General features: G+C 63.6%; 81 protein-coding genes and 1 riboswitch. Of the genes, 59 read left to right on the top strand and 22 right to left on the bottom strand.

What is annotated here, in order from left to right; all coding sequences use genetic code 11:
- Positions 1 to 126: argininosuccinate synthase domain-containing protein (locus tag B3M53_RS08965; RefSeq protein WP_286800233.1), on the bottom strand; the 126-nt coding region annotated here is incomplete at its 3' end.
- 143 nt (positions 127 to 269) lie between these two features.
- On the opposite strand from B3M53_RS08965, the gene B3M53_RS08960 reads away from it, so the two are divergent.
- Entirely contained in the window at positions 270 to 794 is a 525-nt protein-coding gene (locus B3M53_RS08960) for a GAF domain-containing protein (protein ID WP_160093125.1), read from the top strand.
- On the opposite strand, the gene B3M53_RS08955 is transcribed toward B3M53_RS08960, so the two are convergent.
- Together B3M53_RS08955 and B3M53_RS08950 are read right to left on the bottom strand one after the other, a co-directional pair.
- Positions 773 to 1,459: an SdpI family protein gene (locus B3M53_RS08955; protein WP_273021090.1), complete on the bottom strand. Its 687-nt coding sequence runs from the start codon at positions 1,457 to 1,459 to the stop codon at positions 773 to 775. The two genes, B3M53_RS08960 and B3M53_RS08955, sit on opposite strands and share 22 nt — an antisense overlap.
- Position 1,460: 1 nt before the next feature.
- Positions 1,461 to 1,739 carry an autorepressor SdpR family transcription factor gene (locus tag B3M53_RS08950; RefSeq protein WP_160093127.1) on the bottom strand — a complete coding sequence of 93 codons (279 nt, stop codon included), beginning with the start codon at positions 1,737 to 1,739 and terminating at the stop codon, positions 1,461 to 1,463.
- A 72-nt stretch (positions 1,740 to 1,811) separates the two neighbouring features.
- Here B3M53_RS08950 and B3M53_RS08945 point away from each other — a divergent pair, with 72 nt between their 5' ends.
- From B3M53_RS08945 to pyrF, 3 genes are all read left to right on the top strand, one after another.
- Positions 1,812 to 3,218, top strand: a complete 1,407-nt coding sequence (locus B3M53_RS08945) for an alpha/beta hydrolase family protein (protein WP_273021092.1) — start codon at positions 1,812 to 1,814, stop codon at positions 3,216 to 3,218.
- A gap of 83 nt (positions 3,219 to 3,301) precedes the next feature.
- Positions 3,302 to 4,135 carry an SDR family NAD(P)-dependent oxidoreductase gene (locus B3M53_RS08940; protein ID WP_273021093.1) on the top strand — a complete coding sequence of 278 codons (834 nt, stop codon included), beginning with the start codon at positions 3,302 to 3,304 and terminating at the stop codon, positions 4,133 to 4,135.
- A 61-nt stretch (positions 4,136 to 4,196) separates the two neighbouring features.
- Positions 4,197 to 4,883, top strand: coding sequence for an orotidine-5'-phosphate decarboxylase (gene pyrF / locus B3M53_RS08935; protein ID WP_273021095.1), 687 nt, complete (start codon positions 4,197 to 4,199; stop codon positions 4,881 to 4,883).
- A 60-nt stretch (positions 4,884 to 4,943) separates the two neighbouring features.
- On the opposite strand, the gene trxA is transcribed toward pyrF, so the two are convergent.
- The 6 genes from trxA to tsaE form a co-directional block, all read right to left on the bottom strand.
- Complete coding sequence (gene trxA, locus B3M53_RS08930; protein ID WP_273021096.1) at positions 4,944 to 5,264, bottom strand: thioredoxin TrxA; 321 nt, start codon at positions 5,262 to 5,264, stop codon at positions 4,944 to 4,946.
- 106 nt (positions 5,265 to 5,370) lie between these two features.
- Positions 5,371 to 9,030: a double-strand break repair helicase AddA gene (addA, locus tag B3M53_RS08925; RefSeq protein ID WP_273021097.1), complete on the bottom strand. Its 3,660-nt coding sequence runs from the start codon at positions 9,028 to 9,030 to the stop codon at positions 5,371 to 5,373.
- Positions 9,027 to 12,080, bottom strand: a complete 3,054-nt coding sequence (gene addB, locus B3M53_RS08920) for a double-strand break repair protein AddB (protein WP_273021099.1) — start codon at positions 12,078 to 12,080, stop codon at positions 9,027 to 9,029. Before addB ends, addA begins: the two co-directional genes overlap by 4 nt.
- Positions 12,077 to 12,799, bottom strand: a complete 723-nt coding sequence (locus B3M53_RS08915; RefSeq protein WP_273021101.1) for a nucleotidyltransferase family protein — start codon at positions 12,797 to 12,799, stop codon at positions 12,077 to 12,079. Before B3M53_RS08915 ends, addB begins: the two co-directional genes overlap by 4 nt.
- Positions 12,800 to 12,801: 2 nt before the next feature.
- Positions 12,802 to 13,902, bottom strand: a complete 1,101-nt coding sequence (locus B3M53_RS08910) for an aminoglycoside phosphotransferase family protein (protein ID WP_273021103.1) — start codon at positions 13,900 to 13,902, stop codon at positions 12,802 to 12,804.
- Complete coding sequence (gene tsaE, locus B3M53_RS08905; protein WP_273021104.1) at positions 13,883 to 14,344, bottom strand: tRNA (adenosine(37)-N6)-threonylcarbamoyltransferase complex ATPase subunit type 1 TsaE; 462 nt, start codon at positions 14,342 to 14,344, stop codon at positions 13,883 to 13,885. Before tsaE ends, B3M53_RS08910 begins: the two co-directional genes overlap by 20 nt.
- 140 nt (positions 14,345 to 14,484) lie before the next feature.
- Here tsaE and B3M53_RS08900 point away from each other — a divergent pair, with 140 nt between their 5' ends.
- The 9 genes from B3M53_RS08900 to B3M53_RS08860 all read left to right on the top strand — a co-directional run bounded on the left by B3M53_RS08900 (position 14,485) and on the right by B3M53_RS08860 (position 27,061).
- Positions 14,485 to 15,702, top strand: a complete 1,218-nt coding sequence (locus B3M53_RS08900) for an NAD(P)/FAD-dependent oxidoreductase (protein ID WP_273021106.1) — start codon at positions 14,485 to 14,487, stop codon at positions 15,700 to 15,702.
- A 54-nt stretch (positions 15,703 to 15,756) separates the two neighbouring features.
- Entirely contained in the window at positions 15,757 to 16,077 is a 321-nt protein-coding gene (locus B3M53_RS08895; protein WP_022701211.1) for a 2Fe-2S iron-sulfur cluster-binding protein, read from the top strand.
- Positions 16,078 to 16,109: 32 nt separating this feature from the next.
- A riboswitch (cobalamin riboswitch) is annotated at positions 16,110 to 16,310 on the top strand.
- A gap of 155 nt (positions 16,311 to 16,465) precedes the next feature.
- Positions 16,466 to 18,409, top strand: coding sequence for a TonB-dependent receptor domain-containing protein (locus tag B3M53_RS08890; RefSeq protein WP_273021108.1), 1,944 nt, complete (start codon positions 16,466 to 16,468; stop codon positions 18,407 to 18,409).
- A complete protein-coding gene (locus B3M53_RS08885; protein ID WP_273021109.1) occupies positions 18,406 to 19,257 on the top strand; it encodes an ABC transporter substrate-binding protein in 852 nt (283 codons plus the stop codon). The genes B3M53_RS08890 and B3M53_RS08885 overlap by 4 nt, the downstream gene beginning before the upstream one ends.
- Positions 19,254 to 20,243, top strand: a complete 990-nt coding sequence (locus tag B3M53_RS08880; RefSeq protein WP_273021111.1) for a FecCD family ABC transporter permease — start codon at positions 19,254 to 19,256, stop codon at positions 20,241 to 20,243. The genes B3M53_RS08885 and B3M53_RS08880 overlap by 4 nt, the downstream gene beginning before the upstream one ends.
- Complete coding sequence (locus B3M53_RS08875) at positions 20,240 to 21,007, top strand: ABC transporter ATP-binding protein (protein ID WP_273021113.1); 768 nt, start codon at positions 20,240 to 20,242, stop codon at positions 21,005 to 21,007. Before B3M53_RS08880 ends, B3M53_RS08875 begins: the two co-directional genes overlap by 4 nt.
- A gap of 201 nt (positions 21,008 to 21,208) precedes the next feature.
- On the top strand, positions 21,209 to 21,544 hold the full coding sequence (locus tag B3M53_RS08870; protein WP_022701216.1) for a DUF4212 domain-containing protein: 336 nt from the start codon (positions 21,209 to 21,211) through the stop codon (positions 21,542 to 21,544).
- A gap of 1 nt (position 21,545) precedes the next feature.
- Positions 21,546 to 23,489: a sodium:solute symporter family protein gene (locus B3M53_RS08865; RefSeq protein ID WP_273021115.1), complete on the top strand. Its 1,944-nt coding sequence runs from the start codon at positions 21,546 to 21,548 to the stop codon at positions 23,487 to 23,489.
- A gap of 158 nt (positions 23,490 to 23,647) precedes the next feature.
- Positions 23,648 to 27,061 (top strand): hybrid sensor histidine kinase/response regulator, encoded by a 3,414-nt coding sequence (locus B3M53_RS08860; RefSeq protein WP_273021117.1) that lies wholly within the window; start codon positions 23,648 to 23,650, stop codon positions 27,059 to 27,061.
- On the opposite strand, the gene B3M53_RS08855 is transcribed toward B3M53_RS08860, so the two are convergent.
- Positions 27,058 to 27,720 carry a response regulator transcription factor gene (locus tag B3M53_RS08855; RefSeq protein WP_273021118.1) on the bottom strand — a complete coding sequence of 221 codons (663 nt, stop codon included), beginning with the start codon at positions 27,718 to 27,720 and terminating at the stop codon, positions 27,058 to 27,060. The genes B3M53_RS08860 and B3M53_RS08855 overlap by 4 nt on opposite strands.
- 194 nt (positions 27,721 to 27,914) lie before the next feature.
- Here B3M53_RS08855 and B3M53_RS08850 point away from each other — a divergent pair, with 194 nt between their 5' ends.
- Positions 27,915 to 29,255: a DcaP family trimeric outer membrane transporter gene (locus B3M53_RS08850; RefSeq protein WP_028284690.1), complete on the top strand. Its 1,341-nt coding sequence runs from the start codon at positions 27,915 to 27,917 to the stop codon at positions 29,253 to 29,255.
- A gap of 77 nt (positions 29,256 to 29,332) precedes the next feature.
- Here the strand turns inward: B3M53_RS08850 and B3M53_RS08845 are convergent, their stop codons facing one another.
- A complete protein-coding gene (locus tag B3M53_RS08845; RefSeq protein ID WP_273021120.1) occupies positions 29,333 to 30,010 on the bottom strand; it encodes a TetR/AcrR family transcriptional regulator in 678 nt (225 codons plus the stop codon).
- 98 nt (positions 30,011 to 30,108) lie between these two features.
- Between B3M53_RS08845 and B3M53_RS08840 the strand changes: the two genes are divergently transcribed.
- The 7 genes from B3M53_RS08840 to B3M53_RS08810 all read left to right on the top strand — a co-directional run bounded on the left by B3M53_RS08840 (position 30,109) and on the right by B3M53_RS08810 (position 38,335).
- Positions 30,109 to 31,242 (top strand): lycopene cyclase family protein, encoded by a 1,134-nt coding sequence (locus B3M53_RS08840; RefSeq protein WP_273021122.1) that lies wholly within the window; start codon positions 30,109 to 30,111, stop codon positions 31,240 to 31,242.
- Positions 31,243 to 31,294: 52 nt separating this feature from the next.
- Positions 31,295 to 32,071: a 16S rRNA (cytidine(1402)-2'-O)-methyltransferase gene (rsmI, locus tag B3M53_RS08835; RefSeq protein ID WP_160093148.1), complete on the top strand. Its 777-nt coding sequence runs from the start codon at positions 31,295 to 31,297 to the stop codon at positions 32,069 to 32,071.
- A 145-nt stretch (positions 32,072 to 32,216) separates the two neighbouring features.
- Positions 32,217 to 34,262 (top strand): S9 family peptidase, encoded by a 2,046-nt coding sequence (locus B3M53_RS08830; protein WP_286800087.1) that lies wholly within the window; start codon positions 32,217 to 32,219, stop codon positions 34,260 to 34,262.
- 156 nt (positions 34,263 to 34,418) lie between these two features.
- A complete protein-coding gene (locus B3M53_RS08825) occupies positions 34,419 to 35,198 on the top strand; it encodes a glucose 1-dehydrogenase (RefSeq protein WP_273021126.1) in 780 nt (259 codons plus the stop codon).
- A gap of 12 nt (positions 35,199 to 35,210) precedes the next feature.
- A complete protein-coding gene (locus B3M53_RS08820) occupies positions 35,211 to 36,422 on the top strand; it encodes a hypothetical protein (protein ID WP_273021127.1) in 1,212 nt (403 codons plus the stop codon).
- A gap of 63 nt (positions 36,423 to 36,485) precedes the next feature.
- Positions 36,486 to 37,550: an SMP-30/gluconolactonase/LRE family protein gene (locus tag B3M53_RS08815; RefSeq protein WP_273021129.1), complete on the top strand. Its 1,065-nt coding sequence runs from the start codon at positions 36,486 to 36,488 to the stop codon at positions 37,548 to 37,550.
- Positions 37,547 to 38,335, top strand: a complete 789-nt coding sequence (locus B3M53_RS08810) for an SDR family NAD(P)-dependent oxidoreductase (RefSeq protein WP_273021131.1) — start codon at positions 37,547 to 37,549, stop codon at positions 38,333 to 38,335. The genes B3M53_RS08815 and B3M53_RS08810 overlap by 4 nt, the downstream gene beginning before the upstream one ends.
- Positions 38,336 to 38,340: 5 nt before the next feature.
- Here the strand turns inward: B3M53_RS08810 and B3M53_RS08805 are convergent, their stop codons facing one another.
- Complete coding sequence (locus tag B3M53_RS08805; RefSeq protein ID WP_022701228.1) at positions 38,341 to 38,760, bottom strand: MerR family transcriptional regulator; 420 nt, start codon at positions 38,758 to 38,760, stop codon at positions 38,341 to 38,343.
- 143 nt (positions 38,761 to 38,903) lie between these two features.
- Between B3M53_RS08805 and B3M53_RS08800 the strand changes: the two genes are divergently transcribed.
- The 8 genes from B3M53_RS08800 to B3M53_RS08765 are packed head-to-tail and all read left to right on the top strand — an operon-like array spanning position 38,904 to position 49,596.
- Positions 38,904 to 39,800, top strand: coding sequence for an SDR family oxidoreductase (locus B3M53_RS08800; protein WP_160093154.1), 897 nt, complete (start codon positions 38,904 to 38,906; stop codon positions 39,798 to 39,800).
- Positions 39,800 to 41,410 (top strand): acyl-CoA carboxylase subunit beta, encoded by a 1,611-nt coding sequence (locus B3M53_RS08795; protein ID WP_273021155.1) that lies wholly within the window; start codon positions 39,800 to 39,802, stop codon positions 41,408 to 41,410. Before B3M53_RS08800 ends, B3M53_RS08795 begins: the two co-directional genes overlap by 1 nt.
- A gap of 32 nt (positions 41,411 to 41,442) precedes the next feature.
- Positions 41,443 to 42,612 carry an acyl-CoA dehydrogenase family protein gene (locus tag B3M53_RS08790; RefSeq protein WP_022701231.1) on the top strand — a complete coding sequence of 390 codons (1,170 nt, stop codon included), beginning with the start codon at positions 41,443 to 41,445 and terminating at the stop codon, positions 42,610 to 42,612.
- Positions 42,613 to 42,614: 2 nt separating this feature from the next.
- The gene (locus B3M53_RS08785; RefSeq protein ID WP_273021158.1) at positions 42,615 to 43,415 is read left to right on the top strand and encodes an enoyl-CoA hydratase/isomerase family protein; all 801 of its coding nucleotides are present in this window, start codon (positions 42,615 to 42,617) and stop codon (positions 43,413 to 43,415) included.
- A gap of 3 nt (positions 43,416 to 43,418) precedes the next feature.
- Positions 43,419 to 45,392: a DUF2118 domain-containing protein gene (locus B3M53_RS08780; protein ID WP_273021160.1), complete on the top strand. Its 1,974-nt coding sequence runs from the start codon at positions 43,419 to 43,421 to the stop codon at positions 45,390 to 45,392.
- Positions 45,393 to 45,396: 4 nt separating this feature from the next.
- A complete protein-coding gene (locus B3M53_RS08775; RefSeq protein WP_273021161.1) occupies positions 45,397 to 46,275 on the top strand; it encodes a 3-keto-5-aminohexanoate cleavage protein in 879 nt (292 codons plus the stop codon).
- Positions 46,276 to 46,298: 23 nt separating this feature from the next.
- On the top strand, positions 46,299 to 48,128 hold the full coding sequence (locus B3M53_RS08770; protein WP_022701235.1) for an AMP-dependent synthetase/ligase: 1,830 nt from the start codon (positions 46,299 to 46,301) through the stop codon (positions 48,126 to 48,128).
- Positions 48,109 to 49,596, top strand: coding sequence for a flavin-containing monooxygenase (locus B3M53_RS08765; protein WP_273021162.1), 1,488 nt, complete (start codon positions 48,109 to 48,111; stop codon positions 49,594 to 49,596). The genes B3M53_RS08770 and B3M53_RS08765 overlap by 20 nt, the downstream gene beginning before the upstream one ends.
- Here the strand turns inward: B3M53_RS08765 and B3M53_RS08760 are convergent.
- The gene (locus tag B3M53_RS08760; RefSeq protein ID WP_156861450.1) at positions 49,593 to 50,522 is read right to left on the bottom strand and encodes an alpha/beta hydrolase; all 930 of its coding nucleotides are present in this window, start codon (positions 50,520 to 50,522) and stop codon (positions 49,593 to 49,595) included. The genes B3M53_RS08765 and B3M53_RS08760 overlap by 4 nt on opposite strands.
- 153 nt (positions 50,523 to 50,675) lie before the next feature.
- On the opposite strand from B3M53_RS08760, the gene B3M53_RS08755 reads away from it, so the two are divergent.
- Positions 50,676 to 51,821 (top strand): pentapeptide repeat-containing protein, encoded by a 1,146-nt coding sequence (locus B3M53_RS08755; RefSeq protein ID WP_273021163.1) that lies wholly within the window; start codon positions 50,676 to 50,678, stop codon positions 51,819 to 51,821.
- On the opposite strand, the gene B3M53_RS08750 is transcribed toward B3M53_RS08755, so the two are convergent.
- The gene (locus tag B3M53_RS08750) at positions 51,818 to 52,753 is read right to left on the bottom strand and encodes an alpha/beta fold hydrolase (RefSeq protein WP_273021164.1); all 936 of its coding nucleotides are present in this window, start codon (positions 52,751 to 52,753) and stop codon (positions 51,818 to 51,820) included. The two genes, B3M53_RS08755 and B3M53_RS08750, sit on opposite strands and share 4 nt — an antisense overlap.
- 70 nt (positions 52,754 to 52,823) lie before the next feature.
- On the opposite strand from B3M53_RS08750, the gene glpK reads away from it, so the two are divergent.
- From glpK to thrS, 3 genes are all read left to right on the top strand, one after another.
- Positions 52,824 to 54,305, top strand: coding sequence for a glycerol kinase GlpK (gene glpK / locus B3M53_RS08745; protein WP_273021167.1), 1,482 nt, complete (start codon positions 52,824 to 52,826; stop codon positions 54,303 to 54,305).
- 98 nt (positions 54,306 to 54,403) lie between these two features.
- A complete protein-coding gene (hemN, locus tag B3M53_RS08740; protein ID WP_273021169.1) occupies positions 54,404 to 55,747 on the top strand; it encodes an oxygen-independent coproporphyrinogen III oxidase in 1,344 nt (447 codons plus the stop codon).
- A 123-nt stretch (positions 55,748 to 55,870) separates the two neighbouring features.
- On the top strand, positions 55,871 to 57,712 hold the full coding sequence (gene thrS, locus B3M53_RS08735) for a threonine--tRNA ligase (RefSeq protein ID WP_022701242.1): 1,842 nt from the start codon (positions 55,871 to 55,873) through the stop codon (positions 57,710 to 57,712).
- 79 nt (positions 57,713 to 57,791) lie between these two features.
- On the opposite strand, the gene B3M53_RS08730 is transcribed toward thrS, so the two are convergent.
- From B3M53_RS08730 to B3M53_RS08720, 3 genes are all read right to left on the bottom strand, one after another.
- Positions 57,792 to 61,088 carry an efflux RND transporter permease subunit gene (locus B3M53_RS08730; RefSeq protein ID WP_273021171.1) on the bottom strand — a complete coding sequence of 1,099 codons (3,297 nt, stop codon included), beginning with the start codon at positions 61,086 to 61,088 and terminating at the stop codon, positions 57,792 to 57,794.
- Positions 61,085 to 62,245: an efflux RND transporter periplasmic adaptor subunit gene (locus B3M53_RS08725; protein ID WP_286800084.1), complete on the bottom strand. Its 1,161-nt coding sequence runs from the start codon at positions 62,243 to 62,245 to the stop codon at positions 61,085 to 61,087. Before B3M53_RS08725 ends, B3M53_RS08730 begins: the two co-directional genes overlap by 4 nt.
- A 163-nt stretch (positions 62,246 to 62,408) precedes the next feature.
- The gene (locus B3M53_RS08720) at positions 62,409 to 63,716 is read right to left on the bottom strand and encodes a hypothetical protein (RefSeq protein WP_273021175.1); all 1,308 of its coding nucleotides are present in this window, start codon (positions 63,714 to 63,716) and stop codon (positions 62,409 to 62,411) included.
- A gap of 232 nt (positions 63,717 to 63,948) precedes the next feature.
- Between B3M53_RS08720 and B3M53_RS08715 the strand changes: the two genes are divergently transcribed.
- Genes B3M53_RS08715 through B3M53_RS08705 form a run of 3 tightly spaced genes read left to right on the top strand, consistent with a single transcriptional unit; the run spans position 63,949 to position 68,719 of the window.
- Positions 63,949 to 64,545 (top strand): TetR/AcrR family transcriptional regulator, encoded by a 597-nt coding sequence (locus tag B3M53_RS08715; protein ID WP_273021177.1) that lies wholly within the window; start codon positions 63,949 to 63,951, stop codon positions 64,543 to 64,545.
- A complete protein-coding gene (locus tag B3M53_RS08710) occupies positions 64,542 to 65,606 on the top strand; it encodes an efflux RND transporter periplasmic adaptor subunit (RefSeq protein ID WP_273021179.1) in 1,065 nt (354 codons plus the stop codon). The genes B3M53_RS08715 and B3M53_RS08710 overlap by 4 nt, the downstream gene beginning before the upstream one ends.
- Positions 65,607 to 65,632: 26 nt before the next feature.
- Entirely contained in the window at positions 65,633 to 68,719 is a 3,087-nt protein-coding gene (locus tag B3M53_RS08705) for an efflux RND transporter permease subunit (RefSeq protein ID WP_273021181.1), read from the top strand.
- Here B3M53_RS08705 and B3M53_RS08700 read toward each other — a convergent pair.
- Complete coding sequence (locus B3M53_RS08700) at positions 68,716 to 70,653, bottom strand: glycosyltransferase (protein WP_273021182.1); 1,938 nt, start codon at positions 70,651 to 70,653, stop codon at positions 68,716 to 68,718. The genes B3M53_RS08705 and B3M53_RS08700 overlap by 4 nt on opposite strands.
- Before the next feature lie 137 nt (positions 70,654 to 70,790).
- Between B3M53_RS08700 and B3M53_RS08695 the strand changes: the two genes are divergently transcribed.
- From B3M53_RS08695 to B3M53_RS08680, 4 genes are all read left to right on the top strand, one after another.
- Positions 70,791 to 71,723: a hypothetical protein gene (locus B3M53_RS08695; RefSeq protein ID WP_273021184.1), complete on the top strand. Its 933-nt coding sequence runs from the start codon at positions 70,791 to 70,793 to the stop codon at positions 71,721 to 71,723.
- Positions 71,724 to 71,875: 152 nt separating this feature from the next.
- Positions 71,876 to 73,807, top strand: coding sequence for a hypothetical protein (locus B3M53_RS08690; RefSeq protein ID WP_273021186.1), 1,932 nt, complete (start codon positions 71,876 to 71,878; stop codon positions 73,805 to 73,807).
- 99 nt (positions 73,808 to 73,906) lie between these two features.
- Positions 73,907 to 75,379 carry a hypothetical protein gene (locus B3M53_RS08685; protein ID WP_273021187.1) on the top strand — a complete coding sequence of 491 codons (1,473 nt, stop codon included), beginning with the start codon at positions 73,907 to 73,909 and terminating at the stop codon, positions 75,377 to 75,379.
- Positions 75,380 to 75,451: 72 nt separating this feature from the next.
- On the top strand, positions 75,452 to 75,634 hold the full coding sequence (locus tag B3M53_RS08680) for a hypothetical protein (protein ID WP_156861454.1): 183 nt from the start codon (positions 75,452 to 75,454) through the stop codon (positions 75,632 to 75,634).
- A 9-nt stretch (positions 75,635 to 75,643) separates the two neighbouring features.
- On the opposite strand, the gene B3M53_RS08675 is transcribed toward B3M53_RS08680, so the two are convergent.
- The gene (locus B3M53_RS08675; protein ID WP_022701254.1) at positions 75,644 to 76,444 is read right to left on the bottom strand and encodes a DUF1295 domain-containing protein; all 801 of its coding nucleotides are present in this window, start codon (positions 76,442 to 76,444) and stop codon (positions 75,644 to 75,646) included.
- A 168-nt stretch (positions 76,445 to 76,612) separates the two neighbouring features.
- Between B3M53_RS08675 and B3M53_RS08670 the strand changes: the two genes are divergently transcribed.
- The 18 genes from B3M53_RS08670 (at position 76,613) to B3M53_RS08585 (ending at position 95,915) form a co-directional block, all read left to right on the top strand.
- Entirely contained in the window at positions 76,613 to 76,945 is a 333-nt protein-coding gene (locus tag B3M53_RS08670; RefSeq protein WP_022701255.1) for an ArsR/SmtB family transcription factor, read from the top strand.
- Positions 76,942 to 77,829, top strand: coding sequence for an MBL fold metallo-hydrolase (locus B3M53_RS08665; RefSeq protein WP_273021189.1), 888 nt, complete (start codon positions 76,942 to 76,944; stop codon positions 77,827 to 77,829). Before B3M53_RS08670 ends, B3M53_RS08665 begins: the two co-directional genes overlap by 4 nt.
- Before the next feature lie 10 nt (positions 77,830 to 77,839).
- Positions 77,840 to 78,271, top strand: coding sequence for a TIGR01244 family sulfur transferase (locus tag B3M53_RS08660; protein WP_022701257.1), 432 nt, complete (start codon positions 77,840 to 77,842; stop codon positions 78,269 to 78,271).
- Positions 78,272 to 78,585: 314 nt separating this feature from the next.
- A complete protein-coding gene (locus B3M53_RS08655; protein WP_028284700.1) occupies positions 78,586 to 81,360 on the top strand; it encodes a hypothetical protein in 2,775 nt (924 codons plus the stop codon).
- Positions 81,361 to 81,446: 86 nt separating this feature from the next.
- Positions 81,447 to 84,047, top strand: coding sequence for a TonB-dependent receptor domain-containing protein (locus B3M53_RS08650; protein ID WP_273021191.1), 2,601 nt, complete (start codon positions 81,447 to 81,449; stop codon positions 84,045 to 84,047).
- Between the two features lie 203 nt (positions 84,048 to 84,250).
- Positions 84,251 to 85,099, top strand: a complete 849-nt coding sequence (locus tag B3M53_RS08645) for a type II secretion system protein N (protein WP_273021193.1) — start codon at positions 84,251 to 84,253, stop codon at positions 85,097 to 85,099.
- A 39-nt stretch (positions 85,100 to 85,138) separates the two neighbouring features.
- Positions 85,139 to 87,118, top strand: coding sequence for a type II secretion system secretin GspD (gene gspD / locus B3M53_RS08640; protein WP_273021194.1), 1,980 nt, complete (start codon positions 85,139 to 85,141; stop codon positions 87,116 to 87,118).
- 3 nt (positions 87,119 to 87,121) lie between these two features.
- Positions 87,122 to 88,606, top strand: a complete 1,485-nt coding sequence (gspE, locus tag B3M53_RS08635) for a type II secretion system ATPase GspE (protein ID WP_273021195.1) — start codon at positions 87,122 to 87,124, stop codon at positions 88,604 to 88,606.
- Positions 88,593 to 89,813 carry a type II secretion system F family protein gene (locus tag B3M53_RS08630; protein ID WP_273021197.1) on the top strand — a complete coding sequence of 407 codons (1,221 nt, stop codon included), beginning with the start codon at positions 88,593 to 88,595 and terminating at the stop codon, positions 89,811 to 89,813. The genes gspE and B3M53_RS08630 overlap by 14 nt, the downstream gene beginning before the upstream one ends.
- Before the next feature lie 26 nt (positions 89,814 to 89,839).
- On the top strand, positions 89,840 to 90,301 hold the full coding sequence (gene gspG / locus B3M53_RS08625; RefSeq protein WP_273021199.1) for a type II secretion system major pseudopilin GspG: 462 nt from the start codon (positions 89,840 to 89,842) through the stop codon (positions 90,299 to 90,301).
- Entirely contained in the window at positions 90,301 to 90,846 is a 546-nt protein-coding gene (locus B3M53_RS08620) for a GspH/FimT family pseudopilin (RefSeq protein WP_273021200.1), read from the top strand. The genes gspG and B3M53_RS08620 overlap by 1 nt, the downstream gene beginning before the upstream one ends.
- On the top strand, positions 90,843 to 91,211 hold the full coding sequence (gspI, locus tag B3M53_RS08615; protein WP_273021201.1) for a type II secretion system minor pseudopilin GspI: 369 nt from the start codon (positions 90,843 to 90,845) through the stop codon (positions 91,209 to 91,211). Before B3M53_RS08620 ends, gspI begins: the two co-directional genes overlap by 4 nt.
- A complete protein-coding gene (gspJ, locus tag B3M53_RS08610) occupies positions 91,208 to 91,873 on the top strand; it encodes a type II secretion system minor pseudopilin GspJ (protein WP_273021203.1) in 666 nt (221 codons plus the stop codon). The genes gspI and gspJ overlap by 4 nt, the downstream gene beginning before the upstream one ends.
- A complete protein-coding gene (gene gspK / locus B3M53_RS08605; protein WP_273021204.1) occupies positions 91,870 to 92,889 on the top strand; it encodes a type II secretion system minor pseudopilin GspK in 1,020 nt (339 codons plus the stop codon). Before gspJ ends, gspK begins: the two co-directional genes overlap by 4 nt.
- The gene (gene gspL / locus B3M53_RS08600) at positions 92,889 to 94,169 is read left to right on the top strand and encodes a type II secretion system protein GspL (RefSeq protein WP_273021205.1); all 1,281 of its coding nucleotides are present in this window, start codon (positions 92,889 to 92,891) and stop codon (positions 94,167 to 94,169) included. Before gspK ends, gspL begins: the two co-directional genes overlap by 1 nt.
- Complete coding sequence (gene gspM, locus B3M53_RS08595) at positions 94,166 to 94,672, top strand: type II secretion system protein GspM (RefSeq protein WP_160093187.1); 507 nt, start codon at positions 94,166 to 94,168, stop codon at positions 94,670 to 94,672. Before gspL ends, gspM begins: the two co-directional genes overlap by 4 nt.
- On the top strand, positions 94,672 to 95,412 hold the full coding sequence (gene gspN / locus B3M53_RS08590) for a type II secretion system protein N (RefSeq protein ID WP_273021206.1): 741 nt from the start codon (positions 94,672 to 94,674) through the stop codon (positions 95,410 to 95,412). The genes gspM and gspN overlap by 1 nt, the downstream gene beginning before the upstream one ends.
- 2 nt (positions 95,413 to 95,414) lie before the next feature.
- Positions 95,415 to 95,915, top strand: coding sequence for a hypothetical protein (locus B3M53_RS08585; protein WP_273021208.1), 501 nt, complete (start codon positions 95,415 to 95,417; stop codon positions 95,913 to 95,915).
- On the opposite strand, the gene B3M53_RS08580 is transcribed toward B3M53_RS08585, so the two are convergent.
- Positions 95,912 to 96,400 carry a prepilin peptidase gene (locus B3M53_RS08580; protein WP_273021210.1) on the bottom strand — a complete coding sequence of 163 codons (489 nt, stop codon included), beginning with the start codon at positions 96,398 to 96,400 and terminating at the stop codon, positions 95,912 to 95,914. The two genes, B3M53_RS08585 and B3M53_RS08580, sit on opposite strands and share 4 nt — an antisense overlap.
- Positions 96,401 to 96,448: 48 nt before the next feature.
- Positions 96,449 to 97,597: a questin oxidase family protein gene (locus B3M53_RS08575; RefSeq protein ID WP_273021212.1), complete on the bottom strand. Its 1,149-nt coding sequence runs from the start codon at positions 97,595 to 97,597 to the stop codon at positions 96,449 to 96,451.
- A gap of 94 nt (positions 97,598 to 97,691) precedes the next feature.
- On the opposite strand from B3M53_RS08575, the gene soxR reads away from it, so the two are divergent.
- A complete protein-coding gene (soxR, locus tag B3M53_RS08570) occupies positions 97,692 to 98,138 on the top strand; it encodes a redox-sensitive transcriptional activator SoxR (protein WP_273021214.1) in 447 nt (148 codons plus the stop codon).
- A gap of 36 nt (positions 98,139 to 98,174) precedes the next feature.
- Here soxR and B3M53_RS08565 read toward each other — a convergent pair whose 3' ends face one another.
- The gene (locus B3M53_RS08565; protein ID WP_022701276.1) at positions 98,175 to 98,441 is read right to left on the bottom strand and encodes a hypothetical protein; all 267 of its coding nucleotides are present in this window, start codon (positions 98,439 to 98,441) and stop codon (positions 98,175 to 98,177) included.
- Between the last annotated feature and the right edge of the window lie 157 nt (positions 98,442 to 98,598).

Here is a 98,598-nt window from a genome sequence, read left to right as displayed (position 1 = left end):
CTGGCCCAGATCGGCGGTGAAGGTCACCACTTCCGCCTGATAGGCGTCCTGCAGCCATTTGAGGATGACTGAAGTGTCCAGCCCGCCTGAATAGGCGAGCACGATTTTCTTGATGTTCTGGCTCATGGCGCGTCCCGGAGTGCGAGGTTTCAAACGGGCGGCAATCTAGACCCTGCGGCGGTGCAGCGAAAGCGTCAGTCGCTTAACTGACTCACAAGGCTTGGTCCTTATGATTTTAAGCACGCAGCAAAGGCCATGGGCCCTATCCAATGTCACTCTCTCATCCGTCAGCACTATCTGATGCCGACCGTCTGGCGGCTGTCGCTGAGTTGGAGCGGTTGCAACCGGAAACACTCAACGCACTGGACAAGCTCGCGCATCTGACCGGGTTTGCTTTCAAAGCATCGATCTGCGTTGTGTCTTTGGTCGGCGACCAGCGCGTTCGGTTTCTTGGGCGATACGGGCTCACGGATACGGAGGCGGATTGCAAGGACGCCATTTGCACGAATGTCGTGGCGAGTGACCAACCGATTGAGGTTCTGAATCTGCTGGTTGATCCCGTTCTGTCCCAGCATCCGGTCTGTGTGGGTCCACCCTATGTTCGCGCGTATTGCGGTCATCCGCTTCGATCCCCCGAAGGGACGCCTCTGGGGGCGGTGGCGGTGGTCGATACGGCGCCGTTTTTCCGGTTCTCAACTGAGGAACACGAGGCTTTGAAGGCGGCGACCGATACGGCTCAAAGCCTGATTTTTAATGATCTGCGTGGTCTCACTCAGTCCGAAGCGGCGGAATAGACCTCCCGGTCCGGGTCGGTTTTCCAGACCCAGTAAGACAGCGCCAGACTGACCCCGACCACAAGGCTGACAGTCACCCCCAGAGCTGCAAAAGCGACCGGGGTGGGCGCGAACAGAAAACATGCCGCCGAGATTGACCCGCCCAGGGTCATCAGTCGTCCGCCCCAGCGATGGGTGACATCCCAGGACTTGTCAGATGAGAGCGTCCAGGGCGTGCGGATGCCGACCAGCCAGTTCGGACGGGTCTTGGACAGCACATTGCCCAGAACCGCCAGGAGCACCGTACTGGCGAAGCCGACAAGAACGCCTGGATTCTCAAGTGTTTGCAGATGATCAAGCGCCGTCAGCGTGATCAGGGCTTGCGCCGCCGCCAGAACCCACAACACCCCCGCCCAGGCCGTCAGGACAGCGGGCGCGGATCGTCTCAAATTATCGCCGCGCGGATCAATCAGCGGCATCAGGGCGAACAGGCCGCACAGAGCCAGCGCCAGAGCGGGCAACAGCACAAACCCCTCCAGCTTGCCGCCCATGCGGTCAGGGGCGCCGTCCATCCCGAAATGAACCGGGATTTGCGTGGCGTCTCCGACGCCGATCCATCCCCAGATTGACAGGGCTAAAATGAGCGTGATCGGCGGCAAGGCGTACAGAAAACCTTTGAGGATCATTTCAAAGCTCCTTCTTGGTGTCGGGTGATTGCAGCAAGCCCATCATCAGGCCCAGCAGTTCTTCGGCGACGCTGGCGTTCAATCGGTAACGAATGGAGTTGCCGACTTTTTCCGCCTGGATGAGGTCAGCCTCTTTCAAGGTCGCGAAATGTCGCGACATGGTGGGCTTGGCCACGTCAAACTGCTCCGCCAGATCCCCCGCGGTCATCGGGCCGTCGCGCAGCAAGCGCAGCACGTCACGGCGCACGGGATGGGCCAGGGCGGAAAAGACATCACTCATGCGATCTATTTAGCCTAGACGCTAATTAGCGTCAATGCTAACTATAGGGCGTGAAGAACAAGGAGACTTCTGATGAGCCGCTCGTCTATCGCCCTGTTGCCTGTCCTGTTGCTGCTCGCTGCGTGTGATGCGCCGCCTGCGCAATCAGCGCCCCAAGCTCAGTCAGACAGCGAGTTGACGGCAAGTCTCGCGCCAGCGGACCCGGCGTTTGACGGGCGCTGGGCCGGGGTGCTGGACGCTGGCGCTCAGCCCTTGCGACTGGAATTGGAGATCGACCTGTCTGGCGATGAACCGTCCTTGATCCTGATCTCTGTGGATCAGGGCGGAGCGCGCGTGCCGATGTCTGTGGTGCGGTTGAATGGCGATCAGCTTCATTTCTCCACGCCTGGCATGGCCCTGCAATATGACGGCGTTCTGGAAGACGGCGTGATTTCAGGCACGTTTGATCAAGGCGGATTGAGCGCGCCTTTGGTGTTTGAGCCCTACCAAGATCAGACGCGCGATGAGCCGTCCGCCCGGATCGCTCTGGTTCATGGCGAGGGCCGGGTTGTCGAAGTGGCGCTTGAAGACGGGCGTCTGGAGGGGGTGCTGACGAGCCCGGCTGCGCCCCAAGCGGGTCTGGTTCTGATCAGCGGGTCCGGACCGCAGGATCGCGATGGCAACATAGCGGGCCATCCCGTGTATGCGGCTGTGGCGGATGCGCTGGCTGAGGCCGGGGTCGCCAGCCTTCGATATGATGATCGCGGCGTAGGGGGCTCGGAAGCACCAGCGGCCTTGGCCCCGGCTGATCTGGCCGATGACGCGGTTCGCGCGCTGGAGGTGCTGCAGGCGGAGACCGGGCTCTCTTGCGTCGGTTATCTGGGCCATTCCGAAGGCGGGTATCTGGGCCTTCTGGCGGCTAATGAATCGGGGGCCGACTTCATGATCTCGCTCGCCGGTCAGCATCAGGACATGGCGACCCTGCTCTACGACCAGTCTGAAGCCCTGATCCGGGCGTCCGGGCAGGGGGAAGACGCCGTGGAGGCGAACCGCGAGCTTCAGACCCGTGTGTTTCAGGCCATCGACCAAGCCGGGCCGGGCGAAGCGCCCGCCGCCATCGAGGCGGTCTTGATAGAGCTGGGACTGCCTGAAGCGGCGGCGCGTCAACAAGGCGCGATGTGGGGCCAACCCTATGCTGTGGCGATGTTTGAGGGTGACCCGGCCGAGGCGGCCGCTGAGTTTGAAGGTCCCGTGCTGGCGCTGTTCGCCGAAAAGGATCTCCAGGTCCTGCCCGAAGCCGCCCAGGCCGCTCTGCTGGACGCGCGCGGCGACAAGCCGACCCGCTCCGTGATCGTTCCGGGTGTGGATCATATCTTTGAAGACAGCGAGACCGGCTCCCCGTCCGAATACGGCGCGGCCGGGCATGCGCTGTCTCCGACCGCCCGGGCGATGCTGGTGGAGGAAACCCGCGCCCTGATCGGTCAGGCGTGTGCGGACTGACCGGCGCAGGCTTGGTTCTGGACAGAGCGGGGCGGAACGGTCACTTTCTCTGATCGAAGCATCATCGTCAGATTGGAGATCACATGGCCCGGCGTCTCGCTCTTGTTACCGGTGCGTCATCCGGCATTGGCGCTGCCTTTGCGCGCGAATTTGCCCGTCGGGGCTGGGATCTGGCTCTGGTGGCGCGTCGCGAAGACCGGCTGAAGGATATGGCCGAAGAGCTGAAAGCCCAGTTCGGCGTGGACAGCCTGGTGATCGCTGCGGATCTCTCCAAACCGGACGCGCCAGAGACCATCATCAAGGCGGTGTCCGATGCAGGCCGTCAGGTTGACGCCCTGGTCAACAATGCGGGCGTGGGGCGTCCGGGGGCCTTTGTCGAGCTGAGCTGGGACGACCAGGCCGAGTTCATGGAGTTGATGGTCACCAGTTATCTGAAGTTGATGCATCTGGTCGCCAAGCCCATGGCCGAACGCGGTTTCGGACGCATCATCAACATCGCTTCAGTGTCCGCTCTGCTGCCCGCTGCCAACGCTCACACCCGCTATTCAGGCACGCTCTATCCGGGCGCGAAAAGCCTTCTGATCAAGGTGTCCGAAGCGCTCGGGCTCGAGCTCAAGGACCGCAATGTCCATGTGACCGCCGTGGCGCCGGGTTATACCTGGTCGGAATTTCACGATGTGAACGGCGCCCGCGGTACCGTCTCCAATCTGCCTTCCTTCTGGATGCTGACCGCTGAAGACGTCGCCGTTTCCGGGTATGATGCGGTGGAGCGCGGCGTGCCGCTGCGCGTTCCCGGCGCCTGGTACAAATTCCTCGTCGCCGTCTCCCGCGTGCTGCCTGACCCGGTGGGGCAGGCGATCATGCGCATGCAGGAAAAACGCATGGTGGCGAAGGCCAAGGCCAACGCCGCATCCTGACGCTTGATCACGCGCACGCAGCGGTCTAGGTCGCTGCGACCTTTATTGTCCGGGGATGACCATGACCGACCGCCGCCTGATCACCGCGCTAGACCTGCCGACCATTTCAGACGCGGAAGCGCTGGTGGAGGTGCTGGGCGAGGCTTGCGCGCACTACAAGATCGGCCTCCAGCTTCTGCCCATTGGCGGCATGGATCTGGCCCGCTCGCTGAAGGCGCGCGGTCATGACGTGTTCCTCGATTTCAAGCTCCACGACATCCCGGCCACCGTGGAAAAAGCCACGCGCTCGATCACCCAGGCGGGCGCTGACCTTCTGACCGTGCACGCCGAGCCGCCCGTGATGCGCGCGGCGGTGGAGGGGCGTGAAGGGTCTGATCTCAGGATTCTCGGCGTCACGGTTCTGACCGCTTATGACGACCCGATGCTGACCCAGATGGGGTACGCCTATGGCTCGCGGGATCTGGTGATGCGCCGGGTGGATCAGGCGCTTGATTGCGGACTGGACGGCGTGGTCGCCTCGCCGCAGGAGGCTGAAGCCATTCGCGCCCGCGTGCCTGATGATTTCCTGATCGTCACGCCCGGCGTGCGTCCGGCGGGCGCGGCGCTGGGCGATCAGGTGCGCGTGGCGACGCCTGAAGCCGCCTTGAAGGCGGGCGCCTCGCATCTGGTGATCGGACGACCCATCAGTCAGGCTGATGATCCCTTCGCGGCGGCGCAAGCGATCGCCGACGAGATGGCGAAAGCCTGACACGGAAAACCCCGGAAGCGCCGCTTCCGGGGTTTTCTGTCTTTGGAAAAGGATCAGCGCCTAGACGGCTTCGTTGATCCATTCCTCGATCTTGGACTTGGCCATGGCGCCGACCTTGCGGCTGACTTCTTCGCCGTTCTTGAAGATCAGCAGAGTGGGGATGCCGCGCACGCCGTATTTGCTGGGGGCCATCGGGTTTTCGTCGATATTGACCTTGGCGATGGTCAGCTTGCCGTCCTTGTCGGCGGCGATCTCTTCGAGCGCCGGGCCGATCTGCTTGCAGGGGCCGCACCATTCCGCCCAGAAGTCGACCAGCACCGGGCCGTCGGCTTTCAGAACATCAGATTCAAACGTGTCGTCGGTCACCGCTTGGGTCGCCATGAGCCTTGCTCCTTACAAAAAACCTAAAACAACCGGCCGCCGCCCGGAATCGGCGCGGCTGCAAGTCTGAAGTTGACCGGAGACCTAGGAAGCCCCAACGCTGCGGTCAAGCATTCGCTGGGCGCCGGGCGCGGCTGAGCACCGCGTCCAGACGGTCTCCGGGTAGTTCCATCAAACGCGGCGCATCTGTCCAAAGTAGGGCGCAGCGCACCGGCTTGTCGGGGTGAAGTCCCTGCAATAGCGCGCGATAGGCGGCCATTTGCGCCAGATAGGCGCGAGGTACGTCCTCGACTTGTGTGGGCGGCGGACGGTTGGTTTTGTAATCCACGATCAGGACTTCGTGATCAGTGACCACCAACCGGTCGATCTGGCCATTGATCACCATTCCGCCTGGCAGACCCGTCGCCTGGCCCGAGACGGCGGCCTCGGCGCGAGAGCCTGGCTGGAACAGGGCGGCGAAGGCCGGGTCTGAAATCACGCGCAGGGTTTCCGATGCGATCTCGCGGCGCTGGGTCTCGCTGAGATCGGTTTGGGTCTCCAGATACCGCAAGGCTGACGCTTCCCGACGCTCAAGCTCCACATCGGGCAAGGTCTGCAGCAGCTTGTGGATCAGCTCGCCGCGGCGGAAGCGCGATTGCCCGCCCGTCGCCAGGGGAGACAGCGAGGCGGGCTCAAACCCGTCCTCTTCCTCGCCCAGAAGGTGGGACGGCGCGACCGAGCGCACGGGCGCCGGATCAACCGGCGGCGGCCGTGTCGCCCACTCTGGCAGTGCGGCCGGGGCGGGCGCTGGCGCTGCGCTGGCCGCCAGCGGTTTGGGATCGGCGCCGAAGCGCAGGCCCTCACTGACGGTCCAGCCGTTTTCTTCGGCCACGGCGTCCAGCGTCGTGCGAACCGGGCGCCAGTCATCTCCGGTCCAGTTGCGTTGACACCGGTCATACCAACTGCCCGCATCCACCTTGCCCGCAACGCCATGGGTATGCCCGCAGACGATCAGGCGATCGCGCGCACGAGTCATCGCCACGTACAGAAGGCGCTGATACTCGCCGTCGGCGTCCAGCTCCTTGCGCTCGGCCATCGACGCCATCAGCGGCGGCGGCGTTTTCATGTCCGGCGCCCATAAAAGCCCCGCCTCTTCATGGGCGAACAGGCCGCCTGAACGGTCCTTGGGCAATTGGGTGGTGTCGGGCAGAAACACGATCGGCGCTTCAAGGCCCTTCGCGCCATGCACGGTCATCACCCGCACCTCGCCGCGACCCGCTTCCATTTCACGTTTGATCTGGGCGTCATCGGTCTGCAGCTCGGCGACAAAACGCGACAGCGACGGCGCGCCTTCCACTTCATGGGCGAGCGCGCGGTTGAGAAACTCTTCCGCCGGATCGCGCGCCTCTTCACCCAGGCGCGCATACAGCCGCGCCAGACGGCTTTCTCCGGTGGGGCTGGCTTCGGTCAGAAAGCGCGCGAAGAAAGCATAGGGCGCGTCGGTCTCCACCCGCGCGCGGGCTTTGTCGAGCACGCTGCGGGCCTCGGCGAAGCGCGGGTCCTCGCTCTGGCGCAGCTTGTCCCAAAGCCGGGCGCCGGGTTTGCGGCTGAGATCAAACAGGGCGTCGTCGTCAATGGGCGGGGCCGGCGTGTCCACCGGATGGAAGAACGGGCTCTTGAGCACTTCCGCCAGCGACAGGTCGTCCTCAGGCAGAAGCGCGAAGCGGGCGAGGGACAGTAAATCCTCCACCACCAGCTGATCGGGGAGGGTCATGCGGTCCGCGCCGGCCACCGGCACGTCTTTGAGCTTCAGCCGCCGGATGATCTCTTCAAACAGGCCGCCGCGACGGCGCACCAGCACGATGATGTCGCCGGCATGCGCCGGACGCAGCCGCCAGGGCTTGCCTTCTTCCCACACCCCGTCGCCACGCTTGAGGATGTCGGCGATTTCGCTCGCCACCGCTTCCGCCAGCTGATTGCGCGCAGAATCCTTGCGCTCGGCGTCCACAGGCCGCAGATCAAGCTCGTCCTCCTGACCGCCTTCGGGCTTGGGGACCGCCGGCCAGATTTCCACACAGCCCGGCGCATTGGCGCGGGCGGCGAGGTGGCCGTCATAGCGGTGGAACGCCAACGGATCGCGCCGTTCAAGCGTTTCAGGGTCGCTCATCAGTAGCTTGGTCTCCAGCCCTTCGACCATATCCTTGCGCTCAGCGCTGAGAGCGGCCGCTTCAGCGGCGAAGCAGGCGTCAACCGCCGCCAGGATTTCGGGGCTGGAGCGGAAGGAGACGTTGAGCGGCGGGCTTTCAAAGCGCAGGCGCGCGAGCCGGGCCTCGGTCTGAAGGCGCTGGCGCTGGGCCAGGAACTCGCGCGGATCGGCGTTCTGGAACGAATAGATCGATTGTTTCTCGTCGCCGACGCAGAACACCGTGCGCTGAAGCGCATCGGGATGCTGGTCCAGATGCGCCCCCTCGCCGGCGAAGAATTCCTCGGTCAGCGCATTGATCACCGACCATTGTTCTGGCGCGGTGTCCTGGGCTTCATCCACCAGCACATGATCAAGCCCCTGGTCGAGCTTGTAGAGCGCCCAGCCCCGCGCCTCGGAATCGGTCAGCAGCAGGCGCGCGCGCTCCACAAGGTCTGAGAAATCCACCCGGCGCAGCCGGTTGAGGCGAGCCTGGTAATCGCTCAGCAAGCGCTCAGCCAGTCGCAAGGCGGCGCGGGTCATCCGATTGGCGGCGGCGGCGGCCAGCTTGGGCAGGATTTCATCGCCCACCCGGTGAATCTCCGCGCCTTCATCGCCAAACAAGGTCACCAGGATACGGTAGTTCTCGCCGGTCTTCTTGGAGAAGATGGATTTGGGCTTTTTCAGCGCGCCGGTCTTGGTGGTTAGAAACTCAATATAATAATCAAAGGCTTCGGCGGCGTCTTCATCGGCCACATCGAGCACTTCCAGCAGCGCTTGCGCGCTGGCCTGATCGGTTTTCGTCCCGCCGGTCTGCAGCGCGCTCAAGGCGGCTTCCAACGCGCCCACATCGGTGTCCGCCCAGGCTTCAGCGAGCACCTGATCCACATCAAGCTCGGGGTCCACGCCCAAAAGCGCGCTCGCTTGTTCCAGCAAAGCGTCCAGCGATCCGGCTTGCGCAAGCGCCTGATTGATTTCATGGCGTTTGGACATGGCGAAGCTGGCGAGCTTTGGCAGGGCGTCGGCTCCGGCATTATCGATCAGCGCGGCGATCGCCTGGGCGATTTCGCCTTCAGGGTCTTTGTGCGCGAGGCCCGACAGCGCATCCAGCGCTTCGGCCTGCAGCGCTTTGCCAGCCGCCTCATCCTGAACGTCAAAGCCGGGCGGCAGGCCCGCTTCCAGCGGGAAACGCCGCAACAGGCGCTCACAAAACGCGTGCAGGGTCTGGATTTTCAAGCCGCCAGGGGTTTCCAGCGCGCGCGCGAACAGGCGCCGCGCTTCGGCCAGCTCCGGGCGCTGGCCCTCGGTGACCAGCGCATCCAGTTCAGCGGTCAGGGCGTCATCGGGCAGGGTCGACCAGTCGCCCAGCTTGCGAAACAGGCGAGTCTGCATCTCGCCGGCCGCGGCCTTGGTGAAGGTCACGCACAGGATGCGGTCAGGCTTGGCGCCTGCGAGCAGCAGGCGCGCCACCCGGTCCACCAGAACGCGGGTCTTGCCCGAGCCGGCGTTTGCTTCGACAAAGACGCTGGCGGACGGGTCCGCGGCAAGCGATTGCGCCGCGCTGGCGTCTGAGACGATGGCGGGATCAAATCCGGGCTGGCTCATGACGCGCCTCCCTCTCCGTTATCGTCGCCGGGCGCGCTCGCCCATTCCTTGCGGCGGGCCAGATGATCGTAATCGCCCCATTTATTGATGAATTTCACCCTTGGCTGGCTGGGATAAGTGCGACGTGGATCATCAAAATTCGCCACCCATTTCACCAGACGTTCCAAAGCCTGCTCGGCCAGAATGCCCGCATCGTCGCCATCGGGGTTTCTGACCATGGATTTGGGCTCGCCGGGCACGCGCCCGCCGGACAGCCGCACATAAATGAGATCGCCCGGCTCGTGGCTGGGCGCGTCTTCAAACGCGCCGCGCGCGGCCATCGCGGCCTCCAGCGGCAATTGCGGAGCGAAACCGGCGGCGACTTCCTTGGCTGAAGGCGGCTGGCCGGTCTTGTAGTCCACGATGTCGAGCGCGCCCGAGGGCCTGAGATCAATCCGGTCGGCGCGTGCGGTCAGGGTGAACAGACCGCCGGGCGCTTCAAACGTAATGTCGCCCAGCGCTTCAAGGGCGGTCGGCAGGAAGCCGTAATCGCGCCGCTCTTCTTCAAAAACGATCATGTATTGCGCCACGCGCTCAAAGCGCTTCATCTCGACGCCCAGCGCATTGTCGCTGAAGCCGGCCTGGATGAGCGCGTTTTCACCCTCTTTCAGCAATCGCTTCAGCGCATCGCGTGGCAGGGTGTCGGCGTCGCCAAGGCTGCGCACCCAGGTTTCCAGCGCAGCGTGATAGGCCGTGCCGCGTTCGGGTGGACCGGCGGGGCGGTCCAGCGGGTCAAGCTTGTCGAGGCGCAGGATTTTGCGCGCAAAGATCGAATAGGGGTCGCGCACCCAGGTCTCGATCTGGGTGACGCTCAATTGTCGGGGTCTCGCCTCGACCGGCGGAGCGGGCTCGGGCGGCTTGATGAAGGTGTGAGCCGTAGTGGCGTCCAGCGCTTCGGCCAGCGCCAGATAATCGCGCCTGGGGGCCAGCGCCTGCTCAGAAGCCTCTCCCAGTGCGCCGCGCGCCAGGGTTTTGAGGCGCCATAGCCAGCGCGAGGCGACCGTGGGCGCGCCATCCAGCTTGGCGGACCGGGTCAGGGTGACATCGCGGGCGCAGGCCAGTTGTGCAAAGTCATGGGCGGCCAGGCCAAAGCGTTCTTCGGGCGCAGACAAACCCGCCGCCATCCGCATGCCGCGGCTGAGGAAGGGGTCTGATTTGGGCGCGGCGGGCCAGACGCCCTCATTGAGCCCGGCCAGGATCACCCGGTCGGCTTCCGCCAGACGCGCTTCGAGCGGCCCGAGAATTTGCAGCCGCGGGTGCGCGCCATAGCGGGGGCGGACCAGACGGGCGCGGGCCGTTTCCAGCACGGCGCGAGCGAAATCATGCAGGCTCAGCGGTGGCAGCGCCTCGGCCTCTTCCATGAATTCGCGCATCAGAAGCGCAGCGTTCTCACCCGCATCCGTCGCCCAGAGGCGGTCTGCGCCCGCCATATCGTCCGTGCGCGCCAGCGCTTCAGCGCTTTCAACCAGCGCCTGGGTCCAGGCGCGCATGGTGTGCGCGCCCTCAAGCGCGCTCAGCGGCGACAGCGCCTGAGCCAGCGCATCAACGATACCGCCCCAACGGTCGCGGCGGTCTTCATCATCGCCGGCGGCGTCACGTACATGCCCGGCCAGCGCCATCCAGCTATAGCCCGGACGGCGACCGCGCAGGGCGCGCCGTTCCATCGCCCCCAGCACAGCGCGCAGGGGCGCGCGCTCTTCACCCAGCGCAAACAGCGGCGAGGTGGCGAGGGCCGAGAAGGCCAGCGCTGACCCGGGATCGAGCGCGGCTTGCAGGACGCGGATCAGGAAGGCCCCGGACGGGGTGTCGGACAAAGGCTGACCGGCGGAATCGTCCACCGTCACCCCAAAGCGCGCCATTTCGGTGATCACCCGGCGCGAGAGGTTCCGGTCAGGTGTCACCAGAACGCCGCGTGCGCCCGGCGTCTCGAGCGTTTCACGCAGCATGAGCGCAATGGCGCGCGCCTCTTCGGCGGGCGCCGGCGCATCAATGACGCTCAGCCCGTCCAGCGCGGTTTCAAAAACGTCCTCGCCCCAGGCTTCTTTGAGATCGTCCACACGGCGGAGCCAGTCCGCCGTGGCTTCGGCGGGACGCAGGGCTTCGGCGATGACGCGGGCGCGCGGGGCGTCCTGGCGACCTTCCTCGGCGCCGGGCCAGAACCGGACATCGTTCCGGTCAAGGCCAATCCTGTCGATCAGGGTTTTCATGGCGCGCTGGGGATGGCCGTCATCAATGGCCGCCCAGGCGTCTTCATCCATATCGCGCGCAAACCCCGGCAGGACCACGCAGCCTTGGGGCAGGCTCGCCACCGCGCTCAACAGCTCGGCGGCGGCGGGGATGGAGCCAGTGGATCCGGCTGCGATCACCGGATCTGCGGGCGGGGTCTCGCGCCAGCGCGTCGCCAGCGCCTTGAGCAGCAAGGACCGACGCCGGGCCGGGTCCACACGCTGAATCTCTTGAAGCCGCGCGGGCCAGGCCTCCAGCACGATGTCCAGAAACAGCGCGGCTTCCTGCATGTGAGCGGGCAGATTGGCGCGGATCTCTTCGGTCAACGCGCCCAGATCGTCCACATCCTCGGTGGCGAGATCATCCAGAAGGCGCGCCAGATCATCCGCCAGCGCCAGCGCGCCGCCCGCGCCCATGGAGCGCCCTACGGCCTGTTCCTTTTGCAAGATCAGGCTGGCCAGCTCGAACCGCCGGCGGGCGGGTGAGACGGCTTCGGGAGCGATGTCCGCAAGTTCTCCGGGTTCAAACGGCGGCTCGTCCGCGTCCACATCCCCGATGGGCCGGATCATCGGCAACAACGCTGCGCCGGGCGACAAGCGGGTGAAGGCTTCGGCCAGTTCACGCCCGGCCCGGCGGGTCGGGATCAGGACCGTCACCCGGCTGAGCGCGTCAGGATCGGGAAAGACGTGTTTCAGCCCGCGCGCCAGCTCTGTCAGGAACGGCGCGGCGGGCGGCAGGGTGAAAACCCGCGGCGAAGGGTGTGAAAACAGATGATCAGCGCTCATGCGCGTGAGCGTAGCCGATTCTCCGCCGCATGACGCGCGTCAGGGTCGCCTACATGCATCCAGAACGCATCCATCACACAACCATGCACGCGGCCGGCCTGGAGCGCGGTGTTCCAGATGAGGTTTGTGGAGAACGGCTCGACCGGCAGCCCCTTGAGCACGCTTGGGTGCAGGATCTGAACGCCGGTATAGGCGTAAGGGGCGCTCTGTCTTTCGCCGCGGCGAGTCAGTCGCCCGTCCTCGCCCATGAAGAAATCACCCGGCCCGTCAAACCCCAGCGTGTTCCCGGTCGGCGTGATCAGGAGCAGGGCGTCCATGCGCTCGGGATCAAAGGCTTGGGCGAGCTTGGACAATTCGCTTGTATCGCCTGTCTCACGCCAGACGGAATCGATATTGGCCACAAAGATCGGCGCGTCGCCCAATAGCGGCGCCGCCTTGGCGAGGCCGCCGCCGGTTTCCAGCAATTGATCGCGCTCGTCGGAAATGACGATCCAGGGCGCGGTGCGGGCGGCGAGATGCGCCTCCAGCCGGTCGGCGAAGTGATGGACATTCACCACGGCGGTTTCAACGCCAGCTTCGCCTAGCTTGTCGAGCGTCCAGTCGATCAGCGGTTTGCCGTCGAGCTCCACCAGCGCCTTGCAGCGATCATTGGTCAAAGGGCGCATGCGGGTGCCCAGCCCTGCGGCCATCACCATGGCTGTGGTCGGGAGCTGGGTCATGCTCAGGCCTTCTCGAAGAGGGCGGGAGTCAGGGCGCTGGCGACGGCCCGGACGGGAGCGAGAACCGGATGAGCGAGATCGCGTACGAAATGGCGCTCCACCCGCGGCAGAAGATCCAGATACCGCGGCTTGCCGTCGCGCTGGGCGAGGCGCACGAAAATCCCCAGGATCTTGGCGTTGCGCTGGGCGGCCAGAACCGCGGCGGCGGCGTCAAACGCCTCGCGATCACTCAATCCCGCCGCGTTGAAGAAGCGGTCCGTCAAGGGCGTCGCCAGATCGGGCGCCACATCGCGGCGGGCGTCCTCGATCAGGGAGACCAGATCATAGGCGGGATGGCCGAACAGGGCGTCCTGAAAGTCCAGAAGCCCGACCTTTGCCTCATGCTCACGCTGCGGCAGCCAGATCAGGTTCTCGGCATGGTAATCGCGCAGCACCAGCCCCGGCGCATGCGCATTCAGGGCGGGCAGGACCTGCGCCCAGGCTTTGCGCCAGTCCGCTTTGTCCGCCTCGGTCGGGGCCTGGCCCTTATGGGGGGCGTACCAGTCGGTGAACAGCTCGGTCTCCGCGCTGAGCGCCAGCGCGTCATAGTCCTGGATGGTCCAGGCATGACCAAAGGCTGTGGGTTCGCGCTCGAACGAGGAGCGATAGATCGCCGCCAGCGCCTCGACTGCAGTGGCGTAAAGCGCGCCTTCATGGGCGACGCTCGGGATCAGGCGCGCGAACAGGGCGTCGGTCAGGTCCTCGAGGATCAGAAAACCCTGATCAATATCCGCTTCAAATATGCGCGGCGCGGAGAACCCGCGCGCGGTCAGGGCGCTGGAAATGGCTGCGAAGGCGGCGGTGTTGTTGCCGGCCAGGCGCGCGACGGCGTTATAGCCCAGTGCTTGCCGGTCAGCGTCGCTGGCGTCAATCGGGCAGGCGGGGGCTTCTGATCCGCCGGGCGCGTCCATGAGTATCGCGGTGTCGTCGCCGCGGTTCAGCCGAAAATAGGATCGACTGGAGGCGTCGCCGGGAAAAGCGCGCACATCCGCATCACCCCAGCCCGCCGCTTTGATGAACGCGGCGCGCGCCTCAGCGCGCGGATCAGTCTGCAAGTCCGCCAAGGCGAGTCTCCCAGCTTCCAAAAGCTTCAAGGCGTGCGGTGCGTCCGCCAGCCTCGGTTTCAGTCAGGACTATCTCAAGCCGGTCCGCCGGACGCCAGCGTCCCATGCGGTCCGGCCATTCGATGAGGGCGGCGCCATGATCCAGCGCCTCGTCCAACCCCAGCTCATCAAGCTCCTCGGGATCTTCAAGCCGGTAAAGATCGGCGTGCAGCAGCACGAGGCCCTGATCGGTTTCATAGGGCTGGACGAGCGTATAGGTGGGGCTGGGCGCATCTTTTTCGCCGGTCAGCGCTTCGATCACGCCGCGCGCCAGGGTGGTCTTGCCGGCGCCGAGACCGCCTTCGAGCAGAATCGCGTCGCCCGGCTCAAGCAGGCGCGCCAGGCGCGCGCCCAGCCGCGCATTGGCTTCAGGGTCAGGCAGGGTCAGGGTCAGGACGGTCATGATGAGGCTGATAGGACGGCTCGCGCATGGCGGCAAGACTTCGCGTAGGCTCGTTTGCGCAGTGCGGCGCTTGACTTGGACCCAAGGGCGCGGCGCCATGGACCCATAAGAAACGAGACAGACAGGGAGCGCGGATCGCAGTGTCCGGAACGGTCATTATCGGAGGCGGCCAGGCTGCCCTGTCCGCAGCGGCGGAATTGCGCAAGCGCAAGTATGATCAGCCGATCATCATTCTGGCGGGCGAAACCGCCGCGCCTTATCAGCGCCCGCCGCTGTCCAAGGCGTATCTGGCGGGTGAGCTTCCGGTGGACCGGCTCTGGCTCAAACCCGCTGAATGGTATGACAAGGCCGAAATTGATTTGCGCACCGGCGTGCGCGTCACCGCCATCGACCGCAGCGCCTGCGACGTCATCACCGATACTGGCGAGCGCATTGCTTATGACCGTCTGATACTGGCGACCGGCGGAGAAGCGCGGCGCCTGCCCATTCCGGGCGCGGACCTGGACGGGGTGCATGTGCTGCGCACGCTGGCGGAAACCGAAGACCTCGCCGCCTCCTTTCATGACGCGCGCTCCATCGCCATTATTGGCGCGGGCTATATCGGACTGGAAGTCGCCGCGTCCGCCCGCAAGCGCGGGCTGGAGGTGACCATTCTGGAAGCGGCCGAGCGCCCGATGGCGCGCACGGCGAGCGCGCTTCTGGGCGGCTGGTTCGGCGCGATCCATCGCGGATACGGCGTTGATCTGCGCGTTCAGGCGCCGGTGAAGGCGATCGCTGGCGAAGGCGGCAAGGTCACCGGCGTCGAGCTGGCGGATGGCGAGACCGTGGACGCCGACACGGTGCTGGTGGCCGCAGGGTTGACGGTGAACGATCCGCTGGCGCGCGCCGCGGGGCTTGAGTGCGAGAACGGCATCTTAGTGGATGAGACCGCCCGCACCGGTGATGACCGGATTTACGCCATTGGCGATGTCGCGCGTTTTCATTCCAAACGCTATGGACGCTCGATCCGGCTGGAATCGGTGCAGAACGCCATTGATCAGGGCAAGGCGGCGGCTCAGGCGATTTGCGGGCTCGAGGTCGAGTATGATCCAGTGCCCTGGTTCTGGTCAGACCAGTACGACATGAAGCTGCAAATCGCCGGCCTGATCGAGGGCGCGGACCAGATGATCCGCCGCGGCGACCCCGAAGAGGGCAAGTTCGCGCTGTTTCACCTGATGGGTGGGCGCCTGATCGCCTGCGAGGCGGTCAATTCCGGCCCCGAATACATGGCCGCTCAGCGCATGATCGCCTCAAATGCTGAGCCTGACCCGGATCGTTTGCGCGATCCCGGAGTGGCGATGCGCGACTTCCTGTCCTAAATAGCGCCCAAACGCGGGCAAAGCCTGCCTCACAGATTCTGGAAGACCTCTACCATGGCCAAGATCACCTATATCGAGCATGACGGAACCGAGCATCAGGTCGAGGTTCAAGACGGGCTGACCGTGATGGAAGGCGCGATCCGCAACATGGTGCCCGGCATCGACGCCGATTGCGGCGGCGCCTGCGCCTGCGCCACCTGCCACGTCTATGTGGACCCGGCCTGGACGGACAAGACCGGCGAACGGTCCTCCATGGAGGAATCCATGCTCGATTTCGCCAGCGACGTTCAGGAGACTTCACGCCTGTCCTGCCAGATCAAGGTGGGCGCGGCGCTGGACGGTCTGATCGTGCGTTTGCCCGAAGAGCAGGGCTAGCGCGCTTGACCTTGGGGCTAAGCCCCGCTTAAACACACTGATTACGCGACGGTTCTCCCGCGAGGGAGCGAAGAGGGAACACCGGTGCGACGCGCAAGCGTCTGGTCCGGGGCTGTACCCGCAACTGTGAGCGGCGAGGGATGCGCCACATGCCACTGGATCGTCAGATCTGGGAAGGCGGCGTATCGCATTGACCCGCAAGCCAGGAGACCTGCCATCGCGGTCGCTCGTTCTGGGTGCGGGAACACACCAGGAGAACGCGGACGCCTTCCGTTTGCAGCGACGACCGGCGCGTCGAGCGTCGTCCTGACTCTGTCGGGACGAAGCGCCGTTGCATCGCTGTCCGTCGAGAGCCGCTCACGCTCCCGGCGCCAACGGAGGCTTCCTGATGAAAGCCCAAATCTCTCTCGCGGCGCTCGCGATCGCGCTGTCCGCTGCCCCCTCTTTCGCTGAAGACCAGCCCGAGGACACCGTCGTCGTCACCGGCGTACGCGCGCCCAGCCTGTTGGAGCGCCTGCCCGCCACGCTGGACGTGATCGACCGCGCCGAGCTCGACCTGAAAAATCAGAACACGCTGGTTGAAGCGCTGTCCGCTGCGCCGGGTCTCGCCGTGGTTCAGTCCGGCCCGGCGGGTTCAACCGCCAGTGTTTTTGTGCGCGGGTCGAACTCCAAGCATATCCTCGCGCTTTATAACGGCATCCGTCTCAATGACGTGTCGGCCTCCAACGGCGCGTTCAATTTCGGCTCCGATCTTGTGGGCGACGCTGGCCGGATCGAACTGGTGCGCGGTCCCCTGTCCTCGCTTTATGGCTCTGACGCTGTGGGCGGCGTGATCAACATCCTGCCGCGCCGGGCGCCCGAGAGCGGCTCCGAGCTTTACGGCGAAGCGTCTGTGGGGGAGTTCAACACCTACCACGCCCTTATCGGCGGCGGCGTGCGCGAGGGCCGGTTCAATCTCGCCGCCACCGCGGAATATCAGGACAGCGACGGCTATGATGTGACGCCGGACCGGATCTCGACCCGCACGGGCGATCCTGATCCGTCGACCTTCACCGTGCTTTCGGCCAATGGCGGGTTTGCTTTCACCGATATGTTCAGTGTTGAGGCCCTGATCCGGCATCGTGAGTCAGACGTTGATTTCGACACCTTCTCGGGCGGACCCACAGGGTTCCAGCGCGCTGACGATCCAGATCTGCGCAGCGAGGATTCCCAGACGTTGTGGAGCCTGGGGCTCGTCTATTCTCGCCCGACCAATGACTTTGAAAGCCGCCTGCGCGCAGGGCGCGTGAAGATGTCGCTCGACAGCTTCAATGACGGCGCTGCGACGGATGCGTATGACGGCGCGCGCGATTTCGTCCAATGGTCCAATGTCTGGACGCCGGACGCCCTGTCCGCTCTGATCGATCCTGTGATCAGTTTTGGCGTCGATTTTCAGGATGAAGAGGCGCAATCAGACACCGCGTTCAATGCCCCCTTGTCGGTCAGCGAGGATCTGTGGTCCGCCTATGCTGCGGTCCAAGCGGGGTTGACCGAGCGGTTTGACGTCACCGGCTCGATCCGCCTTGACGACTATGAAGGGTTCGGCGACCAGACCACCTACAATCTGGGGGCGGTCTATCGTCTGGACATGTTCAACACCCGCCTGCGCGCCAGCTATGGCACGTCGTTCAAGGCGCCGAGCCTGTCTGAGCGGTTCTCCAGTTCCGCCTTCGTCGCCGCCAATCCGGATCTGCAGCCGGAAGAGGGCGAGACGTTCGAGATCGGATTTGACAGCGCGTTGGATATGGCCGGACGCGAAGACGCACTGCGCTTTGGAGCGGTCTGGTATGACAGCACGATCGAGGATCTGATCGAGTATGTCTACGACGGCGCCCTGTTCATCGGCCAGAATCGCAATGTGGGCGAGGCGGACCTTCAAGGCTATGAAGCCTTCGCCGAATGGACGCCCATTGATCAGGCGTCGCTGCGTGTGGACTACACCCATACCGATGCGGCCAACGCCAGCACGGGCGCGCCATTGCTGCGCCGTCCTGAAGACGGCTGGGCCGTGACCGGGACCTGGCGGCCTATCGAGATCGCGTCGCTCAGCGCGACCTGGCGCTCTGTCGGCGCGCGTACGGACGTCACCTATGATGATGACGGGTTCTATGTCAGCGGATCTGGCGCTGTGCCCTCATATGAAACCGTGGATCTGACCGGCGTTCTGGATGTACGTGACCGGCTCCAGCTGGTTCTGGGCGTCCGCAATCTCTTTGACGAGGCCTATGAACCTGTCGCCGGGTTCGCCGGTGCGCCGCGCGCGGTGACGCTCGGCCTGCGGGTGCGTCCGTGAGGGTCCGGGCGGCGGTCCTTTTCGTCGCCCTGATGCTGGGCGTCGTCGTCGCCAGTTCGGCGGCGGCGCTCGCCCCGCGCGTGGTGTCGCTGGACTATTGCGCGGATCAATATGTGCTGGGGCTGGCGGATCGGGATGCGATCGCGGCGGTCTCCACCCATGCCGATGACCGTCATTCCTATCTGCGCGATCAGGCGCGTGGCCTGCCCCAGCTCAGAGATGACGCGGAAGACGTTCTGGCGCTGGCGCCCGATCTGATCGTGCGCGGCTATGACGCCGGGGGGCGCGCCGGCGCGTATTATCAGCGCTTGGGCCTTGAGACTTTCGAGCTGGGCTTCAGCGCAGGCTTTGATGATGTGGAGGCCATGATCCGGCGTACGGCCCTGGCCCTCGGCCAGGCGGACCGCGGGGAGGCGCGCATCGCTCATATGCGCAGCCAGCTGGCGCGCGCGGCTGACGGACCGCGTTTGCGCGCGCTCTACATGACGCCCTCGGGCCTCACCACAGGGGCGGGCACCCTGATGCATGCTTTCATGACAGCGGCGGGCTTTGACAATGTCATCGCCGAGCAAGGCAAGACCGGCTGGATCAACCTGCCGCTGGAGCAGCTGCATGAACAGGCGCCGGACGTCATTCTCGCGGCGTTTTTTGACGGTGAGACGGCGCCCATAGACAGCTGGTCGGCCAGCCGGCATTCCGTGTTCCGGCGGATGATGGAGACCACCCCCGTTATTGAACTGGATGCGGCGGCGTTGTCGTGCGGCGCCTGGTTCATGGCCGATGAGGCTTTGCGTGCGCGACAGGCCGCCAATGCGTTGGTCCTGGATATGGACGAGGCTGAATCATGACGCGCCTGACCCTGCTCGCGGCCCTGGGGGCGACTGCTCTCGGGATGCTTCTGGCCTCGGCGCTGTTGGGCAGTTCAGAGCTGTCCATGCCGCAGGCGTTTGCGGCGCTCTGGGGCGGCGGCGATGAAACCGCGCGCATCATCGTCTGGGAGATTCGTTTGCCGCGGGCGCTGGCCGCTCTGGGCGTGGGAATGGCGCTGGGCGCATCCGGCGCCCTGATGCAAGGCTTGCTGAGAAATCCGCTGGCCGAACCGGGGGTTCTGGGCGTGTCGGCCTCGGCCTCGCTGGGCGCGATCATCGCGCTCTATTTCGGGATCAGCGTTCTGGGCGCTTTCACGGTGCCCGTATTCGCCATTTTGGGCGCACTGGCGGCGACGGGGGTCTTGAGCGGTCTGGCGAGCGTGCGGATCAGCGCGGTGCAGCTGATCCTGGCGGGGGTCGGCCTGTCCAGTTTCGCCGGCGCGCTGGGCGCTTTGGCGATGAATCTGGCGCCGAACCGGTTCGCCTTGTCAGACATGGTCAGCTGGATGCTGGGTTCGGTCACCAATCGCTCATTGGATGATCTGGTGTTTGTTGCGCCGTTCTGGCTTGCGGGAGGCGTGCTCGCCCTGCTGACGGCGCCGCATTTGCGCGCCCTGGCGCTGGGCGAAGAGACCGCGCAGACCCTGGGCGTCGATCTGGCGCGCACACGGGTCGGCGTTATCGGCGCTGCGGCGCTGTTGACGGGCGCGGCTGTGGCGATTTCAGGGGTTATCGGCTTTGTCGGCATTGTCGCGCCCCATATCGTGCGCCCTTTTGTGCGACATGATCCGTCTGATCTGGTCTGGCCGAGCGCGTTTCTGGGCGGGGTCCTGATCACCCTGGCGGATCTGGTGTTGCGACTGGTTCCGCTGGATCAGGAGTTGCGACTGGGCGTCATGGTGTCTCTGATCGGCGCGCCGGTCTTCATCCTGATCGCTGCGCGCAGCCGGGGTATGGGACGATGAGCCAGACTGGAACCACTCGCATCGTTCTGGATCATGTGACCGTGAAACGCCGCGGCGTGAACGTGCTTGATGATGTCAGTCTGGTCGCGGCGCGTGGTCAGCTGACGGCTCTGGTCGGACCGAACGGGGCGGGCAAATCCACCCTGATCAAGACGGTGCTGGGATTGTTGAAAGCTGAAGCCGGCGCCGTCTGGGTGGATGACGCGCCTGTCGAGATGCTCTCGCCGACAGCGCGCGCCCGCGCCATGGCCTATCTGCCGCAAGATCGAAGCCTCGCCTGGTCCATGACGGGCGGAGATCTGGCCGCGCTGGGACGCTACGCCTGGGGCGCCGCCGCCTATGATCGCTTGCCTCCCGCTGACAGGACTCAGGTCGATCTGGCTTTGGCGCAAGCCAGCGCCAGCCATCTCAAGGATCGGCTCGTCCATGATCTGTCGGGCGGGGAGCAGGCGCGGCTTCATCTGGCGCGCGCGCTGGCGTCCAATGCGCCGATCCTGTTGGCCGACGAGCCCATTGCGGCGCTTGATCCGCGTCATCAGCTGGAAGCCATGGCGGTCCTGCGTCGCCAGGCCGATGAAGGCGCGAGCGTCATCTGTGCGCTTCATGATCTCGAGCTCGCCCGCCGCCACGCTGATCAGATCGCTGTTCTGGATCGGGGACGCTTGCGGATCGCCGCCGCGCCTGATCAGGCGCTCAGCGACGAGATTCTGGCCGAGGTGTTCGGCGTGCGGCGAACCCGGTCTGAGGGCTTTGAGATGTTGTAGGCTGCCAGTCACCTCAATGTAAGCAGATGAAATAATTAACGCTCTTTCATCTTGGACCGATCCTGGCGGGCTGCTCGGGCGTCCTGATCCTCCCAAGCGTGCTCAGTTCGGCTTCGACCAATGTCGGGCTGCCCGCTCCGCCCTGTGACTGACACCCTTCCTGTCATACGGGGAAAACCCCGATGAATAGGGAGGAGCACGATGGCTGACTCAGACCATCCGACCACGGGCGAGCCGCCAAAAGGGCCGCCGCGGGATCACAACATCACCGAGGAGCGCTACAAGCGCTATTGGCAGGAAAACCTCAATCTGATGGGAATCCTGCTCGCGATCTGGTTCACCGTATCCTACGGATTCGGAATCCTGTTCCGTGACATTCTGGACAATTTCTCTATCGGCGGCGCGCCGTTGGGATTCTGGTTCGCGCAGCAGGGCGCGATCTACGTCTTTGTCATTCTGATCTTCGTTTACTCCGCGCTGATGCATCGCATCGAGCGCAAGTATGACGCGGAAACTGAAAACGGTCAGGGAGGCTGATATGGAATCGACCATTCTGGGTCTCGACACCACCTTGTTCTGGACCGCGTTTTTCGTCATCGGAACATTTGGTCTCTACATCGGCATCGCGATTTGGGCGCGGGCGTCGACCACTGAAGATTTCTATGTGGCCGGCCATGACGTGCATCCGGTCTTCAACGGGATGGCCACAGCCGCTGACTGGATGAGCGCAGCCTCATTCCTGTCCATGGCGGGGCTGATCGCCTTCATGGGATATGACGGCTCGGTCTTCCTGATGGGCTGGACGGGCGGTTATGTGCTGCTGGCGTTGCTCCTGGCGCCCTATCTGCGCAAGTTCGGCAAGTTCACCGTGCCCGACTTTGTCGGCGACCGGTATTACAGCCAGGCGGCCCGCATCATGGCGGTGATCTGCGCCCTGTTCATCTCCTTCACCTATATCGCCGGGCAGATGCGCGGCACCGGCATCGCCTTCTCCAACTTCCTGGGCGTGCCGATCGAGATGGGCGTCATCATCGGCGCGATCATTGTGCTGTTCTATGCGGGTCTCGGCGGCATGAAGGGCGTCACCTACACCCAGGTGGCGCAGTATTGCGTGCTGATCTTCGCGTTCACCGTTCCGGCGGTCTTCCTGAGCTTGCAGATCACCGGCACGCCGATCCCCCAGCTGGGCTTCATCGGCAATACGGCGGATGGAACGCCCTTGCTGCTCAGCCTGGACCGGACCCTGTCTGAACTGGGCTTCAGCTCCTATCTCGAGGGGCAGAAGTCCATGATCGACGTCTTCGCCATCACCCTGGCGTTGATGGTCGGCACGGCGGGGCTGCCGCACGTGATCATCCGCTTCTTCACCGTGCCGCGGGCCTCGGACGCTCGCAAATCGGCGGGTTGGGCGTTGATCTTCATCGCCGCGCTTTACACCACGGCGCCAGCCGTGGCGGTGTTCGCCCGCTCGAACTTCATCGAAACGGTCAATGAAAGCACCTATTCCACTGAGGTCGCTGCTCAACAGGCGCGCGCTTCGGAAATGGGCGAAGGGGCGACCCCGCAATGGTTCTACAACTGGGAGCGCACCGGTCTTCTGGGCTTCACCGACAAAAACGGCGACGGCCAGATCCAGTATCGCGCCGACCCGGAGGTGAACGAGGTGACCACGCTCGACCGTGACATCTTCGTGCTGGCCAACCCCGAGATCGGCGGCCTGCCGGGCTGGGTGATCGGTCTGGTGGTCTCCGGCGGCTTGGCGGCTGCGCTGTCCACCGCTGCGGGTCTCTTGATGGTGATCAGTTCGGCGGTGTCACACGATCTGTGCCGCAAGGTGCTGATCAAGAACATGACGGACACCCAGGAGCTTCTGGTCGCGCGGATTGCGGCCGTGGGCGCGGTGGTCGTGGCGATCTATGCGGGCATCAACCCGCCTGGCTTCGTCGCCGCGGTCGTGGCCTTCGCTTTCGGTCTGGCCGCCGCCAGCTTCTTCCCGGTGATCTTCCTGGGGATTTTCTGGAAGCGCATGAACAAGGAAGGCGCTATCGCCGGCATGGTGGTCGGTCTGTCGATCACTGCGGCCTACATCGTGCACTTCAAGATCGGCTTCAGCCCGATCGTGCTTGGCGTCGTCGCCCTGATCATCAGCCTTATCCTGCTGATCATGTATTTCGGCCTCAAGGAGGAGGGTGAAACCCGGCCCATGCTGATCGGTTCGATCGTGTTCGGACTGATCTTCCTGGGCGGTCTGTTCGGCATCTTGCCAAACATTCCCCAAGGCACGACCGATCAATGGTTCCTGGGCGTGTCTCCGGAAGGCTTTGGCTCTGTCGGCATGGTGATTTCCTTCATCACCGCGACGATTGTGGCCTTGGCGACCAAGGCGCCGCCAGAAGAGATCCAGAACATGGTGGAGGACATTCGCATGCCGTCCTCCGTCATCCATGTCACGCACAACAAGCCGGCGGGCCCGGCTGAATAGCCAGATCCAATGTCTGTAACGAACGCGGCGGCTCTGTGAGCCGCCGCGTTTGCGTTTGATCGGGGCGCTCCTGGCTGGTCAGCGCTTTGGAAATCCGTCTATCGTTCAAGACCGTCTGATCCAGAAGACTCAATCCGGACGGGCAGGGAGGAGAGGTTTTGCCGCTCAGTCTCGCGCTTGTGGTGCTTGGCGCCTATGTGGCCTTGCTGTTCGTGCTCGCCGCCTGGGGGGACGCGCATGCGGCGCGTTTTGACCGCTCCGCCAAGCGACGCGCCGTTCTGTATACGCTGGCGCTGGCGGTCTATTGCACCAGCTGGACCTTCTATGGTGCGGTGGGCGAGGCCGCCCGCGCGGGCTGGGACTATCTGCCGATCTATCTCGGGCCAGCCTTGGTGTTCTTGCTGGGCTTTCCCATCATCCGCCGCCTCGTGGCGCTGGGACGGGAGCACGACACCAGCTCGATCGCAGACTTCTTGTCCCTGCGTTATGGCAAGTCTGCAGCAGTGGGCGCGCTGGCGACGCTGGCCCTGCTGCTGGCGCTGATCCCTTATATCGCGCTTCAGCTCAAGAGCGCGGCCGCCTCGCTTGATCTTCTGACGGGTGATCCGTTGGGGCGCGGTTGGGGCTTGCCGGTGGCGATCAGCCTGGCGGCTTTTGCGATGGTGTTCGGTCAGCGCCATACCGACACCGCCGCCAGTCACCGCGGTCTGGCGCTGGCGGTCGGTTTTGAATCCCTGGTCAAACTCGCGGCGATGCTGGCGGTGGGCTGGCTCGCCGTCGAGGTCTGGATCAACGCCTCGCCGCAAATGCGTCTTGAGGCGCTGGCGCAATCGCCTCTCACGGCGCCGGGCGTGGACTTCCGGTTTGTCGTGTTGACGATATTGGGCGCGTTCGCTGCGTTGTGTCTGCCGCGTCAGTTTCACATGATGGTGGTGGAGGCGTCCAAACCAGGAGACGCCAACCTGTCGCGCTGGGGGTTCCCGGCCTATCTGGCGCTCGTGGCGATCCTGGTCCCGCCCATCGCCTGGGCGGGCGGCACGCTGCTGACAGATCCCAATCCGGACGCCTATGTGCTGGCCTTGCCGCTGGAGCTGGATGCGCGAGGCCTGGCGGTGTTGGTGTTTCTGGGCGGGTTCTCCGCCGCCGCCGGCATGGTGACCGTCACCGCGCTCGCCATGTCCACCATGCTGGTGAACAATCTGGTGGGACCGCTCTTTCTGGCGGAAGTGCAACGCGGCGGACTGGCCAAGCGGTTCCTGATGTGGCGACGCGCTATGGTTCTGGGGCTGGTGGGGCTCGCCTATCTGTTCCACCTGGGGCTGGATCAGCAGGCGGCGCTGGCCGGGATCGGTCTGGTGGCGTTCGCCGGGGTCGCGCAGCTGGCCCCCGCTTTGCTGTTCGGATTGTATTGGCGCAAGGCGAACCGCGCGGGCGCGCTGGCGGGCATGGGCGCCGGGATCGGGCTGTGGGTCGCGCTGATCTTGATCCCCAGCTATGCCGGGGCTCCTCCACCAGCGCCGGAAGGCGTGGATCCGTTCGCTTTTGCATCCATCCTGTGCCTGGCCGCAAACGTCATCGCCTTCATCATTGCAGTGGCGTTTTCGTCTTCAGGTCTGGTGGACGAGCTGCAGGCGGACGCGTTCACCGGCGTGCGTCCGCTCGAGACCGCCCCCGCCATGGGCTCGCGCATCTCTGACCTTGAAATCGTGCTGGTGCGGGTGCTGGGCGCCGATCAGGCGGAAATCGCTCTCTCGGACCTGTCCCGGGCGGTCGCTAGACCCTTGCGGCCGGGGGATGTTCTGACCTCTGCGGTGGCGGGGCTGGCCGAAGCGCGTCTGGCGCGGGCTGTGGGCGCGGCCTCCGCCCGAATCCTGATGACGCGCGTCTTGCGCGGCGCCCGCGTCAGTCCGGGCGATGTGGTCAAGCTGATTGACGAAACCGCCGAGCAATTGCGCTCCTCCGAGGATCGCTTGAAGGAGAGCGAACGCTCGATCCGGTTTTACACCGACAATCTGCCGGTGCTGCTCAGCTATGCCGATCGCGATTATTGTCTGCGTTTCGCCAATAAGGGCTATCTCGACTTCTTTGGTCTGGATGCGTCCGTGATCGGCCGTCCGCTGGCTGAATTCATGAGCGAGGACGAATACGCGCTGCGTCGGCCGCATATGGAAGCGGCGCTCAATGGTGAACGTCAGGTCTTTGACATTTCACGGCGCAAGGGCGGCGGCCGGGCGCGTTCCTGGCAGGTGGTCTACCAGCCTCGCACTGAAAACGGCGAAGTGGTGGGCTATTTCGGCGTTTATCAGGACAACACCGCCCGCCGTGAAGCGGAAGAAGGGCTCAAACGCGCGTACGACATGCTGGAATCGCGGGTGGAGGAACGCACCGCAGCGCTGAAAGCGGAAAGCGAGGCGCGGCTGCAGCTGGCGCAGGATCTGGAAGCGGCCCGCCGCGAGGCGGAGGCCGCCACCCAGTCCAAGACACGCTTTCTGGCGGCGGCCAGCCATGACTTGCTGCAGCCGCTGTCCGCGGCTCGCCTGTATGCCGGCGCGCTGGAGGGGGCGCTGGGGGAGAGCGGCTCTGAGGGCAATCGCAATCTCGCCCATCAGATTGAACGCGCCATCGACCATGCGGACCGGTTGCTGCGCGCGCTTCTGGACATTTCACGTCTGGATGCGGGCGGCGTCGCGCCGCGTCCCAGCGTGTTCGCCATTGACGAGCTGATTGAGGAAACCGCCGCCCAGTTCCAGGCGCGCGCGCTGGCCAAGGGCTTGAAGCTGCGCGTGGTTCCCAGCCGGCTGGCCGTCTTGTCAGACCGGGGCTTGATGACCAGCGTCGTTCAGAACCTCATTTCCAACGCCATCCGCTACACGCCCAGCGGCAAGGTGCTGGTGGGGGTCAGGCGTCAGGGCGATCAGGTGCGCCTGCAAGTGATCGATACCGGACCGGGCATCGAGCCGGATCGCCAGCAGGCCATATTCCGGGAATTTCATCGCGGCGTCGTCGACGCCGGGGAAGATCAGGGCCTGGGTCTGGGTCTGGCGGTGGTGGACCGGATTTGCGCGTCCCTTGGACACAAACTGATCTTGAAAAGCGCCCTGGGGGAAGGCGCGACCTTTGAAGTGATCCTGCCGCGCGCCGCCTCGCGAGACCGTCAGACCGTCGTCCAGGCGCGCCGCCGTCCGGGTGACCTGGCCGGATTGTCGGTCCTGTGTGTGGATGATGATCCGGGCGTGCTGCAGGCGTTAAGCACGCTATTGGAGCGTTGGGGCTGCGATGTGCGCGGCGGACAGGACGCCGCCTCGGCGGCGGCCGCTTTCGCAGATCAGGCGCCGGATCTGGTGATCCTGGATTATCACCTGACTGACGCGCTTACAGGACCAGAGCTCTACGAGGCGCTATGCGCGCACTGGCAGAGCCGTCCGCCCGGACTTCTGGTGACCGCGGAACGCAGCGCCGCCGCAGGGGATGAGGCGCGTGCCGCGGGTCTTGAGCTTGTGCGCAAACCGGCGTCGCCGGCGGTGCTGCGCGCCAGCCTGAGCTCGCTGAAACGCAAACTTGAAGCGGGCTAGACGGATTGTTCGGCGGGCGGTTCGACATTGAGCGCCTGGGCGACCAGCACCGCCTGGGTGCGGTTGATCACGTCGAGCTTTCTGAAGATCGCGGTCACATGCGCTTTCACGGTCGCTTCGGAAATACCCATATCATAGGCGATCTGCTTGTTCAGACGCCCGGCGGCGAGGCCATGCAGGACGCGCATTTGCGCCGGGGTCAGCTGGGCGATCTTCGCCGCCGCCTCCGCTGCTTCCTGCGCCTGGGGGTCGCCGCTTTCATCGGGCGCCCAGACATCGCCGTTCAGCACGGCGGTCAGCGCCTCCACCAGCTGGGTCATGCTGGCGGTCTTGGGAATGAAGCCTGAAGCGCCGAACTCCAGCGCCCGCGCCGCCACGCCGGGCGACTGGCTGGCGGAGATGACCACCACCGGCGCGCTGGGATGACTTTTGCGCAGTTCCGCCAGGCCGATGAAGCCGGAGCTGTCCGCCATGTGCAGGTCCAGACACACCAGATCTGTCTGACCGTCCTTCAGGGCGTTCAGGGTTTCAGCCAGCGTACTGGTCTCCACCAGGGTGCGACCGGGCGCGGCTTTGCTGACCGCGGTGCTGAGAGCGCCCCGAAACAGGGGGTGGTCATCGGCCAGAATGACCCGGCCTTGCGTGGAGTCTGGGGTCACACACGCCTCCTCATCTGAGCATGAAGTCTAATGGGCTCCGGCCGGGGCCGTCGTCTGAGCAAAAAGTAGCACATGTGAAGTCCTAAATTTCGACGAACGTCCCATACCGCCGGACCCTCTGTACAACGATACTTTCATAATAAAGCCGAAAAATCGGCACGGGCCTCATGGCTATCCTTGGGAGGGACATCTCTATGACTAGGCTAGGTATTCGTAGCGTATTGGCGGCGACCGCCTCGGCGTTTGTTCTGACAGCGGCGTCAAACGCACAGGACGTGACCGCTCTTGAAGATCGACTCGCAGCGCTGGAAGCCATGGTGGCTGATTTGCGCTCCGAGCTGGAAGACGCGCGCGCACAAGCGGACGCGGCGACGGATCGGGTTATTGAAATCGAGCAACGGACCGCATCCGCGCCTGCGGCTCCGGCCGCGCCAACCTCTTCGGAGCGCGGCTTCACCATGGGCAACACCCAGGTGACCTATGGCGGCTTCGTCGATCTGGACGCCCATGTCACCGATCTCAGCGATGGCGATTTCGGCGCGACTTCGATTGCGCGCGATTTTTATATCTCTGGCGCCACGCCGGTCGGTGGGACCGGGGATGGCGAAACCGATTTTGATTTCACCGCCAAGTCCAGCCGCTTCTTCTTCGCCACGTCCACCGAATCAGACATCGGCACGGTGACCGGACGGATCGAATTTGATTTCCTGGGATCGCCCGGCGGGGATGAGCGGGTGTCAAACTCCTACAATCCGCGTATGCGCGTCGCCTGGGCGCAGATCGGCAATTGGCGCGTGGGTCAGGACTGGTCGACCTTCACCAACACGGCCGTCATTCCGGAAAGCGCCAGCTTCCTTGTGGGATCTGACGGCATGCTGTTCGGGCGCCAGGCGCAAATTCGTTACACCAATGGCGGCTTCCAGTTCGCGCTCGAGAACCCCGATACGACGGTCACGCCTTTTGGCGGCGGCGGCAGGATCGATGGCGGCGACGGCGCATTTCCTGATGTTGTTGCGCGCTATAACTGGAGCGGCGATTTCGGCGCCATGACCGTCTCGGCGCTCGGCCGCAATCTCGCCTATGAAGGCGGCGGCGTGGACGGCGAAGCATTTGGCTGGGGCGTCAACTGGTCTGGCCGGGTGAATGTGGGCGAGGGCTCAGACTTGCGCTTCTCCCTGACCGGCGGTGAAGGCATCGGCCGCTATATCGGCCTGAACGCCGTGAATGGAGCAGTGGTGACCGCGTCGGGCGATCTGGAAGCGATTCCGGTCTATGGCGGGCTGGTGGCCTGGCGCCAGCAATTGGGTCAGGGGCGTCGACTGTCGGTCGGTTACTCGATGCTGGAAGCGGATAATGACATCACATTGACCGGCACAGGGGTGACCAAGAGCACCTGGTCCGCATTCGGCGCCTATTTCTTCCCGGTGGGGCCTGTGACCATGGGCGCAGAGATCCTGTTCGGCGAGCGGGAACTGGAAAATGGCCAGAGCGGGACGATCACCCGGGCCACGTTCTCCACAAAATATCCCTTCTGATGCGGCTCGCCTGACCTGTCAGCGTACAGGTCGGGCGTTGCTCGCCCCGAAGGGCTCCCCTGCGCTGGCGCCAGACATCAACCAGCGCGTCCTTGTGCGGCCGACGCCCCCTCGTGTCGGCCGTATTTTTTAGGGGCGCGATCTGAGGCGTGTTGGGTCTGGAATACCACGCTCAACCGGCGATGCATCTGGCTGCGGGCCTCTTGCGGGCTCAGGGTGTAGATCACGCAGCGCCGCAAAACGCCCAGGTACAGATCAAGCAGGCTTTCCGTCAGCAGATCCGGGCATTCATTGAGGTCGACTGCAGGGTCCTGGGCGGCGCGGGTCAACACGTCCCGGACCGGTGACCATGCGGATTCCAGGCCAATGTGCAGGGCTTTGAAATCGGCTTCATTGGTCAGCCAATTGTGCCCTATGGCGGCGCGAAACAATTCCAGATCATTGATGTGACGGTCCAGATGGTAATCCAGTACAGCCGTCACGCAGCCGATGACATCGCCTTGATAGCGCCGCGCCAGCTCAGCGCTTTCAACGCGCAAACGTTCGAAATCATCCACCATCACTTCACACAGCAAGGCGATCTTGGTGGGCGCCGCATTGAGCACCGTTCCCGGAGAGACATTGGCTGCGCTCGCAATGTCGACGATTTTCGCGCGATCATAGCCCTGGCGGTGAAATTCCTCCCGCGCTGCACGCAAGACGGCGATCCGGGTCTCCGCTTTCTGGCGCGCACGTTTTGTCGTTGGCAAGGTCATTCGTTCGCCTGTCTTCAGTTCCGGGCTGATGGGGTGTGATCCGCTGAACAGCGGCCTTTCATTAAAGCCTGTTAATGTGATCGCGCCAAGCACATGTTGTGAAATACTCTTTCGGCGCCTCCCATGCGGCGCATGCCAGCTCGTTTTTCAAGGACGTCATGTCTGAACGCTTTGATCTTGTCATTCTTGGCGCCGGGCTGTCCGGGCTGGCGTTGGCGGGCGCCGTGGCCCGGACCGGACGGCGTGTTCGCGCGCTGATCATTGAACCCAGACGACTCACCCCAAACCCGCGTCACTGGATGTTCCCGGCTGCGCCTGATCATGGCCTGCACCGGTTCGAGAGCAGCCGCTTGACTGGCTTTGAGGTGGAGAGCCCGACGGGCGCGCTTTTGCACAGGCCGCTGAATCGAATGATTCTGGCGCGAGTCGCCGCGCAGGCGGTGCAGGAGGCGGCGCTGGACGCTGTCGCCGCCGAACCGCGCATGATGCTGAGGGAGGGGGTCAGCGTTGATCGGGTCCAGGGCGGCCGAACTCAGGCGATAGTGGATACAAGCGATGGTCAGGTCTGCGCCAGCTGGGTGGTCGATACGCGGCCGCTTGAAGATGTTGGCATGCCCGCTGGCCGGGTGGTGCAACTGTCACACTTGATGACCGCCCCTGTCGAAAGCGGCCATGAAGAGCGCTTGTGTCTGAAAGTCGTGGGGTCGGACTTTCCTGGTCTCGAGCAATTGAGCCTCAGCCGGGACCGCGTCGTGCATGAACAGGCGCGCTTTGTGCTGGCCCCGCCGCCAGATCTGGCGCTGGAGCCCCAGGCGGACCGGCTGTTGCAATGGGGCGGCCGCCTTGAGGCTGCTCGGCAATCTCAGGGCGTCTGGCCTTTGGGCTATCGTCCTTTGAGCCGCGGGGCCGGGCGCGTGGTGCTGGCGCCGGCGGACGCCTATGGCTTGCGGTTTGCGCCAGGCATGGCGGCGCTGCGCTTGCATGATTGGGCGCAAGCGCAGGCGCGTCGACTGACCTATGGGCTCAGCCTTTGCGCGCCGCCGCCGCCGCCTGTGTCCTCACGGTTGGCGACAGCACGTATCGAAGCGATGATCCGGCGCGATCCGCGCCTGGCGGCCGCGGGTTTGCGCGCCTTGCTTTATGAAGCGCCCGCCGATGCAGTCATGCGCACCTTGTCCGGCGCCGCCCGCTGGCATGATCTCATCCGCGCCTGGCAGTCGGGGACATGGTAGCGGCGCTGCCGTCAGCGCTGCATTCCGGCCCCGGCTCGATTAGGGTGCAGGCATGAGTGATTCCGCGATCTCCGCCGATCTCGACGCCCCGCCCGAAACCGGGCCGCGTCTGGTGCTTGTGACGACGCCCATCGGCAATCTGGGCGACATGACGCCGCGCGCCTGGGACGTCTTGCGCGACGCGGACGCCATTGCGTGCGAAGACACGCGCACGACGCGCCGATTGCTCGAACAGGGCGGCGTCACCGACAAGCGTTTGATCGCTTGCCATGACCATAACGAGACGGCGAGCGCAGCCGGCATCGTCAAGCTGATCGAAGACGGCGCGACGGTGGCTCTGGTCAGCGATGCGGGCACGCCAGCGATCTCTGATCCGGGTTTTCGTGTGGTTCAGGCGGCGCTCGAGGCGGGATTGACCGTCAGCGCCGCGCCCGGCGTCTCCTCGGTGATCATGGCGCTGTCCATTTCCGGCCTGCCGACCGACCGCTTCACCTTTCTGGGCTTTCCGCCCCGCAAATCAGGCAAGCGTCAGGCGCTGTTTGCGCTGTATGGCGATTTGCCCGCCAGCCTGATTGTCATGGAGAGCCCGCAGCGCCTGGCGGAATGCCTGGCTGATGCGCGCGCCGTACTGGGAGATCGCCGCGCCGCGCTGAGCCTGGAGCTGACCAAACGGTTCGAGCGGGTCTGGCGCGGCACGCTCTCAGAACTCGAAGCCCGGCTTGCCGACCCGCCCAAAGGCGAGGCCGTGATTGTGATCGAAGGCGCAGACGAGGTGCGCGAGAAAAAGAACAAATACGCCGCATTTTCCAAAGCGCCCAAGCGCGATTAAGATTTCATTAGGATATGCAATATGCAGGGGCGGCGCCCCGCAGCATTGCGACCGGCGCTGGCATCTGTGTGATGGGCGTCGGGCCTCGACGCGCAGGCCTTGCCTTCGTTAGGCTGCGTCCCGTACTGACCAAGGAGTTATCGCCATGAACCGTCCACTGTTCACCGGCGTTCTGGGTTTTGCTGCAGCCTGTGCGCTAGGCGCACAGACGCAGGCGCAAGAACCTTTGACGCTGGAAGATCTGTTCGAAATCCGCCAGGTGTCCGGGATCGACATCTCCCCTGATGGCGACCATGTCGCCTTCACCGTCTCCACGCCGCGCAATGTGGTTGCGGGTGAAGAGGATGGCACGCCGCAATCGGCGCTGTTCATCGCATCCGGCCCGGATGCGGCGCGCCCCTTTATCACCGATGGCGGCGTTGGTGGTGTGGAATGGACGCCGAATGGCGACGCGCTGACCTTTCTCGCCCGTCGCGACGGCGACAGCGGATCGGCGCTTTACGAGATCGCGGCGGATGGCGGCGAAGCGCGTCGGATCTACAGCCATGACGAGTCGATCCAGTCCTATGTGATCGGGCCCGATGGAGAGAGCCTGTATTTTATTGCGCGTGAGAAGGCTGACCCGATGCAGCAGACGCTGCGCGATCGCGGGTTCATGGCCAATGTCTATGAAGAGAGCGACATCTTCTCCTATGTCTGGCGCGCCGACCTGACGGATCCCGACGCGGACCCGGTCCGGTTTGATCTGCCCGGTCATGCATCATCTCTGACCTTGAGCGAAGACGGCTCACGCCTCGCCGTGGCGCTGGCGCCGACCACTTTGGTGGACGACTCGCTGATGGAGCGTCAGTGGACCGTCGTCGATGCGGCGAACGGTTCGGTGATCTCCACCGTCGAAACGCCGGGCAAGATCGGCATGGCGGCGTTTTCGCCTGACGCTTCGCGTCTCGCCTTCATCGCGGGCGCCGACCGCGCCGACCCCACGGCAGGCACGCTTCACATCGCGGATGCGCAGACAGGCGAGTATATGGCCATCGCCCGCGACGCCGAGCAGCATGTGAACCAGCTCGCCTGGATTGATCGTAATTCCGTGCTGACTCTAGCCAGCGTGGGCACGGGCACGGCGCTCGTCGAATACAATATCAATGGCCGTGAAGAGCGCCGCACGCCGACAGAGGCCGGCGTGATCTCGTCCATGGATTATGATCGTGATGACCGGGTTCTGGCGGCGACGGTGCATGCTGCGACCCATCCTCGTGAATTGTTTGTGGGTGACCGCCGTTCGCTGCGCCAGTGGACCGATCACAACCCCCAGCTTGACGACATCGCCTGGGGCGATCAGAGCGTCTTCGAGTTCGAAGCGCGTGATGGCGAACGCATTGAAGGCGTGCTCGTCACTCCGCAGGGCGAGGCTCCGGCAGGCGGCTGGCCGATGATCATGACCGTGCATGGCGGCCCGGAAGCCCATGACAGCAATGGCTGGGTGAACGGCTATTCGCGTCTGGGCCATATCGGCGCCGGTGAGGGGTTTGCGGTCTTCTACCCCAATTATCGCGGTTCTACGGGCCGTGGTGAACGCTTCGCCAAGCTCGACCATCTCGATGCGCCGGGCGAAGAGTTCTGGGATCTGGTGGACGCGATCGGCGCCCTGTCGGAGGCCGGTATTGTTGACGCCGAGCGCGTGGGCATCACCGGCGGTTCGTATGGCGGGTTCGCCTCGTCTTGGGGCGCGACCATCGCCAGCGAACATTTCGCCGCCTCTGCGCCGTTTGTGGCGCTGACAGATCTGATCAGCTTTTACGGCACGACCGAGATTCCGATCGAGATGGTGGATGTGCACTTCATGCAGCCGCCCTGGGAAGACTGGATGAGCTATCTCGAGCACAGCCCGACCTATCATGCGCCGGGCTCGACCACGCCGACGCTGATCCTGCATGGCGAGGCGGATACGCGGGTGGACACCAGCCAGTCCTTCATCCTCTACCGTATCCTGAAGCAGACCTCTGACGCGCCGGTGCGGCTCGTCACCTATCCGGGCGAAGGCCATGGCAATCGCCGCGCCGCCGCCCAGTACGACTACGGTCTGCGCGTTCTGCGCTGGATGCAGCATTACCTGCAGGGCGAAGGCGGCGAGCCGCCCGCGCCGGAGCTGGATCTGGCCGAACGGCTGGGGCTTGAAGACGCCGAATAAGGCGCCGGAAAAGGGAGGCGGAAACGCCTCCCTTTATCGTTGGGGACTGGCGGGGCGACAGGATATGAAATCCGCATCGGCGCCCCCTCGCCATGGCCTCATTCCGCCGCTAACGTGGCGCTTAACGCATTAAGTGACGTGAACGGGAGGATGAACATGTCAGAGAAAGACCTGTCGCTGGACGGCCGTGTGGTTCTGGTCGCCGGGGCGAGCCGCGGCATCGGCGAAGCCGCCGCAAAGCGCATGGCGCGCAATGGCGCGGTGGTGATCTGCTCGAGCCGCAAGATCGCCGATTGCGAGCGCGTGGCTGAAGAGATCAAGGCCGAGGGCGGCAAGGCCCGCGCCATGGTGCTGCACCTTGGCGAAGCCGATCATCGCGAAGCGGCCATCGCCAACATCAAGGAGACCGAGGGACGTCTGGACGTGCTGGTCAATAACGGCGCCACCAGCCCGTATTTTGGCGAAGCCAAGGACACCCCTGAAGACGCGTGGGACAAGACGTTCGAGGTGAATGTCAAAGGCCCGTTCTTCCTGTCGAGCCTTGCGATCAACACCTTCATGAAGGATCAGGGCAAAGGCTCGATCATCAATGTCGCCTCGATCAACGGCATCCGTCCGGGCTATTTCCAGGGCGCGTACTCGATCTCGAAAGCCGCCGTCATCTCTCTAACCCAGGTGCTGGCGCAGGAATGCGGTCATCTGGGCGTGCGGGTGAACGCGCTATGTCCGGGCCTGACTGAAACCAAGCTCGCCTCGGCGCTGACGTCCGATCCGAACCTTGAAGACATGATGAACCGCAATTTCTCCATCAAGCGCGTCGGCCAGCCCGAAGACATGGCCGCTGCAATCCACTTCCTCGCCAGTGACGCATCAAGCTATATGACGGGCCAGGAATTTGTTGTGGATGGCGGCATCACCCAGCGTGGTCCGTTGTAGGAGAGCTTATTGATGCTGACGCGCGAGGCCTGCGAGGCGCTGGACCAGACTGATCCGCTGAAAGACAAACGCGACCTGTTCGCTCTGCCTGAGGGCGTGATCTATCTGGACGGCAACTCGCTGGGCGTGCCGCCCAAGGCGGCGCTCGCGCGTTTGCGTGAAGCCTCTGAATCCGAGTGGGCGGTGGGCCTGATCCGGTCGTGGAACGACGCGGGCTGGATGGATTTGCCGCTGACGCTCGGGGGCAAACTCGCGGCGTTGATGGGCGTCAAAGCCTCAGAAGTGATCGCGGTCGACACGGTCACCATCAACCTGTTCAAGCTCGCTACCGCGCTGCTGGACCGTGATGGCGGCGGCATTGCGGCGGAAGCGGGCGAGTTTCCCACCGACAATCATGTGATGGAGGGAATCTCCCGCATCACTGGCGCCCCGATGCACCGGGTCGCGCCCAACACGCGTCCGAAAGACCTGCCAGACGGCGTAAAGGTCCTGATCAAATCGGCGGTGCATTATAAATCCGCTCAAATCGCTGACTTTGAAGGCTATGAGCGTGAGGCGGCGGCGCGCGGGCTGAACATCATCTGGGACCTAAGCCACGCCACCGGTCTCGTTGATCTCAAGCTCGCTCAATGGGGCGCGAAATACGCGGTGGGCTGCGGCTATAAATTCCTCTCCGGCGGCCCCGGCGCACCGGCCTTCCTCTATTGCGCGGAAGACCAGATCCAGACGCTGGAGCATCCGGTGTCTGGCTGGCTGGGCCATAAACGCCCCTTCGGGTTTGAAGACGCCTACGAGCCCGACGACACCATAGTGCGCTGGCGCACCAGCTCGCCCTCCATCCTCGCTCTTTCCGCGCTCGATGGGGCGGTCAGCGCCTATGACGGTGTGGACATGGCGCAGGTGGAGGCCAAGGCGATCGCGCTGGGCGACATCATGCTCGCGCAAGCGGAGGCGCTGGGTCTCGATCATGCCTGTCCGGGGCCGGGCGAGCGGCGCGGCGGCCATGTGGTGCTGCGCCATGAGCAGGGCTACGCCATTGTGCAGGCCCTGATTGACCGCGGGATTATTGGCGATTTTCGCGCGCCTGACCTGATGCGGTTCGGATTTAATCCGCTCTATAATTCCTATGCAGAAGTCTTTGATGCGGCGCAGGCTCTGGCGGATGTGATCCAGACGGGCGCTTGGGACGACCCGAAATTCCTCGCCAAAAAAGCGGTGACCTGATCGCGCTTGCCCGTTTTGCGCTTCTCCCCCAGAGTAAAAGAAAAAACATCAGGGGAGGGCGCGATGTTGCGCTGGATTCTGGGCGGCCTCGCCGCTCTTGTCGTGATCTTGGCCGTCGCCGCTTATGGGCCGGGCGCGCTGAAAGCCTACAAGTTTGTCCCCACTGCGCCCGATCCCGCATTGATGGCGCTTTACGAGACGGTGGCTGAACCCGAGCGCCGGGAAGTGCCGAATCTGCACGGCGCGGAAGATCTCGAACCCGGACCTGATGGTCGGCTTTACGCCAGCCTGGCCGATGGCCGCATCATGGTGCGGGAGATGGACGGCGGATGGTCAGAATACGCCAATACCAACGGACGTCCGCTGGGCCTGGCCTTTGCGCCGGACGGCGCCTTGTTTGTCGCCGATGCGCTGAAAGGCTTGCTGCGGTTGGAGGACGATGGCGCGTTTGACGTCTGGCTCGCCGATGAGAGCGAGGGCGGACCGCTGGTCTTCACTGACGATCTGACAGTTTTGAGCGATGGCGCGGTGATCCTGACCGACGCTTCGCGCCGCTACGGCTATGGCGAATACATGACCTCTTTGCTCGAAGGCGAGCAGACGGGCGTCATCTACAAGGTCACGGCGCCGGACCAGTATGACGTGCTGGCGGAAGGCTTTGGTTTCATCAATGGCGTGGATCATGACCCCAGCACGGGCCGCGTTTTCGTCAACGAGACCTGGGCGGGCCGGGTGATCAGTCTTGATCCTGAAACCGGTGATTACGCCGTGCTGATTGACGGATTGCCGGGCTATCCTGACAATCTCGCCTTTGACGAGGAGACCGGGCTGATCTGGATCGCCTTGCCCTCTCAACGTTCGCCCCAGATCGAGAGCTTGCATCCCAATCCGTTTGTGAAGCGTCTCGCCTGGCGCTGGATCCAGATTTCCGGATTGCCGCCCTTTCCGCCGCGCCCGGTGATGGGCATGGCGGTGACCGCCGAGGGTGAGCCGGTTCATGCGCTCTATGGTCCGGATGATGCGCCCTTCGGCGTCACCACGGTGACCCCGTGGCGCGGCCAGATCTGGGTGGCGGGGCTAGAGCGTGACGGGGTGGACGCTTATGCTGTTCCCGATCGCATCCAATGAGCCGGACAGCCCTGATTTCGGGCGGGTCCAGCGGCATTGGCCTGGCCCTGTCTGAACGTCTTCTGGAGCGCGGGTTTCGTTTGCTCTGGGTGTCGCTGGACGAAGATGAAATCGCCCGCGCGCGCCAATCGCTATTGGCGCGTCATCCCGACGCCGAGATCGAGGGGCGGGCCATGGATCTCGCTGATCCGCAATCGGTGGCGCGGCTGGTGCAATGGGCGCAGGGCGAGGGCGGGCTCGACCTTCTGGTCAATAATGCCGGCTTCGGCGTCTATGGCGCGTCCAGGGACATGGCGGTCGAGGCCGAGCAAGCCATGATTAATGTGAACGCGCGCGCCCTGCACGCGATGACCCGGGCCTTCCTGCCTCTGATGGAGTCGGCGGGCGGCGGAACCATCATCAATATTGCGTCTAACTCCGCCTTCGTGCCGACGCCGGGGCTTGCGGTCTATGCAGCGACCAAGGCGTTTGTCCGGCATTATTCAAACGCTCTGTCTCAAGAGCTGGAACAGAGCGGCAGCTCTGTCCGCATCATGACGGTCTGTCCGTCCGCTGTGTCAGACACGCCCTTCAAGGAGCGGGCGGCGGCCAAAGATGTGCGCACCTTCTCAAGCTTCAGCGCCACCACGGCGGGCGAGGTCGCGTCTGATATTCTCAAAGGCTATGATCGGGGCGCATCCGAGGTGATCACCGGCGCCGCCATGCGCCGGGCGATGTGGCTGATGCGGTTCTCGCCCGCGCCTCTGGTGCGTTGGCTGACTCGACGGGAAACGCAGCGGATCTGAAGCGTCTAGCGTGTATTGCTTTTCCGCTGGGCCAGGCGCGTTTTCGAGCCCTCATGAATGACGCGCAGTTCGTTGAGCGTTGTTTCGATCTCGGCCTTTTTCTCTTCCAGACGTTCGATCTCTTTCGCAGTCATCTCGATCACGAATTCGAGCTGCCGCACGCGCCCTTCACCTTCCTGGCCGTAGAGCTCGAGGAAGGTCTTGATGTCGCTCAGCTTGGTGCCGATGGTCTTGGCGCGCAGGATCAGGGCGAGGCGTTTCTTGTCGGCGTCGGTATAGACCCGCTGCCCGCCGACGCGCTGGGGTTTGAGCAAACCCTTGTCCTCATAGAACCGGATCGTGCGCGTGGTGATGCCAAACGCATCGGCCAGCTCGGCGATGCCGAACAGGGTGTCGTGGGTCTTCGTATCGGGCGCGTGAGTCATGGTGCCTGTCCTTGTCCGTCTCCTTCATACGATGAAGTCTTGCCGCAAACAAGATGTGCTTGACGTATACGTTAAGCCCTGCGAAGCTCCCCTCAACACCGGCGAAAACAGACCGGACCAGTCAGGGAGGAGACGGGCGCACAATGAGCGATAACGCCGCACACGCCCGCTATGACAGCGTATTTCGGCCTGACCTGTTTAAGGGGCAGGTGATCATCGTCACCGGTGGCGGATCGGGGATCGGGCGTTGCATCGCCCATGAGCTGACGGCGCTCGGCGCGCACGCCATTCTGGTGGGGCGCAAGCAAGACAAGCTCGACGCCGTCGCGCAAGAGATCGCTCATGACGGCGGCTCGTGCGAGACTGCCTCGTTTGATATTCGCGATGAAGAGGCCGTGGCGTCCGCCATCGCCGACATGGCCGCGCGTCATGGCCGCATCCATGGCCTTGTGAACAATGCGGGCGGACAGTTTCCCGCCAATGCTGAAGACATCTCCAAAAAGGGTTGGGACGCGGTGATCGCCACCAATCTGACCGGCGGCTTTCTGATGAGCCGCGAAGTGTTCAAGGCCTCAATGGCTGAACAGGGCGGCGCCATCGTCAACATCACCGCTGACATGCATCACGGCATGCCGGGCATGGCGCATTCAGGCGCTGCGCGGGCGGGGATGGAAAATCTGACCAAGACCCTGGCGTTTGAGTGGGCGCCCAAGGGCGTACGAGTGAACGCCGTCGCGCCGGGCTGGATCGCCAGCTCGGGCATGGACACCTATGGCGGCGCCTTCCGCGCGATGATCCCGCTGCTCAAACAGAATTTGCCCGCGCAGCGCATGGGGTCGGAGGCCGAGGTGTCGGCGGCGGTGACCTATCTGTTGTCGCCGGGCGCGGCTTTCATCACCGGCGTCCAGCTTCAGGTGGATGGCGGCGCGCCTTTGGGCGAGCGACATTATCCGCTGACCGCTCATGACAAATCAGACGTCTTTAACGGCTTTCACCGGGCGGTGGATCCGGCGGTCTTGCGCGGTGAGGGAGCAGAGTAATGGCGGTCCTGCAAAGCCGGATCAATCCGGGCTCTGACGACTTCGCCGCAGCGCGCGCAAACATGGTTGAAAAGCTGGACGAGGCGCGTGGCGCGGAAGAGCAGGTGCGCTCCAACTCCGCCGCCAAGAAGTCGCGCTTTGACGAGCGCGGCCAGCTGTTGCCGCGTGAGCGCGTGGCGCGGCTTGTTGATCGCGATGCGTCCTTTCTCGAAATCGCGCCGCTCGCCGGCCTCAAAATGCATGATGATGACGGCGGGCGCGGGGCTTCGGGCGGCGGCGCGGTGGTCGGCATCGGCGTCGTCTCGGGCAAACGATGCGTCATCGCCGCGTCCGACAGCGCCATCAAGGGCGGCACGGTCGCGCCCATGGGCTTGCGCAAATCCCTGCGCGCGCAGGAGATTGCGCTGCAAAATAAGCTGCCGATGATCCATCTGGTGGAATCCGGCGGCGCAAACCTTCTCTATCAGGCCGAGATCTTTGTGGATGGCGGACGCAGCTTCGCCAATCAGGCGCGCCTGAGCGCGGCGGGCATTCCCCAGATCGCCGTTGTGCATGGCAGCTCCACCGCCGGCGGCGCCTATCTGCCGGGAATGAGCGATTATGTGGTTCTGGTGCGCGAGAAGTCGAAAATCTTCCTCGCCGGCCCGCCGCTGGTCAAAGCCGCGATCGGCGAGGACGCGGATGATGAATCCCTGGGCGGCGCGGACCTTCATGGCGAAGTGACGGGGCTCGGTGAATACGTCGCCGATGATGATGCGCAGGCGCTCGCCTATGCGCGCGACATCATGGACAAGCTCAACTGGAGCGAAGCCACACTGTCCGGGGGCGGCGAAGCGCCGCTTTATGACGCGGAAGAGCTCATGGGGATCGTGCCGGCGGATGACCGCACGCCCTATGATGTTCGTGATGTGATCGCGCGCGTGGTGGACGCCTCGGACTTTCTGGAATTCAAGGCGCGCTATGGGTCTGAAACCGTGTGCGGGCATGCCCACATCGGCGGGCAGGCGGTCGGGATCATTGGCAATAACGGCCCGATCCAGCCTGAAGGCTCCACCAAGGCGGGCCAGTTCATCCAGCTGTGCGACCAGTCGCAAACCCCGATCCTGTTCTTGCAAAACACCACCGGTTACATGGTCGGTTCAGCGGCGGAACGCGCTGGCGCAGTCAAGCATGGCTCGAAAATGATCCAGGCCGTGGCCAATGCCCGCGTGCCCAAGATCACCATCGTGCTGGGCGGCAGCTTCGGCGCCGGCAATTACGGCATGTGCGGCCGCGGCTTTGATCCGCGCTTCATCTTCGCCTGGCCCACCGCCCGTACGGCGGTGATGGGCGGCGCGCAGGCGGCAAAGGTGATGGAGATCGTCACCCGCGGCAAGAATGCGCGCGCGGGCGTGGAGACCGATGAAGAGGCGCTCGCCCAGATGAGCGCCATGATCACCCAGAGCCTTGATGAGCAGAGCCAGGCGCTCTTCGCCACCGCCCGGCTCTGGGATGACGGGATCATTGATCCGTGCGACACCCGCGCGGTGCTGATCGAATGCCTGAACATTTGTGCTGAGGCGGACCGCCGTCAGCTGAACCCCAACACGTTCGGAGTCGCGCGGTTCTAACAAGACGCGGCCCACCAACGGGAGGACACGCCATGCAGTTCAACGAGCAACACGAACAGCTTCGCGACACCGTCGCCAAGTTCGTCGCCAACGAAATCAATCCGTATGTGGATGAATGGGAGGCGGCCGACCAGTTCCCCTCTCATGAGGTCTTCAAGAAGATGGGCGATCTGGGCCTTCTGGGCCTGCGCTATCCCGAGGAGTTTGGCGGCGCCGGCCTCGACATGACCTATTCGCTCGTCCTGGCCGAAGAGCTGGGGATGATTGATTGCGGCGGCGTGCCCATGGCCATCGGCGTGCAGACCGATATGTGCACCCCGGCGCTGGCGCGGTTCGGCTCTGACGATCTGCGCAAGCAATTCCTGGCGCCGGCGATTGCGGGCGACATGGTGGGCTGTCTCGGCGTGTCCGAGCCGGGCGGCGGCTCGGATGTGGCGGCGGTGAAGACCAATGCGAAGTCAGACGGCGATGATTACATCATCAACGGCACCAAGATGTGGATCACCAATGGCCTGAAGGCGGATTGGTGCTGCCTGCTGGCCAACACGTCCGACGGCAAGCCCCATGAGAGCAAGTCGCTGATCATGGTGCCGATGGATCTGCCGGGCATTGAAAAGCAGAAGATCCACAAGATCGGGATGCACAGCTCTGACACCGCGCAATTGTTCTTTGATGATGTGCGGGTGCCCAAGCGCTATCGCATCGGTGATGAAGGCGCAGGCTTCATCTATCAGATGCTGCAGTTCCAGGAAGAGCGCATCTATGGCGCGGCGTCGTCTTTGAAAAACCTCGACAAGCAGATCGACCTGACCATCGAGTACACCCGTGACCGGCACGCCTTCGGCCAGCCGCTGCTCGACAATCAGGCGATCCATTTCCGCCTCGCCGAGTTGCGTACTGAAGTCGAGATGCTCCGTTCACTGACCTATCGTTGCGTGGATGATTTCAACCAGGGCAAGGACATCACCAAGCTCGCCTCCATGGCCAAGCTCAAATGCGGTCGGCTGGCGCGTGAAGTGTCTGACAGCTGCCTGCAGTTCTGGGGCGGCATGGGCTACACGGCCGACAACCTTGTCAGCCGCTCCTTCCGCGATGGCCGCCTGATCTCCATTGGCGGCGGCGCCGACGAGATCATGCTCGGCATCATCGCCAAGCTTGAAGGCACGCTGCCCAAGCGCCGCAAGCCTGAAGGCAACAAATAGCCATGTCCGCGCCGCGTACTCTATTGGTCGAACGCCGCGCCCGGGTTCTGCATGTGACGCTGAACCGGCCCGCCCTGCGCAACGCCATGTCGCTTGAAATGGTGGACGAGCTCATCAACGCGCTCGCCGACGCTGAACAGCACGGTGATCGCGCCATCGTCCTGCGCGGCGCCGAGGGGCATTTCTGTTCGGGCGGCGACATCAAGGATATGGGCGCGGCGCAAGGCCAGCCTGTCTCGGACGGCGTCGACCCCATCGCGAACGTCAACGCTCGCTTTGGTGAGTTGTGCGTGGCCTACGCCAGCACCGGCTTGCCTGTGGTGGCGGTTGTTGAGGGTGCGGTCATGGGCGGCGGTTTCGGTCTCGCCTGTGTGGCGGATGTGGTGCTCGCCTCTGAGACGGCTCTGTTCCGTTTGCCTGAAACCGGGCTCGGGATTGTCCCGGCCCAGATCGCGCCTTTCCTGGTGGAGCGCCTTGGCTATTCCGAAGCGCGGCGCCTTGCGGTGACCGGCGGCAAGCTGGATGCCGCGAAGGCGTTGAATGTCGGCCTTGTCCACGCCGTGCACCCCACAGCCGATCTGGATGCGGCGTTGGAGGCCGAGCTTGCACAGATCCGCAAGGGCGCGCCGAACGCCATCGCAGCGACCAAGGCGTTGATGCGTCGGGCGCGTCTGGAAGCGCCCGCAAGCCTGGTTCAGGACGCGGCTGCGGCGTTCGCCAAGGCGGCGCGCTCTGATGAAGGCGCAGAAGGCATGACTGCTTTTCTTGAAAAACGTCCCGCCCGCTGGGCTCAAGAGGGATAAATCATGGCTGAAACGGCCTTCAAAAGCGTGCTGGTCGCCAATCGTGGCGAGATCGCTGTCCGTGTGCTGAACGAAGCGCGCGAGAGCGGCCGTACGGCCATCGCCATCTATTCCGAGGCGGATGCCGGCGCCTTGCATGTGCGCGAAGCGGACCTGGCGGTCTGCATCGGTCCTGCGCTCGCCAGCGAAAGCTATCTCAATATCGAAGCCGTGCTGGATGCGGCCCGAAAAACCGGGGCTGAAGCGATCCATCCCGGCTATGGGTTCTTGTCAGAAAACGCCGCTTTCGCCCGTGCGGTGATCAAGGCGGGGCTGGTCTGGATCGGCCCGCCGCCCGAAGCCATTGACGCGATGGGCGACAAGGCGCGCGCCAAGGAGTTGATGATCAAGGCGGGCGTGCCCACCCTGCCGGGCTGGCAGGGCGCAGATCAATCAGACGCCAATCTGAAGGCCGAGGCCGACACGATTGGCTACCCGCTTCTGATCAAGGCGGTCGCGGGCGGCGGCGGTCGCGGCATGCGCATTGTCCGTCAGGCGTCCGAGTTTGACGAGGCGCTGGCTTCAGCGCGCCGCGAAGCGAAATCCGCTTTTGGCGATGACGCTGTGCTGATCGAGAAATTCGTCGAGCGCGGCCGCCATGTGGAAATCCAGGTCTTCGCGGATCAACATGGGAACACCATCCATCTTGGAGAACGTGATTGCTCGGCTCAGCGTCGCCGCCAGAAAGTGATCGAGGAAGCGCCGTCTCCGGCGGTCGATCCTGAACTGCGCGCAAAGATGGGCGCGGACGCCGTCGCGGCGGCGAAAGCCGTGGGCTATGTGGGCGCAGGCACGGTTGAGTTCCTGCTGGAAGAAGGCGGCGGGTATTATTTTCTCGAGATGAACACCCGGCTTCAGGTGGAACATCCGGTCACGGAGGAAGTGACCGGGACCAACCTTGTGCAATGGCAGTTTGAAGTGGCCTCCGGCGCGCCGCTGCCGCTGAGCCAGGATGAAGTGTCGCTGGACGGCTGGGCCATCGAAGCCCGGCTTTACGCGGAAGACCCCTATAACGGCTTTGCCCCGCAATCAGGGCTGATCCTGTCTTATGACGGGGATGTCTCCAGCGCCGGCGGACGCGTGGATGCGGGCGTTGAAACCGGCGGACGGATCGGAACCGATTACGACCCGATGGTTTCAAAAGTCATCGGCACGGGCGCCAGCCGCGCTGAAGCCATTGCCTCCCTGCGCGCCGCGCTGATGGATGACCCGCTTCTGGGCGTCACCACCAATCGTGACTTCCTGCTGGCTTTGCTGGACGGGGAGCCTTTCCGGAAGGGCGAGATCTGCACGGCGGATCTGGATCTCTGGGCGGAAGAGGGCGCTGGCCCCTTCGCCAAACCTGATGCGGACCGCAGGGCGGTCGCGCTCGGCGCCGCGCTTCTGGGCGCTGCGCCTCAAGGCGTGATCCGGTCCGGCTCTGTCAGCCGGTTTGATCTGCCTTTGACGGTCAATGGCGACGCGCTGACGGTGCGGCTTGAGCAGACGGGACCGGATGCGGTCAGCGTCGGGTTCGAAACTGAAGACGCCTCCAGCGCGGTGGCGCTGTTGGGCGAAGAGACGCCCGGCGAGATCGCCTTCCGTCTGGATGGCGTGGACGCTCGCGCTCGTGTGGCGCGCGCGACGGACGGCGCGCTCCATATCGCCTTGGGTGCGCAGATCATCGTTCTGGAAGAGGCTTCGCCCTGGGGCGCGGATGCGGCGTCTGACCCGTCCAAGATCACCGCGCCCGTGTCCGGCGCCGTTGTGGCGGTGAACGTCGAACCCGGCGATCGGGTGAAGGCGGGTGATGTCCTGATGGTGATGGAAGCCATGAAGATGGAGATGCGCCTGACCGCGCAAGCGGATGGCGTAGTCGCCGCCGTTAACGCCCAACAGGGCGGGCAAGCTGCGAACGGCGCTGTTTTGATTGAACTTGATATGGAAACGCAGGAGTAGACCGATGGATAAGGCAGTTCTGACCTGCGCGCTCAACGGCGTGCTGACCAATCCGAAAACCCATCCCGTTCCGGTCACCCCTGATCAGATGGCCGCCAGCGCGCGCGAGGCGTATGACGCCGGCGCCAGCGTCATGCATGTCCATTACCGCATGCAGGATGAAGATCACGGCCATTTCCCCAGCTGGGATCCCGAAGTGGCCGCCAGCATGGTGGACGCGATCCGCGCCGCCTGTCCCGGCGTGATCATCAATTCGACCACCGGCGTCGTTGGACCCGACGTGTCAGGTCCAGCCGCTTGTGTGAAGCGCGTAAAGCCGGAAATCGCGGCGTGCAACGCCGGATCGCTCAACTATCTTAAGCTCAAGCGCGACGGGTCCTGGGCCTGGCCGCCGATGATGTTCGACAACCCGGTCGAGAAAGTTCAGGCCATGCTGGACGCCATGGCGGAGGTGGGCGCGCATCCTGAGTTTGAGTGCTTTGACGTGGGCATTGTGCGCTGTGTGAACATGTATATCGAGAACGGCATGGCGCCCTCCGCCCATTATAATTTCGTGATGGGCGTCGCTTCGGGCATGCCGGTGGATGCGCGGCTTCTCAAATTGCTGCTCGATTACAAGCGTGAGGGCGATCCGTGGCAGACCACCTTGATCGGACGCCAGGAAATCTGGCCGGTTCATCAGGCGACCGCCGATCTTGGCGGTATGCTTCGCACCGGACTTGAGGATACCTTCTATCTGCCTGATGGTGAACGCGCCACGGGCAACGGAGCCTTGATCGAGGCTCTGGCGCAATGCGCCCGGAATGCCGGGCGAGAGGTCGCGTCGCCTGCTGAGGCGCGCGAAATTATGGGCCTGAACGCGGCGGAGACCGCTCATGCCTGACATGTTCTTTAGGGAGGAGACGCATGGAGGCGCGCGCGAGTGATTTGCCCCGTATAGGGGCGGACAACTGGTATCCGTCCACCCCGGCCCGATTGCTGGAAAAAGCTGAGACGCGAGGCTCGGACCCCGCCTATGCCGTGCGGCAGGGCGAGGGCTGGGCCTATACGTCGTGGTCAGACTATGCCGATCAGGTCCAGACCGCCGCCCGTGCGCTTGTCGCGTTGGGACTGGGCGAAGACGAGACCGTCGCGGTTCTGGGCTATAACCGCCCGGAATGGACGATCATGGCGATCGCCGCGATGATGGCGGGCGGGCGTCCGGCGGGGGTCTACTGGACCAGCGCCCCGCCCGAGATCGCGTATATCCTGCAACACTCCCAGGCGCCCGTACTGCTTGTGGAGACCGAAGAGCATGTGGAGCAGGCGCTCGCCCTGAAAGCGGAGTGTCCGGCGCTCGAGCACATCATCGTCATGGATGGCGTGGCGGGCGATCACGCGGACGTTTTCAGCTGGGCGCAATTCATGGCGCTGGGCGTTGAGGACCATCATGATGCGGTCAGCGCTCGGATGGCGGCGATCAACGAAAGCCGTGTCGGCTCGCTGATCTATACCTCCGGCACCACAGGGCCGCCCAAGGCGGTGATGCTCAGCCATGGCAATATTTCCTGGAGCGCAGCAAAGCTCAGCGACATGTTCAAGGCCCAGCCCGGCGACCGGACTCTCTCATATCTGCCGATCGCTCATGTGGCTGAACAGCAATCGAGCGTCCACAACCATGTGATGAGCGGGGCGATCATGCATTTCGCCCAGTCCATGGAGACCCTGGCCGATGACCTGAAAGCGTGCCGTCCGAACGTGTTTTTCGGCGTCCCGCGGGTCTGGGAGAAGATGTCGGAAACCATCCGCGCCCGTCTGTCCGAGGCGTCCGGCGTCAAGGCGTCGCTTGCAAAGTGGGCGATGGACGTGAACCGGCAATGGCATGAAGCCGTGCTGGATGGCCGTTCGCCCTCGCCCCTCGTCGCGATGCAGAAACCCCTCGCCAATGCGCTGGTGATCAAAAAGGTCCAGGCGGCCCTGGGGCTTGAAGACTCCCGGCTGCTGATTTCCGGCGCCGCGCCGATCAGTCCTGAAGTCCTGCGCTTTTTCACCGGGCTCGATCTGCTGATCTGTGAGGGTTACGGCCAGTCTGAAACCAGCGCCCCGACCGCGTTCAGCATGCCCGGCTCCGTCCGGATCGGTTCGGTCGGCAAGATGATCGACGGCATGGACGCGCGGGTCTCCGAAGAGGGCGAGCTTCAGGTGCGCGGACCGAACGTCTTCGCCGGCTACATGAACAATAACGAGGCCACCGAAAACACCTTCACCCGTGACGGCTGGATGAAGACCGGCGATGTGGTGCGCATTGACGAGGACGGCTTTGTCTTCATCACAGGCCGGATCAAGGACATCATCATCACCTCGGGCGGCAAGAACATCACGCCCGCAAACCTCGAAACGGATCTGATGAACGCCCCGTTGGTCGAGCACGCAGTGGTGGTCGGGGATGCGCGCCCCTATCTGAGCGCCCTTCTGACCTTGAGCGAGGACGCCTTGGCGGACTTTGCCTCAAAGCAGGACTTGAGCGTTGAAGAGGCGCGCCAGAGCGAGGCGCTTCAGGCGCAATTGCAAGCGGCGGTCGATGAGATGAACGAGCGCTATGCCCGGGTGGAGAATATCCGCAAATTCCGGGTGCTCGATGCGCCGTTGAGCGTGGAGACGGGTGAGTTGACGCCCACCTTGAAAGTTCGGCGCAATGTGGTGACCGCGCGTAATCAGGCGGTTGTGGACGAGATGTATGCCGAACTCCAGGACTGAGGCGGGCCTGCCTCAACGCACCGAGGTTCTCATCATCGGGGCCGGCATGTCCGGCCTCGCCATGGGACGCCAGCTTAAACGGGCCGGGGTTCGGGACTTTCTCATCGCCGAACGCGCTGAAGGACCGGGCGGGGTCTGGCGCGCCAACGCCTATCCCGGTGCGGCGTGTGACGTGCCCAGCCATCTGTATTCCTATTCCTTCTTTCCCAATCCGGACTGGAGCCGGAAATTCGCGCCCCAGGCCGAGATCAAGGCCTATTTCGAACGCGCCAGCGCAGAGTTCGGGCTGGAGCCCCACATCCGGTACGGGAAAAGTGTTCGTGCACTGACATATGAAGAGGCCGAAGGTGTCTGGCGCATCGAGTTCGAGCATGGCGCTCAGCTGGAAGCCCGCGCGGTCATTAGCGCCGTGGGGCAATTGTCAGAGCCGTTTTCGCCTGAGTTTGAAGGGCGGGATCAGTTCAAGGGCCAGATCGTTCACACCGCCGAGTGGACGCCTGACATCGACATGACGGGCAAACGCGTGGGGATGATCGGCAGCGCCGCCAGCGCCATTCAGGTGTTGCCGCACGCGGCGAAAGCGGCGAAGACGCTGAGCGTGTTCCAGCGGACACCGAACTGGATCATCCCCAAGCCTGACAGGCCGTTCACCGCTGTGGAGAAAGGGTTGTTCCGGTATGCGCCGGGCTATCACTGGCTATACCGGATGGGCAGTTTCCTGCTGCATGAGTTGCGCTGGCCCGCCTTTCGGTCTGGCGGCCTGGCCGCCGCCTATACGCGTCATCGCCTGACCCGGCGGATCAAATCTCAGGTCGAGGACAAGGCGGTGCTGGACCAGGTGCTGCCCGATTATGCGCCGGGCTGTAAACGGATCCTGCTCTCCAACGATTTCTTTGAAACCCTGAACCAGCCCCATGTGCATTTGGTGACCGATGGGGTTCAGCGCTTCACCCCTGAAGGGGTGATGACAGCAGGTGGTGAAGTCATTGAGGCCGACCTTGTTATCCTCGCCACGGGGTTCAAGGCGACAGAGTTTCTGCCCAATCTGGATGTCCGGGGGCGCGGCGGCCACAGCCTGAAAGCGGTCTGGGGGGAGAGCCCCACCGCCTATAAGGGCGTCGCCTTGTCAGGCTTCCCGAACCTCTTCACGCTATACGGGCCGAACACCAATCTGGGACACAATTCGATCATCTTCATGATCGAGCGTCAGACCGAGTTCGTCCGTCGACAGACCATGCGTCTGTTGAACGCGGACGCCATCAGCCTGGAAGTCAGCGAAGCGGCGCAGAACGCGTTTAACGCGCGCTTGCAAAAACGGTTGAGCGACACGGTCTGGGCCGGCGAATGCCCGTCCTGGTACAAGAGCCCGGACGGGATCATCGTCAGCAACTGGGCGGGCCCCGCCAGCCGCTATGCGCTGGCCTTGTCGGGGCGGGACACAGACGCATTCGTCCTCGAGACGCCCTAGTCCGCCGGCGCCGTCAGGATCGGCTCCGCCCATTGGATCAAGCGCTCCAGCGCCATATCCGCTTCCGGCAGGAGCGGCGCGAACAGCGGGAAGTCGTGCCAGAGCGCGTCCCATATCTCGCACTGGACCGAGACGCCGGCCTCTTCAAGCTTCTCCGCGAAGCGTATGGAGTCATCGCGCAGGATTTCCGCGTCGCCCGTCTGAATGAAGACTGGCGGAAACCCTGTGAGGTCGGCAAAGAGCGGCGAGGCTTCCGGCGTGTCCGCAGGCGTTGTGTCCAGATAGAGCGCCGCGCCGGCCGCCAGCCAGTCCGGTTTGAGCATCGGATCGGCTTTTGCGCGGGTTTTCGTGCTGTCGCCGCTGGCGGTCAGATCCGTCCAGGGCGAAATCAGATAGACGCCATGCGGCATGGGCCGGCCTTGCTCGCGCTGCCGCAGCACGCTGGCGAGCGCCAGACCGCCGCCGGCGCTGTCGCCAGCAATCAGCACCGGGCCGTCGCTATGGGTCATCGCCCAGTTCAGCGCGGCTGCGCCATCATCCACGGCACAGGGGAACACATGCTCTGGTGCAAGACGGTAGTCGACAGAAATAGCTCTGATTTTCAGGGCCTTGGCGAGGCGGGTCACCAGGGGGCGGTGGCTTTTAGACGATCCCAGGCAGTATCCGCCACCATGCAGGAACAGCAATAATCCGGGTCGATGCTCATCGGGGGTGAAACTCAAGGCGTTAAGCCCGGCGAGTGTCGTCCTTTCGATCGTCACGTCATCAGGCGTCGGCAGACGGTCAGCGCCGGCGTCCATGCGCTTGCGGGCGATCTGCCTGGGGTTTTCAGGCGACATCACCGTCTTGCCGGCAGTGCGCGCCATATGCCGCGCCAGAAGCCGCCGGAGGCTGACGGCGCCCTGTTTGGAAACCCGTTCGATCACGCTGCTCTCCTTCAATGTCCTGACAAATAGACTTCCCGGTTTGCGTCGATGTGACAAGCACTTCGTGGACGTCTCTCCCGATCTCAATCAGACGTGGAACGGAACATTAAACTCAATCGCGCAGTGTAAGGGTCAGTTTTGGGAGAGACCGGAATGCCATTAGACCTGTCGGTCATCGCGGCTCATGAAGCGTTCATCGCTGGCCGCGCCGGCGGCTGCCGTGCGTATTTCCGCTTTCAGGACCTTACTGGCACGTCCTTGATGAAGCGCAAGCTCGATGGCATTGAATTCATTGGCTGCGATCTGTCCGAATCCAATTTCGCTCTGACGTCTTTGGTGACAGCCTCCTTTTACTGTTCAAGCCTGAAGCGCGCCGATCTGCGAGGTGCGGATTTGTCTCGTGCCGATTTGCGCGGCGCTATTTTGCGTAGCGCAGACCTGTATCGCGCCAATCTGGACGGCGCCGACTTTCGAAAGGCCGTTCTGTACAAGGATGAGCGCGACGCAGAGTTCAAGCACAATGACTGGGTCATGGATACGGAAGGTGATGGCCGGGACGGCGCCGTGGATTTTCGTGACTGCACGCTGAGAGGGGCGCGACTGAGCTCGGCCAAGCTGAAGGGCGCAGACTTTTCCGGCGCCATGCTGGACGGCGCCAAACTCAATCAGGCTGATTTGCGCGATGCTAATTTTGAGGGCGCGGTGCTGACGGGCGCTGACCTGAACGGCACGCGCCTTGATGGCGCGAACCTGGAAAATGTCGTCCGTGACCCGGCGGATGAGGCGCTGGCGCGGGCCGAAGAGCTTCAACAAAGGCTCGAGCAGAGCGATCTGTACACACGATCCCGCGGTGAACAGGGACAGCGCGGCAACTTCGAAGGCGAAGACTTGCGCGTTCTCGGTCAGGCTTTTCGTCAAAAAGGGCTGATCGGCGCCAATCTGCGCGGGGTTTGCGGCGTGGGCCTCGACTTTTCAGGCGCTTCGCTCATCGGCGCCGTCTTTTCGGGCTCTGACCTGCGCGGCGCCAATTTCACCGGCGCCAATCTGAAAGGCGTGAACTTCAAAGACTGCAAGCTGAACCACGCCATTTTCAAGTCAGCGGATTTGCGCGCCTTCACCGGCAATACGGGCCGCGCCTTCCTGCCGTGCTTTGACGGCGCCTCCACTCATGCCGCCCGGTTTGAAGGCGCCATGATGGATCGTGAAGCGCTCGGACTGACGCCTGGCGAAGACACGGTCTCCACCTCGTCGTCAAAGCCCGAAGATGCTGCGCTGGCGGGTGAGGTCAAAGCCTCCTAGCCTTGCTGACGGGCCACGCGTTCCGCCCAGTCGGCGAAGTCTGATTGCGCCGTTTCATACCCGATATCATTGAGCGTTTCGTGCCGTGCTTGCGGGTCGCGCCGCATGGTGACGTCCGAGAACCGAGCATTGTAAAGCCGTGAGGCGAGCACTTTCGCCGCCTGGCCCTTGTCGGTCGCGGGGTCTTCGCCGCCCGCCGCCAGATGGATGGCGAGGTCGGTGCGCATGGCGCGCAGACGGTTCTCGCTTTCTCCCAGCTCCGTGCCTTCGATCAGATCGCGCCAGAGCGAGATCGAGGCCGGCCAGCCGCACTCGGGGTCATTGATATAGGCGTCTACTTCTTCGGGAATGCGCGACAGCCAGTCAAAGTCGGTGCGGTGACCTTTGACCTGCTTGCCCCAGGCCTTGAAGGTCAGACCTTCCAGCCAGGTGGACGCCGATTGAGGTTTTTTGAACAGGCTTTCGATATTGAGCACGGCGCGCATCAGGCCCGCGCGGCCGCCAATCGCCAGATTGGAGTTCCACACCGCAAGCCCTGAAATCTCGCCCTTGCGCTCCATGGCGTGATTCATCGCCACGACCCCGCCCATGGAATGACCAAAGACGATAAGGGGCAGGCCAGGGAAGCGCGCCTTGAGATGGTCTTCCACTGCCAAGGCGTCCTCAATGACCTTGTTCCAACCCTTGGGCGCGCCGAATACGCCGCGCGGAGCGTCTTCGGCTGTGGTCTGGCCATGGCCGCGATGGTCATGGGCGGCCACGTGAAAGCCGCGGCCCGCCAGATAGGCGGCGAAGCGGGCGTAACGCGCGGAATGTTCGGCCAGGCCATGATGGACCTGGATGACGCCCAGAGGCTGGCCTTCGGCTTCTTGCACGTGCAGGCGCAGGCTTGCGCCGCTGGGGCTCTCAAAAGTTTCCGCAACAAACGCCATGAGGGCATTCTCCATCCGGTCAGAACAGCTTAGCTTGATGTCTACCATAGACTGCCCGGAGCGTTTCACCATGTCCCGTCCTGCATTGCTGGCTCTTGATCAGGGCACCACATCGTCGCGCGCATTGGTGTTTGATGAGACGGGGCGCGTGATCGCCACGGCGCAAGAAGAATTTGCTCAAGGCTATCCCCAGCCAGGCTGGGTGGAGCATGATCCCGAAGTGATCTGGGCGACGGTCCTGTCCACCGCCCGCAAGGCGATGAACGCTGCTGAAGCGCAAGGCTGGGCCATTGAGGCGATCGGCGTCACCAATCAGCGCGAGACGACTCTGGTCTGGGATCGCGACACCGGCCAGCCCATCCACAACGCCATCGTCTGGCAGGACCGGCGCACGGCGAAGACCTGCGCCAATCTGCGCGCCGAGGGCGCCGAAGCGCTGGTGCGCGACCGGGCAGGCCTGGTGCTCGATCCATACTTCTCCGCGTCAAAGCTTGCCTACATCCTCGATTCCGTTTCCGGCGCCCGTGCAAAAGCCGAGGCGGGCAAGCTGGCCTTTGGCACGGTGGACAGTTTTCTGATCTGGCGCCTGACGGGCGGGCGCGTCCACATCACCGACGCCACGAACGCCAGCCGCACCAGCCTTTATGCGCTGCAGGCCGCGGACTGGGATGAGGAGCTGCTGCGCCTGTTCAATGTGCCGCGCGCAGTCTTGCCGGATATCGTCGATAGTGCGGGCCGCTATGGCGAGACCGACGCGTCCGTGCTGGGCCGGGCGATCCCGATTTGCGGCGCGGCGGGCGACCAGCAGGCGGCGGCTCTGGGCCAGGCCTGCCTTCATCCCGGCGAAGTGAAATCGACCTATGGCACGGGCGCGTTCTTGCTGGTGAATACAGGCGATACGCCCGTCAGGTCTGAAAACCGGCTTCTGGCGACCACGGCCTGGCGATTGAACGGCCAGTCCGCCTTCGCATTGGAAGGCTCGATCCTGTCGGCGGGCGCGACCGTGCAATGGCTGCGTGACGGGTTGGGGATGATCGCACGCTCGTCGGAAATCGAAGCGCTGGCGCAAAGCGCGGATCCCGAATGCGGCGTCTATCTGGTGCCCGCCTTTTCAGGGCTCGGGGCGCCGCATTGGGATCCCGATGCGCGCGGCCTGTTGTGCGGACTGAGCCGCGGGGCGGGCCGGGCGGAGATCGCCCGCGCCGCGCTGGATTCCACCGTGTATCAGACCCAGGACCTGCTGACGGCTGTGGCCAGTGACGGAGTGGATGTGCGCACCTTGAAAGTGGATGGCGGCATGGCCGTCAATGACGCGCTGATGCAGCGTCTGGCTGATATTTGCGCGGTCGAGACCGTCCGCCCGGTCAACGCCGAGGCCACCGCCTGGGGCGCCGCCTTCCTGGCGGGGCTCGGGATCGGCATGTTCTCGGACCTCTCGGAAGCCGCGACGCTGTGGCAGGCCGAACGGGCGTTTGCGCCGCAGCTCGAAGACGCCGCGCGCCAGCGCCAGATGGCGGGTTGGCAGGACGCGGTGCGCCGCACCCTCAGCTAGGCCCTGCGACCGGTCGCCGCGTGCGACGTCGGGTCCACTGCTCTGTCTGATCCTCGCGCGTTAAAGCGGGGCCATCTTGCACAGAAGTGGAGCCCGTCATGGCGTCCCGGATCAATACTTTGCTGCGCTATGGCCAGGAGCGCAGCCCGCGTTACACCAGCTATCCCACCGCGCCGCATTTCCATGCAGGCGTCGATGCGGCGGTCTATGGCGACTGGCTGGACACGCTGGATCGCGGCAAGCCGATCTCGCTCTATCTTCATGTGCCGTATTGCAAGTCCCTGTGCTGGTATTGTGGCTGCAATACCCGCGCGACCACTCAGGACGGGCCGGTCGAGGCATATCTGAAGGTCCTGCTGAAAGAGCTGACGCTGATCGCGGATCGCTTGCCGGGCCGGATGACGGTGTCGCATCTGGCGCTGGGCGGCGGCACGCCGGCGATTCTTAATCCGTCACAGATGGACCGCCTGATGGCGGCGATCCGTGAGCGGTTTGATTTTGCGGATGACGCCGAGCTCGCCATCGAGATCGATCCGCGGCACTTCACGCGCGACGACGCCCAAGGTCTGGCGCGCAATGGCTTCACCCGCGCCTCAACCGGCGTGCAGAGCTTTGATCCTGCGGTGCAGCGCGCCATCAACCGCATTCAGCCCTATGAGCTTGTGGAGGCGGCGTTCAACCGGCTGCGCGACGCCGGGGTGATGAAGATTAACGCTGATTTGCTGTACGGCCTGCCGCTGCAGAGCGAAGACAGCGCCCGCGCCAGTGCAGAGGCTGCGGCGGCGCTGAACCCGGACCGTCTGGCGGTGTTCGGCTATGCCCATGTGCCGCACATGAAATCGCATCAGCGCCTGATCAAGGACGGGGATCTGCCCGCCGCCAAGGCGCGCCTGAAACAGGCGGACGCCATGGAGGCGGCGCTGACGGCGTGCGGCTATTCCCTGATCGGGATTGACCATTATGCCCGTCCTGATGATCCCATGACGCGGGCGCTTGAAGCCGGAACCCTGCGCCGGAACTTCCAAGGCTATACGACGGACAAGGCCGAGACCCTGATCGCGCTGGGCGCATCCGCCATCGGCCAGTCGCCGCAGGGTCATGTGCAGAACAAGGCGGATGTGCGCGCCTGGATGCTGGATGTTGAGGCTGGCCGACTGCCCGTCGGCAAAGGCGTCGCCGTCAGTCGGGAAGACGCGATGCGCGCGGCGATCATCGAACAGGTGATGACCTATCTCAGCGTTGATCCCGAAGCGGTGGCGGCCTGCTATGGCTTGCCTGCGCCCCAGGCGGATCTTGAGGCTCTGACACGATCCGGCGTGGTGACGATCGAGAGCGGCCGGGTCATCGTCAACCCGGCCTACCGTCCGCTGGCGCGGCTCGTGGCGGCGGCGTTTGACGGCTATCTCGCGTCAAGCGAAGCCCGGCATTCGGTCTCGGTCTAGGAATTTGAAGGCGTGCGGCGCAGCACGCTTTATGGACAGGCCCGAAGTGAGGATTTAAACGGAGATGAGCGTAATCTTCTTACGTTCATCCCAACCTCTTTTTGTCATAGAAGCCTGAAAATCATGTCGCAGGATAACTTCCCGGTAGAGACGCGCCGTCACTCCGCAGCTCACTTGATGGCTGCGGCGATCAAGGACCTCTGGCCGAACGCCAAGTTTGGCGTGGGTCCGGCGACAGCCACAGGGTTTTACTATGACATCCAGCTCGAAGAGCCGCTGACGGTCGAGGATCTGCCCAAGATCGAGAAGCGCATGAAAGAGCTGCGCAAGAAGAAAAAGAAATTCTATTGCGAAGCGCACGGCATCGATGAAGCCATCGACTACATGGCCAAGGAAGGCCAGGACTTCAAAGTTGAGCTTCTGAAACTGCTGCGTGACAAGGGTTCGACCGCCATCGCCAAGGAGACGGGTGATGAATCCGTCGCGGGCGAAGGCCTGGACGAGATCACCTTCTATCGCACGGGCGATTTCGTCGATCTGTGCCGCGGGCCCCATGTGGACCATTCCGGCCAGGTGGGGGAGTTCAAGCTGCGCTCCATCGCTGGCGCCTATTGGCGCGGCGACGCCAAGAACGCCCAGCTGCAGCGTATTCACGCCCTGGCCTACGAGACCAAGGACGAGCTTGAGGCGGAAGTCACCCGCCTGGAAGAACAGGCCAAGCGCGATCACCGCAAGATCGGCAAAGAGCTGGGCCTGTTCACGCTGGTGGAAGAGGTCGGCGCCGGCCTGCCCATGTGGCTGCCTGCGGGTAATGTGATCCGCGACGAGCTGGAAAAGCTCGCCCGCATCACCGAGCACCGCGCCGGTTATCGCCGGGTTTCAACGCCGCACATCACCAAGGGCGAGCTCTATCACCGCTCGGGGCATTTGCCGTTCTATGCGGACGACATGTATGCGCCGATCATGATCGACGAGCAGGAATACTATCTGCGCCCGATGAACTGCCCGCACCACCACATGATCTATGCCCATGACCAATGGTCCTATCGGGATCTGCCGGTGCGTTTGTCTGAATACGGACAGGTTTATCGCTATGAGGCGTCCGGCGGTCTGTCGGGTCTGATGCGGGTGCGCGGCTTCTGCCAGAATGACGCGCACATCTATTGCCGTCCCGACCAGGCCAAGGACGAGTTCCTGGACGTGATGCACATGCACGCGGACTATTACCGCCTGTTCGGTATTGACGATTTCTGGATGCGCCTGTCCCTGCCGGACATGGAAGACCTCGACAAATATGTCGATGACGCCGAGGGCTGGAAGACGGCGCTCGACATCCTCAAACAAGCCATGGACGAGTCCGGCTATCCGTATAAGGAAGTTGAGGGCGAGGCGGCCTTCTACGGCCCGAAAGTCGACTTCATGGTGAAGTCGGTGGTCGGCACCGAATACGCCATCTCCACCAACCAGCTCGACTTCATGGCGACCAAACGCTTTGAGCTTGAGTATACGGCCGCCGATGGCGACAAGAAGCCGGTCTATGTCATTCACCGCGCCCCGCTGGGCAGCCATGAGCGCTTCACCGCTTTCCTGATCGAGCATTACGCCGGCAAGTTCCCGACCTGGCTGAGCCCGACCCAGGCGGTGGTGATCCCGATTGCGGATCGCCATGAAGAGTATGCGCAAGCGGTGAAAGACAAGCTGTTCCTGTCTGACGTGGATTCGGTGAACACCGGCGTGCGCGTCGAGGTCGATCTCGCTTCAGAGCGCATGCAGAAGAAAATTCGCAACGCCCAGAACCGCCAGATTCCCTACATGCTCGTCGTCGGCGATGCGGAAGCGGAGAACGGCGAAGTGGCCGTGCGTCACCGCGATCATGGCGATCTCGGCACGATGAAGGTGGACGACCTGATCGCCCGCATCGCCAAGGAGCAATCAGGCCGCGCGGATCTGCCCAAGCCTGAATAGTCCACGCGTCGCGGCAAGAAAAAACGCCGGCCCATCGGGCCGGCGTTTTTGTATGTGCATGTGCGGCGGGGGCGGATGATCAGAGCGCTGGCGCGCGCTGACTCCGTCGCCAGACCCGCCAGCCGATAAACCCGCCGATAGCCGCCAGGAGGATCAACCCGATCAGTCCGGCGACATTGATCAGCCCCAGCGCCGCTATCAACCCGGCGATCCCCGCCAGGCTCTTGAGCGGCGCGCTGCGCAAATCGTCGATGATCAGCACCAGCGCCGGCAACAGCATCAGGATGGAGACCGAGGCGAAGACGAGCCCCGCGCCCAGCGAGACCGCCATGGGCACCAGAAACTGCGCTTGCGGACTTTGCTCGGCGATAATCGGCAACAGGCCGAGCGCTGTGGTCAGGGTTGTCACCAGAATGGGGCGGAAACGGCGCCCCGCCGCTTCGGCGATGGCGTCCACTGGCGACATGCTGCGTTCGGCGAGGTTGAGGTTATAGCGGTCGATCAGCACGATCGAGGCGTTCACCACCACGCCCGACAGCGCCACCATGCCGAAAATGGACGGGAAGGACAGCGGATAGCCCAGGATGAAATGCCCCAGGATCGCGCCGCCGATACCGAACGGAATGGCGATCAGGATGATGATCGGCTGGACATAACTGCGCAGCTGGGTGGCGAGCAGGGCGTACATGATCACGATGGCGATCAACAGGCCCCGACCCAAGCTTGCGAAATCCTCGGCCTGTTCGCGCCCGGCTCCGGCCAGCGTCCAGCGCAGATCGGGATATTGCTCCACCAGTTGCGGCAACATGGCGGTTTCGACCTGCGTCCGGGCTTCGCCCGGGGTCAGGCGCGCTTCGTCCACATCCGCCGTGACTTCAACGATCCGGCGTCCGTCAATGCGCTCGATCCGGGTATAGCTCCGGCTTTCGGTGATGCTGGCGGCGACGCTGAGCGGCAGGCTGCGCCCGTCTGCGGTGCGGATGCGCAGATCGGTCAAGTCAGACAGGCCGAGCCGTTCGTTTTCAGGATATCGCACGAACACACGCAATTCGTCCGAACCGCGCTGGATGCGCTGGACTTCTTCACCGAAGAACGCCTGGCGCACCTGCCGGGCCACATCGCGGGGCGTCAGGCCCGCCGCCTCGCCTGCCGGGGTGAGGGTGAAGTTGAACTGGCGCTTGCCGATGTCGAGGCCGTCCTCGATTTCCGAGACGCCGTCGATCTGGGCGAGGGCGTCCGCCAATTCACGCACTGCGGATTCCAGCGACTCCGTATCCGGGTGCGACAATTCATAGGCGATATCTGAATCCTGCGGTCCGGCCGAGGAAATGATGGAGAGCTGCTCCACCCCCGCGAGCTGACCGGTGCGCTCACGCCACAACGCTTCAAGCTCGGATGAGCTTGTGGTGCGATCGGCGGAGGCGGTCAGCTGAATCTGGATCTGGGCGGCGTTGGAGGCGATCGTCGTGGTGGAGCTGGAGCCCGGACCGCCAAACAGGCTGGTGCGGCCGCCAATGGTGGCTTCGATGGACTTGAACACCGGCTCGCCATTCTCCGCGTATTCGCGCTGGATGGCTTCGGCGGCGGCGATCATCTGCTCTGCCGCGTTGCGGGTGGCGGTGAAGGGCGCGCCGTCGGGCAAGCTGATGTCTGCGGTGATCTGTTCGGACTCAATCGCGGGGAAGAAGACAAACCGCACAATGCCCGAGGAGGCCAGCGACATCACCAGAACCAGGATGGCGATGCCGGCGGCCGCCACCAGCCAGCGCATACGCGCAGCAAAGCGCGCCCAGCGGCTGACGGTTCCATCGGCGAAAGCGGTCAGAAGCCGGGCCACCCGGTCCTGAATGCGCGCCAGGGGCCCACGCGACCAATGACCGCCATGGGCCAGGTGAGAGGGCAGGATCAAGAACGCCTCGATCAGGGAAATCGCCAGAATGGAGATCACCACGATGGGGATGGGGCGGGTGATCTCGCCAAAGGTGCCGCCTGAAAAGATCAGCGGCCCGAACGCGGCCATGGTCGTCAGAACGCCGACCAGAACCGGCGCAGCCACACCGGTGACGCCTGCAATGGCGGCCTCTTCATCGGATCGGCCTTTTTGACGTTCTCGGTCGGTGTTCTCGCCCACCACGATGGCGTCATCGACCACGATCCCCAGCACAACGATCAGTCCGAATGTTGTGATGAAGTTCAGCGTCACCCCGGCCATGCCGAACAGGGCGAACCCGCCCAGGAACGAGATCGGGACGCCCATCGACACCCAGAAGGCCAGACGCAGGTCGAGCACCAGCACAAGCAGCAGGAACACCAGGGTGAAACCGATGATGGCGTTGCGCGCCAGCAAGGAAATGCGGTCGCGGAAAATCTGCGACTGATCAACGACCAGCTCCATCTGCACGCCGGGCGGCAAGGCGACGGCCTCTGCGAACGCCATGGCGGTGTTGCGCACGCCCAGCAGGTCTTCCGAGCCCTGGGTCTGAACATCAATGAACACCGCTGGCTGGCCATTGAATCGCGAAATCAGCGGGTCTTCCTGAAATCCGTCATTGATCTCTGCGACATCGCCCAGTCGCACACGCGCCCCGGTTTCCGAAGAGCGCAGAATGATGTTTTCAAATTCTGCGCCTGTCTCTCGCCGGGCGTTGGTGCGCAACAGAATGTCGCCCGCCTGCGTGCGGATTTCGCCTCCCGACAGATCGACGGACGCTGCGCGCACGGCGTTGGCGACTTCCGAGAAGGTGAGGCCATACTGGCGCAGGGCGCCCTCTGACACCGAGATTGAGATTTCCAGCGCCCTGACGCCGCGCAAGCGCACCGTTGAAATGCCGTCCGCCGCCAGCATGTCCCGCTCAATGCGCGAGCCAGCCTCACGCAAGGCCGCTTCATCCACATCACCGGTCAGGGCGAAAGTCAGGATGGTGGTGACCGGCTGAGGTACGCGAATCTGAGGCTGTTCGGCGTCAGCAGGGGGGAAGTCGGCAATCGCGGAGACAGCGGTCTCCACATCGTCCTTGACCACTTGCGCGTCCGCAAAATCCTGCAGCTCGATGGTGACCGTGCCGCGGCCTTCAGACGCGACCGAGCGCACCCGGTCCACGCCCTCCAGGCCGATCACCGCTTCTTCAATCCGACGGGTGATGGAATCTTCCACATCGCCGGGCGTCGCGCCGGGATAGATCACCGCCACTTGCACATTGCGGGGCTGCAGGGTGGGAAACACCTCGGTCTGCAGAGTCCAGGCCGTGATGCCGCCACCCAGAAGAAACAGGATCATTAGCAAGTTGGCCGCAACCGGATTGCGGACGAACCAGGCGATCAGGCCTTTGCCGGGCCAGCCTGAATGCGCGGAGGGGGGCAGCACGGGATCGGTCACTGAGCCGACTCGTCAGATGCGAGAATTTGCGCGCGGCGGCCCAACGCATTTTCAGGAACCGGGTTGGTGACCACCCCTTGACCGAAGTCGAACGGACGAAGGAAGACTTGATCTCCCAGACGGTCGAGCACCTCGACCTCGACCTCTTCGATCCGGTCATTGCGGATGATCCGGACCTGATTGAGGCCCACAAGCGTGGAGGCGGGCGCCATCACCCCCTCTTCCAGATCCGGACCAGCGACCCGAATGTCAACGAATTGTCCGGGCCGCAGGGCCTCTGGAGACGTCGGCTCGATGAACAGGTCGATGAAGCGCGTGCGAGAGTCGAGGCTGGCGCCTTCGCGAACGATCTCGCCCTGAAGAGTGAAGGCGCTGCCGCCGACAGACAGCTCGGCCCGACGTCCGACCGCCGGGGCCAGGCGCGCCAGATCGGCAGGGGCGATCGGGGCCACGATTTCCAGCCGGGCGATGTCGTAGACAGAGCCGTAACTCTGCCCGGCGCTGACCAGCTGGCCCGCTTCTATGCGACTATCGATCACACGACCCCGAAACGGAAATCTGATCGCGGTGCGTTCAAGATTGAGCCGGGCTTGCGACAGATCGGCTTGAGCGGACTCGACGCGCGCCCGCGCTGCCGCCAGTTGCGGCTCTCGCGCGGCGAGGGAGGTGATCTCGCGATTGGGATATTGGCGGCGCCATTCAGCGCGGTTGATCTCGGCTTCCGCCTCGAGCTGGTCCAGCGCGCTGCGGGCGTCGGCCAGGCCGGCCTGTGCGCGGGACACGGCCACCTGGTAATCGCGCGGATCGATACGGAACAAGACTTCATCCGCCTCGAAATGCGCGCCTGCGCGCACCGCATCAGACACGTCGACCACCCGGCCGCCGACCTGGGGGCTCAGCGTCACGTCCGCAGGCGTGGCGACGGACCCGGTCAAAGCGATTTCAACTTGATGGTTGGCGACTGCGGGACGCACCACCTGGACCGGAGTCGCGGCGCGTTCAGGCGCAGCCTGAAGCTCCCGGTCTCCGCCAGAGGACAGGACCGAGGTCAGGACCATGGCGAGGACGATGACAGCGATGATCGCGCCAATCTGTACCCAGCCCACCCAGCCTGATTTTTCAGACTCGGTGCTGTTGTCTTGGGTCGAAGTCTGCATGTCCGACCAATCCCCTTGATAAATCCTGCCCTCTCAGGATTTAGCACGGACCTGCAAGCCCGCCATCAATGAATGGCGATTTTTACAGCTCTGAGGAGAAGGATGAATCGAAAAGACCCCGCCGTCACCAGCGGGGCCTTTCTAAGTGGTCGTTATAATCGCGTCAGCGCGTTTCAGAGGAAGGGTCCGGCAAGCCCGCCAGCTCAGCGGCGTCCGCAGGTGCGGACTCGACCTGTGCGAAGCCCAGGGCTTCTCCAATATCAGGCAGCTCGCCAGTCGCCAGGAAGGGCAGCCCCAGCGCCATCGCGACTGAGATCACAAGTCCGATCATCGCGCGGATGATGTCGGTGGTCACATCAAAGGCCGCATCCTTGACGCCGCGCAGCTTCGCAACGAAGGAAATCGCCAGTTCTCTGCCCGCCAGCAAGCCCAGGAAGACCCAGGTCGTGCTCATGGGGATGTCGTTGATCTCCTTGAAGTACATCAAGATGACGCCAAAGGCGAAATCAACGACGGTGGCCGCGCGGACGTCGACGGTGTTGGTTTTGGACAGGACGATCTTCTGTATCTCGCCGCCACGGGCCGCGAAGATCAGAGCGTGAAGCCCCAGCATCAGCAAGGTGGCGAAGACGAGAAGTCCGAAGGAGAAGGTGACGCTGACATCGCCAGACACCGGATCCACAACGGTTTCGCGCGGCAGGTAGACGAAGATGTTCGCCAGATCCTGCATCAGCCATTGCGACCACAAAAAGCCGGTCGAAAGCCATTGCAGGACGAACCAGGTGTTAAAGCGATGGGTGGCCAGCGCGACGATCACGCTGCCTGCGATGACGAGACCGGTCGCGACCCAGTTGGCGTTGGCCAAGTCAGGCAGGGTGGGCCCGTTCACCAGCAGGTAGACCAGAAGTGCGGTCAGTCCTGCGACCATTGGAATATGCCAGTTCGGCGTGCCGTGGTCCTCAACATTCGTCTTGAACACCCAGGTCTCAAACATGCGCGAGATCAGGGCGAAGAGCAGCGCGCCCGCGCCGAAGGCCACCAGATAGCCCAGCAAGGACTTGATCATCATGGAGCCCAGCACGCCCGCCGTGGCGGAGCCGCCGGTCAGCGTGAAGATGGTCAGGACGAGGAAGGTGGTGGAGACCGGGATGCCGAAGCGGGTCAGGATCAACAAGACCAGAGGCGGCAGGATATGCCACCACTGAATGCCGGTTTCGGGATAGGGAATGCGGTTCAATCGTCCGAAAGCGATATCGCCGTCATGGCCGAAATATCCGTAGAGCATCACCGCGACGATGATGGCGGCGGCGAACGCCCAGAGCACCAGCCAGGGGCGTTTGGCGTTTGAGGCCAGAAATGTTCCGAGTGTCTGGATCACATCGTTCGCCACGATGGCGTAGGCGGCGAACATGAAGCCTATCAAGCCAAAAAGCGGGACCCCGAAAACGCCCAGCTGACCAAGATCCGCCATGAGATCATATCCTAATTGTTTGGCCCCTCGCAGCGCCGAAACGCTGTTGTGCGCCACCCGATAGCAAGGGGGAGGCGATGCGGGAAGTCAAAGCATCGGCTGGAGCCGCCTTTTTCAAGATTCTGTCACATCCAGGACCCTGCCGGGTGCCTTGACGAGAAAAATTTGTACCGTCTGGTCGGTTGAGGGTTGCAAAACCGTCCAGACGGTATAGATGCACTGCAGCAAAACTTTGTCTGACACTGAGGCCCGCGTCTTGAACAACATCCCGTCGACAACCCCCTCTGATGAAAAGCCCAGCACGTCCGAGCTTATTCTGGACGCGGCGGAACGCGTGGTCGCACGCGATGGCGCCAGCTTGACTATTGATGCGGTGGTCAAGGAGAGCGGGTTTTCCAAGGGTGGGGTCCTGTACAATTTCCCATCAAAGAAGGCGCTGATCGAAGGCATGATCCAGCGCATGACGGATCGCTTTCTCGAACGGCATGAGACGGCGAAGGCCCAGGCCTTTGCCGAGAAAGCTCCCCTGCTGCCGGCGCTGATCTCGGCGTTTTTTGACGACAAGCATGTGGACCGGCAGGTGCATATGGGCCTGTTGGCGGCGCTGGCTGAGAGTCCCGAGCTGATCGAGCCGATCCGCCGTGTCCATCAGCAGATTCGCGAAGACATGCTGACCTACGCCTCCGACCCTTATGTGGCCCGGATCGTCATGCTGGCCGCGGATGGCCTGCATTTCTCCGAGATCCTGGGCCTTGAAACCTGTTCGCCAGATGAGCGTGGAGCCATAGAAGCCCGCCTCATCGCTCTCGTGACGGAGTCTCCCCAATGACTATTCGCAATCTGATGCTGGCGGTGAGCGCGCTCGGTGTTCTGGCGGCATGCTCGCCCGCTGAGCCGGAGGAGCAGGCGCCGCCGAGAGCGGCGCGCATTGAAGCCGTGCAAGCGGCGGCGACCTCTAACCAACGCGAGTTTGTCGGACGGGTGGAAGCGCGCCTGACGGTGGATCTCTCCTTTCAGGTCGGCGGCCGACTGGCGGAGTTTCCCGTTTCTGAAGGCCAGCTGATCGAACAGGGCGCCCTGGTCGCTCGGCTTGAAACCCAGGATTTTGAGCGCGCCCGGCGAGAGACGCAGGTTCAGCTGCAGCAGGCTCGCCAAAATCTTGATCGGCAACGCACGCTCAACGAACGCGGCATCGCCTCTGACGCCGCGCTTGAAGATGCGCAGACCGCCTATGATTTGCGGGCTGTGGCGCTCGATAACGCCCGGCAAAATCTGGAGTATGCGGCCATCAATGCGCCGTTTGACGGATTGATCAGCCGCCGGCTTGTGGACAATTACACAACGGTGTCCGCGGGCCAGCCGGTGGTGCGTATTCAGGATGTCAGCGAACTCCGGGTCGCCATCCAGGTGCCCGAGAGCCTGATCGCTCAGGTGGATCGTGGAGACGAGCCCGACATGGTCGCCCGTTTTCCGTTCTTACCGGATCAGAGTTTCGAGCTGGAGTATCGCGAGCTGGTGGCGGAGCCTGACCAGGCGTCCCAGACCTATACCGCCCTGTTCGCGCTGCCCGACACCGTGCCGGCCAATATTCTACCGGGGATGACGGCGTCGGTGACGGTCACTCTGCCGCAAAGCCTGTCAAACCAGGCGCAGGGCGTGGTGGCGCCGCTCTCGGCGCTGGCCTCCAATCCCGATGGCAGCTTCTCGGTCTGGGTATTTGACCCCGCCTCTGGCGCCGTCAGTCGCCGCGCAGTTCTGGCTGGACCGATCGAGGGCGGCCAGGTCGTCATTCATTCCGGTCTGGAGCCGGGGGAAGAGATCGTCACCGCCGGGGTGAATGCGTTGCATGAGGGCATGCTGGTGCGCCCGATCACCCCCATCAATCGCTGACCGACCCAGACACGGAGCGTCTGCCCATGACCGAAACCGCAAAGTCCGGGGTCGGCGGCAAGTTCAATCTTGCCCGACTGTCCATCGAGCGCCCGGTGCTGACCTGGCTTGTCATCTTGTTCTGCCTGTTTGGCGGCATACAGGGCTTCATGTCGGTGGGGCGTCTTGAAGACCCGTCCTTCACCATCAAGGAAGCCATTGTTGTCACGCCTTATCCCGGCGCGACGGCGGAAGAGGTGGAAGACGAGGTCACTGAGCGTCTGGAAACCGCGATCCAGCAGATGAGTCAGCTTGACGAGGTCTTCTCCGAAAGCTCGCCCGGCGTCAGCGAAATTCACGTGCGCATGCGCGACGAGTTTGACGGCACCGAGTTGCCTCAAATCTGGGACGAGCTGAGAAAGCGGATACGGGACGCTGCGCCAACCTTGCCGCCGGGCGCTGGAACCTCGCAGGTTCTCGATGATTTCGGCGATGTTTACGGCATTCTCTACGCCGTCACCGCGCCGGGATATTCTGATCGTGAGATCCGCGATATCGCCGATGATCTGCGCCGCGAATTGCTGGTCGTGGACGGGGTCTCCAAGGTGGAGGTCGCAGGCGTCACGCAAGAACGCATTTATATCGAGATTTCCCAGGAAGATCTGGCGCGTCTCGGGCTTCCGGTCGAGGCGGTGCTTTCCACCCTTTCCAATGAAAACGCGGTGGTCTCCGCCGGGGAGGCGCCCTCGGGCGACCGCTTGCTGCGCATTGAAATGCCGCAATCCATCGGCGGCGTGGAGTCCATTGAAAATCTTCTGATCTCGCCGCGCGATGCCGGTCAGACCTTGCGTCTGTCTGACATTGCGAACGTAACGCGGGCGCCCGTCGAGCGGGCTGATGTTTACATTTATCACAATGGCGAGCCGTCTTTCACCTTGGGCGTGGCGGGGCTTGAAGACGCCAATATCGTCGATGTGGGCGAAGCTGTGGAAGCCCGGCTGGCCGAGCTGGAGCAAGATCTGCCGGTCGGCGTCGAACTCAAGCCGATCTATGAACAACACACGGTCGTGGCCAAGGCGACCAATGGCTTCCTGGTCAATCTGGCGATGTCGGTCGCCATCGTGATCGGGGTCTTGTGTCTGTTCATGGGGTGGCGCGCCGGTGTGACTGTGGGCGCCGTGCTGCTTCTGACCGTTCTGGGGACGTTGTTCTTCATGAACGCGTTTGACATCACCATGCAGCGCATCTCGCTGGGCGCCCTGATCATCGCCATGGGCATGCTGGTGGATAACGCCATTGTGGTGACCGAAGGCATTCAGGTTTCTGTCCAGCGCGGCGATGACCGGATGAAAGCGGCCGAGGATGCGGTCAACTCGACCCAATGGCCGCTCTTGGGCGCAACTGTCATCGGCATCATGGCGTTTTCGGGCATTGGATTGTCGCCCGATTCGACGGGCGAGTTTCTGTTCTCGCTCTTCGCAATCATCGGCATTTCACTGGTGCTGAGCTGGATACTGGCGATCACGGTCGCCCCGATGATCGCCTATCACCTGTTCAAGGGCGAGAAAGCCAATCCAGATGACCCGCACGGGCGGGGCATTTACAGCGTTTATCGCAATCTTCTGGTGACGGCGCTCAAGCACCGCATCGTGACAGTGATTGCGCTGGTGGTGGTGTTCATGGCGTCCATCGTCGGCTTCGGCTCGGTCAAGCAGGCCTTCTTCCCCAATTCGAACACGCCGATGTTCTATGTGAACATGACCATGCCCCAGGGGGCGGACATTCTGGCCACCGACGCGGTGATCCGCGACGTGGCGCGTTTCGCCGGCGAGCAGGAGCACGCCCGTTCGGTGGATGCGTTTGTGGGGCGCGGCGCGACGCGCTTCATGCTGACTTACACCAGCGAACAGCCCAATCCCGCCTATGGTCAGCTGATCGTGCAGACGGAGACGCTGGATGAGATTCCGCCCTTGGCGGACGCCATCATGGCCTATGTGACCGAGACCTATCCTCAGCTGGAAGCGCGGTCCGAGCGGATCGTGTTCGGCCCGCCTTCGGGCGCCCAGCTGGAGGCGCGTTTCATGGGGCCGGACGCCGAAGTTCTGCGCGCGCTGACCGAAGAAGCATTGCGGCGGCTCAATGAAGCCGGCGAATTCCGCGATCTGCGCACGGACTGGCGTAATCGCGAGCTGGTGCTTGTGCCGCAAATCCTGCCGGATCGCGCCCGGACCATCGGCGTCACGCGCGCGGATGTGGCTGACGCGCTGAGCTATGCAACCTCCGGCTCGCAAGTGGGCGTGTTCCGGGAAGGCGACATCCTGATTCCGATCATCGCGCGGGCGCCGGACTATGAGCGCGCCCAGCCTGACAGCCTGACCGACCGGTTGATCTGGAGCCCGTCCCAGAACGCCTACGTGCCGGTCAGCCAGGTGGTGAGCGGGTTTGAGCTGGAGGCGCATGAAAGCCTGATCCAGCGCCGCAACCGGGTGCGCACCCTGACCGTGCAAGGCAATCCAGCGTCAGAGGACACAACTGCGGCCTCGGCGTTTCCGCGCTTTGCAGAAGTCGTGAGCGGCATCGAGCTGCCCCATGGCTACACGCTTGAGTGGGGCGGGGAGCATGAGGCGTCCAGCGAAGCCAATGAATCGCTGGGCGGCGTGCTGCCGCTGAGCTTTCTGGTCATGCTGATGACCAGCTTCATCCTGTTCCAGAGCGTGCGTCAGCCGTTGATCATCTGGCTGATCGTGCCGATGTCGATCTGCGGCGTCAGCATGGGGCTTCTGGCGACCAATGTGGCCTTCTCCTTCACCGCGCTGTTGGGCTTGCTGTCGCTGTCGGGGATGTTGATCAAGAACGCCATCGTGCTGGTGGACGAGGTCGATCAGCGCATCAACCGCGGTGATCCGCGTTTTGACGCCATGGTGAAAGGCTCGGTCAGCCGTTTGCGGCCGGTGCTGCTGGCGGCGGGCACGACGATCCTAGGCATGACGCCCCTGATCTTCGACGCTTTCTTCCAGGGCATGGCGGTGACCATCATCTGCGGTCTGGCCTTTGCGACCATCCTGACCATGATCGCCACGCCGGTCTTCTACGCCCTGTTCTTCAGGATCAAGGATGATGAGATGGCGGCCTAGCCCACAAGCGGCGGTTTCTGACGAGGCTTGGGCGCGTCGAAGGCGCGCTCGGCCTTCCGGCTCGGGAAAATCAGCGAGAGCGTCGATCCCAGCGTGTAGTAGGACCGCAGGAACCTGAAGCCCATGTAGAGCGGCAGGATCGGGATGAGGTCGAGCCGTCTCCAGACGATCAGCACGAACAGCGCCAGGACGAAGGGCATGCCCATCACCACGGCCACCACCGTGGCGAAACCGGGGTGCCCATACACGCAGCCGAACAGGAAGAACACGATCAGGCCGTAGATCAGCAGCGGCGTCATCATTGCGCGCCGCGCGCCATTGAGCAGGGTGAAGGGCAAGGCGACATTGCCGATCACCGAGCCATTGCGAAACAGCATGTCCCGGTTGTGCGCGGTGACATGGTAGAGCGAGCGAAACCAGCGCGTGCGCTGTTCGCGCAGGAAAGCGAGCGTGTCCGGCGTCTCGGTATAGAACTTCGCCTTGGGGTCCGCGACCATGCGATAGCCCAGCGAGGTCATGCGCAAGGTGATGTCGGTGTCCTCGCCATTCATGCCCTCGGTGAAGCCGCCCGCCTCGTCCAGCGCAGATTTGCGATAGATCACGAACATGCCGGGCAGGCCGAACACCCCGCCGAACGCGCCGAAGCCCACCTGCACGAATCCATGGCGCATCAGCACCTCGATGGCGCGCACCTTGGACAACAGTCCTTCGTCCGCATGGGGCAGGGGCAGCCCGCCGACGCCGCCCACGGCGTTCCGGGCGAAATGGCGCATGGCGGTTTTCAGCGTGTCGGGCGCAATCACGGTGTCGGCGTCAATGCGGACGACAAAGCCTTCCTCAATCAGGTCGAGACCGCGATTGAGCGCCCGGGCCTTGCCGGGAATCGTGCTGGCGTCCACATGCCACCCCGCCAGGTTTTCGCACCGCGCCAGGGTCGTTTCCGCCAGTTGCGCCGTCTCGTCATGCGAGCAGTTTTCCATGACGATCACTCGCACATCGCCATCATAGCGCGCCGCCGCTGCGTCGACGGCCAGAAGCGTTTCGCGGATCTGGTGGGCTTCATTGTGCGCCGGGATCATTACGGCGACAGGGGGCGAAAAGGCGCGGCGTCTCGAGATCTGGTTGCGCCCCCAGCCCAGCACCGCCAGTTGCACGCCCATGACCTGCTGCGCCAGGAACACGCCCGGCCCCATTCCGCCCAGCAACGCGATCGAGCGCAGATAATCGGCTTCAGGCTGGAACACAGACGACACCAGAATGGCGACGATCGCCGCAACGCCGCCGGTGACGAACAACAGGCTGTATTCGTACAGCTTGCCGTCGCGCAGCACCGGGGTTCCTGAAGCGGTCGGCAGGCGCGCCTGGCTGATCAGGGTGTGCGGGAAGATGATCAGCCCGGCCATGCCGGCGAGAAATTGCTGGAAATGGACCGGCCAGACCGCACTTGCCCATCGCCAGCTCAGCCAGGCGGCCAGGTCGATCACGATGCAGGCCAGCGCCAGCTTGAGCAGGAAGCTCATCGCCAGCACGACCCGTTTGCCCGGCGTGCCGTAAGCGAACAGCGCATAGGTCAGAAAGAAGCTCAGAAGGAAGGTGCGGACCGGCAATACCGCATTCATCCGGTCTGCGGTGAAGCCGACGAAATCTCGCGGTATGGCGAGATCAAAAAATGCCCGGCTCAGCTCTGGCAGCGCCAGCAGAATGATGGAGAAGAAGGCGAACGCGGCGAGGGCGAAGTCCTGAACTTCTCTGGGGCGCGCGACGGAGACTCCGACGGGCGCAGAGTCCACAGAGCGGAAGAAGTCCGCCTTGCGCCCCTGATCATCCAGGCGCGCCTTCGGAGTGTCCCGCTTCAGATCAGGCTTGGCCTGCGTTTCCTCGGCACGCGCCTTGCCAGAGAGGCCGGGAAGCGGCGGGTCGGTGTCTTTGAGCATGCTTGGGACGCCTTACCGCTTCATGGCGCGTTCAGATTTGATCGCGTACTGGTTGACTGCAGCTTTTAACGAAGCATTAACAGTGAGAATTCGGAAGGGCAATTCACCCTGACGGACGGGTGAAGGCGGGTGACATCATGACGAATTCCATGCGGACCAGCATGTTGGCGGCTGGGCTTGCCGTTGTGAGCGCCGGCGCCGCCCAGGCTGAAGGGCGTTTCGAGCTTCAATCCACGAATATGATCGCACGATCCGATCCGTTTTCAGCCGACCAGGAGCTGGCGTCCGCCGGGCCGGCGGTGTTCGATCTTGAGACAGGTTTTGACTCAAACACCTGGCTTCGCCGCGTTCAGCCGCTTGAAGGCCGACAGGTGCTGCGGTTTGAGGGCCAGCTGCGCGTACGCGGATACGCCGACCGGGACGAGCTCAACTCGGTGCTGGTCACCCCTCGGGTTCAATACTGGAACACGACCGCGGATAACCGCCTGCAGGTGCGTCTGGCGGCGAGCTATAGCGCTCTGAGCCGGGATGGAAACTCTCATTGGACGCGCCCGGAAGCTGAGGCGCAGCTGCGCTGGCGTCCGCAAGGCGATCAGCGACTTGAAACCGTCTTCCGCGTGCGCGCCAACGCCTATGATTTCGAGCGCGCCGATCTTCAGGGCTTGGACTCAGAGCGAGTGCGGGTCGGTCTCGAGCAGTTTTTCCGGCCTGTGGATGACAATTTGGTGCTGCGCATCTCAGCCTATTTCGAACAGGCCGAGGCGGAGGAAGACCGCTTTTCCTTTGATGAAACCCGCTTGCGCGGTGAAGTGATCTGGTCGCTCGACGACAAAAGCTCCGCAGCTCTGGTCGCTGACTATCGTGACCGCGATTATGACGGCGCGTTTTCGGCGCTTCAGCCGGTCGCGCGTTCAGATCAGCGCTTTGAGATCGAGGCGCGTTTCGAGCGCCAGATCGCAGAGCGGGTCAGCGCGTTTGTGGCGGCTGGATATCTGGACAATGAGTCCAATATCCAGACTCGCGATTATGGCGGCGCCACCTTCCGTGCCGGCTTTTCTTTCCGGATATGATCGGTCACCACAATGATGACACAGTATCGCCGGGACGCCGCCCGACTTGACGTCTTTAAGGGTTGGGTAAGAAACGCGTCGAAGGCTCACAGGTCTTGTCGTGAGGCGTTTTATCGCTGCGGGGGCGGCGACAGGTCCGGGGCTAAGCCAGCATGAAAACCAATCGTGAGTACAAGCGCAGATTCCCCTGGTTTTCTGCATCCCTTGGCATTGTCGCGCTCGCCAGCGTGGCGACGCTGTTCGTCTCGGGGCAGCTGAACGCCGGTCAGGGCGAGTTCGGATTGTTCGTGCGTCAGGTCTTCGACCGGATGACCAGCGCACAGGCTGTGCTTGGCCGTGATGGTCTTTATGACGTCAGTCTGGCTGACGCGGGCCATGCAGACGGCCTCGTCGTGTCAGGATACCCCTCTTACGCCTCCGCCAGCCTGCCTTTGGTGCGCGATCAGCGATCGCGTGCGGTCCGGCTCGTTCTGAGCGGCCGTCAGGATGTGAGTGTGGACGCCGTGACGGCGTTGCGGGTGACGGTGAATGGCCGACGCGTGATGGAGCGGGTGCTGGCGCCGGGCCAGCGGGACTTCACCTGGGTGTTCGACCTGACCGAGCAGCTTGCGGGCGCTGCGGATGCGCGTATCGGCGTGCAGCTGGCTGGCGACGTGTCCGCCCAGGTCTGCCATTCGGACCGCTCCATGGGCGCAGTGCTCAGCCTGGCTCCGAACTCCGGTCTCGAAATCGAGCTTGAGGGGCCGCTCACGTCGGTGCGTGATGTGTTGGCCTTGACCCCGCGCCAGGTCGTCATCGCCATGGATGACGGCGAAGCCTGGTTCGAACTCGCGACCCGGCTGGGCGCGCGGCTCAATCGGAACGGTTTTGCTGTCACCATGATCAATCTCGCCGACGCGTCGGCGGTCGTGGAAGCGGGCGCGGAAGGCGTGATCCTGGCGGGCTCGCGCGAAAATCTGCAGCGCGCTGGGTTTCTGTCAGTGGATGAACGCGCGCCTGCGGGCGCCAGCCTGTGGCGGCGCGCCGGGCACACCATGGTCGCTGTCACGGATGCGGAGCGTATCGACACTGTGCGCTTTCTCACCAGCGAGCTGTCTGCCATCGCCCGTGGGATTTCGGTCAATCCAGTCCAATTCCTGTCTGCTGAAGGTCCGTCGGTGCTGACGCTTGAACGGCTCGGCGTGGACACCAGCGTGCAACAGGTCGCTGACCGTCGCGAATGGCGCTTCAGCTATGTGTTGGCGGAGTCGCCGCAAGGCCGGGTCGCAGATGCCGTGGGACTCGATTTCCGGCTGCCGGATGGTCCGACGGGGGTGACGACGGTCGCTCATGTCGCGCTAAACGGTGAGTTGATTGATTCTCGACGGCTGAACGGTTCGGGCCAGAACCGCTATCGCGTGGAATTGCCCACGGCGCGGCAGGGTCTTGTGAATGATGTCGCCATAGCCCTGCAGCGCCAGCGCGATGATGGCGGGTGTGAGATTTCCCAGCAGCGATATCCGGTCCAGCTGGCGAGCGACAGCGCGCTCCTGTTTGAAAGCGCGCAGGCGGGTCAAGGCTTCACCCATTTGCCCGAGCGGTTTGCGGACGGTCTGGAAGTGCGTTTGCCGGATGTGATGAGTGCGTCGCAGAGGCTCGTCATGGCGCGTGTGACAGCGGATGCGCTGGCCTTGTTCGCCCCCTCCAATGCGCCGCTCACCTATGTGTTTTCCAGCACAGATAATGGCCGTTCCGGCCCGGTGGAACGGCCTTTTCTGGCGATCAACAACACGCCCGTGAATGCGCAGGCGCCCTTGCGGGTCTATGCGGACCGGCTGGTCATCGAGACCGGCGCCGGGGTGGATGCAGACGTGCGAGCCTTGTCCAACCTGACCTTGTTGCAGGTGTCGCGCGCTGAAATCGAACCGGAGACGCCCCGGCAGGGACCGCGTTTCGCGCCGGGACTGGTGGTGCACGCCATTGATGATGCGCCCTCCATGCGCGGCGCGTATCTGGGACAGAATCCGGTGGCGATCATTCATGCGGACGGAGTAGCGATGTCGCCAGGAAGTCAGGGCCTGCCCGCCTTCATCGGCTTCGAGTAATCCATTTCACGCTATGTTAAGACCTTCGCAAGGTGAGTGCGATCTGGTGTCTGTCTAACTGATGCAGGGACCGGGGTGATTCGCTTCGGGAAGGGACTCATGGAGCTCGCCACCGCAGATGCTGTTCAACCCCGCGAGGGCGAGGCCGCGTTCATTCTGCAATTGCGACCGCCGGAAACCGCGAATGCGGATGCACTGGCTGCGGGACTGGATCGCTTCACCTCCTTGTTTCTGGAGCGGGCGGTCAGCGACCGTGTGCGCTTTTCCCCTCTCGGCGCTCTGACCTGGGCCTTGTGTTCTCCGGTTGAGCATGTGGACGATGTGGACGCCGCCTGCGACGAGCTGGCGAACACCTTGTTTGGCGACCCGGCGAGCGAAGCTGTGCATCTGGCGCGTCAACCCGACCTGCCGCGCCAGGAAGATTACCGCATCCGCAATCAGGCTCTGTCTGATGAAGAAGGCGAGGCGGTGATGCACGATCTGGCCGAGCACGAATGGGATTTTGACACGAATTCCGACACGGAAACATCCGGAGCTGATGAGGGGGCGGGCGACGCCCTCCTTGATGACGGCGCGGTTGACCTCGACGCGTTTGACGCTTCCGGGGAGGACGATTGGGCTCTGGCCACGCCGATTGATGACGACCCTGTCGTGGTTCTGGATGATACTGTTGAAGGCGTAGAGCCTGCGAGCGCAACCGACACTGCGGACGGGACTGAAATTGAGCCCGAGGCGGAGGTCGCCGCAGCAGAGGAAGACGACTTCGCGTTTTTGCCGGACGCCGGGGCGGAAGCTGACTCTGACGCCGCACCCGAGCTTGAGACCGAAGCGGAGCCTGAGTTTGCGATAGACCCTGAGCCGGCCGTTGAAGACGGTTTTGAGCTGGGTGAACAGCCTGAAACTGAGCCTGAGGCCCCTGAGCTGGACAGCTCTGAAGCCGGTGCGGACATAGACGACGCGCTTGGAGCTGAGGGACGCGATCTGATCGTTGATGACGACGACTTCGTTCTGGCGCAAGCGGATGACGAAGTCAGTATGGCTGAGCCTGATGATGCTGAGGCTGAGCCCGCTCTTGAAGCTGAGCCCGCCCTTCAAGACGTGCTGGAAGACGCGCTTGATGAGATCAACGCTACATCCCGGATCTGGGATGAAAACGCAGACACCGTTGATATTGATGACATTGCGGCCTCCGCTTTGCACGAGACCCGTCTGGGCAGCCAGACCGATATCGCTGCGGAGTTAAGCGCGTTCCGCGAAGAGATGAAGGCGATCGCCCAATCCATTCCGTCTGGCGGCATGGATGCGGCGCTGGCTGATTTCCGCGCCGGTCTTGAAGCGATGTCGGGCGAAATCGGACAGCGCGTTGATGGCGCGGCGCAGCGTATTGAAGCGGCGGTCGGCCAGCTGGATGTCAATCGATATGACGCCGCCAGCCAGCGCGTGGAAAGCGCTGCGGCCTTGATGGAGACGAGCGTCCAGGAGGCGCTGCAAGCGCTCAAGAACGCCAGTTCCGCCATGGCGACGCCGACACCGAGCGATATGTTTGAGGAACAGGACCGCGACTCGGTCTGATCCGAACCTTTCCGCTTGTTAATGAACATCGCGTAATGTTAGGCTTCCCCTGTTAACGCCGGGGAGGGCGATATGCGGCTACTGGTAGTGATGGCGAGCGTCGGTCTGTTGAGTCTCGCACTCAGCGGCACTGCGGTTTACGCGTTCTGTTCTGATATGTCGCAAGGCCGGGCGGAAGACGCTGTGCGCTTTGTGGAGCGCTTTCTTGAAAGCGCGCCTGACGGCTTCAACATTCCGCCCACGCGCCGGACCTGATCGTACCTATCATGAGTGTGACTTGGGCGGACGCGGCACAAACGCCGATGTCCGAGCCTTGTAGCGCGCATAGTCTGGGCGTCTGTCCTCAATGCCCGCTTCCTGAAGCGTCACGCCGGACAGTTTGAGCAAGGTGAAGGTCACGAAGACCGGACCAGGCAGGGCGAGCGCGCCCCAGCCGGTTTCGGCCGCGATCAGCCACAGCCCCCACCAGACGCAGGCCTCGCCGAAATAATTGGGATGCCGGCTCCAGGCCCACAAGCCTGTGTCGAGAACCTGGCCCTGCCTGGCCGGGTCATGTTTGAACCGGCTGAGCTGGGCGTCCGCGAGGCTTTCATACGCAATTCCGAACACGGCCAAAGCCGCTCCGGCATAGCCCAGAACGCCCAGCGTCGCTTCACCTGCGAACGCTTGCCCGAGCTGTACGGGCAGGCTGGTCAGCCATAACAGGACGGCTTGAGGCAGAAAAACGAACAGCGCCGTGGTGCGCCCATAGCTCCAACCGCGCTTCTCGCGGACATTGCTGAGCAATTTCATATAGCGCCGATCCGCCCCCTCCTGCCGCCAACGCAGCAGCAAATGAACGCCGAGCCTCATTCCCCACACAGCGGTGAGCCCGGCGATCAGCATGTGTCGCCATGTCGCGCCATCAGTCAGCAGAAAGGTGAGCCCGGCGACCAGAACAATCGAAAACGCCCAGAACGCATCGATGAAGCTGGGGTCGCGATTGAGCTGGGCGATCACCCAAAGTGCTGAAAATAATAATAAAACGGCCCCAAGATTAAGGGCAAGCAGGCTGATGACGCTCATCAAGTCAGCGGTCTCCGGTTAGCGGGAACAAAGGCGCAGCACGCACAGGACGCCTGTCAGGACCATAGGATCAGAAAGATTGACTGTGAGGAAGACTTGTCACTGGGGGCCAGGATTTCAATTATCAAAACACGAAAGTTCAAATTGAGCAGACAAGGGTCCCGAGCCATGGGCGCCGAACTCGACCTGATGGAGCTGCGCGATCGCGCGGACGAAGTCGCAAGCCTGATGAAAATTCTCGCCCATCCGGGGCGGCTGCTGGTGGCGTGCGAGCTGATGGAAGGCGAGTGCTCGGTGTCTGAGATCGAGTCGCGCACCGGCGTGCGTCAGCCTAATCTGTCGAGAGACCTGGCGCGCATGCGTGATGCCGGTCTTGTCACGCCGCGTCGGGACGCCAAGCACGTCTATTACAGCCTGGCCGATGTGCGTATCCACAAACTGGTGTCGGCCTTGTGCCAGGCCTTCGGTCCCCAAATGTCCAAAGGAGGCGCCGTGTTATGACAACCGATAACGCTTCATCCCAGAACCCTGTGGTCAAAGCCTTTTTTGACCGCGACACATTCACTGTCAGCTATGTGGTCTCCGATCCTGCGACGTCGAAAGCGGCGATTATTGATTCCGTGCTTGATTACGATCCGAAGTCGGGACGCACCGCCCATAAGAGCGCGGACGCCCTGATCGCCTATGTGAGAGAGCAGGGGCTGGATGTGGACTGGGTGCTGGAAACCCATGTTCACGCCGATCATTTGTCCGCGGCGCCGTATCTGAAAGCCCAGCTGGGCGGACAATTGGCGATCGGGGCCAATATCCGCGCCGTCCAGTCCGTGTTCGGCGATGTGTTCAACGCCGAGGACGAGTTCCGGCGCGACGGCTCCCAGTTTGACCATTTGTTCGCGGACGACGAGCGCTTTTATATCGGCGAACTTGAAGCGCGCGCCATGCACACGCCGGGGCACACCCCGGCCTGCATGACTTACGTCATCGGGGATGCGGCGTTTGTCGGCGACACGCTGTTCATGCCCGATTTCGGCACGGCGCGCTGTGACTTTCCCGGCGGGGATGCGCGCACGCTCTATCGCTCCATCCAGAAGATCTTCGCCCTGCCTGACGAGACCCGCCTGTTCATGTGCCATGACTACAAGGCGCCAGGACGCGATGACTTCGCCTGGGAGAGCACCGTCGCCGAGGAGCGCGCTTCCAATATTCATGTGGGCGGCGGCGTGGACGAGGACAGTTTTGTCGCCATGCGCGAACGGCGCGACGCCACGCTGGACATGCCCAATCTGATTCTGCCCAGCGTGCAGGTGAACATGCGTGCGGGAGAATTGCCGCCCGCCGAGGATAATGGCGTGCATTACCTCAAGATTCCGTTCGACGCCCTGTAGGAGTGAGCTGATGGTCTGTGTCCCGGTGACGTCTGATTTCTTCATTTCCGGACAGATCATGCCTGACCAGGTTCAGGCCTTTGCTGATCAGGGCTTCACCGCGTTGATCAACAATCGGCCTGATGGTGAGGAGCCTGGGCAGCCCTCTTCGGCGATGATCGAGGCTGCGGCCACATCGGCCGGGCTGGATTACCTGCATGCCCCCATGCAGGGCGCGCAGATCAGCGAAACTGACATCGCCCGCATTCATGCGGTGACGCAGCAGGCGTCCGGCAAGGTGCTGGGCTTCTGCCGGTCGGGCGCGCGGTCCATGCTGGGGTGGGCGTTGTCACAGTCGCAAGATCGTCCGGCGGATGAGATTCTCACGCTGGCGCGCGACGCGGGACATGATCTGTCGCCGTTTCGTGAGGTGTTCGAGGCGCGCCACGGACCTGCCGTCTGAGGCGCATGTCGTCACAGGTGAAAAACCTGTGCGTCATCCAAACTTCATAAAACCCTTAATGATGTGTGCACAGGCGCCACACCTGCGCCAAGGTCAGTCAACGCTGGCGAATCCGGCGACGCCCGCAGTGCTGATGACGCCTACGGTACGTCATCAAGGCTCGCGTAGAGGGCGTGTCACGGCTTCGTCACGCAATTGAGAACCCTGCGTAACAATCTTGCTGTCTTTTCACCTCCCGAGCGACCGCCTGAGCCGACGAGCCAGTGCGGCGTGTTTTGAGTGTTGCGCCACATAAAGTCCCTCGGGGGGTTCTGATGAAAGTTCAAATGTCCAAGCTGAAACTGCTGCTTGCAGGTGCGTCCTTTGCTGTGATCGCTGCGTGTTCGCAAGGGTCCGATATCGCTTCTCCTGGCCCGTCAGCCCCCGGCACGCCTCCGGGCGGCGGCGGTGGCGGCGGTGGTGGCGGCGGCGGCACGGTTTCGTGCCCGTCCGGCTTCACCCAAGCCGGTTCTGTGGGCGATTTCACCGCTTGTGAAGTCAGCGGCCAGATCCTGTCGAACCTCACCCTTGAAGCTGTTGACGGCGTCGCTTACCGCCTCAATGGCCGCATCGATGTCGGCGCCGACATCGGCGCTGACGGCAACAAGGCGGGCGGCCAGTCTGCACGCCTGACGATCGAGCCGGGCGCTGTTGTTTATGGCGCATCGGGCGCTGATTACATCGTTGTGAACCGCGGCTCGCAGATCGAAGCTTTGGGCACCGCCTCTGCGCCGGTGATCATGACGAGCCAGGCTGACATCGAGCGCCGCGCTGCTGACGCTTCCGACCTGGGTGGTTCCAACACCGCTGAATGGGGTGGTCTGGTGCTGCTGGGCCAAGCGCCGATCAATCGCTGCCTGAGCGCCGCCGCGGCTCCGGGCTCTGTCGCGTGCGAAAACATCGTGGAAGGCGTGACCAACCCTGACGCCATTTACGGTGGCGACGACGCCAACGACAATTCGGGCATTCTGCGTTACCTGCAGGTTCGCTTCGCTGGCTTCGCCATCAACACTGCGGGCAACGAGCTGAACGGCATCACCTTCGCCGGCATCGGCGCAGGCACCGAAGTCAACCACGTTCAGGTTCACAACAATGAAGATGACGGCGTCGAGTTCTTCGGCGGCAACGTCAACGTCAGCAACCTGGTCCTGACCGGCAACAAAGACGACTCCATCGACACCGACAACGGCTATCAGGGCAACATCCAGTTCGCGATCGTTGTCCAGAACGACAATATCGGCGACAACATCGTTGAAGCTTCCAGCGTCGCTCCGGGCGCCCTGCCGGCGTCTGACGCGACCATCTCCAACTTCACCTTCGTTGGTAACCGTTCGAACGCGTTCCGCCTGAACACCGGCACCGTCGGCACCTATGTCAACGGCGTGGTGGATTACGGCCAGGAATGCTTCCGCTGGCAGGACAGCGCGGGCGACGGCAACACCAGCTTCAACGCAGCAACCGATCCGAGCTTCCGCTCTGTGGTGTTTGATTGCGACGGTGGTCTCGCCTCTTCCAACTCCGTCGCTGGCGTTCCGGCTGCAGCCGTCGCTGCGGACCCGAACAATGTGGTCGGCGCCAACTCGCTGGCTTCCCGCCTGTTCCCGGGCCCGGTCGAGCAGGGCGTCACCGCGGTCGATCCGACCACGCTGGGCTCTTTCTTCGAAGCGGCCAGCTATGCCGGCGCTTTCAGCCCGTCTGAAACCGAGACGTCCAACTGGGCGGCCGGCTGGACCTTCGGTCTGTTCCCGGAAGCGGCTTGCCCGACCGGCACCGCCGATACGGGTCTTGAGCTGAATGGTGAAACCATCTGCCGCGTCTCCGGCGTTCTCACCGACGACCTGCGCCTGACGCGCGGCAATGTCTACGAGATCTCCGGTCGTGTGGATGTCGGCATTGACGCCGGCCCCGACGGTACGGCTCCGAATGCTGATCCGGCTGTGCTGACCATCGAATCGGGCGTGACCCTGTTCGGCGATAGCGGCGCTGACTACATCGTGGTCAATCGCGGCTCTCAGATCTTCGCCAACGGCACCCGCGAAAACCCGGTCATCTTCACCTCTGAAAACGATCTCACCGGCAACCAGGTTGATCCCGACACCGCGACCGCGGAATGGGGTGGTCTGGTGCTGCTCGGCCAGGCGCCGATCAACCGTTGCTCGACCGGTTCGGTCGCAGGCGGTGACTGCCAGAACATCGTGGAAGGCGTGACCAACCCGGATGCGATCTACGGCGGCAATGACGCTGACGACAATTCCGGCGCGCTGCGCTTCATGCAGCTCAAATATGCCGGCTTCGCCATCAACACCGCGGGCAACGAACTGAACGGCATCACCTTCGCCGGCATCGGTCGCGGCACCACGGTCGAATACGTCCAGGTTCACAATAACGAGGATGACGGCGTCGAGTTCTTCGGCGGCAACGTCAACGTCCGCAACCTGGTTCTGACCGGCAACAAAGACGACTCCATCGACACCGACAACGGCTATCAGGGCAACATCCAGTTCGCGATCGTCGTCCAGAACGATCAGCTGGGTGACAACATCGTGGAAGCCTCCAGCGCGGGTAACGGCGTCACGCCATTGTCGAACGCCACGCTGTCGAACTTCACCTTCATCGGTAACCGTTCGAACGCTTTCCGCCTGAACACCGGCACCGTCGGACGCTATGTGAACGGTGTGGTCGATTACGGTCAGGAATGCTTCCGCTGGCAGGACAGCGCAGGCGACGGCGTCGCCGGCTACGACATCAACAACGATCCGCGCTTTGACTCGGTTCTGTTTGATTGTGACGCCGGTCTGGCCCGCTCGGGTTCTGACACCGCCGCTGCACAAGGCGCTGTGGATCAGGGTTCGAACAACACCACCGCCATCGCAGCAACCCTGTCTGGCACGTTCGTCAACGGGACCGCAGAGAATGCGCGTCCGGTGTTCGACCCGACCACGCTGGATGCCTGGTTCGAGCCGGTCACCTATATCGGCGCCGTCGAGAACAGCTCCGACCGCTGGTGGGCTGGCTGGTCCTGTGGCCTGGAAGCGTCCTCTCCCTGCTAAGCGCAATTGAGCGCGGGCCGTCGACGTCATGCGTCGGCGGCCCCGCCTTCTGCAGCCTGCTGGTGACGACCTGACAAAAGGTTCTGATGATGAATACGATGAAACTCATGCGTGGAGCGCTGCTCGCCTCGAGCGTTCTCCTCGCCCCGTCCGCCGCCTTCGCGCAGCAGACAAATGACGAGGCTGCGTCCGCCTCCAACCAAGTCGAAGACGTGGTGGTCGTGCGCTACCAGTACGTCCCCGAACCCCAGCGTCGCACTGCACAGGTTGCGAGCTTCCTGTCAGCTGAAGACCTGGCCCGTACGGGCGATTCAGACGCCGCCGCCGCTCTGGCGCGTGTCAGTGGTCTCAGCATTGTCGGCGGCCGTTTCGCCTATGTGCGCGGCCTTGGGGATCGCTACTCCTCGTCCTTGCTGAACGGATCGGTGCTTCCCAGCCCCGAACCGCTCCGCCGCACCGTGCCGCTGGATCTCATCCCGTCCGACTTGCTGGACGGCATCGAAGTCCAGAAAACCTATTCGGCCAACCTGCCGGCCGAGTTCGGCGGCGGTCTGATCAATATGAGCACCGTGCGTCGCCCTGATGAGGACTTTTTCAGCCTCAAGGCCGGCGTTTCCTATAACAGCGAAGCCACGTTCCAGGATGGTCTGATCCATTCGGGCGCCGACCAGGACTGGACGGGCTATGATGACGGCCTGCGCAGCATGCCGTCTCCTCTGGCGGATCTGATCGCCACGCGGACGCCGCTCAACAGCCAGAGCGATGCTTACATCGAAAACGCGGGTGAAAGCCTGACCAACTCGCCGGTCAACGTCATCCAGAACACCGAATATCTGCCGACGGGCTCGTTCAGCTTCGAGGCCGGCGCCTCGCGCATGCTGGGCCAGCTTGAGGTTGGTGTTGTGGCGACCGCTGGCTATGACAGCGACTGGTCTTACCGCGAAGCCAGCCGTCAGCGCGTGCTGGGCGGCATCATCGGTAATGACCAGACGGCTGCAGAAGGCCGTTTTGAAGCCGCTACGAATGCTCTGGTCGCTTTGTCTGCGGGTCTGGACAACCACGAAGTCCAGGGTCTCGTCTTTTACTCGCACGACACTGACAAGCGCTCTGAAATCACCACCGGCACCGACTTCAACGCGCCGGGCGCCACGGGTGAGATTCATGACGAGCAGACCGGCTGGTATGAGCGCGAGCTCACCATGTACCAGCTCAATGGCGAGCATGTGTTTGGCGATCTCGAGCTGAGCTGGCGCGGCGCCTATGCGGAATCCACCCGCGACGCGCCCTACGAGCGCACGCTGCGTCGTCTGATCGACCCGGTGACGGGTCAGCCGAGCTATCTCGTGGCCAACAGCTATGACATCCGCTTCAGCGATCTGACCGATGAAGCCACCAGCTTCGGCGGCGACGCGGTCTACAATACCGCTCTGATGGGCTGGAACACGGTTCTGTCAGCGGGCTTTGACACGGCAAGCACCGAACGCGAGTACAATCTGTACGCCTTCCGTTTCGTGGGCGGCAACTCGCTGCCGGACGATGTGCGTGTTGCGCGCCCGGACTTCCTGTTCTCGCCGGATAACATCGCGCCGACGCGGTTCATCTTGCAAGAACTGTCCACCACCAACGACTCCTATACCGGCGAGCTGGACGTGGACGCCTATTACGCCCAGGCTGATGTGGAGTTCACCGACTTCATCCGCGCCACCTTCGGCGTGCGTCGTGAAGAAGCGACCCAGTCGGTTCAGACCTTTGATCGCTTCGGCAATCTGGGCGCGGGTACGGTCGATCTTGAAAACGACTACACCCTGCCGGCCTTCACCGGCACCTGGACCTTTGCTGAGAACCTTCAGCTGCGGGTCGGGTATTCGGAAACCATCGCACGCCCGCAGTTCCGCGAACTGGCGCGTTCGAGCTATTTCGATCCTGAATCCGGCCGCGCCTATCGCGGTAACTCGGGTCTCGTGGACACCGAGTTCAAGAACTATGACGCGCGTCTGGAATACTATCTGGGCCGCGACCAGTTCATCACCGGCGCGGTGTTCTACAAAGAGCTGACCAATCCGATTGAAGAAGTGCAGTTCTCGACCTCGACCTTCGTGTTCGAAACCACCTTCATCAACTCGCCCAAGGCTATCGTTCAGGGTCTCGAGCTGGAATATCGCACCCAGTTCAACATTCCTGGCGACATCTTCTTCCTGTCGGACCGGGATTGGCGCTTCGGCATCAACTACACCTACACCGACTCAGAAGTTGAAGCGGGCGCCAGCGATCTGATCTTTGATCCGATCAGCCAGAGCCTGCAGCCGGCTGCGACCTATAACCTTGACGGTTCGGTGCTGCAGGGCACGCCTGAGAACATCATCAACGCGCAGCTGGGCTGGGCGAGCGATCAGGACGAGTTCAACCTGCTGCTCAACTGGGTGGATGATCGCGTTCTGCAACGGGGTCTCAGCCAGCCAGGCGCCGAGCTTCCCGACGTGATGGAAGATCCGGGCGTGATCCTGGACGCCACCTATCGCCGGGATCTTGATTACATCTATGACGGCCTGTCGCTGAGCATCAATGCACGCAACCTGCTCGATGAAGATCACATCGAATATCAGGTCAGCGAAGGCATTGGTGAGACCCAGTTCAACACCTATGCCCGCGGGCGTTCCGTGTCTGTCAGCCTGACAGCGCGGTTCTAGGGAAAGACCTGACGGGGCGGCCTTGCGCCGCTCCGTCATGACATTGACGACCCAAAACGGATGCAAGCGGGCGGACCCTTAAGGTCTGCGCGCTTGTCTCTGCTTTCAGAGCGTGCCGCAGAGCGGGACGCGAAATCACGGGTTCGCGCCGATCCGGCGTCCGTGTACGATGCAACACCCGCCGCAGAGGCCTGACCGCACAGATGCTTACCGCGCACGCCAGCAAGACCGCAGCCAACAGACCCGAGGCGATCTCGGGGCTGACCGTGCTGCGTCACGGGGTGGAGGCTGCGCTGGTCCTTGTGATTGCGGTGATTGTCTCGCAGGCGGTCTGGTTTGGAATTTACGGCTCTGACGCTTTGCGCGCGGATATCAGCCCGTCAGGCGGCGCCACCCATCGGGCGGCGTCTGCTCCGCAAGCGGTCGGCGATCTCAGCGGCGTGTTCGCGCCGGTCACGCAGAGCGCGGCGCCGGTGGCTCCGGAAAGTCGTCTCGGCTTCACCTTGCGTGGCGTGCGCGTCGGCGCGACGCCGGGTGACGGATCCGCCATCATCGACATTCCCGGCGAAGGTCAGCTGCGTGTGGCCGCAGGCGAAACCCTCAGTGCGAACATCGTGCTGGAAGAAGTTCACGCCGACCGGGTGGTGATCAATCGCCGCGGCGTCCTTGAAAGCCTGTTTCTCACCGATGCAGGCCGCCGCCGCGCCCAGTCCGGCGCAGCGCAGCCGGCCGCTGCGGCGCCAGTTGAGTCCGACGGCGCCACTGTGCAGATGAGCGAACGGCAAATGGCGCGCGGCTGGTTGTCAGGGCTGAGCCTGGAGCCGGTTTATGAAAATGGCGCTGTGCGTGGTTTGCGCGTGGACGGCGACGCCGCCCGGCTCGCAAATCTGGGACTTGAACCGGGTGATGTGGTGCTGAGTTTGAATGCGGCGCCGCTCACCAGCGAAGCGGCGGCCGTGCGCGCCTTTGCGCTTTTGGAATCCGCTGACATGGCTGTGGCGCGCATCTGGCGCGACGGCGAAGACATCACTGTGGAAACGTCGCTGCGTTAGCGGCGCTCTAGGGGAAAGCCAAGCATTATGCAGGCGATCATGACATCTCTTTCCAGCATCGCGACCGCGATGGCTCTGGCCCTCGCAACCTTGACGCCGGCCTATGGCCAATCGTCTGGCCAGACCCTGAATTTCCGCGAAGCCGAGATCGGCGCGGTGATCGACGATATGGCTCTGATGACCGGCTATACCTTCGTGGTTGACCCTGAGGTGCGCGGCCGGGTGTCCATCGTCTCGCAAACGCCTTTGACCTCTGATGAAGCTTTTCAGGTCTTTCTCTCCACCCTGCGTGTGAACGGCTACGCCGCTTTGCCGACCGCGCCGGGCGTCTATCAGATCATCCCCGAAACCGAAGGCGTGCGCATGGGCGCGCCTCTGGCGGCTTCGGGCTCTGATTCTGTGATCCTGAGTTCCGTGCATCGCTTGCAGAACGCCGCTGCGCTGGACGCGGTGCGCGCGATCGAGCCGATGCTCAGCCAGTATGGCGCAGCCAATTCCATCGCCTCGGGCAATCTGGTGGTGATCGTCGACTTCGCCTCCAATGTCCGCGCCATCGAAGCGGCGCTGCGCGAGGCGGACCGTGACACCTCCACGGTCGAGATGCTGACGCTGGACAATATCCCCGCTGAAGAGATGGCGGACATAATCGGGCGTCTTCAGGTTCGGTCCCAGGGGGCTGAAAGCGATGCGCCCGCCAATGTGACTTTGGCGGCGGTGCCCTCCTCGAACGCGCTTTTGCTGCGCGGCGAGCCGGCGGCGGTGGGCGAGATGGTCTCGCTGGTGCGCCGCATTGATGCGGTCAGCGCCTCCAATCAGACCTTCCGTGTCGTGGCGCTGAACCATGCTCGGGGTGATGACCTGCTGCCCATTCTAGAGCAGTTCACCGAATCCATGAATGCGTCTGACACGGGCGGGCGTCCTGTTTCCATCGCGCACCATCCCGCGACCAACGCCATCATCATGAACGCCGATCCGGACGTGCTGCGCGACCTTGAACAGGTGATCCGCCGCCTTGATGTGCGCCGCCCTCAGGTTCAGGTGGAAGCGATCGTCGTCGAGATTTCAGACCAGACCGCGCGTGATCTGGGCGTCCAGTTCCTGCTGGCGGGCGATGGCGATGACGCCACGCCCTTCGCCTACACTCGCTATGGCTCGACCCGGCAGCCGGACCTTCTGGCGCTGACGGGCGCGCTTTTGACCGGCGGGCTGACGTCTGACGGCGATGACGCGACCAGCAGCACGGATGTGAACTTGCGCAATCTGGCGCTGTCCTCGCTGGTGAACGCCCGCGGCGGCGCGTTCGGATTTGGCGGCGAGCTGAATGACGGCTCGCTGTTTGGCGTCATCGTCAATGCGCTCGATACGGATTCAGATTCCAACGTCCTCTCCAAACCTCAACTGATGGTGCTCGATAACGAGGAAGCCAATCTGATGGTGGGCCAGGAAATTCCGATTACCACGGGTGAGACGCTGGGCTCGAACAATTCCAATCCTTTCCGTCAGATCGAGCGCGAAAGCGTCGGCGTGCAGCTTTATGTCCGCCCCCAGATCAATGACGGCAACGCCATCCGTCTGCAGATCCGCCAGGAGGTCTCCTCTGTGGCGGGCCCGGTGAGCGCCGATTTCGTCGAACTGATCACCAATCAGCGCAAGATCGAGACGACCGTGCTGGCCGATGATGGTGAAATCATCGTGCTGGGCGGTCTGATCGAGACCGACGAGCAGGAAGCGGAGAGCGGCGTGCCGGGGCTGAGCCGTATTCCGGGCGCAGGGCGTCTGTTCCGCAATGACAGCCGCTCCACCACGCGTCGCAATCTCATGGTGTTCATCCGTCCGACCATCGTGCGGGACGCGGCCAGCATGCGCGACGTCACCCGGACGAGCTATGATTATGCGGTCGGCCAGCAGCGTGACGCCACGGGCGGCGCGTCGAGCCTTGAATCCATCGTCGACATGATGATGGGCGGCGGCGATCCTTTCGCCCGTCCGCTGCCGGACGCGGATGCGGGGCAGGAGTAAGTCTTGAAGCCTCTGAACTACGGGTTTGCGCGCGAGCGCGGCGTGGCGCTCCAGACCGGGGACGCCCCGGTCTTCCTGCTGCGCGAGGATTTTGATCCGCTCGCGCTTCTGGAGGCGCGACGGGCGGCGGGCGCCGTGCTTGAGATGCGCACCCTGGACGCGCGCGCCTTTGATCGCGCCCTGTCAGAGATTTACGCCTTTGACGGTCTCGCTCACTCCATGTCCGATACGGCCGAGGATGCGGCGGGCGAGAGCCTGTCTGACATCATCAACGACATCCCCAAGACCGCGGACCTGCTCGACAGCGCCTCGGACGCGCCGATCATTCGCCTGATCAACGGCCTGATCGCCGAGGCCGTGCGGTCGGGCGCGTCGGACGTGCATGTGGAGCCGTTTGAGGACCGGGTGTCGGTGCGGCTGCGCGTCGATGGCGTCTTGCGCGAGATGGTGTCGCTGAGCGGGCGTCTCGCCCCGCCGCTGACCAGCCGCATCAAGGTGATGGCGCGGCTCGACATCGCCGAGAAACGCGTGCCCCAGGATGGCCGCTTGACGCTGACGCTGGCGGGCAAGGGCGTGGATGTGCGCGTGTCGACCCTGCCGTCTCGCTATGGCGAACGGGTGGTGTTGCGCCTTCTGGACAAGGACAGCGCGCGCTTCACCCTTGATCAGTTGGGCATGTCCCTGGCCCAGCTCAGCGATTTCCAGACCGTGCTGGCCCAGCCCAATGGCGTGGTGCTGGTGACCGGTCCCACAGGCGCGGGCAAGACGACCACGCTTTATGCCGGGCTCAATCTTCTCAATGACCAGACCCGCAATATCCTCACCGTGGAAGACCCGGTGGAGTATGCTGTTGAGGGCGTGGGACAGACCCAGGTCAACACCAAGGTCGGGATGACGTTTGCGGCCGGGTTGCGGGCGATCCTGCGCCAGGATCCCGACGTTGTGATGGTGGGCGAGATCCGCGATGTGGAGACCGCCGAGATCGCGGTGCAGGCTTCGCTCACGGGGCACCTCGTTCTGTCGACCGTGCACACCAATTCCGCCGCCGCCGCGGTGACGCGCCTTCGCGATATGGGCGTTGAGAGTTATTTGCTGGCCACCACAATCAAGGCTGTAGTGGCCCAACGCCTGGTGCGCCGGCTGTGCCCGTCCTGCAAAGAGGCCTATGAACCGGATGCGGGCGAGCGCCGCATGATGGAACTTGGCGAGGACGAACGCGCGATCCTCTATCGGCCCAAAGGCTGCGATGCCTGTGGCGGCTCTGGCTTTTCCGGGCGTCGGGGCGTGTACGAGCTTCTGGTGGTGGATGACGCCATCGCCTCGATGATCCACGAGGATGCGCGCGAGAACGAAATTGCGCGCCACGCCTTTAAGACCCGCCATACGCTGTGGCGGTCCGGCGTTGAACTGGCCAAGGCTGGCGAAACCAGCCTGGCCGAAGTGATGCGGGTGTGCCGCGAGGATGGCGAGCGCGATGGCGGCGTTTGAATACGAAGCCCTGGACGCGGCCGGCAAGCGCACCAAAGGCCTGTTGTCTGCGGACTCCGAGGCCGCCGCGCGCAAGGAGCTGCGCCGCCGGCGGCTGGCGCCTCTGTCCGTGGCGCGCGCCAGTGAGCGCTCTGAGAGCGGCGTCTTAAAAGCGCTGGTCAAGCCCAAAGGCTTGTCTGAAGACGATCTGACCGGCGTCACGCGCCAGCTCGCCACCCTGATCGACGCCGGCATGCCGATTGAAGAAGCGGTCGGACTGATTGGCGGTCAGGCTGACAAGGCCTCGGTGGAACGTGTTCTGATGGGCGTGCGCGAAAAGGTCACCGAAGGCGAACGCCTGTCAGAGGCCATGGCCGCCTATCCTGACAGCTTCCCCGGCGTGTATCGCGCCATGGTCGCAGCCGGCGAAGGCGCGGGCGGTCTGGGCCGCGTGCTCGACCGGCTGGCGGAATATCTGGAAAAGGCGGGCGCCTTGAAGCGCCGGGTTGGCGCGGCGCTGATCTATCCCGGCGTTCTGGGGGCCGTGGCGCTGTTGGTGGTCTGCGTGCTGCTGGTGGCTATCGTGCCCAAGATCGCCGAGCAGTTTGACACCATGAACATGACCCTGCCGCTGCTGACGCGAGTCATGATCACGCTGTCCAATGGCTTGCAGGCGAGCTGGCCGGTCCTGTTGCTGCTGCTCCTGGGCGCCGGGCTGGCTTATGCCGTCGCGATTCGTCGCGATCCTGTGAAGCGCGCGGTGCAGAGCACGCAGCTAGGCATGCCGGGGTTGGGCGGGTTCGCCCGCAAGGTGGAGGCGGCGCGGTTTGCGCGCACCATGGCGATCCTGATCAATGCTGGCGCGGTGCTACCCGAGGCTTTGCGCGCGTCGCGCCGGGCGTCTGACAACCTACCCTTTCAGGATATGATGAGCAGCGTGATCGACAAGGTCGAGACCGGCAAAGGGCTGGCGGATGCGCTTCGTCAGGCGCGCTGGTTCCCGCCGCTCATGGTCTACATGGTCGCCGCCGGGGAACGCTCAGGGCGGCTGGCGGAGATGTTCGAGCGCGCCGCCGAACATATGGAAGCGGATGTGGACGGCGCCATCACGGTGGGTTTGAGCCTTCTGGAGCCGGGAATCATCATCGCCATGGCCGTGGTGGTGGTCGGGATCGTGCTGTCGATCCTGCTGCCGATCCTGCAACTGAACACCGCTGCGCTGGGATAGCGCAGCCAGCAAGGAGACACAGAGACATGCTGCTCACGAAGAATGACGCGCGCCGTCTCGACGATGACGAAGCCGGGCTGAGCTTGGTTGAAGTCATGGTGGTGGTGGTGATCATCGGGCTTCTGGCCACGATCATCACCATGAATGTGCTGCCCATGCTGGGCCAGGCGAACTCCACGACCGCCACGACCCAGATCAGCCAGCTCGAACAGGCGCTGGAGACCTATCGCCTGCGCATGGGGCGCTATCCCGGCACCGATGAAGGGCTTGAGGCCTTGGTGACCCCGCCGTCTGACGCACGTCTGGCGACCCGGTTTCCCGAAGGCGGCTTCATCAACAATTTGCCCACTGACCCCTGGGGCAATGAATTTCTCTACCTCTATCCCGGCGAGCATGGCCGCTTTGACGTCTGGACCTATGGCGCAGACGGCCGTGAAGGCGGCGAGGGCGAAGACGCTGATATCGGCAACTGGACTGAAGAGTCGTAGTGACCAGGACTGCGCCCCGATCCTCTCAGGCGGGCGTCTCGCTGGTGGAGACGCTGGTGGCGCTGGCGATCATCGCGCTGGTGACGGGCGTGGCCGTGGTGATGCTGCGCCCTGAAGACGCGCCTGAACAGATTGAGGGCGAGGCGCTGGTGCGTGCGCTCAATGAAGCGCGGCAGGATGCGCTGGTCACGGGGCGGCATGTGGGTTTTGCGGCGCGCCAGGACGGGCGCGGGTATCAGTTCTTCCAGTTTGAGGACGGCTTCTGGCGCGTGCGCACAGACCATCCGGCCTTTGACGCGCATCGCTTTGAAGACCCTGATCTGGTGCTGAGCGTTCAGTCCGGCGCGATTGCAAGGCGGGGCGAGTCCGGTCTGTCCACCGGCGCTCCGGACGTTCCCGCGCCTGAGGTCTGGTTTGATCCGACGGGCTTTGACCACCCCTTCGCTTATGAATTGCGCAGCGCGCAGGGGGTGCGCCGCATTGCGCGTGACGGGCAGGGCCATCTGAGCCTTGTTGACCCTGAAACGCCGGGGACGGCGTCATGACCGGGCGTCTGCAAGCGGGGTTCTCTCTGATTGAAATGCTGGCGGCGCTGACGATTCTGGCGCTGGCGGGCGTGGCGTTGATGAACGCGCTGACCACGTCCGCGCGATCGGCCACACTGGCGCGGGAGATGACGCTGGCGCAGATCGTGGCGCAGAACCTGCTCAGTGAGCAGATCCTCGACACGGATCCCGGCCAGATGCGCGAACGGACGGGCGAATATGCGCTGGGCGGGCTGAGCTTTACCTGGAGGCTGGAGATCGAAGCGACCGGCCAGCCTGATCTTGTGCGCTTGCGTCTGGTGGTCTCCGACCCGGAGACCGAGTCCGTCTATCAGGCGCTTGAAACCCTGCGGAGGACGTCATGAGCGGGCGTCATGAAGCGGGGTTCTCACTGGTCGAAGTGCTGGCCGCTGTGATGGTTTTTGCGTTGATCAGTTCGATCAGCGTCGGCCTTCTGACCACGTCTTTGCGTGCGAAGGAGACGTCTGAAGCCGTACTGTCCGATCTGGCGGCGGTGCAGCGCATTCATGCGCTTATGGCCGAGGATGTCGGGCAGATGGTGATGCGCACGGCGCGCGATGAAGACGGCCTGACTGATCCGCGCCTGTTTGCGCTGGACGTCCAAGGCGCCGATCCGCTGGCGCCCGCGCGCGAGGGCGAGGCGCGAGAAATTCTGGTGCTGACGCGCACGGGCTGGGCCAATCCGGGCGGCGTTCAGCCGCGCTCGGGATTGCAGCGCGTGGCCTGGATCTATGACGGCGAGCAACTCTGGCGCGAAGCGGGCGCCTATCCCGATCAGGCGCGCGGAACGGCGCCGGTGCGCCAGCTGATCGCGTCGGGCGTTTCCGATTTACGCCTGTCGGCGCTGATGGGCGGGGTATGGACCGACATCGTCCAGGTTCGGCCTGTCCCGAACAGCGAAGGGGGAAGCCAGGGGCCGCGTGCGCTGCGTCTGTCTTATACGCAGGCCGAGCTGGGGCCGATGGAGCATGTGGTGCTGTCGCATGCAGCGGAGCGGGGCGCATGAGCACGCAGCAGACAAACCGAAGCTCAGAGCGCGGCACGGCTCTGGTCGCTGCGTTATTACTGGTCGCGCTGATGGCGGCGGTCGCGGTGCAGCTGATGGATGTGACGCGCTTTGCGGCCTTCAGGACCGCCCAGATAGATCAGCGCGCCCAGGCCCTGTGGACGGCGCGCGGCGCACGGGAGCTGGCCGAAGCGGCCTTCCTGAACGCGGGTGAGCCCGGCCGCGCCGTCATGCGCGCTGACGAGGCTTGGCTGGCGGGGCCTGTGGTGTTCCCGCTCGAGAACGGTCAGGTGGTCGGGCAGGTGTTTGATCACAATAACTGTCTGAACATCAACGCTCTGCTGCGGCCTGAAGTCTCGGGCGAAGACCGTTTGGGGACAGAGGCGGCGCAGCTGGAAGTCGAGCGTTTGCGTCAGGGCTTTTTGCGTCTGTCCGCTGAAATCGGGGTCCGGCCGGGCGAGGCGGAAAGCGTGCTCGCGCAGATCATTGATTGGATGGATCTGGATGGATCCGCCGAGCCGGGCGGCGCGGAAGATCGTGCCTACGCCGCGTTCACGCCGCCGTATCGGGCCGCCAATCAGCGCTTTGTCGAGCTGGAGGAATTGCGCGCCCTGCCGGTGATGACGCCAGAGCTTTATGCGCGTTATCAGCCTTTTTTGTGCGTCCTACCCATTGCTGAGCAGCCGCCGCTCAACATCAACACCGTTTCGCTGGACCGCGCCGTGCTGCTGGCGGTGCTGCTGGATGAAGACCTGACTCCGGGCGACGCCGAGACAGTGCTGTTCCGTCGTCCGCCCGCCGGGTATGAGAGCCTGGAGGACGTCTGGGCTGACCCCCTGATCGCCGCGCTTGAGCTGAGCGATGAGGCGAAGATGCGGCTGGGCTTGCGCAGCCGCTGGTTCGAGATGGAGGTGAGCGTGCGTCTCGCCGATACGCAATTTCAACTTGAGCAGCTGGCCGAGCTGCGCGACAGCAATGATCTGCGCCGTCGCAGCCAGCGCTTTGGAGCGTTTTGATGACTGACGTGCTGATCCTTCAGCCGCCCCGCGCCAGGGCGGAGCAGACTGGACTTGGCTGGAGCGTGGTCCGGTCGGGGGCGGTGATCGCTGAAGGCGTTCTGTCGCCGGGCGATATGCTGGAGCCGCCCCAGACGGTGCAGATCGACCATGCCGTCGTGCTGCTGCCGGCTGAAGATGTATTCGTGCGTCGCTTGCCCGTGCCGGGCCAGTCTGAACGCGATGCGCGCCGGGCGGCGCCGTTCCTGATCGAAGATCATCTCGCGCAGTCTCTTGAAGACGTGCAAGTCGCCTTGGGGCCTGTCGGCGCTGACGGAGCACGGTGGCTGACGGCGGTGGACCGCACGCGGCTCAAGGCATGGCGTGAGATGCTTGCGGGGGTTTTGGTCAAGCCGGTTTACGCGCTGAGCGACGCCTTGGCGCTTGAGGGCCAAGACGCGGATCTGGCGGTCATGAGCTATGGCGACCGCATCGTTTTCAAGACGCGGACAGGCGATCTGGCCGAGGCCGGGAGCGCGCCGGCGCGTGATCTCGATGCGGCGCTGTCTGATCCGGTTTGCGGCGCCATTGAGCCGCACCTGCTTGCGCCTGTCCTGTCCGGCATCGGGCGCCGTCTCACTCCGCGCCGCATACTGATCAGCCCTGATCTGGACCTCTCGGCGCTGGCGCAGGGCGAGGCGTCTGTCTCCGCTACACGCATCAAGGCGCCGGATCTGCGGTTCGCGGCGGCGGCTCTCACCGTCTCACAGCTTGAAAGCCTGCCGCGCGTGCTGGGCGAGGGTTTCGCGACGAGCGTTGATTGGGCGGGGCTGCTCAAGCCCTGGCGCTGGGCGGCCGGGCTGGCGCTGACCGCCTTGATCAGCGCGACTGCGCTGATGGCGGTGCAGGCGGCCTATCTGGAGGACCGCGCCGAACGTTATGACGCGGCGCAGGCTGAGGCGTTTCGCACGCTGTTCCCGGATGCGCGCATCGTGAATGTCACCGCCCAGATGCGTCAGGCGCTTAATACCGTACGCGGCGGCGCAGAAGGCGGGGCCGGTTTTCTGCCGCTGGCGTCCGCGCTCGCTGAAATTGTTCGCGAAGTGGACGATGTGCGGGTGGATTCGGTGCGCTTTGACGCCAGCCGCGGCGAGTTGTCGGTGAGCGCGCTCTATTCCGGCTTTGGCGATTTCGAGCGTTTGCGCCGCGCGGCTGAAGCCCGCGGCGTGGTGCTGGAAGATGGCGGCGCGCGTCAGAGCGCGGCGGGCGTATCAGCTGAATTCACGGTGAGGCTGCCATGAGCGGGCAAGATGTTTTGACGCCCGTGCGGCGGGCCTTTCTGGCGCGGACCGTGCGCGAGCAGATCCTGCTGGCGGGGCTGGCGGCCTTGCTGGCTTTGACCCTGATCTGGTTCGGGGTTCTGGGTCCGGTGATCAGCTGGCGTTCTGACGCCTTGCGGGCCTTCTCCCGCTCGGCGGAAGGCTATGAAACCCTGCTGGTGCAGATCGAGGAGTATCGCGCGCTGGCCGCTCAGATCACGGCGCCTGAGGATCAAGAACCCTTGCGCACCCTGGCGGATCGCACCGCGCGCGAGCGCGCATTGGCGATCAGTCGCGTCCAGCCTCTTGAAGACGGCCGTCTGGGCGTCTGGATGGAGCAGGCGGACGCCAACGCCGTGCTGGCCTGGCTGGACGCTCTGGCGCGCGAGCAAGGCGTGGTGGTCGAGCGGATCAGCCTTGATCGCGAAGCTGATGAGCGGGTGCGGGCGCAATTGACGCTGCGCCGTGTGAGCGAGGCGAATTGATGCGCGTTTTTCTGGGTGTGCTGTTCGTCATCGCCTTGATCGCCGGGCTGGTGATGTCTGCTCCGGCGCACCTGGTTTATGACGCGCTTGCCTCCTCCGGCGTGCAGGCGGGGCTGGTGCAGGGCAGTGTCTGGAACGGTCAGGCGCTGCGGGTGCGCCGCGGCGATGTCGAGCTTCAGCGGGTGGAGACAGCGCTCGAGCCGGGCTCGATTCTGTCGGGCCGGATGCGCGTGCAGACCGAGATCATGGACCCGCGCGTTCAGGGTCGGGCTGTCATCGGTGTGACTTCAAATGGGATCGACATTCGGGACGCGCAGGGCGTCGTCGCGCTGTCTGCATTTCCAGGTCTGGCCGCTCTGCCCGCCTTCGCCCTGGCAGGCGACGCTGTCGTCCAGCTGGACGGGGTGTCTGTGAGCCTTGACCCTGAGGGGCGATGTCTCTCGGCGGAGGGCGCAATGATGAGCCCGGCGCTCGCCGATCTGGGTGTGCGCTATGATGTGGACCTGCCGATCGTGGACATGACGCTGTCTTGCGCAGGTGAGCATGTGGCGCTCAGTCTGTCAGGATCAGGTCCGACGCTGGATCTGGAGGGTAGGATCGTGCTGGGCGCGCCGCAGCCGTCTTACCGACTGCGGGCCACGCCGCATGACCCGGCGGCGGGGCCGGTGCTATCACTGTTGGGCTTTCAGCCTGAAGGCGCGGACTGGGTCGCCGAGAGCGGCGCGATGGGAGAGAGTTGAGCATGCGGTGGATTATTGCAGGTTTGAGCGCGCTGGCGTTGAGCGCTTGCGCTGCGACCGGCCTCCAGCCTGGCCCGGCGCCTGCGCCGGCTCAAAGCGCTCCAGAGCGCGTGACCAGTCTGCCGCCGCAATCGCTGCCGGACGGCTCATGCGGCGTCTTCCTGTTTGGCGTGGGGGAGCGTCATCCGTTTGTGGTGTTTGAGGACGAACGCGCGCGACGCGCCCTGATTGTCCATGACGGCACGGTGCACGAGCTGGAGGTGGCGGCTCAATCGGGCGCCTTCGTGATGGGGCAAAGCTTTTCCCGGGTGTATGCCGGCCCCACCCGCGATCAGACTTTCACGCTGACCGGGGAGGTGGCCGAGGAGACCGGGTCGGGGCCCAGATTGACCAATGTCCTGTTGCGGGTGCGCGAGAGCGATGGCTCTGAAACCGTGCGGCCTTTGGGCGGCGTGTATTCGTGCCGCCAAGGCGCGGATCGTCTCGCAGCGTCGCGGCTCTAGAACCCGGCGGGACCAGACAGGCCGCTTTGCTGCAACAGCCAGACAAGAGCGATCCCGAAGGCCAGAAACGGGCCAAAGGCGATCATGCTGTCGGCCGTGACAGGCTTGCGCAGGACGAGTTTTAGGGTGAGCGCGTATACCAGCGCCGCCAGGCTTGAAAACAACAGGACCGCCGGCAAGGCCAACGCGCCGCACCAGGTGCCTGCGGCGGCGAACAATTTTGCGTCGCCCCGGCCCAGCCCGGGCCGTCCGCGCAGGCGCTCATAGCTTTTCTCGATCAGCACCAGGGCGGAATATCCCGCGATTCCTCCCAGCGCATGCAGCCAGACCGGAGCGCCCAGAAGCGCCGCCGCGATCACCCCGCCCGCAATCAGCGGCAAGGTGATCCGGTCGGGCAGAATGAACCGCCGGGCGTCAATCACCGACAGGGTGATCAAGGCGCCCAACAGGATCAAGGTCAGAAGGGGGCTGAGGACAGCGGACATATCGCCTTATCCCCTTCTGACGCGCTTTCGCCAAGTTTCGGCGACAGGTCAACGTGCGTCCGGCTCTGGCAAAACCGCGAACGCCTGGGCGATCACGTCCAGAAACACAGGGTTGTGCGTACGTCTGTACGCGTCCAGCACCGCCTCGGTCAGCTTGATCATGTGATCGTCGCCATGGCGGGCGGCGCGCCGGGCGGGATCGCCGGGCGGCAGGGGCTTGCGCGGGGCTTCGCTTTGTAGAGCGAGTGGCGTGAACGCCGTCTTCAGCGCTGCGCCATGTTCAAAGGCTCTGAACAGGAGTTGCCGGCCTACGGCGTCAGGCACGATCTGTGACAGGGTCCGGGCGGCGGCGGTTCCGGTCACCGCATGGGTGAAGACAATGACGGTGTAGGGCGTGCGCGCCAGCGACAGAAAGAGTTTCGCCATCACCGCCATGAGCGCGTCAAACCGGGCGTCCAGATCGCCGGACAGATCTACAAGGCTCACCTCCTCGGCGAAACCTGGCGCGTGGACCAGTTGGGCGTATCCGGCGGTGATCGCGCCTTCGCCCGGCGCATGCTTATCGCTTAACGGCTTGATCCAGTTCAGAGCCGCCTGAAAATCCAGAACGCCCTGGTTTGGCTGGTCCTTGATGGGCAGCGAGCTATGGCGGCTCGCCCATCCCGCCAGCGCATTCGCGAGGGCGCGCAAGCGTGCGGGCGTCGCATCAGACTGCAAGGCGCGGACAGCATGGGCGGTCTGAAGCACGCCATGGGCGGCCGAGCTTGAAAAGCCGAATGTGAGCCGGTTCACCCAGATGGCGGCGACTTCACGCCAGGGTTGGGTCTCCAGGGCGTCCTGAAAATAAGCGCGCCAGTCAGCGTAGCGGCCGCGGGCGGCGATCAGCTCGCGCCAATCATCGGGATCGATAGGGCCGGTCCGGGCGTCCACCGGTGTGAAGCTGTCCTGTTCGCGGTCCAGCCACGCCAGAGCTTCGCGCCCTTGTCCCATGGCGCTCAGGGCCTCCACCACCATGGGCGCGTGATTGTAATAGCCATTGGTCAGAACCGGTGAAAGCGCGTCCAGATGTTCGAGCGCGACGTCATGATGGCGATAATCAGGGCGGGTTTTCAGCGCGCTTCCGGCGGCCTGGGAGAGGGCGCGATCCGCATGCCAGTTGCGGACATGCGGTTGAGGGCAATCAAGGGCGGCGGTCATGGGAAACTCCAACACTCAGACTTGTGATGTTGGCAAGCGTAATTTCTCAAGCTAACTTGAGGTCAAGGTTTTAAAATCAAGGAAAAACAATCTGATGGCGCCGCGTCAAAAACTTCTCACCATTGGAGAGCTGTCCGCGCGGACGGGAGTCGCGGTTTCAGCGATCCGCTATTACGCCGATGGCGGGCTGGTGCACGCCTATCGCACCAATGCCGGTCAGCGCCGGTTCGCGCGCGCCGACATCAGGCGCGTCTCTTTCATCCTGATTGCGCAGCAATTGGGACTGAGTCTCGAGGAGATACGCAGCACGCTCGATCAATTGCCCGAAGGCCGGACCCCGAACAAGGCGGACTGGGCGCGTATCTCGACGGGCATCAAGGCGCGCGTGGACGCACGCATGGCGGAGCTGGAGCGGACCAGGTCACGGCTTGACGGCTGTATCGGCTGTGGCTGCCTGTCGCTGGAAACCTGCCAGCTCTACAATCCCGGAGACAAAATGGGCAAACAGGGCAGCGGCCCCAGACGCTTGCTGGCGGACTGACCCTGCATCGAACAGAGCCAGTCGCGCCATGCGGGATTAAAGTGGGTAATCGCGTTCTGGATCCACGCCAGCCGTTTCGAGAAATTTGCGCATCTGCCGGACTTCATCCTTGGGCAGGGCGTGAGAGGCGTGATGGAAATTGGCGGTATGACCGCCCAGAGAGACAGCGAACTTGGCGCCGGACCGCTCACTGATCTCGGCCCCCAGCTCCACCAGAACATGCTCCACATCGGCGGGCGCTAGGTTGGCGGGCTCAGGATGAGCGAACAGGGCGTGCAGGGTTTTGCGGTGCTTGTGATTCATTTCAATGTCTCTTTCAGAGGATGTTTTCCTACCTTGTCAGGCTCTGTGTGATGGGGGAATGCGACCCTCTGTCTCGTTTGCGGCCTGCAGCAAGAGACTGAAAACAAGATCGTATTGAGACTGTTCACGCTAAAGTCGTAGATGCGCTTGGACACTT

The organism is Oceanicaulis sp. UBA2681 (assembly GCF_002354675.1).
Classification (GTDB): Bacteria; Pseudomonadota; Alphaproteobacteria; order Caulobacterales; family Maricaulaceae; genus Oceanicaulis; species Oceanicaulis alexandrii.
This window is presented reverse-complemented; position numbering and strand designations above follow the sequence as displayed.

Excerpts from the sequence above, each read along its gene's own strand:
- B3M53_RS08960 (WP_160093125.1), top strand. The coding sequence starts at position 270 with ATGTCACTCTCTCATCCGTCAGCACTATCTGATGCCGACCGTCTGGCG.
- B3M53_RS08955 (WP_273021090.1), bottom strand. The coding sequence starts at position 1,459 with ATGATCCTCAAAGGTTTTCTGTACGCCTTGCCGCCGATCACGCTCATT.
- B3M53_RS08950 (WP_160093127.1), bottom strand. The coding sequence starts at position 1,739 with ATGAGTGATGTCTTTTCCGCCCTGGCCCATCCCGTGCGCCGTGACGTG.
- B3M53_RS08945 (WP_273021092.1), top strand. The coding sequence starts at position 1,812 with ATGAGCCGCTCGTCTATCGCCCTGTTGCCTGTCCTGTTGCTGCTCGCT.
- B3M53_RS08940 (WP_273021093.1), top strand. The coding sequence starts at position 3,302 with ATGGCCCGGCGTCTCGCTCTTGTTACCGGTGCGTCATCCGGCATTGGC.
- pyrF (WP_273021095.1), top strand. The coding sequence starts at position 4,197 with ATGACCGACCGCCGCCTGATCACCGCGCTAGACCTGCCGACCATTTCA.
- trxA (WP_273021096.1), bottom strand. The coding sequence starts at position 5,264 with ATGGCGACCCAAGCGGTGACCGACGACACGTTTGAATCTGATGTTCTG.
- addA (WP_273021097.1), bottom strand. The coding sequence starts at position 9,030 with ATGAGCCAGCCCGGATTTGATCCCGCCATCGTCTCAGACGCCAGCGCG.
- addB (WP_273021099.1), bottom strand. The coding sequence starts at position 12,080 with ATGAGCGCTGATCATCTGTTTTCACACCCTTCGCCGCGGGTTTTCACC.
- B3M53_RS08915 (WP_273021101.1), bottom strand. The coding sequence starts at position 12,799 with ATGACCCAGCTCCCGACCACAGCCATGGTGATGGCCGCAGGGCTGGGC.
- tsaE (WP_273021104.1), bottom strand. The coding sequence starts at position 14,344 with ATGACCGTCCTGACCCTGACCCTGCCTGACCCTGAAGCCAATGCGCGG.
- B3M53_RS08895 (WP_022701211.1), top strand. The coding sequence starts at position 15,757 with ATGGCCAAGATCACCTATATCGAGCATGACGGAACCGAGCATCAGGTC.
- B3M53_RS08890 (WP_273021108.1), top strand. The coding sequence starts at position 16,466 with ATGAAAGCCCAAATCTCTCTCGCGGCGCTCGCGATCGCGCTGTCCGCT.
- B3M53_RS08880 (WP_273021111.1), top strand. The coding sequence starts at position 19,254 with ATGACGCGCCTGACCCTGCTCGCGGCCCTGGGGGCGACTGCTCTCGGG.
- B3M53_RS08875 (WP_273021113.1), top strand. The coding sequence starts at position 20,240 with ATGAGCCAGACTGGAACCACTCGCATCGTTCTGGATCATGTGACCGTG.
- B3M53_RS08870 (WP_022701216.1), top strand. The coding sequence starts at position 21,209 with ATGGCTGACTCAGACCATCCGACCACGGGCGAGCCGCCAAAAGGGCCG.
- B3M53_RS08865 (WP_273021115.1), top strand. The coding sequence starts at position 21,546 with ATGGAATCGACCATTCTGGGTCTCGACACCACCTTGTTCTGGACCGCG.
- B3M53_RS08850 (WP_028284690.1), top strand. The coding sequence starts at position 27,915 with ATGACTAGGCTAGGTATTCGTAGCGTATTGGCGGCGACCGCCTCGGCG.
- B3M53_RS08845 (WP_273021120.1), bottom strand. The coding sequence starts at position 30,010 with ATGACCTTGCCAACGACAAAACGTGCGCGCCAGAAAGCGGAGACCCGG.
- rsmI (WP_160093148.1), top strand. The coding sequence starts at position 31,295 with ATGAGTGATTCCGCGATCTCCGCCGATCTCGACGCCCCGCCCGAAACC.
- B3M53_RS08830 (WP_286800087.1), top strand. The coding sequence starts at position 32,217 with ATGAACCGTCCACTGTTCACCGGCGTTCTGGGTTTTGCTGCAGCCTGT.
- B3M53_RS08825 (WP_273021126.1), top strand. The coding sequence starts at position 34,419 with ATGTCAGAGAAAGACCTGTCGCTGGACGGCCGTGTGGTTCTGGTCGCC.
- B3M53_RS08820 (WP_273021127.1), top strand. The coding sequence starts at position 35,211 with ATGCTGACGCGCGAGGCCTGCGAGGCGCTGGACCAGACTGATCCGCTG.
- B3M53_RS08815 (WP_273021129.1), top strand. The coding sequence starts at position 36,486 with ATGTTGCGCTGGATTCTGGGCGGCCTCGCCGCTCTTGTCGTGATCTTG.
- B3M53_RS08810 (WP_273021131.1), top strand. The coding sequence starts at position 37,547 with ATGAGCCGGACAGCCCTGATTTCGGGCGGGTCCAGCGGCATTGGCCTG.
- B3M53_RS08805 (WP_022701228.1), bottom strand. The coding sequence starts at position 38,760 with ATGACTCACGCGCCCGATACGAAGACCCACGACACCCTGTTCGGCATC.
- B3M53_RS08800 (WP_160093154.1), top strand. The coding sequence starts at position 38,904 with ATGAGCGATAACGCCGCACACGCCCGCTATGACAGCGTATTTCGGCCT.
- B3M53_RS08795 (WP_273021155.1), top strand. The coding sequence starts at position 39,800 with ATGGCGGTCCTGCAAAGCCGGATCAATCCGGGCTCTGACGACTTCGCC.
- B3M53_RS08790 (WP_022701231.1), top strand. The coding sequence starts at position 41,443 with ATGCAGTTCAACGAGCAACACGAACAGCTTCGCGACACCGTCGCCAAG.
- B3M53_RS08785 (WP_273021158.1), top strand. The coding sequence starts at position 42,615 with ATGTCCGCGCCGCGTACTCTATTGGTCGAACGCCGCGCCCGGGTTCTG.
- B3M53_RS08780 (WP_273021160.1), top strand. The coding sequence starts at position 43,419 with ATGGCTGAAACGGCCTTCAAAAGCGTGCTGGTCGCCAATCGTGGCGAG.
- B3M53_RS08775 (WP_273021161.1), top strand. The coding sequence starts at position 45,397 with ATGGATAAGGCAGTTCTGACCTGCGCGCTCAACGGCGTGCTGACCAAT.
- B3M53_RS08770 (WP_022701235.1), top strand. The coding sequence starts at position 46,299 with ATGGAGGCGCGCGCGAGTGATTTGCCCCGTATAGGGGCGGACAACTGG.
- B3M53_RS08765 (WP_273021162.1), top strand. The coding sequence starts at position 48,109 with ATGCCGAACTCCAGGACTGAGGCGGGCCTGCCTCAACGCACCGAGGTT.
- B3M53_RS08755 (WP_273021163.1), top strand. The coding sequence starts at position 50,676 with ATGCCATTAGACCTGTCGGTCATCGCGGCTCATGAAGCGTTCATCGCT.
- B3M53_RS08750 (WP_273021164.1), bottom strand. The coding sequence starts at position 52,753 with ATGGCGTTTGTTGCGGAAACTTTTGAGAGCCCCAGCGGCGCAAGCCTG.
- glpK (WP_273021167.1), top strand. The coding sequence starts at position 52,824 with ATGTCCCGTCCTGCATTGCTGGCTCTTGATCAGGGCACCACATCGTCG.
- hemN (WP_273021169.1), top strand. The coding sequence starts at position 54,404 with ATGGCGTCCCGGATCAATACTTTGCTGCGCTATGGCCAGGAGCGCAGC.
- thrS (WP_022701242.1), top strand. The coding sequence starts at position 55,871 with ATGTCGCAGGATAACTTCCCGGTAGAGACGCGCCGTCACTCCGCAGCT.
- B3M53_RS08725 (WP_286800084.1), bottom strand. The coding sequence starts at position 62,245 with ATGCAGACTTCGACCCAAGACAACAGCACCGAGTCTGAAAAATCAGGC.
- B3M53_RS08720 (WP_273021175.1), bottom strand. The coding sequence starts at position 63,716 with ATGGCGGATCTTGGTCAGCTGGGCGTTTTCGGGGTCCCGCTTTTTGGC.
- B3M53_RS08710 (WP_273021179.1), top strand. The coding sequence starts at position 64,542 with ATGACTATTCGCAATCTGATGCTGGCGGTGAGCGCGCTCGGTGTTCTG.
- B3M53_RS08705 (WP_273021181.1), top strand. The coding sequence starts at position 65,633 with ATGACCGAAACCGCAAAGTCCGGGGTCGGCGGCAAGTTCAATCTTGCC.
- B3M53_RS08700 (WP_273021182.1), bottom strand. The coding sequence starts at position 70,653 with ATGCTCAAAGACACCGACCCGCCGCTTCCCGGCCTCTCTGGCAAGGCG.
- B3M53_RS08695 (WP_273021184.1), top strand. The coding sequence starts at position 70,791 with ATGACGAATTCCATGCGGACCAGCATGTTGGCGGCTGGGCTTGCCGTT.
- B3M53_RS08690 (WP_273021186.1), top strand. The coding sequence starts at position 71,876 with ATGAAAACCAATCGTGAGTACAAGCGCAGATTCCCCTGGTTTTCTGCA.
- B3M53_RS08685 (WP_273021187.1), top strand. The coding sequence starts at position 73,907 with ATGGAGCTCGCCACCGCAGATGCTGTTCAACCCCGCGAGGGCGAGGCC.
- B3M53_RS08680 (WP_156861454.1), top strand. The coding sequence starts at position 75,452 with ATGCGGCTACTGGTAGTGATGGCGAGCGTCGGTCTGTTGAGTCTCGCA.
- B3M53_RS08675 (WP_022701254.1), bottom strand. The coding sequence starts at position 76,444 with ATGAGCGTCATCAGCCTGCTTGCCCTTAATCTTGGGGCCGTTTTATTA.
- B3M53_RS08670 (WP_022701255.1), top strand. The coding sequence starts at position 76,613 with ATGGGCGCCGAACTCGACCTGATGGAGCTGCGCGATCGCGCGGACGAA.
- B3M53_RS08665 (WP_273021189.1), top strand. The coding sequence starts at position 76,942 with ATGACAACCGATAACGCTTCATCCCAGAACCCTGTGGTCAAAGCCTTT.
- B3M53_RS08660 (WP_022701257.1), top strand. The coding sequence starts at position 77,840 with ATGGTCTGTGTCCCGGTGACGTCTGATTTCTTCATTTCCGGACAGATC.
- B3M53_RS08655 (WP_028284700.1), top strand. The coding sequence starts at position 78,586 with ATGAAAGTTCAAATGTCCAAGCTGAAACTGCTGCTTGCAGGTGCGTCC.
- B3M53_RS08650 (WP_273021191.1), top strand. The coding sequence starts at position 81,447 with ATGATGAATACGATGAAACTCATGCGTGGAGCGCTGCTCGCCTCGAGC.
- B3M53_RS08645 (WP_273021193.1), top strand. The coding sequence starts at position 84,251 with ATGCTTACCGCGCACGCCAGCAAGACCGCAGCCAACAGACCCGAGGCG.
- gspD (WP_273021194.1), top strand. The coding sequence starts at position 85,139 with ATGACATCTCTTTCCAGCATCGCGACCGCGATGGCTCTGGCCCTCGCA.
- B3M53_RS08630 (WP_273021197.1), top strand. The coding sequence starts at position 88,593 with ATGGCGGCGTTTGAATACGAAGCCCTGGACGCGGCCGGCAAGCGCACC.
- gspG (WP_273021199.1), top strand. The coding sequence starts at position 89,840 with ATGCTGCTCACGAAGAATGACGCGCGCCGTCTCGACGATGACGAAGCC.
- gspI (WP_273021201.1), top strand. The coding sequence starts at position 90,843 with ATGACCGGGCGTCTGCAAGCGGGGTTCTCTCTGATTGAAATGCTGGCG.
- gspJ (WP_273021203.1), top strand. The coding sequence starts at position 91,208 with ATGAGCGGGCGTCATGAAGCGGGGTTCTCACTGGTCGAAGTGCTGGCC.
- gspK (WP_273021204.1), top strand. The coding sequence starts at position 91,870 with ATGAGCACGCAGCAGACAAACCGAAGCTCAGAGCGCGGCACGGCTCTG.
- gspL (WP_273021205.1), top strand. The coding sequence starts at position 92,889 with ATGACTGACGTGCTGATCCTTCAGCCGCCCCGCGCCAGGGCGGAGCAG.
- gspM (WP_160093187.1), top strand. The coding sequence starts at position 94,166 with ATGAGCGGGCAAGATGTTTTGACGCCCGTGCGGCGGGCCTTTCTGGCG.
- gspN (WP_273021206.1), top strand. The coding sequence starts at position 94,672 with ATGCGCGTTTTTCTGGGTGTGCTGTTCGTCATCGCCTTGATCGCCGGG.
- B3M53_RS08585 (WP_273021208.1), top strand. The coding sequence starts at position 95,415 with ATGCGGTGGATTATTGCAGGTTTGAGCGCGCTGGCGTTGAGCGCTTGC.
- B3M53_RS08580 (WP_273021210.1), bottom strand. The coding sequence starts at position 96,400 with ATGTCCGCTGTCCTCAGCCCCCTTCTGACCTTGATCCTGTTGGGCGCC.
- B3M53_RS08575 (WP_273021212.1), bottom strand. The coding sequence starts at position 97,597 with ATGACCGCCGCCCTTGATTGCCCTCAACCGCATGTCCGCAACTGGCAT.
- soxR (WP_273021214.1), top strand. The coding sequence starts at position 97,692 with ATGGCGCCGCGTCAAAAACTTCTCACCATTGGAGAGCTGTCCGCGCGG.
- B3M53_RS08565 (WP_022701276.1), bottom strand. The coding sequence starts at position 98,441 with ATGAATCACAAGCACCGCAAAACCCTGCACGCCCTGTTCGCTCATCCT.